Raw genomic sequence first — 111,354 nt, 5'->3', positions numbered from 1 at the left:
ATTTTCCGAAAGTGCTGTTGCGTCCTGCTATCGCACACGTTATAGCATAACGCAATTGATGTAATAACATAACAATTTGAATTCAAGCGGAGCATGCCGATGAGACGCGCCTTGGGGTCTGCCCTCCAAATGCTGGCCCTCAGAATGCCGGTTCTTTCGATCCCGGCTTTGGCAATCCCCGCTCTGTTGTTTGCTGGCACGATGCGTGCGGCCGATGCGCCTGTGGTGGTCACCTCGATCAAGCCGATCCATTCGCTGGTCTCGTCGATCATGCAGGGTGTGGGCGAGCCGGAACTGATCGTCGACGGCGCTGCCTCGCCGCACACCTACAGTCTGAAGCCCTCGAACGCGAAGGCGTTGCAGGAAGCCAAGGTGATCTTCTGGGTCGGCCCCGGCCTCGAGGCCTTCCTCGAAAAACCGCTGCAGGCTTTGGGTTCGGATGCCAGCATCGCAGCACTCGACGACGCCCCCGGCCTCGTGAAGCTGCCGTTTCGCGAAGGCGGCGCATTCGAGCCGCATGACGACGGCGATGAACATGGTGGGGCCGAAGCCGCGCATGGCGCCGAAGCCGGGCATGATCCCGACCACGGCGCCTTCGACACCCATCTCTGGCTCGATCCGATGAACGCCAAGGCGATGGCCGCCATGATCACCACGACGCTGGTCGCCGCCGATCCCGCCAATGCACTGACCTATCAGGCCAATGCCAAGGCGCTGGACGACCGGCTGACGGCGCTGGACAAGGAGATCGCTGCCGCCGTCGCCCCCGTCAAGGACAAGCCCTTCATCGTCTTCCACGACGCCTACCAGTATTTCGAGCACCGCTACGGCATCCGCGTCGCCGGCTCGATCACCGTCAGCCCGGAAACCATTCCCGGTGCCGAGCGTGTCTCGGAAATCCACCGCAAGGTCGGCGAACTCGGCGCTACCTGCGTCTTTGCCGAGCCGCAGTTCGAGCCGCGGCTCGTCGATGTCGTCATCGAGGGCACGCGCGCCAAGTCAGGCGTACTTGACCCGGAAGCCGCCACGCTGAAGGCCGGCCCCGATCTCTACTTCACCCTCATGCGCGGCATCGCCGAGAGCATGAAGGACTGTCTCTCCAACGCATGACCTCCATGCGGCGCTCTGCACGTCCTGTCGGACGTGCCACGCTTGGAGAGAGCTGAAGCGGAAAGGCGGACAACCCCGTTCCGCCTTTTTTTCAACCTTACGTACGTAATGATATAACATTAATTTTAATCTGATGAGGCTCCCATGAACAAAAGACTCCCCGTCACGGTGCTCTCCGGCTTTCTCGGCGCCGGCAAGACGACGCTGCTCAACCACGTGCTCGCCAATCGCGAGGGTCTGCGCGTCGCCGTCATCGTCAACGACATGAGCGAAGTGAATATCGACGCTCGCCTGGTGCGCGATGGCGGCGCCAATCTCTCTCGCACCGAGGAGCAACTGGTCGAGATGACCAACGGCTGCATTTGCTGCACGCTGCGCGATGACCTCTTGAAAGAGGTGCGCGATCTCGCGACCCAAGGTCGATTCGACTACCTGCTGATCGAATCCACGGGCATCGCCGAGCCCCTGCCCGTCGCCACCACCTTCGAATTTCGCGACGAGAGCGGCCAAAGCCTTTCGGACGTCGCAAGGCTGGACACGATGGTCACCGTTGTCGACGCCGCCAATCTGCTCGCCGACTACGCCTCGGCCGATTTCCTCGCCGACCGCGGCGAAACGGCCGGCGATGGCGACAACAGGACCATCGTCGACCTGCTGGTCGAGCAGATCGAATTCGCCGATGTCGTGGTGCTGAACAAGATCGGCACGGCAAGTGAGGCGGAACGCGACGCCGCGCGGAAAATCATCATCGGCCTCAACCCGGATGCGAAGCTGATCGAGGCGGATTTCGGCAAGGTGGCGCTCAAGGAGATGCTCGGCACCGGTCGCTTCGATATCGACAAAGCCGAGACCCACCCGCTTTGGTACAAGGAACTGCACGGCTTCCGCGACCATGTGCCGGAGACCGAGGAATACGGCATCCGCTCCTTCGTTTATCGCGAGAAGCGTCCCTTTCATCCGGAGAAATTGCAGGCGTTTCTCGACAGGACATGGCCGGGCGTGGTGCGCGCCAAAGGCTTTTTCTGGTTGGCGACGCGCCCGCATCACGTCGGCGAAATCAGCCAGGCGGGCGCGATCGTGCGCACTGGCAAGATGGGTCTGTGGTGGGCAGCGGTGCCGCGCGAACAATGGCCGGACGAACCGGGCTTCCTCAGCGCCATCAGCCCCTATCTCGACCCCGTCTGGGGTGACCGTCGCCAGGAGATCGTCTTCATCGGCGCAGACCCGATGGACGAGACCTGGATCAAAGGAGAACTCGACGGCTGTCTCGTCGAAACCGGGGTCTTTGCGCCCGAGCGCTGGCGAAACCTGCCCGACCCTTTCGCCAGCTGGAACAGCCAGGCGGCATGAAGGCAACCGCAATCAAACCCTATCGCTGCGTCTGCACGGAATGTAATCCCTTGCCGCCGATCGAGGGGCTGCATCCGTTGACGTATGGTGGGGATGTTGAGGTTGACGACCGAAGACCGAAGGGGTTGCTTGGCATCATCGCCGCTGTGCGCCGAGTATGAAGGAGCGAAAGCGCTTATCGAGACAAATTCCATTCCGGTCAGGGTCTCCACACCTCTCCCACAATTGGAAAGGGCGGCCGAAACCGCCCTTCTTTGGCCCATCAATCAGCGACCAGCAATGATGCTGGAAATGACACCGCTGGTAACGCCGATCAGCAGGTAGTCGTTGTCGACCCGGACCCAGCGATAGCCGCGCGGCGGAGGCGCCAGCCGGTAGCGGCGGTAGTCGTTGACGTCGTGAAACCGGCGGCGCTCACTGGCGTTGACGCGGTATCCCTTCTTCCAGTGCGGCCGGACGACCTTCCTCTCGACGATCACCTTCTTCTGCACGACGACAGGCGGACGGCGATAATCATCCGCGCTGGCCTGGGAGACAACCATCGGGGAGAGAAGGAAGGAAGCGGAAAGGAGAGCTGCAAAAATCTTTTTCATGTGGGGTTCCTCGTGTTGGGCACGGGAGAAACCTAGGGCCGAAAAGATGAACTGAAACTGAAATTTAAATTAAACTTTCGTAATGGAATCTGAGGACTGGGGCGTAAATCTTATATTTCAGATGAGGCTTATACAGCTTCGCGAACAACAGTTTTGCCCGAGACGGCGATCGGCGGGCAGTTCCGAAGATCAGATTCGATTTTCGGAAGGATTGCGCGCAGATTCAATTCATGGAGCGCCCTTCGCGCGTCCGATCCAGCGCTTGGCGCTGTCGGATCGTCGCGCGGGATTGCTCGATAAACAGATGATGGAGGAAATCATGTCCGGCATCAGCATGCGTTACATCGTCGACGACGTCGACGCCGCGTTGGAATTCTATACGAGACATCTTGGCTTCTCGATTGCGCTTCACCCTGCGCCCACCTTCGCCATCCTGACCAGGGACGGGTTTCGTCTGCTCGTCAGCGGCACGACGGGACCGGGCGGAGGAGCCCAGGCAATGGCGGACGGACGGAAGCCGGAGCCCGGCGGATGGAATCGCATCCAGATCGAAGTCGCGGACCTGGAGGCGGAAGTCGCCACGCTGCGCCAGGCGGGCGCGCGTTTTCGCAACGAGATCGTGCAGGGCATAGGCGGCAAGCAGATCCTGCTCGAGGATCCGGCCGGAAACCCGGTCGAACTCTTCGAAGCGCCGAAGAGATGAACGCCACGGCATCGATCATGCGGTCGCACTCTTGCGCGCCGCATCGGGCAACCGCGCAGATCATCTGACGCGGTGGGCCGGCTTCGGCATCATCATTGCAAGAATGGCGGCTGCGCCTTGCTACCTGTGTGCCAGCGTGTAGTTTCGGGCTAGCATCATTTCAGAGGCAGGGAAAACATGTCCGAATCCGCGGGCGGGCTCTTCGACTTTGTCGGGATACTAGCCGTGCTACTTTTGGTGGCTGCCAATGGCTTCTTCGTCGCCGCCGAATTCGCGCTGGTGTCGGTGAGGCGCAGTCGTGTCACCGAACTCGCCGCAGCCGGCCGAATGAATGCCTCGGCCCTTCAGCGCGCCGTCGACAATCTCGACGCCAACCTTGCCGCCACACAGCTCGGCATCACCATCTCGTCGCTGGCGCTGGGCTGGGTCGGCGAACCGGCGCTTGCCCACCTGATCGAACCTCTGCTGTCCTGGCTGCCCGGACAGTGGGCGGCAACAGGCGCACACACTGTCGCCATCGTCATTGCCTTCGTCATCATCACAGCACTTCACATCGTGCTCGGCGAGCTGGCGCCGAAAAGCCTGGCGCTTCAGCGCAGCGAAGCCACTTCGCTTGCCGTGGTGCGTCCGCTCGGGCTTTTCCTGATGCTGTTCAAGCCGGCGATCTCTGTCCTGAACGGCATGGGCAATCTTGTGCTGCGCGGTGTGGGCCTTCGCGCCGGAACCGGGGAATCGTCATTTCATTCGCCGCAGGAGCTCAAGTTGCTGGTCGCCGAGAGCCAAGAGGCCGGCCTTCTCAACCAGGTGCAGCAGCAACTCGTCGAGCGGGTGTTCAACATCGGCGACCGGCCGATCTCCGACATTATGACCCCGCGTCTCGATATCGAGTGGTTCGACGCCGACGACAGCGAGGCCGAAATACTGAAGACCATCCGCGAATGCGGCCACGAACAATTGCTGGTCGCTCGCGGCTCGATCGACGAACCGATCGGCATGGTGTTGAAGAAGGACCTTCTCGACCAGGTTCTCGACGGCGGCAAGGTCCGGCCCATGGAGGTGATCAAGCAGCCGCTGGTGCTACACGAGGGCACCTCGGTCGTACGCGTGCTCGACAGTTTCAAGGCCTCGCCCGTTCGGCTCGCCATCGTCATCGACGAATATGGCAGCCTCGAAGGCATCGTCACCCAGACCGATCTGCTCGAAGCCATCGCCGGCGATCTGCCCGGATCCAACGAAGAGCCCGACATCGTCGTGCGGGAAGACGGATCGCTCCTGATCGATGCAATGATGCCGGCCTTCGACGCCTTCGAACGGCTAGGCCTGCGCGATCGCCCGGATGCAGATTTCCATACGCTTGCCGGCTTCGCGCTGCACCAGCTCCAGCATATCCCTGAAGCTGGCGAAACCTTCGTGTTCGACAACTGGCGCTTCGAAGTGCTCGACATGGACGGCATGCGCATCGACAAGATCCTGGCGACGCGTATCCCCGCGGACGGAGCTGGGGGATAATGCATGTCGCCCGGAAGTGTGCAGCGGTTCCGGGACAACGACATGCATAAAATAAGGAGCTTTAGCCAACCGCCAGCGTCCAGAGCATTCCTGATATCGCGCAGGCAAGCAGCGTCGTGATAACAGACGTCTTGAACCGGAAGATCGCGATGGCGGCGGCGGCCGACAGCGCCATTGCCGCAGGCACGGCCGATTGCAACACGGGGATATCGAGCCACAAAACTCCAAGGTGGATGACGGCGACCTCGGCAAACAGCGTGTGCAGGCCAAACCAGATGGCGAGGTTGAGAATGACCCCGACTACAGCCGCCGTGATCGCCGACATCGCGCCGGCGAGCGCCACATTGCCGCGCAGTTTTTCGATGAACGGCGCGCCGAGGAAGATCCAGAGGAAACAGGGCACGAAGGTAACCCAAGTCGTCAGGATTGCCGCAAGCGTGGCAGCGAGCATCGGATTGAGCGATCCGGGATTGCGGTAGGCGCCCATGAAGCCGACGAACTGAAGCACCATGATTAGCGGCCCCGGCGTCGTCTCGGCCATCCCCAGGCCATCCAGCATCTCGCCGGGTTTCAGCCAGCCGAAACGCTGCACGGCTTCCTGCGCGACATAGGCGAGCGCGGCATAGGCACCGCCGAAGGTGACGACGGCCATCTTGCTGAAGAACAGACCGATCTCAGTGAAGACGTCGTGTGCCCCGAACGCTGCATAGAGGGCGGCGATGGGTACGAGCCAGAGAGCGAGCAGCGCTGCCGACATACGCAGCGACCATCCTAGGTTGGGGCGCGCATGATCAGGTATGCCGTCCCCGAGCGCAGACTCGGCATCCGACAGCACCGAACCGCTCCCAGCCTTGTGGCCGCCGCCCGGCTTGAAGGCGGCAAGCCCGAACCTGCCGCCGATGAAGCCGGTCATGCCGCCTGCAAGCACGATCAGCGGGAACGGCACGTGCAAGAAGAAGATGGCGACGAAGGCCCCGGCCGCAATCAGCAGCATGACGTTGTTTCTGAGGGCGCGGCCACCGATGCGGATGACGGCCTGCACGACGACGGCAAGCACCGCTGCCTTCAGCCCGAAAAACAGGCCGGCGACGATGCCGACGCTGCCATAAGCCGCGTAGATATAGCTGAGGCAAAGGATCGACAGGAATCCCGGCAGCACGAACAGCAGGCCGGCGACCAGACCGCCCAGCGTGCGGTGCATCAGCCAGCCGATATAGACGGCGAGTTGTTGCGCCTCGGGGCCGGGAAGCAGCATGCAATAATTCAGCGCATGCAGAAAACGATGCTCGCCGATCCATCGCTTCTCGTCGACGATGATCCTGTGCATGACGGCGATCTGCCCGGCCGGGCCACCGAAGCTCAAGGCGGCGACGCGCAGCCACACCTTGAAGGCTTCGCCGAAGGAGACGCCGTGGTGATGCCCCTCTCCTGCATTTCTCTCCACCGTTTGGCTCGTAGGGCTGTCGTCTGTCATCTCGGCCATCTCATGCCCTCTTCTTCGGCGTGGGCCAGTTGTGGGTTTCCTCGGTCGCGTCCCGGCACCAGCGGAAAAAGGCATCGTAGAGAAGCATGCCGGCCTCGAGCTGCTCCAGATCGTCGGAATACATCCTGGAGAGGCCGAGCGAAGCGGCAAGCAGGCCAGGCGCCTCGGGCGCGAGATCGAGCCTTGCGGTATCCGCCGCCCTGACGATCTGCGCCAGCCGCAGAAGCGGCTCGGATGCCAGGCCGAATTCCTCGACCATCACGTCGAAGGTGCAGAACTCGCCGCGATGGCTCCAGAACGCACCTTCGATATCGAAGGGGACGGCCCCGAAGCGCTCGCCGACGGCACACACTTCGGGCGCCGGAACGAACAGGAAGACGGCGTCCGGATCGACGAAGCGCCGGATCAGCCAGGGACAGGCAATGCGGTCGATTTTCGGCCGCGCCCGCGTCACCCAGACGGTGCGTCCTTCAACGTCGCGGCGCGGCAGCTTTTCCTCAGGCACCGCCGCTCCGCCTGCAATCCAGGCTTCGAAGCCGCCTTCGAGGCTTTCGGCGTCAACCCCACTATGGCGCAGATAGGCAGCCACGCCATGGCTGAGCTTGCTACCCTTTTGGCAGACCACAACGACGGCATCTGCTTCGATGCTGCCCACCCAGGATGCAACCTCGGCATGGTCGCGCCGGATCGAGCCCGGAACCAGGCGAGGATCGAGCGCGAAGTCCGTCTCTGTGCGAACATCTATAACGCAGGGCGCCCCGGGGGTTCCGATGAGGCGGCTGAGTTTTTCGGCGGAAATTTCGAGAAATGACGGCATCACGCGTCCCTCCGTTGATCGGTACTATTGGACGCGATTCTTCAGCATGACGCCTCGTGGGGTGATCGCGACCCCATGGCGAAACCATGCGCAAACAGACCCCGTCGTGTCAAGCCGACGCTTGCATGGAACAGCGACTCGCAACGTTCACATCGGAGCGGCATGTCTTTCGGTGGGCGAGCAAGCCCACCGCCCGTCGGAAAAGCAGACGGCCCTGGCGGCCGTTTCTGGCGGGTTGAGGCGCGGAAACCCCTGATAGCAACCGCTTCCCGGCACCGATATGGAACAAAAAGCCCGCCTCGGCATTCTTCTCTCACCGAAAGAGGAGAAAGTACCATGACGTACGACCCCAATAATGCCAACGACCCGAACCGCCCGCTGAACCCAAATCTGGATCTGCGCACCACGCCTACCCCGCGCACCAATAATACGTGGGTTGTCTGGGTCGCTGCATTGGCCGTGATCGCTGTCGCTGCATTCGCCTATTCGCAGTGGAGCACCCCCGGCACATCCCCCGATACAACAGCCTCCACGACCCAATCCGAGCCGGCCCCGGTCAAGCCGGTCGCTCCGACTGACAACAGTGCAACGCCTGCACCGGCGCCTGCAGCACCGGCACCTGCCACACCGGCTGCCCCTGCCCAGCAGTAACGCCTGCTCACCCGAAAGAAGTCGGCCAAAGCGCCGGCTTCTTTCTGCCATGGCTCTTGAACATGGTTAAACAAACCCTATTTTAGGGATAGTGAATTTGTCTCTGACGGCTGACCACGGATGTACTGGCAGGCGTTATCGAGACAGATCGAGGAAGGGTCGGTGCGAGTTTCGCCCGGCCTTTTTTCTTGGCTTGATGAAGCCGTAGCGCTGGAAGTGTTGGCGCCAACTCTCAGATCGGGAAATTAGTTCGGGATTCTGTTATAGAACGACTGGGGGTCGTACACGCACTCGTAGTCGAGAAGGCAAATTTTGCCGTTGGCATCCCTTACCCTTGCCGTTTCGTACTTGTCGCCCAGATTGCACCTGGCCGGCGGATAACGAAAGCTGCGGCCACCAAAGCCCATGCGCACGAAAACCGCTTTGTCTTTGCGGATGATCTGGGAAAGCTCATTGCAAGTATGATCCCTGGCATTGACGTCCACCGCCTCGATGGCGAGGCCCGCGGACGGAAACAACAGCGCGACGGCCAGCACAACGCTTTTCATGAAAACTCCTGAATACGAAGGTACGAAGTTGGGGCATAGCACCGATGCCAACCATGCCTCAACCGATGCAGCTAAGGAAAATTATAGGGCGACGCAGGGTCGAAGACACAGGCATAGTCGAGAATGCACTGCTTTCCGCCAGCATCGCGAAAACTCGTCGTCGCGCGCTTGTCGCCCATGCTGCATTGCGCCGGCGGATAGCGGAAGCTGCGGCCACCGAAGCCGACCCGGACAAAGACCTTTTTATTCTGACGGACGATCTGCGCAAGCTCGCCGCAGCTATACTCGCTTGACTTGACCTCCTTCGCCCCAGCGGCAAAGGCCGGCAACGGCAGAGATAAGGCTAGGACTAGAATGACGCTTCTCATGAACCCCTCCCATTCTGAGAAAGCAGATAGGGCGCGGGGATCGATGCTGCCAGACCTGCGGACAGCCGTTTCCGGCAGGCCGGAACATCCGGCCTGAATTTAAATAGTTCAATCTTATCAAGAGATTTGGTGGGTGATGTAGGGCTCGAACCTACGACCCGCTGATTAAGAGTCAGCCAAGCCAAAACACATCTATCTGTTTTCACTTACAATTCTACGATTAATTTTTCAATGTGCGTAAAAATGTGTGTGTGCGTGAGGGCGATTTGCCCCTTATGAAGGCACCGACCTTCGAATTTAATTTCGTGAGAGGCAGGAAAATTAGCTGTGGAAATTTACCGGGCTCGCCAACCTGGCAAGTTTAACGGCCTTCGAAAGGCGCCTCCTCCCAACCGGCAGCGTTTATCTTCCGGCGCGACGCCAGCCGGCAGCTCGGGCTTCCGCTTCCGAGCAAAACCATCTCTCCCCGTACTGAGGAGAAATCTTGGTCTCGTCATAATACTCCTGGCCCGACACATGATAGATGCGCTCGCCGCTGCCGATGCTGACGTTGCCTTTGATAGTGCAACTGGTAGCCGAACCGGCAAATGGAGCAGATACGCTCCCGACCTCGACGCCGAGGTATCCCACCACGCCCGCCGCGACGATGCCCAGATAAAACGCCTCCATCGTGAACCGGGGGCGAGCCCGCTTCTTGGTCGTGTATCTCGGCGAAAATGAGCGGTGGGTCGGCATTCGACATCAAGTGCGAATTTCCCGCATCGCCGCAAGCGCTGGTTGATTCAGAGGTTAATCCTCATCTGCGTTGTTCTTTAAAATACATCCTACCTCGCCTGCTGAGCACCCGGAAACGGCAGTTGAGAGGCGGCTTGCGCCGCCTCTCAACCAACTCTTACGCACATTCAAGCCGTACCGCATGGCTCGGCTGAAGAACCTCTGGTCGCCCGTCGTCGATATGAGCGGCCCGGATCGCAAGGCCGGTTTGCGTCGTGATGGCGAGGACGATCGGCGCCAGCGACCCCAGTGCCTCATTGCTCAGGGAGACGAGCGTCGGGTACTCGACGTAGACGCCGGTGTTGTCAGCCGCCAGCGCATTGCTCCAGCAACCACCATTGATGCGGTATTCATGCGTCTCATGATCAATGTCGAGCCTATCCAGCAGATCAATGGTGGTGCGCCCGAAAATCTCGACCTCACCCGCGAGCTGATAGGCTGTGACCTCATCGCCGCAGTCGAGAAATCGACGCTCCAGGGCCATAATCGCCCGAATCCGATCGATGGCGGCATCGAGTCCATCGATCAGGCGATCGTGCAGCTTCCCGGAGAAATCGTCTTCACAGCAGGTACGGCCTGCGATGACGGCAAGCCGGAAGCCGGCGAGCCTGGCATAAAGCATCAGGTTGTCCATGTCATAGGATCTCCTTCATCCTGAAAGCCGAAATCAGGCGGGGCCGATCTCGCGTTTCATCGTTCAAAGACGGTGGGTATGAATTGGAGGCGAAACACGTCCGCCGGAAAGAATAGGCCGTGGGTTGCGGAGCGGACAGCCACGCCTTCTGCGCGCCGCGCGTCACGTGGACGCCATGCCACGGTGAACGCCTTCACCAATGAGAGAAACATTGGCATAAGTGGCGGATTAGAAAATAAGCGGTCTTGGAGATGGTCCTCATGTTCCGCATGTTTGTGATGCAGAACCTTTAGCGCACGCGCCAACCGTGGCAGATGGCAACATCCCGCGCAATGCTTGTGAAACTTGCAAAAGCCTCTCGGAGAGGCATCTCCCGCTCGCCGCGTCTCCGGCGTGGAGTCATCGACGGCCAGAGACCTTGTTCAAGGTCGGCGTGGCCCGTAAAATACGTTCGTATCCTGCATTTGACGCGGTTGTCCTACCGCCTCCGGTAATAGGCATCCCAAGCCAGCTTGATGTCGAAGAACGACCACTCCCTGCGCCGTCCGTAGGCCGGGCTCGGGCGGCTGTAGCACTCGTTCAAAGTGGTTTCGCGTTGGAATTTCATGAACCAAGCCGTTGACTTCGGCTTGCCCCGCGCCGTTGCTGAGACTTGGCGGATTAAGCCGCTATGCGCCCAATGTTCGTGGGGGTTGGCAAGCGACGCGGGATCGGCCAGATAGGCGCGAAGTTTTTGCAGCGTGGCGTCGTCCGGCGCTTGATGGAGTTGCGCGCTAAGCTCACCGACAGCCAAAGCCGCTCCCTGTTTGGCAGCCTCCATCAACATGTCGCGCAGTTGCACATCAGTCAGCACAAGCGCCCGCAAGGCTTCCATAAGCAATGACTTTCATTGGTGGGATTAGTGCGATTGAAGACCATCGCATATCCATTGCCACACGGGAAAAAAATGACGTCAAGCTATATCGAACTGTGTGGCAAACGCGGCGGAGTTCACCCGCTGTTCAATGGTGCCCTTGCGGCAATTGTTTGCATTGCGATCACCTTCAAAGCGGATAGTATCTGTCGCATTCGCGTTTGCCCCAAAAGGAAGGAGCACAGAATGCAGGATAATGAAGCCAATCCTAGTCTTGCTCTTGGCCTTTACAGGGTCAGCGTGCTCGTCGGCTGTATTGCTCTTATCGCATGTTTCTTCTGGTATATGTTCAGCGCGACCGCCGCCGTTAATCGGCTTTCAGCTGCTGCAGAGAATTTCCAATATACCGACAGGTGTGATTCCAACGGCAATCTGATCGATACAGGCAAACCCAACTGCGTTGATCTGGGTGATTATCTGCTCATAAATGGCCCTGTTCTCAAGGCTCTTCGAAAAGCTTGTTCAGAAGGCCAAACACCGGCTATGCTGATACTTGAGAAAGGCAAAGCGTCGAGGATCGATATCGTTCGCGTAGAAAAGTCATTAGCTTGGCGAGTGAGGAACAAAGTAAGCGGCCCCTGCTAACGGTTACCCGGTACTCGGACGGCATTGCAATCTCTCGCAACTGACCGTTCCGGGCGGAGACTCGAGAGTAAGGTATGAACAGCAAGCTACTGCTATATGCAGTAAATTCCTTCATGCTTCTAACTAACCAACCGCATCGAGTAAAACCAATTAGGCCTTTAAAAATGGTCGACATTGGAATGTTTGCGGTCTCCAGAATAGCCAGCGTCTCGCCATATCCCCTTCCTATTTGCCCCACCGTGTTCCGTGTATTTAATTTTTTGGTCCTCTTCCAACAAGCTCCGGGGTAATAGCGAATTCAACCCTTCCCGAGATCGAGCTGTAAGGCTCGCACTGTGTAATCGCGCTAGCTACCAACGGGGCTGCGATTTTCTCCCAGTCTGATGGCGGTGCGCGGAAATTTATTGATACCAAATCGGCAGCTCCATCCTTGAGTACGGCAACAGCCAAGATGCTATAGGCATTCGGCGCGTCTGGAGGTAGGTGTAAACATTTCAGCATCTGGCTAGAAACAACGTCCTCCGGCTTTTCAGAGGAAGCGAACGTCTTCGTGACGTTTGTGGCCAATGCGACAGAAGCAATAAACACACCGGAGAGAAAAGTCTTACCGAAAGAATTCATTCAAATTGCCCCTTCAAACAGCCGTGAAAATGAACACCGCGCCTCTTGGATACGGAAACAGTTGTCGTCAAACAATAACAGTCATCGTCGGCTTTTGACCGCACCCCCCCGCCACGATGATTAAGGGATGATAATTGCTGTATATCATTCAGCGCTCCTGCATCGCTTCCGACGCAATTTCAGCCAGCGGCGAGTAGAGATATTCGAGGATGCGCCGGCTGCCGGTTTTGACCTCGACGGTGACGGACATGCCTGGTGAGAGCGGCACACGTGATCCCTCAATGTCGATGCTGGCCACATCCGGCTTGATGATGATGGGGAAGACCAGGTTCTGGACGCGCTGCGCATTGCCGATCGGGATGACGCTTTGCAGCTCCTTCGCCGGCTGACCTTCGAGTTGCTGTGCGTCAGGCTCGGGAATGGCGTCGGTCGCGACACGGGTGACTTTGCCATTGAGGATGCCGTAGCGGGTGAACGGGAAGGCCTCGATCTTGATCACCGCCGTTTCCCCTGGCGAGACGAAGCCGATGTCCCGGTTCGGCAGATAGGCCTCGATCTCAAGAGAGGCGTCGTCCGGGACGATCCGCATCAGTTCCGCGCCTGCCGTCACCACCTGGCCGACCGTGGTGATGGCGGATGTCTGAACAACACCTTTGATCGGGCTTTTGATCGTCATCGAGTCGAGCCGTTTGGCCGCCTTGACCAGCTGCTGTTCCTTCTCATCGATCTCTCGTGAAGCCTGTGCCTGCTTCTGAGCATTGTCGGCGACGAAGGTCTTGATGGCTTTCAGGCCTTCGCTGGTCGCCGCGACGATCGCGGTCTCCGCCTCCGCCCGCTGACCGATCTGCTCGGCAAGCGTTGCCTCTTCCTTCTGCCGGATCTCGACCGCATCGATGACGCCGGATCTCGATCCGGCGCTGAGATCGACGAGATTGGAGCGCATGGTCACACGATCTGCAAGCGTTGCCACCAGGGCCTGCTGGGCGGCAACCATTTCTGTGTATCTCTTCAACGCGGCGAATTGCTGATTGCGCTGGGCCGCGAGGCTGTCGAGCGTCGATGACAGCTGCTCAAGATCGGAAGTGTAGAGCAGGGCCTCGCGTGCGCGGATCTCTGCCGGTATGGAATCGGCGAATTCGGGGACGATTTCAATCCGGCGCGTTCCGCTCCAGAGATCGCCCTTCTGCCAGGCGTTGACCTCAGCTAACGCCGCACCACGCCGGGTGACCTCGGCGCGCAGCGCGGCAAGGCTGGTGGACAGTGTGTTGACTTCGGCCTTGGCTTCGGTCGGATCGAGCTCGACGAGAATGTCTCCGGCTTCCACCTTGGCGCCGTTCGAGACCGGGACCGCGATCGTCTTGCCGACCTCGATCGACTGGATCACTTTCACGCGTCCGGTCGGCTGGATTTTGCCCTGGGCGGTCGCGACGATATCGAAGGTGCCGACATAACTCCAGACCAGCGCGCCGGCCGTGAGAAGGCAAATGAACCAGATGAGCGCGGTGCGGATCGGCGAGGCCGGCGTTTCCAGGATTTCGAGGGCGGCCGGCAGGAACTCATTGTCGACCCGCAGTCGCTTCGGAGGCTTCGGCGGAAGCCGGGGAGGCTGGACGTTCTGGTTCATGATTCAACAGGCCCCGTCTGCAATTGCCAAAGATGGGCATAGAGGCCGTTCGGGCGAGCCAGCAGTTGCTCGTGCGTTCCCTCTTCGACGATGCGTCCGTCCTTCATGCCGATGATGCGGTTGCACTGGCGGACGGTCGCCAGGCGATGGGCGATGATGATGACGGTGCGGCCGCGGACGATCTCGCGCATATTGGCAAGAATGATGCGCTCGCTCTCATAGTCGAGCGCGCTGGTGGCTTCATCGAGGATGAGGATCGGCGGGTTGGTGGCAAGCGCACGTGCGATGGCCAGACGCTGCCGCTGGCCGCCGGAAAGATTGGCGCCGCGCTCCTCGATCAGGGTGTCGTAGCCGCGCGGCAGCTTGGCGATGAACTCGTCGGCGCCTGATAGCCGCGCCATCTGAATGGCGGCGGCCCGTGACATTGCCGGATTGACCATGCAGATATTGTCGTGGATCGTCCGGTTGAACAGCATGTTTTCCTGAAGCACGACGCCGATATTCGACCGCAGCCAGGCCGGATCGACCTGGGCGATATCCTGGCCGTCGACGAAGACCTGGCCGCTGTTCGGGATATAGAAGCGCTGCACCAGCTTGGTCAGCGTCGACTTGCCGGAACCGGAGGGACCGACGATGCCGATGACCTCGCCCGGACGGATCGAAAAGCTGATGTCTTTCAGAACATCCTGACCATCGGCGGAATAGCGGAAGTTCACCGCCTTGAAGCCGATCGCCCCTTTCGGCGGCGGCAGGCTGACAGCAACGCTCGGGCGCGGCTCCTGCGGGGCATTCAGAATATCTGAGAGCCTGGCGACGGAAACTTGCACCTGCTGGAAATCCTGCCAGAGCTGCGACAGCCGCAGGATCGGCTGCGAGACCTGGCCGGCGATCATGTTGAAGGCAACAAGCGCTCCGACGGTCAACTCGCCGTCGATCACCGCCTGTGCGCCGAAGAGCAGTAAGGCGGCCGAGGTGATCTTGTTGATGTACTGGATGGCATTCTGGCCCTTCGCCGCCAACATCGTCGCCAGGAAGGAAGAGCGCACATAAGCGGCCAGCCGCTCTTCCCATTGCGAGGAGACCACCGGCTCGACCGCCGAGGCCTTCAGCGTCTGGATGCCGACGACGGTTTCGACGAGCAATTGCTGGCTGAAGGCGCCGCGCTCGAACTTCTCGTCGATCCGCTCTTTCAGGAAGGGGCGGATGAGAAACCCGATCGCCAGGTAAAAGGGAATGGAAGCGACGACGATCCAGGCAAGCTTCGACGAATAGGTAAACAGCACGAAGATGAAGATGACGGTGAATACCAGATCCAGGCCTGAAAACAGGCCCTGCCCAGTGAGGAAATTACGGATGGTTTCGAGTTCGCGCACCCTTGCGACCGTCTGGCCGGTGGCACGGGTTTCGAAATAGCTGAGCGGCAGATTGAGGAGATGGCGAAACAGCCGCCTGCCGAGCTCGACATCGATGCGGTTGGTCGTATGCGACAGCGCATAGGTTCTGAGATATTGCAGCACGACATCGAAGAGCCCGACGGCGGCAAGGCCGATAACGAGCACGATCAGCGTCGAATAGCTGCGATGCGCCAGCACCTTGTCGACGACGACCTGGAAGAACAGCGGCGTCACCAGGGCAAAGATCTGGATGACGAGGGAAGCGATCAGCACATGGCCGAAGGCCCGCCGATACCGCCAGATCGCCGGCAGGAACCAGCGGAAGCCGAAATTCTGCTGCGAGGCGCCAGGGCCGGCAAAACGGCGCTGGACGAGGATGAACTCTCCCGAAGTCAGCGCCAGAAGCTCGTCGACCTCGACATTGCGGGCGGAGAAATCGATGGGATTGATCAGGCGATAACGACCCTCGGCCGCCACGCCGGCGAAGACCGCGAAGGTGCCGTCCTTCAACGACGCAAGCGCCGGCGCCGGAAGTGTCGCCAGCCGTGCGATCTTATCCGCACGCACGGTGCGCGCTTTCAGGCCGATGATCTTTGCCGCCCGCAGCAGGTCGTCACGTGCTGCCGGCGCGGTCAGCGCAAGCTCTCGGCTCAATGTCTCCGGGCGCGATGCGATCCTGAAATAGCCGGCAACGGCAGAGATCGCCGCCAGCCCGCTGTCGGCGATTGCTGCCTCCGGTGATGGTCTGAGGTCGCCTGTGGTCTCCGCCTCCGCCGCGCCGGGAGCGGAGGCTGTCTTGATGTCCGTCATGTTATGGGATCAATATAGAGAGAGTATGCCGGCGCCAGAAGGCGCCGACATGAAGCAGGGGATTTTGTTATGCGGCATTGATAGGTCGATAGTTGAGCGATGCATCGGCAACAAGATACTTAGACCCGTCTAGAGTTTCATACGAACTCGTTCCGGTAATTACCGACCCATCCGTGAAGGCCTGAGAGCCATCCGTGGTCGGCATCAAATTGATGAGCTTGATGCCGGCGTCCGTCATTGTCAGGAGTTCACCCTGGTCGGTGAGACCATCCTGATTGGCGTCCCGCCAAACACGAAACTCGTTCCAGCGCTCGTCATCCGCATTCAGCACGTTGTCGTGGTTGGTATCGAAGACAAGGCGAACACCATCGAGGTCCGAGATACTTCCTGCTGCCCCGTCCTGTTCAGCCCAAAGTGAGAAAGCCAGTTCCTTTGTCTGGTCGATGACCCCGTCAGGACCCGCGGTTCCGTCGGCTGCAAGATCAATGGAAAGGAAGCCGTCAGACTGGCCAACCCAAGCAGTCGGATCGCGAACACCGTCTCCATCCCAGTCGAACGTCGGCGACGCCACCATATTTGTCAGATCGATCGGGCGAAGATCGACATGGCCGTCACCATCAAGATCCAGAAGCACGGGACCAATCTTTTTTCCGCTCGCGTTATAGTGATAGGTCACACCGTTTCTGGTGACATCGTAATTGCCGTTGTCGAAGTACTTAGTTTGCTGGATCAGAGTTCCGTCTGCATACTCGTCATTGGCGATCTGCCAATAGTTGTTGTTGGGATTGTAATCGTATTGTCTGTGCGTCAGCGTACCGTCGTCCCAAAATTGCCGCAGCCAAACGAGTGTGGTCCCAGTATATGAATACTGCAGCTTCCACCAGGAATTGGTGTTCGTTACATCGAAAGTGTACGCAAGGCGTGTGTTGTCATCATAGACAACATTATTTGACGCTAGACGACCCCAGGAATCGTAGGTTTCCTCACTATAGGACCAATTCAATCCGCCGAGATCTGTCGTAATCCGAGAAGCAAGCGTACCGGTTGACCGCACCTCGTCGACAACGGTTTGCTTGATGGCGTTGGCGTCTTTCTTGCTCAGCGTAATAGATCCGTCGGCATGGGTGACCGCGGTCTCGATATGATCGATGCTACCATTATTGTCGGTATCTTTCGATAGGGTCGTGACGAGGCCGTCGGCACTGGTTGCGATCGTCCCCTTGGACGGCGTCGTGCCCGTTTCGGTCACCGTCGTGACGACGGAGCCGTTGACCTGGATGGTTGACTGCATGACGGTCTCGTAGACACCATTGCCATCATAGTCATATTTGGCGACCTCGGTGCGACCGTCAGCCGACGTCGTGGTCTCGATCGTGGCGGCGATAGCCTGCTTCCAATAGACGACGCCGGACGTCAGGTTGGAAGTGGCGCGTGCCGTTGCATTGTTGGTGACTACGGAAACCGAGGCACCGGTCGCGTCGATGGTGGCGGTTTCAACCTGATCGACTGTATTGTCGCCGTTGGTATCCGTTGAGGTCGTCGTCAGTTTGCCATCAGCAGAGGTCTGAATCGTCGTTTTTGCGGCCAGCGTCCCGCCGGGGAGTGTCGTGTCCGAGATCACGGACGTGCTGCTGCCGTCGGCGTTGGAGGTTAGATTCGTCACCCGCTGACGGTCGCTCGTGCCATTGCCGTCGAGATCCCAGGTCGTCGTCGTCAGGCGGCCGTCGGCGGATACAACCACGGTCGACTTGTCCCTGACCGTTGTTCCATCGGCCTTGAAGTTGGTGGTGACCGATGTCTGGACGCCGGAATTGGCGGTGGCCGTCTCCTGACGCTGGTCGAATTTGCCATCGCCGTTGCCATCGCGGTTAACGGTGATGGAGAGCTTGTCGGCGCTGGTGAGCGTGACCACCTTGCCGAGAAGGGTTCCGCTGTCCTTCGTCTCGACGGTCTCGCGAACGGCGCCGTCGGCCAGCACCGTAGTCGTGTCGGTGACCGTCTGATTGGTAAAGCCCGTACGCTCCTCGCCGGAGCCGACGATCAGGCCATTGGGATTTGTGGTGACGATGGTCCTGGAGATCAGCGAACCATCAGCCTTCTTGCTTTCCACCGTTTGTGTCTTGGTGCCATCGGCATTTAAGACTGTGACCTCGGTCGAGGTCTGGCTGTAGGAGCCGGCGCCTGCCGGGTCGATCTGGGTGGTGACTGACAATCCGTTGGCGCTGGTGGTGACGAGCGTGCGGCTGGTCAGCGTCGTGCCAGTGAAATTGCTGACCGTCTGGGTCTTCGAGCCATCGGCGTTCAAGACGGTGACATCGGTCCGGCTCTTGCCGAAGGTCGTACCGCCACCGGTGCCTGTGGTGTCCCACTTGGTGATCGTGGTCAGACCATCGCCGGACACATCGGTCAGCGTGATATACTTGGTCACGCCGGCGACTATGTCGTCCGTCCTAGTCGTCTTGCTGCCATTGGCGTTCAGAACCGTGGTGCTGGTCGTCTTCTTGTCGACCGTTCCATTGCCGTCGCTGTCGTATTCGGTGTTTTGTGTTAGTCCGTCGGCAGACGTCGTGACAGTCTTCTTATCCTTCAGCACGGCATTGGCGCCGAAGTCGCTGAATGTCTGGACGGTCGAGCCGTCCGCCTGTTTGGTCGTGACTGTCTTCTTGTCAACGGTGGTATTGCCGTCGACATCGATGGTGACGGTGGATGAGAGACCATGTGCCGCAACCGTCGTAACGGTCTTGCTTTCGAGCGCTCCGCCCGTTTTGAAGTAGGACAGTGTTTCCGTCGTGCCGCCATCGGCATCGAGGGAGGTGACGTCGTTCATCGAGCGAACCACCGTACCGCTGGCATTGAACCAGCTTACAGTCTTGGTCAGGCCGCTGGCGCTGACATTCGCCGTCGTGCGGGAGATCAGCGCATTGCCGATGCCCGTCTTCGATACGGTCTGGGTGCGGCTGCCATCGGCGTTCAGAGCGGTGACATCCGCGGTGATGAGCTCGAAGACGCCGTTGCCGTCGAGATCTGAGCTCGATGTCTTCGTCAGTCCGTCATCCGTGACCGTGACCTGCGACTGGCTTTCGAGAGTGCCAGCCGCATTATATTGCTTGACTTCGTCCTTCTGCATTCCGGCGTTGTCGAGCGTGATCGTTTCCAGGCGATCGACAACCGCATCGCCATCGATCTTCGAACTCACCGTCGTGGTTTTCTTGTCGGCGCTGACGGTGGTGATCGTCTGCGACAGCAGTGTGGCGTTGACGTCTGCTGTCCTGACTGTTTCGGTCTTGATCGTCGATCCGCCCGGATCGAGCGGCGTTGTCTTCCATGACGAGGTCCTGTTAACCGTTCCGTCGCCATCCAAATCATAATCGGTCGACCCATCAAGGCCGTTGAGGTTGGTGGTGACCTTCGTCATTCCGACGAGCGTCGTTCCCCGATAATCCGAGACGGTCTGGAACTGCTTGCCGTCGGAGTCGAAGGTCGTGACATCGGTCGCCATGGTGTCGACGACGCCATCTCCGTTGAGATCCTCGCTCGTCGTGATCGATTTGCCGTTGCCTGATGTGACAATGGATTTGGTGTCGAGCAGCGTGGCATTGCTGCTCGTCAGCGAGATCGTCCGGGTCTTGCTGCCATCGGCATTCAACACCGTCTGGTCGGCCGCGATCCGGTCCGCGAGGCTATCGCGGTTCAAATCGACGGAGGTGGTCGTCGTCAGGCCGTTGCCGCTGACGGTGACCGTGCTGCGGGTCGTGCCGGTGACAGTGTCATTCGGCGTATACGCCGTTTCCGTGGTAGTGACCGAGCCATTCGACGCCGTGACCTTGACCTGGCGAGTGTCGATCTTGCCGTCGCCATCGGCATCCGTCGTGACCGTGGTCGTCCGACGATCGGCGCTGACGTCGGTGATGGTCTGCGCGTTCAGCGTTCCGTTGGCGCTGGTGCTGCTGACCGTTTCCGTGCGCTTGCCGGTGCCGTCGAGCACGATGAGATCGGTCGTCGTCTCCTCGAAGACACCATTGCCATCGGCATCAGTCTTGACCGTCTGAGTCAAGCTGTCGGCCGATGTGTTGGTGATGGTTGTGGCGATCGTCGCGCCGTTGGCATTCTTCGACGTCACGGTCTCGGTGCGGCTGCCGTTGCCCTCAGTGGTGATGACATCGTCCACGACGAGTTCGTTGACATTGTCGCCATTGGCGTCGGTGCTTGTGGTCTTCGACAGGCCATCCGCCGTTGTGGTGGAGACGGCCTTGCCGACCATCGAGGTGTCAAAATTGAGCGCGGTGGCGGTATTGGTCGTCTTCCCGTCGGTGCCGACCAGAATGGTGGTCAGGCTATCGTTCTTGCCATCGCCATTGGTGTCCGCGGTGATGGTGATCGACTTGCCGTCGGCGCTGGTTGTCGTCACCGTCTGCGACAGAAGCGTATTGTTGCCGCTGCGACGCTCGACCGTCTGCGTGTGGTTGCCGCTGGCATCGACCACCGTTACATCGCTATCGGTGAAATCGATGACGCCATCACCATTTACATCACTGGTCACGGTCTTCGACAGTCCGTTAGCAGTCGTGACCGTCGTCGCCGTTGAGCGCAAGGTGGATGAGGCATCCGTATTGTAGGTCGACGTTTGCAACGTCACGTCGCCCGATACAGCCACAGTGGAGATGGTGACAGTACGCGTTTCCGCGTTTCCATTGCCATCGGCGTCGGTCTCTACGGAAATCGTGCGGCCATCGGCGCTGGTCGATGTATAGACAGTGGAGAGGACGTCGTCGTTCGCGCTGTGATTGACCGTCGCTTTGTTGCGCGCACCATCTGCTGCTACCGTCGTAGTCTCGGTGACGATATCATCGTAGACCCTGTTGCCATCAAGATCCAGATTGGTGGTTTTCGTCAGACCATCAGCGGACGAACCCACCAATATCTTTGACAAGAGCGTGCCGTCAACACTCAGCTGCTCGGTCGTCGTCGTGGTCGAGCCATCGGCCGCCGCTTGAACATAGGTCTGCCGCTGATTGATAATGCCGTCGCCGTCCTGGTCGAGCGTCGTCGTCACCGTCAGATAATCGGCGCTGGTGACCGTCGTGGTGCGATCGGCAAGCGATCCGTCCGCTTTGAAATTGGAGACCACCTTCGTCTGCACGCCTGAAGCATCGACGGTCAGCACATTGGTTTGCGAGCGGTCGAACGTGCCGTTGCCGTCGTCGTCGAACTGCGTTTGCACGCTTTTGCCATCGGCGCTGGTGGTGACGATGTTGCGGAAGGCCAGGCTGCCATCCTTATTGTAGGCAAGGATCGTCTTCTCGACCGAGCTGTCGGTCTTCGTCACACTGGTCGTCTTGACGATATAGGCGGTATCGTCGTTTGCCAGCTTGGCGTCGCCGACCGTGCCCGTCGTGCCGTCGGCGCGGGTGAAGGTGGTGGTTCCGGTGATGGCGGAACCGTCCTCGAAAGTCTGGCCACTGCCCTTCGGCGTCAGGTCGATCGAGGTGATGCCGAGGCTGTCAAGCGTCACCAATTGGCCGTCGACCTCGACCCGGAACTTCAACCACTGCCCATCGCCGGCGTCCAACTTGCCGTCACCGTTGGTGTCGAAGATATGCTTCAGCGCCTCGAGATCGCTTGTCGCCGACGAATCCCATTCGGTGAAGGCGAATTCATTCGACTGGCTGATCTTGCCATCGCCATTCGCGTCGATGATCAGGACACCGGTGCCGGTTCCCGCCCAGGCGGTGCGATGCTGGTAGCCGTCGCCGTCGAGATCCAGGAACTTAGAGGACGTCGAAAGAGTCTCGACGCTGAGACCGTCGCCGCTGAGATCTAGGAGAATCGGACTGCGTTGTCCCCAGGAGCCTCCATAGCTTGCTGTGTTTTGATTGTCTTTGAGGGCCGGTCGAGACGATGTGCGCGTCTCAGTCTGTTCGCGCCGCTGATCCTGGATATTGCTACGGTATGAGGAAGGTTTCGAAGGGGAGCGCTCTTGACCCGCATAACTCTGCGGAATGCTTCTTGCCCTTGCAGTCGCATTGCGTTCGTCCCGCTCTGTTGGTGAAAGGCCGCCGCTTGTCTGGGAGGTCCCGGACTGTGTGTGCTTTTCATAATCCCTCAGCCGCGACATGCTGTCGTTCTCGCTCTGACGGAATGACGGCTGCGACCCGCCGCGCTGCTGCTGAATATTGGGCGGCTCCGAAACGTGCGTCACCGGCACCGGCGACGACGGCGGAAGCTTCGGTCCACCATTTATCAGTTCAATCGGATAATCCCTATAGGAAGGAAGAGGGTTGCCAGTTTGTTGAGCATATATGACGGCCGTTGCCGCACCCAGATCATAAGGATTAATCGCAGGAGGTGCGATAGGGCCTACTGTCAGCGAAGGCGGAAGCTTCGACCCACCAGAAATCAGTTCAATCGGATAATCCCTATAGGCAGGAAGAGGATTGCCAGTTTGTTGAGCATATATGACGGCCGTTGCCGTACCGAGATCATAGGGATTAATCGCAGGAGGCGCGATAGGGCCTGTTGTCAGCGAGAGAATAGGATCGGTCCTAGGCGTAACGTATGTTTGAGTTACGCTTACCCATCCGCCCAATCCTACCTCTGCGGAGCCCACAACACCGCTACCACTAACGGAGATCCCGATCCCCAACACCATTGCAAAGCCAAAACCGACGGACGTTCCAGCTAAGCCTTGTGGCGTCCCGTTGTATTGCACATACGACACAAGTGACGTCGCGCCGGGAGTGCCCACACCCAAGACAGTAACATCGTATTCTTTACCTTTATACGATACAATTCCACGGCCGGAGACACGCATATCTACAGATCTATCTGGCGACCAAACAATCCAGCCAGCTGTATATTCAGTCATTATTTATTCCTTTAAATCCGAAAGAAACAACCACATATCAGGTGTGTTATAATTGCAATTCTGACTAGAAGCCATGCGGAGCAATTGTTGGGTACTTTCCTGATACCTCAACCGCTTCGTTGACCTTTGAACGCCGCAATCTGAAACGGACGAAAATAAACCCTTTCCAAAAAGCGATTAAATATCTACGCCAGCGCGTGCATTTCATACCGCACACAATTAAAGCTTTATTAATTTTTACATCGGCGTCAATGCCGCATTGAAAAAACAGCCACTTGTTACTACTTTTGGTTCAAAAGTGCACGCATTCGATGTCCTATGGAAATGGTACAATCAAAATTACCCCGCATTTTTGGGAGGCCGTGATAGGCGAGCACACTAGTTTCAGATCAACCAACGTCGCTGCTTGCAAGAAAGCAAAGAACCTGGGCGCTGAGCTTTCAATTCTCTACCACGCAAGATCAAGCTTGCTGAGATGATCTTCGACCCGTCCTACCGCAAAGCCCTCGCCAATCTGCCTTTGATCAAGTGACTGGAGCACATCGTCCATCTCGCCGCACTCAATCCTTTCCCTCCCATGGAGGAAGGCTGAGAGCGCAATCAGCTCCGCGCTATTTCGGCAAAATACGAACACGCACTAAGCGAAGGCCTGAGAGCAAGTTCCGGCAGAAGCAAGCATCTGAATCAATACGTATCATCCACGCAGCTATACGCCCAGCAGGTCGCCAAGCTTCTCGGTAATCGGCCGCAGGGGGTCAACAAGCCCAAGGTCATAGATCATCGTCGTTTCAAGGTTTCCCTTATGGTCGACATAGTGGGAGATGGCTTCGTGCGAGACGCCCTGCCCCGCGAGCATCAGCGAAATCGCAATCCGTTTTAGGTCATACAGTTGAAAATGTTCCGGCACGCCCGGCAAGGCCTTGAAGCGTGCCAGCCCCTTGCGGAAGTTGTTGCGTGGCAGCACCGGGTCCGTATGCGACGGAAACAGCAGTTCGCTTTCCGGCCAACGGGCACGTTGCGCCCGCACCATATCGGCAACGCGGTGGTGAATCGGTACCGTGCGGTAGGCATACTCGTAGGCCGCGCGCGACAACTTGATGCCCTTGGTGTTGTGCTTATGCCAAACCAGCTTCTCGAAGTCGAAATGCTCGAACTTCGCCACGGCAAGGTCACTCGGCCGCGCCATCGTCAGAAACAGGATGCCCATGAAATTGCACAGCTCCATCATCTGATCGTTGGCGCCGAGGATCCCGGCCTTCACTAGCGCCATATTTCTTTTCGTTGGGCCGGACAGGTTGGTGATCTCTGGTACGATTTCAAAGGCCGGGTAGAAGATTTGAGCCGCGATCTGCCGTATTTGTTCGGTCGAATAGTCGCGGCGTTTCCGCACCACCTTGCGCAGGCGGATCGGCGTACAGGGATTGAGCATATCCACGAGCTGCATGCGGATTGCCCAATTGAACAAGGCCAACAGATGCCGCAGGGCGCTGTTATACATGTAGGGTGAAACGAACTGCTTTTGATACCGCTCGATATCCACCGGCTTGATGGACGAAAGGGGCCGATCGCTGAACATGGTCCCAAAATCGGTATAGCCCTTGCGAGTATTGTGGCCGCGCCGGGTGGCAGACTGCGGAGTTCGCCTGCGCCATTTCGCCACGAACAGCGCAAAAGATTTTCTGTGCCCTTCGGAAAGCTCGCAAATATGGCTTTCCCAATAACGATCTATGGCCTCACGAACTGTCAGGCGATGCGCGCGGCGGGAATCAGCCTGGTCAAAATCGGGGTTCTCCCCTGTCTCAAGTTGCCGTTCACGTTGGCCCACCGCCAGTCGTGCCGATGCCACGTTGCAGACGATAGTGGAGCCGATTGCCTTGCGATAGCGCTTTCCATTAAAAAGGTAAGAGTGGACGAACGACTTGTTTCCCAAGGCGGTGACCCGCAATCCTAACCCAGCAACCGAACCGTTTCGGATATGACCGTCCTCTCCTCGTGGGTAATCCCAATAGATTTCCTGGTCTTTTTCTTCGGGGCACTTCGCATTAAAAACAAAAGTATCAGTCAAATATAACTTCGGCATTCCATGTAACTTTCATGTAAACAATTTATACCAAAGTTTACATGATGAGTGAAGTAATGATCATCAGTAATATCGAAAAAATGATGGTTTCATATATATTTATTCTATTTCTATAAACTCGAAATATCGCCATTTTGCGGCTCTTAATCAATTGGTCGTGGGTTCGAATCCCTCTCGGCCCACCAAATATTTCAATGATTTACTTCATATTTTCAAGAAGAAGTCATTTCATGTAAATCTGATGTAACACGGAGCTGCCCACTTTTCCGACGAAGGGTTGTGCGTTTGAATCGCGTCGGGTACGCCAATTTTTCAGAAGCTATGCAAGATCGTTTTGACCCAATTCGCCTTGTGTCTCTGCTTGATCGAACTGATGACACTTCTCCTCGCACGACTCAATTGCGATCTCCTGAAGCCAAAAGGTCGTCCACCTGCTTGAAGAATGCGGCGAGTTCGCCCTTGTTGCCGGTGTTACTCGACCGCCATTCGTACATCGGCCGGACCATTGCAACGTTGTGGGCATCCCGCGACAATGTCTCCAGCTCCCGGTCCATCACACTACGATCGCGCAGATAGTACTCGCCCCAGCGGGTAAAGGTGAGGATCCACATGGAGATGACCAAGGCATCGTCCCACTGCGTCCATTCGGAGGTGCTGGCAAGCGGCTGTTGCACGATGCGTCGCTGCCGCTTCAGGATCGCCGTGAGCGACTTTACGGTGGCCGATTGACGCTCAGGCGTGCTGTAAGCGAAGAGGAACGCGGCAATGTTGGTCATTTTCCCCTCGCGCGCCCGTTCAAACAACCTTGTCTGGCGTTCCTGTTCCGGCCCCAGCAGAGTGGCCAATTCCGTCCCCCAAATCTCGCAGGCATCATCGGTATTGGCACGGTCATTCTGCAATAGAGGCATGACCACATCCCGAAATAGCCACGGCTCGGTCCAGCTCAGTTCGTGCATATGCCCGCGCATCGAGTCGACCATGTGCCTCAGGTCGGCCGCTAGAATCGGTGTCGGCAGTACCCCGTGCAGCATCGCTACCAGATCATTGTAGATCTCCGCCCTTTCCTTTTTCTGTGCCGCGCGAGCAATCATCCAGCCTAAGGTCCGCACTTGGTCTGCGTAGGAAAATGCGGCGATCAACTCCAGTGCCGCAATGCGCCCTTCCTTCGTTTCCAGCGCTCGCTCGACCGCGTTCAGCCCCATCCAGTGCAGCAGGCCATTACTGCTATGAATGAGGCAATCCCGCTGCACTTGGCTAATGTCGAACTCTAGCGATTGCGAAATCTCGCTGACGATCTGGCTTAATAACGATAGCCGGATCGCGTCGGAAGCCTGAGGCTCGACCGGCACGCTGAGCATCTCGGTTTCAGCGATCGATAGCAGGTCATTTGGGGCAAACCACCAGAGATACCTGATGGCGAAGAACTCCGCCCAGGTCAGACCTGTGTATTTCGTTGAATGGAATAAATGATCGGGGCGGTAAGGGCTATGTAACAGGGTCTCTATGGGATACCTAAAAAGGCGGGTATCGATCACAGCCAATTCCCTGTCCACCTCGTCATGTGCGCGATTGAACGATGCTTCGACGAAGCGCGCTAAGAAGTCCAAAAAGCGGACATCATTCTTAAGCTGGCTGAGATCTTGATCACCCGAGCGTGAATGGGCAAGCACATCACCGAGCACGTCCCAACACGCTGTAAAGTCTGCGAAATCGTCCGTTTGCTGATCGATGCAGTTGCGTAAGCCGGTCGTCTCGGTCAGCGCAAGCCTGCCATCTTTGAGCAGATCCAACGCCGCCATCCGCTCCTTCAATGCCAGCCCGCTCAAGCCTCGCAACGATGGCTCTCCTGTCCACATTCCAAGTACATCGCCAGCGCTGGTCTTTTCGAAGAAACGTAAAGGCTCATAGAGTCGCGGCGCAGCGGGAGACGCGGTCGCTTCGAAAAGGAGCCGCATCGACGGATTTTCCATCTCACCTTCGGATTGCGCGGCCTCAGCCTCCCGCACCAGCCCCGACTTATATTGCCCTACCTTGAGCAAGGTATCCGCGGGTATTGGAGTAATGAGCAGCGGATGGTTTTCAGCAGCTGTCTGAAGCGAGTTTGACAGGTGAAAGCCATCGACCGGCAAACCGTCCGGCGCCATAACAAGAATATAGCGATCGTGGAGCCGACCTTCCTTCAATCCGTAGATGCGCAGCTTGAGGTGTTGCATCGCGCGGCGATTGACCTCGCAACTTGCAAGCAGGTTATCGAGTCCACTGGGAGGGGGAGGATTGGCGGGTTCGCACGGCGTGACTTCGCTTGTTTTAGACGGCTTAGGTAGAGATCGGAAGATGATATAATCCGCCTTCGGTGCGGCACACAGCAACAACAAACCTAGCCCCGCACTTTCGAAATAAGGATCGAAAATGACTATCTGGTGCTGATCGTGTTTTGCGAGCAACGTCTTAAACCATTCCACGAATTGAAGCCGCCCCTCACCGTCGCCCTGACTCCAGCGCAGAAAGAACTGTCCCTTCGATTTCGGCGGGTGCAGACGCGCAAAAAGGGATGCGAGGTTACGATTGGCCGGAACCCAAGGATCCGCCTCGCGGCCGCCGATGAGGTTGGTGAAGCCACGATCACCGCGATTGATCGTCAGGGCCGCCTTTGTCCGCGCTGAGTTGGACGGCCGGGTAGTCTTTTCCAGCCAACCGAACTTCACTGGGCTGGCCCCGTGACCCACCATATGCCCCTGAAGATGGATCTCACGAATATAACCAACCCGCCACCGGCAGCATAGCGTCCCTTGGCGGGAATGGCCGCTATCGAAGCCGAAGATCTCTAGTTCAGTGCTGTCGATCCTCGGACGCAAGTGCTCGCTCAGTTCAAATTTGCACCGGAACGCTCCTTCAGCATCGGGTTCTGCAGCGGCGATCCACGAATCGGTAATTTGGTCACCGTTTGCGATGCTGAGGCGGAACTCAAAGCCACTAAAGTGCGGTACCTGCATGGGATCAAACCGGACGTCCAAGGCGAGCGGGTTATCACTCCATCTCATGTCCAGTAACGGCCGCTCCCGGTCATCGAGCGCAGGAAAGACCATCAGCTCAAGGTCGCCGAACCGGGAAATGTCAGCGCCACCAAAATCAAGACCCGTATCCGCGTTGAGTTGCTTGACCACAAACTCGATCAAGGCAGCGTCATATTCCCCATTGATGCGGAACAGCGCCCCCTTGTCTATGCGGGCGATCGAAGCGCTAAAGGAACCGGCTCCGCCATGCGGACTGGAGGGTGAGCGTCGGTCATAGGCATCCCGGTTGAGTAAATAGTCGACCGGGCGGTAGACCAGCTCATCGGAGGCAAGTGCGGTCGCTCCGAACCGTGCTTTTAACGTGCCTGAGAGGCCCAGCTTAAGTTCTTCGCTGATTGCCGAGATGGTTTTCCCGGCGCTCAGCAGCCGGAGGAGTTCAGCGCAGTGGAGGCTATTGATATAGAGATTAAGCCGAACGACCTGGGCTTCGATTTGCTCAATGGGACTGAAGTCATCGTCGTCGGTGCCCGACCAGCTATTGCTGGCGTAATTATAGGGAAGTAGGCGACTATAGATGATGCGGTTCTCTATCGACTGCCCGGCTCTTATCTGCAAAACCCACAGCTGCAATGCGCACTGGCGAGGATCGGTTGAAAATAGCCGGGCTAGCCGGCGGTCATTGAGCAGGTCGTCGAGTATCGGAGCCGCCATTCTTATCATTACCCTATTCTGATCTTGCCGACGTTCGAATGCACTGCCCTTCGGAAATATGTCTATGTCTGCTGGCACCGAGCGATCCGTCTCGCACCGCCCCGAATCTATACTAGCAATATACCGTTGGTCCCGCTGACTGCCCATTCAAACACCAACAACGCTCAATAACGCGGACATTGTTGAATCCTACAATTGACCACCGACTGTCTCTTTTGCGAGTAGAAGGCTGGCCGGAATGCAGGTCTGGCGCGATAGCCACCAGCAGGGGAGATAAGATGTCGCAGAGCCAGTCATTCACCTTCTATACCTACAGCCTCGTCAGCGAAGGTGACAAAGATCGCTGGGCCTATACGGGTATTCCCGGCATCTTCTTTGGTGACGGAGAAAGTGCGCGCCGGCAGGTTCTTGAACTGCGACGCGATGTCGAAAGCGAGCCGGACTGCAAATGGTCTCCGATGCGATTGGAGAGGATCGAAACCTTTCCAGTTTCCAAAGAGAACATCCTGACGCTACTGAATAGCGAGATGGGTTCGTTCGTGAAAAGTTACGAGATTATCGACGTCATCGACTGATAACCGCGTTCGGCGGCAGGGAAAGCTGCAAGGGGCGCCCTGCCTTGCTTCAACGGCTACCGCCAACATGGGACGAGCGCACTCACCCATATCCCTCCCCGAGCGCTACAGGCACCGCAATCCCCGAAAAGTGAATTACGGCTGCCATTGGCACCCTGCAAGACGGTGTTGTCTGGCATTTATGATCCTACCAAAAAGCGCAGATTTCCGCTATTCTATCCAAGATGCGGTGTATTTGTCGGTCCTTTACTCCAATTGGACGCATCGGACCGCTTTGGGCAAGAAGGCCGCTCTTACCCTGACGAGATGGTGTCATGTTTCCGCTCGAGCTGCTCTCCTTTTCAGACAACGAGATCGATCTCATCACGACGGCGGTCGGTCGATGGGCACATCGAAATCATGTCGACGTTGAAAGCGAACTCGGAAAGGCGGCAATGAAGTACGCCATCGCGCTCGTCGGTTCCGGGGCCGCCTCAAGTGATGTCATCACGACTCGGCTTAATGAGCTGCTCCCGCCGCCGTTTTCTGCGAACGGCGAAGGCCCGAGGAGTGACCGGCCTCAACTTTAACGACTTGTTCTCAGCTTTGGCATATGCAATCTGCGGCTGAACGCCATTGTAGCTGATCGGGGAACATCAGGTTGAAAAAGGAATTAGTTGGCGTGCCCGGTTGGATCTGGATCTGGGGAGCGTTCGATCTCGCTTGCGTTGCCATCCCACTCATAACACAAATGGACTGGAAAGCCCTGGTCATCGGCTATCAGACGCTCATTATCGCTGTCCTGGCCGTCGTTGCCGCACTTGGCACGCTCTTACAACTGCTCGCCAATGGTCACGAATATGACAATCGACGCCAAGCTGAACCGGTGAGCGCACGGTCGCTCGCGGAAGCAAAAAACCTCCATGAGGCATGGTCGGATAGCTAGTGCCACGGTGCCGAGATCGGTTGTATTATTTCCCTTTCCCCTCCTCGGTCACAAAGCTTATCGCATCCACCCACGGCTGAAGCACTTCACTCGGAATAGCATAGGTTATGGGAAGGGAAACGTTTTCCACGGATAACCCGCTTGTCACCATACCAATGACTCGTCCCGTATCTGCGGTACAGACCACGCCTCCACTGATGCCACCGAGCGCCACAGAACTGATCTGAAAGAGACGGGTTTCCTCCGGCCGCGTTGCCGGCAAAATCGCGCTGATAATACCGTCATAGAAAGTCGGCTGTACAATGCCTCGATTTGTAGCCGCCGTCAAAAAGAGTTCGCGCCCCAGAGGATAGCCGCCAATCAGGACCCGATCGCCAATCCCTACCTGGGTGGAATCGCCCCATCTTACGGCTGGCACTTGATATTTATGGCTGTCGGTACTTCGTACCGGGCATATAAGCACCCCGACGTCCACCGATGGGTTCCCCATCCCATGCCTATGGTCTATAAAATTGATATAGCCGGTTACCGGATAGTATGTCTTTGCCGGCGAGCCATTAAAGACTGTGTCAGCTTGGATATAAGCGTGACCGTTCTTCACTTCCAAAGCTTGGCAAACGTGCCAGCAAGTCAGGAGCTTTCCAGAGCCGCACTGAAAGGCCGTCCCCTGGATGTCCATGATCCAGTCTTCAAAGCCGGCATCATGGCTACTAATAGTTTCGCCTGACTGATGTTTATGAACACCGAAGTGATTGCCGACAGGAAGGATGGATTTGGCAAGGCGAGAAATTGGGGTTTCCCGACCGAAGGAGGTCCAAGGGATTTTCGAAAAAATCGCTGCCAGTTTGTCCATATATTCAATTCCGACTGCGCCTACGCTAACCAGCCGTCGAGCAACCTTTGCTTGCCGAATGGTGCAGATTTCCGGTGACAACGGCATATCAAGATGCAATCATTCCACGAAGTTGGGGACATTGCCACGTGAAAAGACTGCTTGCCTGCCTGATGGTTGCCGCGGGAATGTGCGGCACGGCTGATGCTGCCGCAACTCCGAGATTCAAAGACTATCCTGCCACGATTTATAGCGACTTACAGGCCCCTCTGCGGTTTGATACTCCGCGTGCCCGGCAGTACCGTTCGCGACTAGAAGCAGCGACCAACGACGATATCAACTTTGGTGGCCGTTATGTGTTTACGCAATGGGGCACCAGCAGCGGATGTAACACAGGCGCGCTCATTGATATCAAAACTGGAACAGTGCATTTCGTGCCGTTCGCAGCTTGCAACTGGCAGGGATTTGAGCGGCCGTTTGAGGTTCGACCCAACAGCCGCCTGATGGTCGTCGCCGGCCAGATCAATGGGGATGGCGCCCGAGGAGCCCATTTCTTCGAATTCGACGGCAAGGAATTCAAATCTCTCTACGAGAATGTCAGCCCACTGGCCACGATCGAACCCGCCGCTGGTTCCGCCGACGAGGCTAACGCTATCGATATCTGCAAAGGGGCTGTTTACTCAGTCGACCTCACCCGCACCTATTGGGGTTCCACGGTTCCCGTTTTACCGGCGTCCGGCACGGCAAAGAACCCAAACTATGAGTGGAAAAGCCTCCCGTCCAATAAAGACGTAAAGGTTATGTGCACATATGATGAACGGGGACGGAAATATCAGGAATTCGACATTTCGACCGACATCGAGCGCTGCACTTTTGCGGATAGGAAATTCCGCTGTTTCGCGAAAGAAGGCGCGGCTGGAGAAACCACACTTCCGGATGAGAGCAGCATTCAGGCTCTTTCAGATGCCGTTTTGTTCGCTGTACATCGACCGGTTTTCAATAAGGGTTGGGAGTCACAATCACAGTCATTTGGGCACACCCAGGCCACCAACATTGCGAGAGCATTTTACGCGACGTCTATCAGAAAAGCTTTTGAAAGGGACGGTAGCAAATATATCCTGATGTATAATGTCGATGCCGACATGTTTGCCATGATACGTACGGCTTTACAGGGCGATGTCTTTGCCGGATTCGTATCTGGCCAGCAGATATCAGAGGAGCTTTATAAGCATACCGAATCTCCGCAATATCTTGCAAATATTCTGGCGATCAGGCCGGGAGTGGTGAAGCACTTCTTTGACCACTATGAGGATATAAAAGCGCCCGACGACCTATTCCGGCTTTATCGGCTTGACGTAAATCGCTCCCTACCAGTCAACAGAAACATGGTCTCCTACATAAAGGTGCTCAGCGCCGAGAAAATATGTCGGGATGCCTTCCAGAAGATGCTGGATACTGCCCAGTTTCGCTTTGAAGACGGCAAGACCGCAAAGGACATTGGTAAGTTCTACCTGTCCATCTGGTTTGCCCAACTTGAAGACGAGAACGGCACAGTCAAGGTGGATGGAACCGCCGCGTTTCGCGATTTGGCCACCAATCGCTACGGCGGTTACCTGATTTTTGATCCCAAAGACACGTCCTGCAAGCCTACCAAGCTTATCACCAATTCTTTCTAGTCTTTTTTGATGGGAGCCTTTGTTGCAAAAGGGATGGCATATCGGCGCGTCGCTTGCGGCGTTTCTTATTATCGACACCGAATGCCGGGCTGAGGAAAACTCGCCCTCCGGTGTCATGCTGGACGGCATCGATCTCGGAGCATCGACTTTGGAATATGGAGGGGTTGAGTCGCCGTTTGTGAAGGGTGCTGGCAAGACCGCCGGGACCGCGGGCATGCTGCTGGACATCCGCAGTGCGAATCAGAATCTTGGCAAGAAATGGCAGACCGGGGCAAGCGCTACCGTGAACGATTTTGCGCCATATGCCGCGCCGCTATTGCTGTTGAATCCTGCTGGCGAAGCAGTTCTTCTAGCCTATGGTGCATATAAGATATCAAGCTATGCCATTGCGGCTTATGATCGCCAGCAGACCCCAAACGATTATTCGGCAGATCCCAACCAAGAATGGCAAAAGGGGATACAAGCTGAAGCTGACGCCGCCAGAAAAGCCAGTCAGGCTGCCGAAGCGGCCGCGCTTGAGAGATTAAAAAGAGGCCCGACATCTATAGAAATCAACAGCATCGACCCAAATAATTTCCATACAGATACATTTTCCGTTGAACGTCCGCCCATCACGAAAGGCAGCGACAAATGGAAAACGCTGTCTATGACCTCCTCCGACAGTCAAGAAGCCGTGGAGGCAGATGATCTGAACATATGCGAGTCGTTCCCGGGCCTCGATGGCGAAGATTGGGGCGAGGCCTTCGGCAAGGACGTCTTCGGCGGCAATGGAAATGAAAAGAGCTGCGAGATCACATCCCGCGATGATGTTGAACCCAGCCATAAGCGGTATGCTGCGACGTGTACCACTCTGATAGTTCCGTGTGGGGCAATTTACTGCTACCCGGATGGGCAGGTCCCTAAGGACCTGACTCCGCAACGCGTTATCAGCTGGGAAACGCTAGACCTGACCAGGACCGATGAAACCCATATTACAGAGCTTTATGAAACAAGGAGTTCGGCCGGTGGAACGAAGCTCCGCTTTGAATACGAACAATGCTCCGAATAGGAATTTATCATGCGCATAGCTGTATTGCCGCTACTGACAGCGCTTGTTGCGTCAGTCTTTGGGTTTGCCGTTCCCGCCCAGGCAACGAAGATGAACGGGATGCAATTCTTCGTGCTAAACGGGACTTGTGACAAGCTGGTCGTCGGCAATCTTGACTGGACAGCTTCTTGCGATGGGAAGCTGATGAGCACAAGCTACTCGAACCGGCGCGTGGGGTTCCATTTCATCACCAAGGACGCCAAGGGCGCCAGTTTCTCAGGCATGGACGGAGCCAATCCGTCCAAAGATGCGGACGTGACGAACATAGATGAGGTTATTTTGGATACGGTCGGCGCGGGGAAAAATCCGAAGCCGTTTGAAGCTACCGGGAAGTGCCTCTACAGCAATCCCTATACGGGCGATCCGACAACTGTGTCCTGCAGCGGAAAAATGAAGGATGGAAGGACGTTCTCGGCTATTTTCACCACGGATGGCTCACCGCCGCAATAAGCGTCCGACTTGGGTGGGAGGGGAGCGCGAGGGGAAGCGGCCACGGGGCTCCCCTCGCCCTAGCGCGGCCGGGTCGACCCCGGCCGGGACAGGCATCCGACACCTACCGCCCAGCAAAAAGCCCGGACACTGGGGTCCGGGCTGCATCGTCACTATCGGTCAGCGTCCTATGCTGAGGCTTCGGGCAAGGCTCCTTGCCCTGCCGTCCGCAACGGCAGCGGAAGCCATCCCTTACCCGCAAGCTGCTTCTCGGCTTCGGCCACCGCCTCGAGCTTCGGGGCCCTCTCGATGGCCCGCACCACCTGCGCCGCGCATCCGGCCTCTTCCAGCACCTCGGCAATCCCCGCCTTGCTCAGACGGTTGAGGAACGTCGCATCCGCCGTCCAGTGGCACCGCATGTCGAGGCCGACGGCCACGGCGACCTGCTCGGCATTCTCCAGCCGACTGCGGCTCTGGTCATGCTTGCCCTTCACACCATTGAGATTGGCGGCGGTGACGAACGCCAACAGCTCCAGCAGCTTGTCGGTGGGCTGGTCAAGCAGCCATGTCCAGAGGTCCGCAGCCGCGCCGGGAAGAGTGTCACCCCAAGCCTCCTTCATCGCCTGCCATGCCGCAAGCGGGCGGGCTTCCCCCGGCTCCTTGATAGACGAGGCAAGTTCACGGCGCTGGCCGCTCACTTCCACCGCCGCATCATAGCTCGTGTAGCCGCTGTGGAAAATGCGGCCCACCAGCGGATAGAGCAACGCGACCAGCGCCACCGCAGGACGGTTAGCCAGTTCGACCCGCATGGCGGCGGTGCGGATGGCGGTCAGTTCCTCCACCAGTGCGGCGGAATAGCCCGCTTCCGGCTCCGGCGTGGTTGAGACGGCCACCCCACCAGCACCCTCGTCGTCTTCCCCTGCATCCCCACGCCGCAACTGCTCCAGCGCCTCGCGTTCTTCGGCCTTCACATAGCCTCTGCCCACCTGTACCGCGCCGAACTGGTCGACATAGACCATGCACCCGGCCAGCGCCTGTTCCCGTGGGTCGTAGGTCTTGGTGCCGCTCTGGATGGCAGCCATCCGACGCTCGATCTCGGCCAGCCGCATCTCATCGGCCTCGATGGCGGGATCGCCTTCGGCATGCCCCTCCAACTGCGCCTGCACCTCGTCAAAACTCTCGCCCAGCGCGGCAAGCTCGGCCTGTTCATCCTCGGTCAGGTCGCGGGCCTGCGGATAGATGCGCCCGAACACGCCGCCATAGGCCACCGAGGCGTCAAGCGAGGTTTCGACCCAGCCCCACCCATCGATTTTGAGGGGTTCCGCCGCCTGCTCCAAGACCTCCATAGCCAGCCGCGTTAGCAACGGCTGGTCGGTCAGGAAGGTGCCGCTGTCCTCGTTGAACAGGTCGCGCACGATGCCGCCGCCCGCCACCTCGTAGACGTCCAACCCCACCAACCGGGCCAGCCGGTCGGTGCTGCGCACATGCTCGCGGGTCAGCATCGCCCGCAGGCTGCGCGGGTCGCGGTTATATGAGACCGTCTCGAACCACACCCGCTCCTGTTCCTCGTGGCTGTCGCTGATGGCAACCGCCCGCGCCTGCTCGAGGCTCATGGTATCCCCGCGCAACTCGTCCAGCACCTTCGGGGACAGGCTTGCCAGCTTCAACCGCTGGCGCACGGTGATGACCGACTGGCCGAACCGCGCCGCGATGCTCTCCGGGGCCTTGCCGTTCTCGGCAAGGTCACGGTAGGCAAGGATTTCATCGACGGGATGCATGGCTTCGCGCTGGACGTTCTCCGCCAGCGAGAGTTCTGTCACGTCCTCCCCGTTGCGCAGGGTGCAGGGAATGGGCGCATCGTCCGCCAGCCTTCCCTCCTTGGCCAGCAACCGCAGCGCCCCGAGGCGGCGCGAACCCGCAATCACCTCGTATTTACCCTTCTTGCCCTTGCGCACGGTGAGTTTGTGGATGAGGCCATGGGCCTCGATGCTATCGGCCAGCTCCGACAGGCCCGCCGTGGCATTCACCCGCCGCACGTTGCCCGCGCTCGGCACCAGCCGGTTGAGCGCAATGCTCTCGTCTTCGTGCAGGATAGTGATGATGGGATGGGCCACGGCAATATCCGTGGCGATGGTCATGGTGTTCATAGGCTGTTCCTTCGATTGGATTGTCTTCGTGGAACACGGGGCAGAACCGCGTTCTGCTCCCCGGGGCCGCGCGAGCGGTGGGGCTGGAAGGGGACAACAGTCTTCGCGGGGAACCGGCTGCACGGAACAGAGCGCAGCGGCGTGGAGGAAGCTGGGCGGAAGACCTGTTGGGGGAGGAGAAGGGGCAACGCCCCTCGGCTCCCCGCATCAAACAATGCCGCGGGAACCGCGACTATGGACGGCTCGCTTCGAGTCGTGAGCACTCCCCTCACCTTCCCCGCCACTCCGCATGCAACGGCCGCAGACCGGCCGACAACAGAACCCGCCTGCAAGGCGGGTTACAAAGGGACAATGAAGAGTATCGGAGAAATCAGCATAGCGGCGCCGTGAGGCGGATTTCGGGAATTCTCGTCACGCTAAGGGCGGAACAAGGGCAGCCGCAGGAGCCTCAGCATAGCGGTCGCCAGAGAGGCGGGACGACTGCCCCCCGCCCGTGCGTTCCAATTGCGTGGTAACGAAGCATGCAACATGCCCAATAATCCTGCGCCGCAGCAGGCTATTTTTCACAGGCTGCGTCCAATTTTGCCAGGGTCGCGGAATCCATTAACGTTGTATCCCCTACGATCGCTGAGCCGCCATTCGCGGCCTCGACCAGCTCTTGCAGTTTGCTATCCGGCTTGCCGGGAAAGCGCTTCTTATTGCGCGCGAGAACATCCGCAAAATCCGTGGTGAGATAACGTTTGTCGCTATCGTCAAGGGGTAACGCTTGTATGTCGATCTTACTGAGAACGGTATTCAGGCGCCGGAGTGCGTCTTGCTGGCGCGTCTGTTGCGGCACATAGCCATAGCAGTTCGTCGTGAACATGTAGCGGATGAGATCGGACACCGTGACCGGCGGATCGATGGTGAAGATAGGCACCAATTTCTTACCGCAGAGGCCATTGCAGGCGAAGTTATCTTCCAGATTCACTACTTTCCGAAAGTTCTCGGTTCCACCGTAAACGTTGCGAAGGTCAAGTTCGTAGAGTCTGAAGAACTGCTCAGCAGCGACCATGGACGGATTTCGGGTTTTGATCGTCTTCCACCAGGGACCAATTCTTCGTTCAAAGTCCCTTATCTCCGCGATGTAGGAATTTTCGATATAGGCTTGGCCACATCGACTTTGCAACGAAGCCTCTATAGCCGGTTTGATGGCGGCAAATCGGTTCCATTTTGTGGGATCCTGCTTGAGGACGAACGTCGAGTAGTGCGCATTCTCCTGCAGGAATTTGTAATCCGCCTTCGACAGGACGGGCGAAACGTTTTCCAATCGAGAGCAGGCGATGATCTTATTCAAGGTCGCGAGACTTGGTCCCGGTCGCGTTGCAAGATCGAATTGCGACATGCCGAAGCTGAAGCCATTTGTATGACTCTGCATGTTCGCATCGGTGAATTGGAGGGAGCCGCACCCATCGGACAACTCATTGACCATGAGGACATCGTGAAAGGTTTTCTGCAGATCGTTGTCGAGACGAGTGCGGGCGTGGGCAGCCATTTGCGTCTCAAGCGCACAATTCTGCGGGTTTATCTTAAATGAAGGTGTCTGCGCATAAGCAGAAAAAACATAAAAGAAGAAAATGAACGGCACAAAACAGATGCGCATTCCCAGCCCCCAAAAGCGTGTTCGATAATTCTACATTTACACAGCAGCCAGCAAACGCCAGCACGCGTCGCACCCCGATACTGTTTATTTGGAAAGGTCGACTGAGAGACGGCCTTACCAAGACTTTCGAAACTGAACAAAAAGTTGAATAAAATGTCAACACCCCTCAATTGCAGCTTGCAAATCAGTAAAAATCTGATTTTCTCTAGAGAAATTTGCGGAGATAGGGGGTGTGGAATGTTCTTCCAGGTTTTTCTCGAATATTAGCCATCGATTGATCGATTTCTCGCCGCCATGATTCATCGCCATGCGCTGCACCTTGCAGAGAAACAACGCGTGATTTCTCCATCAAATGTTTCTTTCGTGATCAGATGCGCGGATTTTCTTCGTTCCATTAAACGTATCACTTTCTCTGGTATAGAAAATATGAATTCAATATCCCGGCTGCAAATTTCAATAGCTATTCCAATATTACTTGCTGGATGCGTCAACGGAACCAAGCTTTATTCTGATGAAACGCTCACCTGGAAAGCTACTCTGTTGAAAAAACCCGTCGATGAGGTAACCGCCAACGATAAATGGCTCGACGATGATGCTCCTTATGCAAATAGAATTGCCTTTGCGAGAAATCTGGCTGACCGGTATATGGCTCAAGCAGGAAAGGTTTCCAATACGAAAGACGCGGCAGCTGTGGGTCTTATAGGAACAGCGGCGGTCGCTGCCGGCGGGTTATTTTATGATGCTGGTTTGGGACTTGTGAAAGGAACTGGATTGGCAGCCGGCACAATCACAACGACAATGAATTACGCAAAGCCGGATGACGCCGAGGCAGCTCTTCTTAACGCAGCGGAAGCATTAATATGCGTGGCCAGCGTTGCCCAAGGAGGTAAGCAGGCGTTTACAGTTAGCGCAGCAACGGAACCTAAAGGTAGCGAAGTAAAGGTAGCGTCTACAGGCGGCGAAGCAGAGGCTGCGGGCATACTTGACGACACGATCTTGAGGATTCGACTGAATCTGCGAGGTAAACTAACGCGAAAGATTTCCGATTACAGATCCCTGCTTGACGACTTCAAGGCCTACTACAAGCCGGATGCTCGCGGCGTCGTCTCCGATCTAGATGGCCTAAGATCTCGCACGGCTGAATGCATAATCCGGGCCGGAGCCTAAGCCGGGCCGTTGAGAGGACTCATCAAGCCAACGACTTTGCTCGATCGCCACTTCAATTTTCGGAGTTTGATATGCGATATTTTGTCGGAGCATTCCTGATGACCGCCATCACCATGGTAGGACCCAATGCTAAGGCCGAATGCGATTTAACCGCACGGAAAATTGTCTACTATTGGGACGAGAAGCACACCCAAGCTATTAATTCACAGATGGCATTTGAAGCGAGCGATGGATCTGTCCTCTTTAAAGAACATATGATGATCAATTTCGATGGCTTCAAATATGCCTACCACAAGAACAACATTAAAGGCGGGGCAGTCCTAAATTTGTGCAATGCCGGAAAAGTCTTTCTCCCAGATGGGTCATCTTACAGCGGATCCGAAAGCGACGAGACGTGCACAGGCAAATTCCTTCAAGATTACCGGAAAATCGGTAAGGCGGGATGGCATGATCCAACCGTCGGCCTGATCAACTGGTATGGTGTACTGGGAAAAGACAACGTGAAAATTCACGGACAGGTAGTGAAGCGCGTCGAGCCAATCGAGCAGAATGATGGTTCTGGATTTTTCGTCTCTCCCACTGCTTTAGCGGACGAGACAAATGAGAATGACGCTGATCAGAGTAGATATCTCGACGCCACGAAAATCCCGGCGGCCGTAGTTAGAGGACCTAAACTTGTCAGCGATTTGCCTGTCGTCGCTGGAACATTCGGCGTAGCGTACGATCTGTCCAAGAAGGTTCCTGTTCCCTTCGTCGTCGGCGACTATGGACCAAAGGTAGGCGAGGCAACTCCGGCGTTGGCACGTAAACTGGAGGACGTTGACCCAAGCGTTCCTTTTGACCGCAAACATCGCTATGCGGGTGGAGTGGACGAACGTCGGATTGTCTGGATTTTCTTCAGAAACGCAGGTCAGGCACAGCCCCCATTTGATGAGCAAACGGTAACTACTGCCGCGCAAAAGGCTTTTGAGAAGTGGGGCGGCGAACCTCGGCTCCAAGAATGTGTAGATGGCCTGTAGCATAGCTTGCATATCGAAAGAGCAAGGTAATTAAGACGATCGCGAACGAATTCCAAGAACGTCTGAAGATGTATCCAGCTACTTCATCATGGAGTTTTTGGGCTATTGAACGGACTATTTGAATTCATGCCATTTCATAATTCGCCAAGCAGCCTAGGGGGCAAAAGTGAAGGGTATTTGGATTTTAGGCGGAATGTTGCTTGCTGCAGGGGCGGCCGTATCTGCCCGAGGTGAGACGATCTCACCGGTTTATTCTCGGACTTCGTGCCGGTTGGCCTGCCAGCCGAGACACCGCCAGCGTTAGCGCTTGTGAATGCTGATGTAACAAAACCGGCGGCCGTGGCCGCGATATTCAAGGCGCAGGTCGTCGAACGGCAGGGCATGATGGCACTAGGCGCGGGAACAGCGAATGGCGTCAGATGGCCGGGTGGTGTCTTGGAGTAATTGGTGCAAATAGATTGGCGCGATCCTAAAAGGACAATGGACGCAAGAATCTCGTTACTCATAAACCAACTGACAGCGGCCAAGGCGCTGGCGGAAAAGGACTCCCGACGACGCATGTTGGTCTATCTTCTGGAGCTTGCGATCGTCGATGCAGAGGAAGAGCGAGAACGGCACCGCTCAAGCCTGACGGATCTGGCAAACCAAAGCGGGATTTCGGGTCGCGCAAAGGAAGACTGATGCACCTGTTCATGGTCATTTTCATCGGCGGGAAGGTGTTCGGATTCATGGGGCCGCTTGAGGGGGACATGGATGGCTGCCTGAAACTCGTCAAGCAGCAAACCGCCATCCTCCAGGAGCAAATCGCCACCGGATACGACGTCAATGGCAATCCAATCTCGGCGGCGGCGCGGCAGATGTCGTTCGGCTGTCTTTATTCCAGCGTGACGCCCGACGGCGCCCGCCCTTTTTCTGCACAGTAGTCCGAAACACCAAGACAAAAGGCGCGACGACAGCCACCCCCACATGCTCCCTCAGCGTTCGTGCAAACTGTCCTGGAACGTCTTGATAAGCGGGGAGAAGAAGTAGCTGATCAGACGTCGCTCGCCAGTGACAATATCGACGCTTGCGGTCATCCCGGAGGCGAGGCGTATCGGCTGGCCATCGACCTGAATGGCCGGTTTGTCGAGTTTGAGACGCACGGCATAAACCCAGTTCGTCTGCGCGGCTCCCTGTCGCGCATCGGCGCCGACCCCAGTCACTTCCGCCGCAATTGTCCCGAACCGCTCGGCCGGAAAGGCCGCCAGTTTCACGTAGGCGCGTTGGCCGGGCCGCAGAAAACCAATGTCGCTATTGTCGAACAGAGCCTCCAGCTCTAGCGGCGTGTCCTGGGGGACGATCGTCATCGTTGGCGTGCCTTCATCGAGAAAGCCGCCGACCGTCGAGACGCTGAGATTCTCGACGATGCCATCCACCGGCGACACCAGCGTCATATTGGCGAGATTCTGCTTGGCCGCCTTGAGCTCGGCGGCAGCACGCACCATCGCGTTGGTCGTATCGTTCAGTTGCTTTTGGTAGGTCACCAGCCCGGACGAGATGACCTTTTGACGCTGCTTGCGGATTTCATCCTTCTCGGCGGCGAGCTGCTGCAGCGTTTTCGAGGCAACGGTCACCTCCCCTTCGACGACGGTCACTTCCCGCAGCCGGTCGAAATAATCCGCCCGGCTGATGACGCCCTGTTTCTCCAAAGCGTCGTAGGATTTAAACTTGTCGGCGACGATCCGGTAATCGGCGTTGGCGTTGGCGAGACGTACCTGACTGACGCTCTCGGCAGACTCGGTCTTGCGCAGGGCGGAATCCAGCTGAGCGACGTCATCGCTGATCGACACCAAAATTGCACGCACCAAAGCCACGCTCGCTTCGGAAGCCGCGTGCGGCTGACCGGCGACCTTCTCCAATCCCGACGACACAAAGACGGGAGATGCGGGATCAACCCCGGACAAGGGCGCCAGCACCGCGTTGGCGACAAGCTGGTCCTGTTCGAGCGCCTGCAGGTTCGCACCGAGCTGGTCGACCAGGCTGCGGGCCTCGGTGTCTTCAAGGCTGACCAGCGCATCCCCCTGCGAGACCCGTTGGCCCTCCCGCACGTGGATGGCGGCGACCTTACCCTGGAAACGGGATTGGATGGTCTGCACGCGCGCGATCGGCACGATACGCCCCTGCCCGGTCGCGATGATCTCGGTGGTGAACACCACGCTGCCGATCACGATCGACAGGAACATCAGCAGAAAGACCCAGATGGTCAGGCGGATTGTAGGCGACGTTGCGGAAAAAGCGATGGTATCAGCCATGCAGCACCCGGAGCGGCGAATGGGCTACCGTGCCCAGATCGACGACGTTGATGTCCTCGCCCAGAAGGTCCCGGCGATGAGTAATGACGATGGTCGCTATGGTTTTGCTGACATTGGCGATGGTGGCGACGACGACGCCCGCCGCCTCGTCGTCGAGCGCACTGGTCGGCTCATCCAGCACGAGGATCGAAGGCTTCGCCAGCAGTGCGCGTGCAATCGACAGCCGCTGGCGCTGGCCGCCCGACAGGAAGCCGCCGCGCTCGCCGACCTGCTGCTCGAGACCGTCTTCGAGGTTCGCTACGAAGTCGTGGCTGCCGCTCGCCTGCAGTGCCCATGCGATCTCCTCCGCGGTGGCGGATGGATTGGCAAGCAGCAGGTTTTCGAGAATGGAACCTGAAAACAGCACCGGCTCCTGCGGAACGTAGGAAAGGCACCTGCGCAGGCTATAAGGATCAAATTCCGAAATATCCTTCCCGTCGACGGCGACGACGCCCGACATCGGCTGGTAGAGGCCGACCAGGATTTTCCCGATGGTCGACTTGCCGCATCCCGACGGGCCGACAATGATCGTGGGCCGGTCTGCGGTGATCCTGACCGAATACCCCTTGATGATGAAATGGTCCGGCTGGTAGCCGAACCAGATGTCTTTCATCTCGACCTCGGCAACACCTTGGAGGTCGAAGGCGGGCTTGAGCGTTTCCTCTTCCGACGGCTCATTGATTAGATCCCCGAGCCGGTGACGGGCGACCTTCAGGCCAAGCCACTGTTGCCAGACCGTCGACAGCGACATAATCGGCCCGGCGACCTTGTCCGAGAGCATGTGAAAGGCGATCAGTTCCCCGAGCGTTATGGTGTTGGAAAAGACCAACTGGGCGCCGAAGAAGATGATCAGAATGTTGGAGCCGCTGCCGATGAGGTTCTGGATGGCGCCCGAGCCAATGTCCCATTTGACTACCCGGAACTGCTCGGTGAGGCTCGCGATCAACGTGTCCTGCAGACGGGCGTGCTGGATGCGCTCGCCGGCCATCGCCTTGACGGTGGTGAGATTGCCTAGAATTTCGACGAGCCGGGACTGGTGAAAGGACTCGGAGAGGAAAGCCGTCTGCATGCGGTTACGCAGGAAAGGGCCAAAGGCCCCGAAGACAACGAGCTGCAGCGGCAGCGCAATCAGCACGATGAGGGTGAGAAAGGGACTGAGGGCGAACAGCGCCACAACATAGATCACGGCAAAGAGGGCATCGACCACGACGCTCGCCACCGTGCCCGTCAAAAAGCCGCGCACCGTGTCGATCTCACCGATCCGCGCCAGGGTCTCGCCGACCTGCCAGCGCTGCAGAAACGCAAGCGGCAGATTAAGGACATGGCGGAAGATCCGGCTGGCCAGTTCGGCGGTCAGCCGGTTGGCGATATGGTTGCTCAGGTAGGAGGACAGTACATCAAGGATCACCGTGAACACGGCAGTGACCATGAGGATGCCGACGATCAGGACCAGCGACGCCTCGCGCTGGAACGGGAGCACGCGATCGATCACCGTCTGGAAGACGAACGGTTGCACCAATCCCATCAGGCGGATCACCGAGGCGGCCAGCATGACTTCGGCGACCAATGGCGTATAGGGCAAGGTCGATTTGGCGAACCAGGCCAGCGAGGCCGGCTCACCATTGTTGCTAGAAAAATGGGACATTGATAAGCCGAAGGAAACGCCTGAATGAAATTCGGCTCTGATTAGCGCAGATGAGCATCGTCCGCAACCTGTCCTAGAAAATCTACAAACGGCTCAAGCTTGCTGGGTAAATGCCGCAATTTTCTATATCGCCGCCAAGTAAGTTCAGGTATTTCAGGCTCCTCGCCTGGCCAAAATGGTCGGCGTGGGGCATTCAACACATCGGGGTCAGACCGTGCAAAGTTTATCCTGGGCTATTGCCCTTTCGCTTGTCATTCAGAGTGAAGCTGTGGCGGGCTCCCTCCCCTCGATCCTTGAATGCAGCACGCTCGGTGAAGCCTGTCACGATACAGCAACCTGTAAAACCAGCGATTTAGGCAAGAAGTTCACCCTCGATTTCACCCGAAATGCGGTGTCCTCAAGCACGTTTGAGGACCAAATAACCTCGACGACTTTCGTCGAAGGCGAAAAGCTTCAGCTGAGTGCTGTGACACAATCCGACAAGCTGATCTTCCTCGCCGCAAAAAACATGAAAGCACCCGACACCCTAGTATGGACGGGAAGCATGTTTGCCGACGCTCCCGGCGATACACAACTCACAGGGGCGTTGATCTTATGTCGTCCGCCGACTTCGACGGCGATACGCGGCTAAGCACAAATTTTTGCACCCTGCACCAGAATTGTATTTCCAAGCACTTGATTAAGTTGCAAAAGCAAGCATATTTCGCGCGCGCAGTTCGCGCATCTACAGCATAGTTTACATTTTAAAGGAGAGTATCCATGGCTTTTAGCTCTATTGGCAGCGCCCTCACGTCGATCCCGAAGGTTATCAACCCGAGCCTTCTGACACCGAAGCTGCCGACTGGCCTGATCCCGAGCGGCGGCAGCTCGTTGTCGGCATTGGCCGCGGCCGCCGCCAACGTCGGCACCCTTACCCCGGCTCAAATCGCTGCCGCACAGGCTCTGCTCGGCAAGAAGTAATGCGACCGGCGGACCGTCCCGATATCGGCGGCGGTCCGCCAACCACGCCGCGTCCCCCCTTAGTCGGCCTGTCGTTTTGATGATTTTGGCGTGGGACGGTTAGCCTTCATCAACTGCTTCACTGCCGGCTTGCGCGGCTTCTCGACTTTGGGCGGTTTGGGAGCGGCAGGAGGGGACTCGCGAAGCAGGCGCCAAGCCTTCTCGATAAGGAATGCTGCCCCATCATGCCCGAGGCTGCGCAGGGAGCCACTCAGCCGGTTCGCTTCATCGATCGCCCTGTTCCAAGCTGCCACGTCTCGCCTATAAATTTCTTCAGCGGTCATCTCGTCCCGGTTTTCCGGAAACATTGTCTCAAAGCGCCGCCGGTTAAACGGTTCTTTCTTCCTTGCCATTCTTGGATGCCTACGCGTTTTGCTGGTACTCAGATCAGCGTGCTTTTTACAGAATTGTGGAAAACGGAGTCGATAGTTTTTCCGCGGGAAAAAATCCGGATAAATTCAGGCTCGGAGAGCGGACTGTGACCCAAAGACTATCCTTTGTTGTCGAGCAGTTAACGGCAGCAAGAGCCGTCGCTGACAAGCACGGCCATAATTCTATGCTGTGCTATCTCTTGGATCTCGCCATTGTCGAAGCGGAAGAACAACGCGACCGTCAAAGACCGGAAAATGGCCGGCGAGACCCTGATGGCTCCTAATGGGCAGCGTGTCCGGGTATGCCTCATCGTCTCGATGGTGCTACGGCCTCCCCGCTCTTCCGTCCGGCAGCCATGGTCGATATGGACATATAACCGTCCCCGTAAGGCACCTTCGTCGTCTTCGGCTCGATATGAAAATCGGCATACTTCTCAACAAAGCGAGGTATCCATGGCCGATCTGAAGAATAATAAACAGTAGTCTCAGCCGCCTGCACGATCGCAGTGTTTATCGCGATAATCTGTTGCTTCCCGACATTCACCCGGCGAATGCGTAGATTTCGGAACTCCAGATCCACATTTCCACGTTCGCGAAGATCGGGCCAAATTCGTATAGCCAGATCCGGAGCCAGAGGCACAATACGATTCACAAGGCCCGGTCGCTCGCCCGATTCGATCGCCACGGGATAGTCGCTGGTAAAAAAAGGGCTATCCTGGCCTTCATTAATAAGGATATCCCATCGGGCATTCCCCCACACCGACAGACGCTCGATAACAGTCTGAATGCCGATGGACTGTGGATATTTCGGGTCAACGTTGAACTGGACACGCCCCGAATTTAACAGCTCAGTTAACGATTCTCCACCAAGGCACGGCGGTGGTGGAAGATGGCCACCTTTCTCAAGTAGCTCTGCCGCCATATCCAAGGTCTTTCGAATAGGCAGGCTATGGATACGCGTGCCAGCGGGAGAACAACTCTCCACATAAGCTGCAAATCCGGCAATTGCGAAAATGGAGGCGGGATCAAGTTGCCCAAAGCGCAACTTTTCTAACGCAGCGTTGTACCGAGGCTCTACATCCTTCAAAAACTCTTCTATAATCCGGGGTTCCTGAAGGTAAGGATTCGTACTGCCGTCATCGATCCGACATTGGCTATAAGCGTCGCACTGATAGCTCTTTAGTCCAGCCTTGCGGATTGCATACATCCGTTCTCCCAATTCAGGGGCATAGAAGTTCTTCAAATGAACTTGCGAAACGTAGTGATCCAAGGCCATATGAGCACCTAATTCGACATCCGTTCGATGCTCAATTCATGTCTTCTAACACTGGCGGCAGAATCCGAACCAAATCTCCATGAATGTCGATCTCATACATGGACGACAACATAGCAAGCTGTACACCCACAAAGGCTCGCAACTCCCCAAGCGCAGTAAAGAACCCTGCAGGGTGCGTTCCGCGACGCAACCTAACGTGAGGTTCATCCCGATCAAAAAAGGGATCACGGCGACGTTCCATGATATCGTCGAATGTTGGATACGGTTCATCAAGGAACCGGCGGCAAGCCGCGCCTATGGCCCGAACATGCGCCACACCTGGCGCCTTCTCACTAAGGATACCCACCGCCGTCGTGCACTCCGCTCGGATCATGTGAATGGACGAAACCACGTCGTCCTCGACCTCCGCAGGGAGGGGATTAAACAGAGCGCGGCGGTCTTCTAAGAACGCGAGGAATTTGCGGATTGCATCTCGCTCGGAAGCCGGCGGAGTCCATTGGATACCAAAGGCAGGCGTTGAAATGCCGGTTATCCGCTTCAGCATGTCTTTCGCACGGATCAGCATCGACATTATTCCCACATTCGGTTTGCATCGAAATTGATCTTGGCGGCCTTCAGCTCTTTTACGAGAGCCTGTTTCCAACCTTCACCGGGGTCCATTTCGGTATAGACAATACCGAAGAGGTCAGAGGGGATTTCCACATCCCCCTTCCGCAACAGGCAGACACGGCCTCGACCAAGCTTCCCAGCAAAATAGCCAAGCTCAAAAATGACGTTCTGCCTTGCCCGCTGATTCTGTCCCTCGGCAGAGACTGCCGACCCAACATCGTCGGGGGTCAGCAACACCACAGCAAAGCCAACCTCGGCAGCACTGGCCTCGTATTTCTCAATGATCGTCCGCCCTTGGTTCGGCTGCTCCTTGAGGATAATTACCTCCAGCTTCAGCTTCTCCAGAAACCGAGCCAGACTATTCAACGCACCGTCGTCGTGGCCGTGGACAATGAAAATCTTGTTCGAGGCGGGTAGCTCGAGCTTGGGCATGTTTTGTCCTGACGTAGCGATATACGCCTTATAGTCCCTCACAAACGGAATAATTACTTGCCCGGTGATCCCGTTGATAGCGGACATGATCTTGCTTCCCGAACCGTAGTAGTGAAAACCGAACTGCTCCATAAACCGTGGGTCTTCAGCAAACTTACAAATCAGCAGAAGCGTTAGACCCAAAGTTTCGTTCGGGTCTTCCGGCCATTCGATGTTCCCTCGCCCGATACCGCCGCCTGAATCCTGCTGCGCCAGGAAAGCTTCCAGATCAAGCCCAGCCGTAAGCAGCGCATTTGCGTCAGTTAAGTCCTCATGGCGCAACAGGCGAGCGAGAGTTCTCAAGGGCCTTTGAAAAGTCTGGTACTGCGCACCCTGCAAGTCGAGCACAGCGTTATTGATCTGCGTAAAGAGACTGACGCCGTCCATCGGTTACTCCTCACCTTCACCAAGACGGGCGGCCGCGGCTCTCTCGATAATACCTTCTCGATATTGCTCCTTCAAACCTTCGATCAAGTCAGCAACAAACGGGTTGGATGCGTATTGTCCCACTCGCTCATCAATAATGGATTCGACTTGGCGGACGGCGTTCTCAATGCTAGCCGGGTCATCCGGCGTGAAGGTGACAGTGCCCAATTCGCCGTCCAGTTCCGCAACGGCTTTCTGAGCGTCTTCAAGCTGTCGGCTCAACTCATCAAATCCTGTAATCTTCATGATTCTTTCTCCATTCCACGAATGACAATACCACTTGTAATGGCAATTGCACTTCCTTCGTCTGCAACCCAGTCCCTTCCCACTAGATTATTTGAAATCTACCCGGCGCCCGTTTCACCAATCCTTTGCAGTTGTGCAAATGTGCTCGACCGCAAAACCGCTGTCTCCAGCCCTATGCCGAAGTGCAATCCTTCCGTGAAACGGGAATAGCGTTTGTAAGCGGCGACTGTTGATGTCATGGCGTTGTGCTTGGCGTAGTTATGACCGCACCCGCAAAATCGTGCTCTCGCTCACCCCGAACGCCCGCGCAATCCGCGCATACGGCTCACCCCTGGCCTTCCGTTCCATGACCTGAGCCTTTTGACGGGGCGTCAGCTTCGGCTTGCGTCCGAACTTCACGCCCCGCGCCTTCGCCATGGCGCGGCCATTGGCGGTGTTCGCCAGAATCCTCAGACGTTGCATACGGCCCACCCAGCCCCGGAAATAGGCGATCACGTCGGCAAAATCGAAAGCCGTATCGATGTACGGTTCGTCGAGAAGACGAAGCTGAGCGCCAGCGCTCTCCACCTCCCGGAGGATCAAAACTAGATCGAGCGGGTCCCGGGCAACGCGATCCGACTCTGTGGCGAGGAGAACATCGCCAGGTTCAAGGCCCGCCAGTAGCCGGAGGAACTCTGGTCGCCCTTTCGTGTCTTTACCGCTCTTCTTCTCGTAGATGATGCGTTCGCAACCAGCCTTCCGGAGCCTGTCCAGTTGATAGGCAAGATCCTGCTTTTTCGTGGAAACGCGGGCGTACCCGTAAATCATGGCCGCACCCTGCCAATTGAAACGACAGGAACAAGAAAGAAGGACACGCCATCAACACTTTGTATTTTTTGATATTAACTCCTGCTCGCAGCATTCATAAATCACGACTTTTGCAAGTGGCGTAGATTCACATTCTGTTACAGCAATTATATTTCAGCAATACCTTAAGTGCCTGATTATTTTATTTGAGATTTGATTTCCACTTCTCAGTCACGCGACCGTCAAAAGTCGTGATTTTTGATACCCGTCTCCCAGAGAAGCGCCTCCTCTCACGCCGCTGTCTCACGGAGTTTTTTCATGGCCAATACGTTCAAATTCTCGACCATTCTCTGGGTGGCGGCAGGGCTGCTCATCCCGCTCTGGCCGGTCAGCCTGCCGGTATGCTGGTTTTTTGCCTACCGCTCTTACCGAGATGGCGGAGCGCCAACCCCCTCCCTTCCCGACCTGCAAGCCGCCGCCGAGCTGCACAAATCCGGCAACCTCTCGGATGCCGAGTTCCAGAAAATCAAATCGCAAGCCCTCGGCACCCGAGGCTGATCAGGAGTGAACATCGCCCCCCATTTTCTACCTTATTATCTTGGTCCTCGGCGGCGGTGTCGGCTTTGGCGTCGGCGTCGCAACGCGCCCGACCATCTTGGGATTCCCTATCCCTCTCGGCGTCCTGACCAGCGACTATCCGCTCGACCAAGTGCCCAAGCAAATGCTGATCGAGCACCTGACCACATACGGCGGCATCGGCTTGGGGATTGCGCTGGTCGTGGTCATGCTGGCTTACGTTCGTCAGGCCGCCCTCACGCCCCACGCCGATGACCGGCGCGAAGGGCGGTAACCAGCCGATGCTCAACAAACGCCTTATAGGCTTGTTCCTCGTCCCCGCCGTCCTTGTCGGCTGCTCGGATGCCCACTCTCCCATTCAGGGAATGTGGGAAGCGCACAGGAGTGATGGATCCCAGCTCACGGCGACGATTGACTTTCAGAAAGACGGCAATGTCTCCATATATGAGCGGGATCCGTCCGCGGCGAGCGCGAGCGGTCCGTGGGCCATCTCTACGGACAACCCGCCCGACGGCTACGCAGGCATCCTGAAGATAACATTGGGTGAGCGCGAAGCAGACAGGGTCGCCTGCGCCTATAAGATCAGCGGCACGCAGATGACATTCGGCGACTGCTCGGCAGGCGACTGGAACACGCTGACGCTAATGCGCATCGAAACGGATCCGGATATCTCGCCGTCGGCCGACAAGGTTCTGGGCAAGTGGGAATTAGATGACGACGGCCAGACCTTCACGCTCGAGCTCCTCAAGGATGGCCGGACCATGGTCACGCCAAAACTCAAGGGCAACGGTGTGCTCGATAGCCTGGGGTCGACATCCGGGACGGGCACCTCCTTTTACAGGGAAGGCAGTTGGAAAATAGCGAGTTATGTCCCATCGGGCCATGAAGGCGTCTTGAACGTGTCGATACCGGGCGACAGGAGCTTCTCGTGCGCTTACAAGGCCGAACCTCAAAGCCTCACGTTCGCCGACTGCACGTCCGAAAATAACGACGCCAGCATTTACAACGGCATGAGATGGACCCGTGCCCAATAGGACATCGCATGCGCTCTCGCTCCGGCAGAAACAAAGGCGGTCCCAAAGGACCGCCTTTGCTTGTAGACGCGTCAGTATTCATCAGCCCGCATCACGGTTAGGACCCGGCAGGTGACGCTGGGGTCGGCCGGATTTGGCGAACCATAGGTCTTCTCGAGATCGTAGTAGTCGATCTTCCAGAAGTAGCGCACGCCGCTATGCTCGAAGCTGCCAAAGTCATGCTCACCGTGCGGATCATTGTCGGGGCTGAAGGCGTCAAAGGTCTGGACCTGATGCAATACCTCGCCGAGATCGTCGCCCGGTAGAGCGGCCACGCCGCGGGTGAACACCATCTGGCCACGAGGCGGGAATGGAAACGCGCGTAGCTGGTCGTTCAACAGGCGGATGCGAAGGTTCCTCGCGCTCGCTGCGTCTCTCTCGTCGATGGGTCGGTTGCTTTCGATCGTCATTGGATTTCTCCCGCTGGTTACCCGGCTCGCCCATTGCGGCCGGTCGGGATCTCAAAGCGACGTGAAGCCCGAGGCGCGGCACGCGCCGGTCCCGGTCAACAGCAACACGGGAGCGAAGCGAATGGAGCGGGCAGCCAGATTGACGGGGACGGGCCACGGCGCAGAACCCCGACCTCACTGGCCGCAAGGGGAGACGGCGAACCGGGAAAACCAGACTCGAATGCCTCGACAAATTGGCAACGGCCTCGCAAGGGGATGTCGGTGCCTCCGTGCAATGTCGAGCATCCCGGCATGACAGGCGGCCTTTTGAGGCTACCCCAATCACCAAGCGATCTTCGGCGCATCAGCGCCTTCAAATGTTCATAGAATAGAGGACCGGGGGACCTCTGCCACAAAAGAATATCCAGAACGCGCTGTATGGTTTTAATGCCCCACCAAAAAAGTGGGGCATATATTCTTCAGATAACGCGTTTCCAGCGGATTAAATCGTGCAAAGTGTCTTGTACCGCGCGGATTTTGGTGTCGGTTCCGCTTGGCTCGACCATCATCGAGGTACTGGTATCGACACAGTAGACTGTCGCTTCGGCGTCGCGGTGATGGTATTCATAAAAGGCCATCCCGAGACTACGAGCAGCAGACATCGGCACGTATTGACCTCCAGCTGAGAAGCTAGAGACTGCCATGAGGCGGTACTCGTCGAAGTTTTCGTCTTCGCCGATACCTACCGTATGGATGGCTATGTCCAATTCCTTCGCGCGACGAGCTTGCGGGAAAACGTCTGATGTGAAGACGTTGTCAACGCCATCAGTGAGCACCCAAATCGTCCGCTTGAAATGGGATGGCATTTCGGAAAGTAGGTGGTTTCCCAGTCGCAACGCTCCGCTGAGGTTCGTCGCAAAGCCGGATTTCTTGGACAGACTTTCGACCGCGCTTTTCAACGCGCGGTCATCTGGCGAAGTGAATGGGCAGAGAGCCTGTGCTTTTTCGCCAAAGGAAACGAGAGCAACTTTGTCAAAGCTGCTACTGATGTCCTGAGAAGAAAACGAGACACGGACTCCGCCCGCATAATTGCGTGGCATAAAGCTCATGGTCAGCTCCTTTGAGTAGAGCCAAGGTTTACAACCTTGGCTCAGTCCTCAGTGTTTGCTGACCAGCTGCGCGGTAAGCGTATGACGGTTTACGCCAAACACATACTGCCTGCCGGTTACTTCGTTCTTGACTAGGACCCCGAGATTAGTCAGGAGATCGAACGCAAGAACATAGTCGATGCGGATCCACTCGCGCCGTATAGGTTGACCGGGAGATGCTTCCGGAAGGGGCAGCGCTTCATCGAACAAAACCTTTTCGACGACCTTTTCTGCCGTTTGATACCTTCCGACAATGGTGTCAAATTCTTGATTTAGGGCCAGTTCAACCAGAGCATCTGCGCTCTCATAAACAGTTGGAGGGATTACTCTTATCATAACGTTGCTCTTTCGTTTGCGTTTATCGCAGAGCAACAACCCGCCGCCGGAACATGTCCCAGCCAGGGCAAAAACCTGCACCCATCATTATTTCAAATGACGGAGCGGCGTGCGTTGCTCACGACCGCCAAAGGATCACAGGGCCTTCCAGCTCCCTCCCCTCCGAACGTTCGCCCCCGAGTTTTGCGCTTACGGGATAACGGCAATATCAACGAGTTTTAGGCTAAAATGTGGCCTGTTCATCCTTTGTTAACCTAAGGCAAAAAAGGACGTGCGCGAGCAACTTGCGCACGTCCCTTGATGATCGGCTCCGCCGACCACTCAAGTTCAGCTGGAAGACTGAACCCAAGGCCCCAAAAGGAACGAAAGATGAACATCCGAACCTTTTATATATGAATAATCTCTAAAACGTCAAGCGCCCCGGAGGGGCGCCTGTGACATTCCCTAAATTATGAAGAAGGTTTTTCCCGGAGGGCTTCGGTGCCAGCAAAAGCAGTTTCGTCTTTTGTAGCATAAGCATAATCCCTCGCCGCAACTCCTTCGCGTCGGGACTTCTCTATCGATGCTGATTGCGGCAACAATATGGCCGCGGCTGAATCTCGGATATGAGCGCTATTCTTAAACGAAGATCTACAAACAAATATTCTCTTCGGGGCGTTGCGGGCTCTCCCGCAGAAGGGGTGGCGTAAAACCGCCCACGGGTTGCAGACAGGGGAAGGCTTTCCCCTCCCAAACCATTCCCCTATCCCAAACACGACAAGGAGTCGTCCGCTCCCGCCAAAGCGGCGCGCAGCCGCGTCCTGCGGGCGAACCAGATGGGCGACCCTCGGCAGGTGGCACCCCTAGGACCCGCCAGATTCCAGCGTTCCGCAAGTCTGTGCTCGGGAGACCGCCTCCGGCGGCGGCACACGACTTGCGGGTTGCTGGAGGCGGGTCACGGTGCCACCTCCTGCCGAGGCCCATCGCCAGTGAGCGGAGCACACCGGCGCAAAGCACAGGCGGGACCAGTCGGACATCCCATGTCCGACCGTGCGGACGGCGGGCGGGTCCGTCACTCCCACCCTTGGGGAGTGACGGACCCGCCCTTCCCAAGTACCGAAGCCATTTTCCCGCAAACGATCACACATGACCAACAAATGACGCCCGTTCCCACCGGAACGAAGCGGCATCATTTTTTAGGCAACACGCTGGCACTTATCAGGCGACCGCGTTCACTATCCCGCTCGGTCAAGCAATACGCCTGATCCATCTCACCCGACCCTTTTCCCATCCAACAGGAGAGCACTATGCATGCTCATACCATCCGAGCGCCGCCGCGGCGGCGCCACCCCGGACGCCGGTTCCCCGAACCGCCGCCGGCCGCCCAACAGGGCAACCCCACTCGGCCAGCCGCCCGGCTGGCTCAGGACGGCTCTTACCGCATGAAAGGAGACTGACAGCATTCCCCGGCCCCCGCCGCGGATGTCTTTTCGCGGGGTGACCTGATCTAAGGACAGGCATCGGCCATCAACACTCACCGCCTTGAACAAAGGAAAGAGGCTGATGGACGATTTGACCATGGACCTGGTGCGGCTGTGCCGCCGCAACCGCGACGGTGCCTACGGCACCCAAAATAACCGCCAGCGCGGCCTTGCCGCGATGGCCGAAGAACTCCTCGAGATCGGCTACAAGCTGCCGACGGCGGCTTCACTTAAGCCGAAACATGCCGAGGCCCTCGTCGAGAAATGGCTGAACGAAGACAAGACCGACGCCAGCGTCCGCAACCGGCTGAGCTGGCTGCGCTGGTGGGCCGAGAAGATCGGCAAACCCAACGTGGTTTCCCGCGACAACGCCAGCTACGGTGTCGCCGAGCGCGGCGAGGTCACGCGCAATCGCGCTCAGGTTCTCGACCAGATCCGGTTTCAGGCGATCGAAAGCCCGCATATCCAGGCTTCGCTCCTGCTACAGGTCGCCTTCGGCCTGCGCCGCGAAGAGGCGATCAAGTTCCGGCCGCAGGTCGCCATGCGCGCCGACCACATCACGCTTCAAGCCAGTTGGACCAAAGGCGGCCGTCCTCGAACGGTGCCAATTACCACGCTTGAGCAGCGCCAGACCCTCCACCACATCGCCGCCCTCGTCCAAGGCCAGGGCTCACTGATCCCGGCGGAACTGACCTATGTCGAACAGCTCAAGCGCTATGAGTACCAGACCCACAAGGCCGGGCTCCGCAATACCCACGGGTTCCGCCACGCCTATGCGCAGCGCCGCTACCAAACGCTCACCGGCCTCGCCTGCCCCCTCGCCGGCGGCAAGGACTGGAAGGAGATGAACGCGGGCGAACGCGACGCCGATCGCGCCGCCCGGCGGCAGATATCCGCCGAGCTCGGCCACGGCCGCCTGAAAATAACCGATACCTATCTGGGGAGTGCCTTCTGATGAAACGTGCCGAGGGCAACTATCTCATGGCGACCAACGTCAGGACCAAATACGCCAATCAACTGTTCAACCCGGCGGCTGTCGCCGCCGCCATTGATGAGGTGGCCTTCAACGGCCACCGTCATCACCGCCTCGTCCAGGACCAGCCGTTCGACCTCTCGGAAACCGATGCCGCCAAGGCACTGGAGGAATGGCTCGACCAGGAGCAGTTCCACTACATCTGGCGCCCCACGCTCATCGAACAGGACCTGCTGCGCCCCGCGGTCACCAGCGAATACCCAGAGCTGGTGATCTCGTGGTGACCCTCATCCTGCTGGCGCTGCTGCTCGTGCTGCAGGTGCTCCTCACCGCCACAAGCCTGAGTGCCCGACTCCTGTCGGGCATTCTGGGCTTGGTGCTCCTATACGTTCTGATCAAATAGTTGTCCTGAGGCTAACGTGCAGTACTCACCCGGATAACTGCGGTAAATCACTCAGTACAAATTTCCGTCCTGAACCCCTATTCGCCAAGTTCACTTACTGCCCCTGTAAATGCGGGATGGCGGAGACGGTCGTATCTAAGGTAGTGTCCATCGTGACGGACAGGGAGGGCGCGATGCCTGATGGGGACGATGGGAACATTGGGTTCTTCAGTGGTTTAGAGCTTCCGCCCGGCTACAAGCAAAATGAGCAGGAATTCTTAAAATCTCGCGCTGAAGTTCAGCAGCCGAAACAAACCAGCATCGGCGTGGAGCACGGAGTGATAAACGGAACCTTGGTAAGGAAACTTCCGCCCTTTCCGTCCAGGGCGCTGGTGATTGCATCATGCGATATGCTGAAGGTGCTGGGGCACTCCGGGTTCGATGCCCTGCTGCTCCGTTGGGATCTCCCCAACGGCATAGGTGACGGATCTGGTTTGGCTGCCCGATCGACCTCGTTGGCGAAATATGCCCTTAGCGATCCCGAGCTGCGCACATCGGAGGGGCATCCCCTCCAGTCTGAGATCGTTTACGAAGCAGGCGAGATCTATCGCGCGGGATGGATTACCAATATAGGCGACAAAGAGCGGAACGCCTTCAAGAAGGCTTCTGACGCGGCCGGATCGATGAATGACGTTTCAGAGAGCGGAACACTCGTTTACGGGACGAATGACGTGCAAAATGCTGCTGTGAATGTACCTGGGCCGGCAAAGCCGAAATCCAACAAAGTTTTTATCGTCCATGGCCACGACGAGGGTGCTTTAGAAAAACTGGCGCGGTTCCTCGAGAAAGTAGGGCTCGGAATTATCATCCTCAAGGAACAACCCAACCAGGGTCGGACCATCATCGAGAAGTACGAAGATTGCGCGGACGAAGTCGGTTTCGCGGTGGTACTCCTCACACCGGATGACGTGGGATCAGCGGCGGCCGCCTCCGGTCAAGCGCAACGCGCCCGTCAGAACGTTATCTTTGAACTAGGCTACTTTGCCGGGAAACTAGGACGCGGAAGGGTCTGCCTGCTGCGCAAAGAGAAAGTTGAGATGCCGTCTGATCTATTCGGGGTCGTATATACTGACATGGATTTGTCGGACGGCTGGAAAATGGCGCTTGTGAAGGAGCTTAAGGCGGCTGGACTTGCATTCGACCCCAACCGGCTGTGGGATTAACCTGATCTTGCCATCCAGCCGCTGGCGCCCCTCATGCTCCCGATTTCCTCTTTATGATTCAACAGCCTAGGATGCTGCGGCGCAGGGCGCCGCAAAATAATGCGATTATGTTCTTTTTTTGTTCCAAAAACGATAGGACTTGATTAAGATAGAAATCGCAATATATTTGAAACACTCGCTGTCATTCTGGAGATTGACATGATCTTGAGAGAAGGGTCTGGCCGCCTTTAATGGTCAACACGGATGGCGGCCCTCGGGGCCGCTATCTTTTTGATGTGGGGGCATCCATGAAGGGGATCGCAGTCAGAATAGCGCTGGCCTTGGCGTTATTTTATGTAGTTTGCTTTACGGCCTACACAAACCTGATCATTAAATTTTTCGGCCTACCTTTTCCCGGGATGGTCGCGGTTGTCCTTATTCCTTTGACGACTGCAGGCTTCATATACCTCAACCGGATGCAGAAAAAAGTAAGTTTAAAATCGTCTGAGAAATTTTCAATTAGTGCGCTTTTCTTCGCTTCACTCTATGGAGTCTTTGCGTACGACGTTTACCAACAGAATCCCGCTTCGCTTCCTATCATGGCTGCGGCTCTTTTCGCGACATTCGGATGGCTATACACTGCTTATGAAAATCGAAATAATAATCGAAAGGCACATACCTTAAATATCCTGCTCCAGATGCGGAATAGCGCGGAATATAATAAACACCGAGAAATAATATTAAAACATTTTTCTCCGCAAACTAAAATTGATACAAGCCTCATAGCTCAGACCCAGAAATCAGTGACAGACCCCGCGATCAACCTCCGATGGTCCGTGGTATATCTGGCTAACTATATTGAGTTTATATGCGTGGGTTACGTCACCAGGGACCTCGATGAAGGCCTTTTGATCAAGTCGTTCCGATCTATCATCATAAATTTCTGGGATTCATTCGAACCCTTCCTCTTGGAGGAACGACAGGACGATTATGGCCGCTACAACCCCAAAATCTATGAGAACATCGAGATCACTGCGCAGGAGATGCGACGCAAACGTATAAAGGAAGGGCTGAACCTGGGTCCGCTGCAGGCGAACCGTATTCACGGACCCTAGTTATCCTGTTCGCGCTGTAGGTTCCAGAGCCTACCTGTCCGGTTCGACGTGACACCTTTGGCTATGGTTACCTCCTCTGAAGTTACCTGAGGGTGTTCACGCCAGCGGCACTACGCTCAGCTCAACCTTGCCACGGGCGGTTTAGCCCGCATTCCCGCCGCCACCAAACTTTATTTGGCAAAGCCTACCCTTCATCCGCTTCTCCATGGTGTCCCCGCGATATCATCCCACCAAATCGGGCAAACCCAGCGGGTCTCTGGTGGAACTGGGGCCGCGGGAGCGACAAACGGCCTCGCATTAACTGATTTGCAAAGCCTAGCTCTCACCTCGCTTTCGATATGCGCTTCGCCGTCTCCGGGTATTGTCCGGCCAATGAAGGTCGGAGCGGACAAACCAGTTCGCATCGTGGTAGCTGAAAAAAGCGGGAGGGACCGGCGTCAACCCAAGGAAGCGCCCCAAATCCACCGGCGTCATGACGCGCGTGCGCAGGCTGCGGAATGGCTCTTTCTGCGCGTTTGCGTCAACCAGCCGCTTCAGGCTGAAATCCATTGTCAGAAAGCAGAACATATTGTGGCGTTCAGCGGTCCGGATATGCCAGGCGTCGAGATTATTCTTGGCGCCAAGCTTCTTCAGCAATGAGGTATAAAGAGCGTCATCTGAGCCCGCTAGGCGCGCTTGCTGCTCTGCTTTGGGATCGGAGTTGGTGAGCCAGCCCGGTCCCATTGTCGAAAACGCATAGCCGTCTACGCTCCTCATTCGGATATCGCGGAACAAGCCGTGATCCATCAAGCCATAGCCTCGAAAGCGGCCGACCGGATGGCGAGCTTGCTCGTCCTCCAGTTCGGCGGATGTGTAGAGCTCCAGTAGGCCTTTCCGCGCCAGATGGGCGATACCAGGCATGTAGGTGACGTTGCGGTAGATCTCGGTATCGCAATCGGGACCATGAACGCAGATCCTGGCCGCATATCCGCCCTCGATATCCACATCCCCCCATTTCTTGGTTCCGGTGGAGATCCACGCCGTCTCATGTGTGATGCTGTGACCTAGTAAGCTACCGTCGACCAACACGAACCGGGATATCCCGCTCAGACGTTTCCACGCCTGGAAGGTCGACGCCGCCACCAGAAGGTCGACCAGACCCGGCAGATATCGGAAACGCCAGTGCTCGGTTTTCCTTGACCACATGTTTCGCAAGTTCATGGTTTCCCCTACTGCGAACTCAACTTCACACGATCCGGCAATGGCCAATGGTCAGGCGGCGCGAGCCAACGTTGGAACTGCATGCCGCAATCACAGGCGCTCTTCAAGAGTCTCAATGGTGACATCCCGTCCGCCGTAGAACACACCCAAAACCAGCACGTGCGCGTCCTCGACCACAAAGGCGATGCTTACGCTTCGCCGGTAACCAATAATCCGAAGCCCCGGAAGAAGCGCGTCCCGTACTGTGCCGCGTTTGGGGAACGTCGCGAGTTCTGCGATGAACTGGCGGATACCGGTGACATAATTCCATGCCACGACAGGCCCCGCTTTCTCAACGCTGGCAAGATCGTGGTAAAGCTGGCGCAATTCCGCCTCGGCCTGCTTGTGCAGGATAATCTTGTAGTGCATTGACTACTTGGCTTTCGCCAGATTTGCCTGATGCTCCGTCTCAAGTCTGGCAAACGCATCATCAAGGGAAACACCCTTGGAAGGGTCGCGCTTTAACTCGGCGTAACGGCCCGGGATCTCCTGGCTCAGCCAGCGCTCGCGGGAGTCCTCGTGGTCTTCCAGCATCCGCAAGCCGGCGCGGACAACCTCGCTGGCATTGTTGTAGCGGCCGGATTCCAGCTGCTTCTTGATGAAATTCTCGTAGTGTTCGTTCAGTGCAAAACTTGCCATGGCGCATTCCCTCTTCCCTACATTATAGGACTCAGCACAACAATTATCAACAGTTGTTAACTGTTGATAATTGCTCAACATTCCCGTTTCAGGCAAGTTCGTGCACGCGCAAGCTGGCCGTCAGGTGATGCTGCGCCTCAAGCTCGATCCCGAGATAGTCCCGTCCCAACCGGCGCGCGGCCACGAGGGTGCTGCCAGACCCGCAAAACGGGTCCAGCACCAGGTCGCCCGGTTGGCTGAACGAACCGATGAGCTCGGCCAACGGCCGCAGCGGCTTCTGGGTCGGGTGGAGGTGATTGCCGGTGTTGTCCCAGCCGAGCACGTCGCGTAGCGGCGAACGAGGCTCACGCACCGGCCCCTTGGCCAGCAGGTAGGCTTGCTCGTGGGTATAGCGCAAGAACCGCTTCGACGAGGCATAGTCCTTCGCAAACACCAGATGCCCGACGATCCGGAACCCGGCGTGGCGCCACGCATCCATGAAGGCGTCAACCTTGTTCCAGCCGTAGAAACTCACCGCGAACCCGCCGGGTTTGAGGAGGCGATACATCTCCGCGAACGCGGGCCGCAGCCAGTCGGATTTGCTGTCGTTGGCCACGGTGCGGCCGTGACGGTCACGATAATTCACGAGATAAGGCGGATCGGTCAAGATGAAGTCCACCGACCCGCTCTGCAGGCACTGCATCAGGGTGATGCAGTCGCCATGCAGGATAGTGTTGCGGGCCGGACGCATTAGGCGTCGTCCCGTTGGGCTTTCGGTTTACGGATAGTCAGGCGGCCATTCAGCGGCAGGGCCGACAAAGTGATGTTGATGCCTTCCTCGTCGCCGTGCGACCAGCCTGCGCCGATCTTCGTCCAGTGAGCGTTGTCGCCCTCCCCTTCGACGACGTAGACGGCGTAGTCGGGTTTGCTCTTTTGGGTCTTTTTCATGATGGGTTCTCCCCGTTGGTTATCCGGCTGCGCCTCTCGCGGCCGGTCGGGGATTCTCTGCGCTGAGCTTCCAAGCCACAGGCGGCCGCAGGCAACGGCCACACGGGAGCGCAGCGAGTGGAGCGGGCAGCCGATTGCCGGCGGCGGAAACCGGACGCATACCCCGACCGTTCCGGCCGCGGAGCGCAGCCGCTACGGGAGAAGCAGTGAAACAGCCCAAGCAAACCAGATCTCTCCGTGGCGTAAACGGGGACGACACACACTGGTGGCCTGGCGCTGCTTGGTCAGCCGAGCGAAATGGCAGCCATCGTTGTTCTTTCCCGGAAGCCTGAAAGGTGCCGAACTACCGTCCGAAGCCATGAAACTGGGACACGCCAATTCGCCCGGCCGATAACCTCAGCCTCCCTCAGAAGGGAGGCTCCGCGCTGATGCGGCCCTCGCATTCGGCTTGGAATACCTCCAGCTCGGCCCGCGCCAAGTCGAGTTCGACCTCGATGATGCGGCGCTCCCCCGCATCCATGCACTCCCTGAGTTCGGCCCGCAGTTCCTCGATATGGTGTTCCAGCAGCATCGTCGTCTCCTGATGTTTGAGAAAGATGGCGCGGGCTGTCGTGGGGAAGTGGTGCGGGTCAAAAAGCGCGTCAGCGACCGGCTCGCCGGCGTGCGGAGGAACCGATTTTGTCGGAGCGCAGTGCAACGGAGCGGAGGCAAAATGGGAGGGGCCGCTCGTTTTTGAGGCGTGCCGGTTCGCCATGATAGACTGGGACATCTGAGCAGACCCCACCCCTCCGTATCGCTCCCCTTTTCTTGACGGAACGGCGAACTCTGAGGGATCTGAGCGAGCGCGGCAAAGGCGTTGGGCGTCCGCCACCTTCACGCGGAGACACAACCGTAATCCACAAAACAGTAGGCAACGGGTCGGTTGCAATGGTAGGGTGGGCCATGGGAAAAGAAACCAAATCAGCTCGTTCCGCCGAGACCGGTAAGTTTGTTACGCGTCCTATTGGCGCCCAGAAGGCCGCAAAGTTCGCCGAGGTCGAAGGATTGAAGCTAAATGCTGGTTCCAAATCGCTATCGGAAAAACTGAGCGCAAGCGGCCTCAAAGGTGACGCTTACCGCAGCGAAATCGTCAAAGCCTTCAAGAAGGGCTGACGGGTGGTCCGTTACAATGCCGTTGAAGACCCGCTGTGCTATCCTGGCACGCATGTATTGCGGAATAGGGCCGACATCGCAGATCAGGATCAATTGGATGAGTTCGAACAACTGATGTTTGACTCCAGGGCGGATGAAGCGCTCCCTGAAGGTAGTCTCGATTTTACCCATTACCGCGCGCTGCACCGGCATTTTTTTCAGGACGTATACGACTGGGCGGGCGAAACTCGAACCATCCGCACGGGCAAAGGCGACAACTGGTTCTGCTATCCGGAATATATCGAGAGCGAGGCAAATAAGCTGTTTAGTGAGTTGGCCGCTCGGAAAAATCTTGCGAGCGCCAAAGACAAAGACAGCTTTGCACGAGAGGCGGCGCGGTTTCTTGCCGAATTAAACGCTATCCACCCCTTCCGTGAAGGCAATGGCCGTATCCAACTGGTGTTCCTGACCATGCTCACCCGCAATGCTGGGTACGGACTGGATGAGGACAAACTACGGCCAAAGCCATTTCTGGACGCGATGATCGCCAGTTTCAGCGGTGACATTACCGCGCTGTCCGGCGAAATCCAGGGTATGCTCTAGCAATCCGGCACCCCGCCGATCCGTATTCAATCTCCCATAGGGTTTTCATGGAACGTATGGCTCTCGAAGAAGAATTCATCGCAGAAGATCAGTTGATCGAGGCTATGCGTATGGTCAACGAGGCTGTTCGGCGCGCGCATAAAACGGGACTTGATGTCCGAGCCGATATCATTACGGGCTATCTGGATGCTCGCCCCATGCCCCAGATCACGTTCTGGACGACGAACCGGGAAAGACGGGCCTAGTTCGCTTTAGGGCCAACGCCACCGGTTCCGGAGGCTATACCCCGTATTCGCGCGCGCCTCCGCCGCCATCGCGCACATATCCCAGCGTCTCATACGGTTGCACTCGATTTGATGAACCCCGGATGCATGGTCGGTTCCGACCTCGGGCATCCGGACTTTGCTTATTGGAGCGTATCAACCTAGGGCCGCTCACAGCGGAGATCCGCAGAATCGTCTAGGCACCCTTTGGGGGTTTAGGATTACGCTGCCACAGCACGCGCTTTGCGTTTCCCTCACCTATCACGACCTGCCAATTGCCAAAGCCGATACTCAACTTGCCGACGTCCTTCAAACTCTCTGAAAGAGTAATTGAGGCTGATCCTCCCAATGAACGTTCCGGCTTCGCTTCGACAACGAGGCGGGTGTCCTGTCTTACAACCGAACCCTGCGGCACATCGACTCTTGCGGGATTAAGCAGGCTGGTTTCGTCCACTTCGACGCGCACGTTCGGAATAATAAGGCCGCGCCAATCATCATTGTCCGCACTCGGAAAATAGCGAAAGGCGATTTGGCCCGAGAGAAACAACGCCATCGGCGCGGCGTCGATGTGGCCGACCAAGACGGGTTCATCGTACTGGCCGTGGGGCAACATTAGGCTCAGCGGTTTGGCATCTGCCAAAGTGCCGACGGTGAATTCATCCAGTGACAGCATGTTTTCGATCCTAGTAGTTGGAGCCTTGGAGAGGTCGGATAAGGATGCCCCACAGCAACTCCGCGGCACCCTCCTGCGAAAGCTTCTGGTCGCGGTCCTGGCCGAATCCCATCCCCATGCTTTTGAGGTAGAGTGTCTGGTCGTCCGCCTCGATTGTCAGAGACTCGTTCATGGTGTTACTGGCGGTCGTCTCACCTTGCACATAATTGATGCCTCGACCCCAGGCCTCTCCGCCCGTGTAGACGGTCCCTCTGGCGACATCTTTGCCATCTCGGTAGATGGTGGCGAAGAACCGATTGGCGTCCACCCGCTTGAAGACACCTTCAAAGCCAGGATTCCGATCCCCGAGTTCGCCGAGGGAATTCTCAAGAAACCGGGCGACGTATTCGAACGTTTCCTCCCGGAACCGGTCCTTGTCTCGCTGAGTGAAAGTCTTGGCGAGCCGCAGGTTGCTGGAACGCGGCGCCGGAGATTGAGGAACGGGAGAGGATGGCGTGACCCCGACCGGGGTACTCCGGGCAGGCGCAGCCTGAGCTTTGATGCCTGAACGCGCGGCAGCTTCGCGGACGGCCTTAGCGACCTGCAGGAAAGCCTCGTCGATGTCCGGCCAGTGAGTGACAGGCTTTCCATCGAGCGGAACTGCCTTCAGCTTGCCGAATGGCGCGGGATGCCAATCACAAGCCCGCAGAATGACGGGAATGACGATGGCGTCGCCTCTGTCATGGCGCTCCATCGCACGCTGCATTTCAATGTCGTAGCAGTAGTCGGAGGCAATGAAATCGGGACTGACCAACAGGAGAATGATGTCGTCCGTGTTGATATGGTCGTCGATCGCGGGGTGGATTTCCTCGCCGGCGCCGATACGCCGGTCGTGCCACGTTGCGATCACGCCCTGACGTTTCAGCATCGACAGCTGGATCTCCAACTGGTCCCTCAACCGCTCATCCGCATGCGAATATGAAAAGAAAACGTTTGGCATTTCTCCCCCTTTACGCGGAGAAATATGGGGTACTTCAGGTCTGGATGACAAGATGCCTCTTCAGGTTGTCCAACCTTAAGAGTCTCCAATGGCGCCTCCGGTTCCGGAGACTTGTCTGCCATCGGATTAAATAGCCTTTCTTGGGTTTTATCGTCGCTTGCGCCGCGCGTGTTCACGCTTGAGACGGCGCTACGCATCATCCCGGCCCTGAACGCACGGTCGGTTCCGCCCTGTGCTGGGCCTTCTGTATGGCCGATCCGCCCCGCGAGCGAAGTATAATCCCAATAAAAGTCCGGTTGCGTTTCGCATTCGGATTGCTACTCTAGCTATAATTTTCTGGGGCAATTCATTTCATGACCAATAAGTTTGATCCGCTGGGGGATCTGCAGCGCAACGTCTCGCTTGCGCTGAAGTGGGGAAAATGGGGACTTAAGACCGGAAGACGGCTGAAAGCCCGCTCGGCTCGACAGCAGGTCGAGGAGCTGTATGGCCCCGAAGTCGCCGACGCGGTGGAGGCGGCAGTCCGCTCAGGCAGAGATCCCGGGCCAATCATCGAGCGTGCGAAGCGGGATCTGGCTGCCCGCCAGGAGCGTGACCGCCAGCTTGCCGACCCGCCGCCTCTATACGGCTCGGCCCGGTGGCCGACCTCACAGACTCTTCATTCTTATCTCCGGGACAGAAATGCCTTCGACGACCCCCGGTCGATCCTGCTCGGAACATTCAGCGACGAAGGGCAGCCCTCGCCTGCGGGGTTCGTGCATTGGGATGGCGACGGCCATCTCCTGACGATCGCGCCGACGCGCTCGGGCAAAGGCAAGACCACCATCATCCCCAACCTGCTGCGCTATCAGGGAAGCTGCGTCGTGCTCGACCCAAAGGGTGAGCTGTTCGAGGCGACGTCGCAATGGCGCAGCAAGCTGGGGCCGGTTTACCGTATTGCGCCGCTCGACGGAGGCTCGGGTAAACCCGTCCACCGCTTCGATCCGGTCAGCCGCGTGCGTCGCGACGCCGACGCCCGTGCCATCGCTCAGCAGATGTTCCCGCGGGACCCGAAGTCGCCGACGTTCTTTGCCGAGGACGCGGTCGGCTTCATGACGGCGATCATCATGTATGTCCGCTATAAGGCGCCGCCGCATCGCCGAACTCTGGCAACCGTGTGCCAGATGGCGTCGCTGAAAGGCAGCAGCCTGCTCAAAGCTGCCAAGGAGATGGAAGCCTTCCCGCCGTCCGCTGACGCTGCCCGCGCGGTCCTCGAAAAGGACCCGCAGCGCGGACTGAAGGTTCTGCAGGAGACGCTGACCAGCAAGCTCTACGAGTGGAAGGACGTGGATATCCAGCGCAGCGTCAGCGGCAGCGAGGTCGACTTCGAGAGCCTGAAGGACCGTCCCGCCACGGTCTACATCGAAATCCCGTTCGACATGATGAAGACGTTCTCGGGCTGGCTCCGGGTCGTCCTGAAGACTGCCCTCGATGCCATGCTTGCCAACCCGCGCGTGCCGGACATCCCGGTCCTGTTCGTGCTCGACGAATTCCTGAACATCGGCCCCTTCCCGGAATACCGCGATGCGATCCGCACCCATGCCGGCGCCGGTGTCCGGCTATGGTTCTTCCTGCAGGACATCTATTCGATCGAGGAGCACTATCCCGGCAACAGCTGGCGCCCATTCCTCAACTGCGCGGTCAAGCAGTTCTTCGGCATCAATGACGACGACACCGCCAAGATGATCGGTGGCTATCTGGGCCAAAAAACCCATGCGATCCCCACTACGAGCGCCGGCGCCAACGTTTCCTCCCACCTCGGGGACTGGTCTGGCGACGCCTCGACCAACACCGGGTTTTCGATGACGGAGGGCGTCCAGTTTCTGGGCCGCCCGCTGCTCACCAGCGACGAGGTCCGGGAACTGCTCGGGGGCTGGCAGGGCGACGGCTGGCGCTACGGCATTACCGACATTGCGGGCACCAGACCGTTCAAGACGCAGCTCGTCGTGCATGAAAAGAGCGAGACCTGCCGCAACCGCATTGGCATGATCACAAAAGGGGAAAGCGATGACGGAAACGACCATCAACCATCAAAACCTGAAGAATAGCACCCTGCCGACCTGGCTTGGCCTGGTCTTTGGCAGCTGGGCCGGTCTGGCCTGGGCCAGCCTCATCTCCGCGCCCGTCGGGATAGGCATTGCGGTTGCGGCCGGGAGCGCGTCCGGCGGTTTCCTGGTGGTGCCGTTGTGGGGCACCATCTGGGGCCTGATCGGCCTCGGTCGCCAGCGCGAAAGCGCGCTCCGCCAGCACGGCATTACCCTGCTCAAGGAAGATGAAGCCTTGTCCCAGCGCGTCTATGCGCTGGCCGCCAAGCTGGGCCTCAAGACGCGACCGTGGGTCGGCGTCATGCCGCACAACAACGCCTACGCCATCGGCGCCAGCGCCGACAATGCCCTGGTCGTCATCGGCCAGCCGCTCATCGATACGCTGACCGAGGTGGAGGTGGACGCCATCATTGGCCACGAACTGGCCCATATCGCCAACAACGACATGCGCCGCATGGGCCTCGCCCGCTCGTTCCAGAACTCCCTGGTCTGGTATCTCGGCTTTTCCGAGACCGCCCAGCGCTGGGGCCGCTGGTTCCTGACCTGGGTCTCGGAACTGCTCGTGCTGCGCCTCTCCCGCAGCCGCGAATACTGGGCTGACGCCATCGGGGCCGCCCTCACCAGCAAGGAGCATATGATTGCCGCGCTCGAGAAATTGCATAACGGACCGGAACTGAGCGAATTCGAGCGCACCCATGCACGGTTGATGTTCCGCGGCGTCGCCGCCGGCTCGATGCTTTCAACGCATCCGACGCTTGAGGAGCGGCGGGCAGCTCTCGAAGCCGAAACCTATATGCAACGCCTGCCATTGCTGAGGATGTCGGATCCCGTAGCAATGGAATCCGCACAGACGCCGCCGAAAGTGGAAGATATCGCTTATGCAGGTAGCGAAAATTGAAATTATACAATGGTCGGAACGCTCTATCGTGACTCACTACCTTGTAGCGAGGGCAAGCTAGTTGCCCGCTGAGTCGAATATTGCACCGCCGCTCTCAATCTTGGCGTTGTCACTCCAACGGCGGATAATTGCCGCACTGAACGAGGGTTGAAGCGCTTAACAAGTAACCTTTGCCTGATTGGGTGCGTACAACGGCATGCCCTGCATTGTCATCCCAGAGATAGCCTAGAGGGGCGCCATCGGGAGACTTCAGGGTATGTGCTCCTGCATTCTCGCCCGAAAAGACGATTGCACCAAAATCCTCCGGCGAGCCACCTGACCAACCCGAAACGACGATGCCGTGGAGGGCTTTGCTGAATGTCGCTTGGGCTACAGGACAGGCCCCAAATGTTTGTGCCCAGAGTCCACAGGGAATATCGTATCGTGTCGGAAGCTTATCACGTGATCCCAAGGCTAACCGCCCGGAGTCGCTCGTCAACCGCACAAGATAGCTCGTTTGAGGGCCGAGAACAGCAAAGAGGTTGCCACTTAGGGCCACAACATTCGTAGGCGGTCCATTGTCCTCTTGTTTGACCGATGTGATGGAGGTTTCAACGCCGTTTACCTCCAAAACAAGCACCTCATCCTTCAAGTGGACTGTCACGTTTTCGGACACGGCCACACTCAATGAACCTTTCTGTTCGGCGCCCATACCGGGACAACGCGCGACAGCGGCCAATGGCACTGCCAATGCGATACAAAACGGCACAACAACAGTTGCTACTTTGAATTTTATTAAGTATCCATTAACAATCTTCATCCGCGGAAGCATACCAAACCTTTCGTCCGTGAAATGTTTTGTATTTCGGAGGACAAGTCAATGAATGTTGATGAATTCGCTCTCACAAAACTTCTTGTCTATGGAACGACCAATCCTTCAGATGACCCCAATGATCATATACGTCCGGAAACTGCGGCTGCACCCTCGATAACCCTAAGCATGAGTGATTATTTACTGGAGGGCGCGGGCCGTTATGCCAAAGCGTCATCTACTCCTTTGGTCCAAGCCTTTTTCGCCGACAACGAGAGACCAAACCCTACACTTGAATTTGGTAAATCCTATACTGTCTCCGAACTCCGAACTGCACTTGGAACCGCAGCAGGACTGTCGTTCTCGGTAAACAACTATTTTACCGGAGGGACTTCCGGTGATTTTATCGAGCGTGCCTACGTCTTTGGTTCAAGTCAATTTCATCTTGGCGACGGAATGACGTTTAACGTCAGTGCGGACGGTGATTACTCCATTTCCAATCTGACAATCATAGCCAACAATGACGACTTTGATTTTCAGTCAGATAGGTTTGTAGCCCAATTCCCAAATTGGCAATTGACTCAAGCACTTGACCCCTACGGATTAATTCCTGTCATCAAAAATGACACCACCGGCGTTAAGATCCTATACGATGGGAGCGGAAAAAGTTACGCGAGTTATACCCAGCATGATTTTGAGGCAGATGCGGCGTTTGTCGATGATGCCACAGGCCTAGTGTCGAAAGCCGCCGCCCTTTCTCAGCTTGCTGTTGCAGAAGCCGGGCTTTTGACCGGATTGGGTTATCTGGGTTCGCTAAACTCCGAAGATCTCTTCAGGTACTATACGGCCGACGGGAAAAAAATCGTCTACGGAACAAACGACGACGACGTTATCGACAGGTTTCCACACCCCTCCGGACCCAATATCGGTCCGGAATTGAGTGCCGACGTCTATACCGCTTTTCAAATGGTTGGAGGCAAGGGAAATGATCACCTAACCGGCGGAGTCTTCTCGGACGAGCTTTGGGGCGGTGATGGAAACGACACTTTGTCCGGCGGACTGGGTAACGACCGCATGGTCGGCGGAGCCGGCGACGACACGCTTGAGGGGGGCGCTTTTGTACTAGGTTCATTCGAAGGCGACGATTCCGCTGTATATAAAGGCGGCTTCAGCTCTTACAAAATTGAGTTCCTCGAAGACGACAGCGTTCGCATTGTCGATCAAGGGGGAAACAGCGAGGGTACCGACACCTTAACTGGGGTCGAATTCGCTGAATTCTCAGACAAGAAAGTCAGTCTTAAGCCGGGACAAGACATAGCGTTTGTCATCGATACGACAGGGAGCATGTACGACGATATTGACGCGGTGAAAGCACAATCGACCGCGATCATCGACGCCATCTTTGACGTTGATCGAGGACTCCTGAATTCGCGCATCGCGGTCGTGGGGTATAACGACCCCTATACCCAAACCTTTACAAGCTTCACTGATCAGAGTGATCCAGCCGATAGAAAGAGCGCTGCTATCAGCGCCATAAATGAGCTTTATGCTTCTGGTGGTGGCGACTACCCGGAGGCGGTCTATTCCGGTTTGCTGCGTGCGCTCAATGGAGGAGCGGGAGAATGGCGCGACAATGCCGCTGCACGAAAGATCATCTTGTTTGGAGACGCCCCACCCAATGACGATTATCTGGCCAGTCAGGTGTTTGCCCTCGCTTCTGATCTGAACGTTTCGGTTTCGAAAAGCCTGGTCAGCGCGTCGCTCAGCTCCAATCTTTATCTCACGAGTTTCGAGCTCGCCGACCCAGATACCGGTTCTGTCGTCCCTGTCCAGATATTTTCGATCATTATTGGGGGTGCAGGCGATACGACCGATGCGTTCAATGACATCTCAGGAATGACTGGTGGAAAGTCCTTCACTGCAAGCGATGCATCTGAAGTCGTATCGGCTCTTCTTGAGGTGATTAATCTCCCGATCTACACGATCAGTTCTGATGTTGCTTCCGTCGATGAAGGAGATAGCGGCTCCAGGATCGTGCAATTCACGGTATCACGCGACGTTGCCGATGACGCGGCCACCTTAATATTGGCGGCCGGTGGCACCGCCGATGATTCCGACTTCACAGGCCTACCGGCATCGGTATCTTTCAAAGTCGGCGAATTGTCCAAGACACTTTCGTTAGCGGTTATTGGTGATACGGCGGCCGAACCGGACGAAACGATCACGGTAACCATTGGGAGCATTAGCCAACCTGCCACTTACGGCTCCCGCTCCATCGTGTTGACGGTTCTTAACGACGATACGTTTGTGCCGATCAAGCCCACAGACAAGGACGATGATCTTCTCGGCACGGGCAATGGTGATGTCATTCACGCTCTCAAAGGGAACGACGTCGTTCACGCGCTCGGCGGAGATGACACTGTCGACGGGGGAATCGGTGCTGACATCATGTTTGGCGGCGCTGGCAACGATACGTATATTGTCGACAACAAGGATGACAAAGTCGTTGAAGATGAGGTAGCGGGAACCGATGATGGCGGACGGGATCACGTCGTCTCATCGGTTGATTTCGATTTAAGTCCTTTCGTCGAGGATTTGAGACTTACCGGCAACGCAGTGATTGGAACCGGGAATTCACTCGATAATCACCTTGTGGGCGGACAAAATAGCAATGTCCTCCATGGTGGAGCCGGTGCCGACAGCCTTTCTGGTAAAGGTGGAAGCGACACGCTTTACGGCGGAAAGGGTAACGATCTGCTCTCGGGAGGTGAAGGTAGTGACTGGCTATATGGCGGCGCTGGCAATGATCGACTGGCAGGGGGCCAGGGTCGCGACTACTTTGTCTTTAATACCGCGCTCAAGGGGAGCACCGATCGAGTAAACGACTTCACGGTCGGCGAGGATACAATCGTGTTGGATAGCGCAATATTCGATACGCTGGAACCAGGTCATCTTTCCTCGGCGGAGTTCAGCTATTCGGCCAGTGCTACTACATTCGCTCAACGCGTTTTGTACGATTCAACAAGTGGAAGGCTGCTTTACGATAGCGATGGGTTGGGGGACGACTCTCCTTTGACCATCGCAATTCTGAAGTCTGGTGTGGCTCTTGATGAGGGTTCAATCTTTGTCATCTGATGATGGCCTCGCATAGGTTGGGAAGAAACGACTGCGGCGCAGGACGGATTCTCCGTGTATATGGCCTGGCGGGAATAAGCCCCGACAGGCAGCGGCGCATCCTTCAGCCACGCTTCCACCAGTCCAGATGATCTTCCGGTTCCACATCCTCGCGGTGCATTTCCTCTAAAAGCCGCTCTTCGCCGTCGCGCTGGGGATGACGGTCATCGCGCTCAGGGGACGTATCCCGTGCATCAAGGGTCGGCCGCAGCCAGTCCAGGTGATCTTCCCCGGCAACCGGCGCCTCGCGCTCCCAAACCTCGACCGAACGCGTCTCGCCTCCGCGTTCCTCCTGCTCCCGGATGCGGTGCTGCAGATCCTCAATCCGCGCCTCGGTCTTGCCGAGATCGTACATAAACCCCAGCTGCGTATTCTGACGCTCCCGCACATAGGCCAGAATACGCGCGGTATCCTGACCTGTGGCAACGGAGTCCAGCGCCCGGTCGATGTCATGATCGATGTCCCTGACGGCCCTATCCAGGGATTGCGCCCTATCCTGAAGATGACTTAGTTCACCCCTCATATCCATCTGGTCATCTCCGGGCGTCGCCCAATCAGTGGGCGTAGTGATAGGCAGGCAGGTGTTCGGGCTGGTCTTGTAGTTCGGCAACGAGATAGGCACGCAGGCGTTCGCCCGATGCCACCAGCTCCTGGGCGCGGGCGTGGAAATAGAACGCACCCTCACGCAGTTCCTCGGGGATACCGGGCATGGTTTCCGCCTGGGCCTTGCGCATCGACCAGTAGGCCAGGCGCTTGCGGCGGCGGATAAGGTCGGTCTCCAGCCATGCCAATTCACGCCGTGTCGCTTCACGCTGCTTATCCGTCAGTTCACGGATTCCGAAGACAGAGCCGGTAAAAACCTTGGTCATGGCAACATGATGGGATGGATTGCGCACCTCCGCAAGTGCTACCTGTGGCTTTATTATGCACCAAGCCGGGGCCAGTCAGGATTGCCGGAAATCTACCTGCTTCTCCACCCGTCGGGATAGTCGTCCGGCGCCAGATCCTCGCGGTGCATTTCCTGCACCATCCGCTCCTCGCCCTCATGCGGGCGATGATAACTCTCCTGTTCGATCGCTTGTTCTCGTTCCGGCGCATCGAGTGAGGGCCGTATCCAATCCAGGTAATCCTCCTGCGAGACCGGTCGTCCCTCGGCCAAAGCGTTTGCTCGTTCCAAGGCGTCTCGCTGCCGAATGCGATTTTCCAGATCTTCAATGTGAACGCTGACTCTGCCCAGATCGAACACGAATTTCAGTTTGGCCTCATAGCGGTCCTGCATTCGCGAGATGGTCTTTTCGCCATCCGTGAAGCCGGGCGCAAAGGTACGGACCTCACGCGCAATCTCATGGTCAAGATCGCCGATGCGTTTCCCCAGCGACAGCGCTTCCTGTTGGAGAAGGTCCAACTCTTCCTCATCCGTCATGGTGGCGCTCCCTATCGTGTTCAAAGCAGACCTTGTGGGAACGGCCGGTTTGGCCGCAAGCGGAATCCGTCGAAAAATGACGGCAGACGCTACCTGCCGCCTCGCTCAGGTTCATGCGATATTCCTTCATCCGTCGGCGCCGCCGGCTGCGGCCGATCGATGTCCAGCCAGTCGAGATGGTTTTCCCAGCGCTCCAGCACTTCCACATCCGCCACATCGTGGGGTGACGCCGGGCTTCCAAGCCAATCCAGCAAGTTCTCCGGCGCCAAGCGATAGGCGGCAGCTTCATCGTCGCTCATCTCGCGGGCGCTCTCCCGATCGACCGCGGCCCGAGCCGCATCAATCCCGTCCGTCTCGGAGCCACCGGGGCCAGGATCAACCGCATGCATGTCATCCAACATCCGACTTTCCGCCTCCCCTAGCTCGCGCGGATGGATCGGGTTTCCATCCGGGTCTGGGACCGGCAAATCCTCTTCAGGCTCTCGTGGTATCATCTGCGGCCTCCGTTGCTGCAGGCGGGCTCGGCGCGCCTGCCGTTCCTCTCGGTCCGGGCCGCGATGCTCGCCCGGCTTCCGTTCCAATTGACGTTTCGCATAACTCCGCTCGTCGATGGCCACGGCAATGCCTGCCTTGCCCAAGGCGGCATTGGCGACCCTGGCCCAGAGGCTCCTCGCCTCGATCACGAACGCGCGGCCGTCCGCGCTGCGGATCTTCGGGCCGAACCCTTCTACGGTGATCACCCTCGTGGTCAGCAGCAGGTGAACGTGGGGATTGTGTTGAGCGCCGTCGTCATGAATCGCCAGGTCGGCAATGAAACCCTTGGCCGCGTACGCATCAGCCATGGCGTGCGCCACGCCGAGCCATGCCGAGCGGGGCAATTCGCGCGGCAGCGAGAATTCCAGCTCCTTGGCCAGCCGCGCGTCCTTGCGCTTCTCGGCGGCCTCTACGGCGTTCCACAGCTGCGCGCGATCGGCCATCCAGGATGGCGCACCTTGCGGCACGCGGATTTCATTGGCGACGACATCGCGTCGTCCGCCGAAGACCGACATCCGCTCCTCAAGCTCGTTAGGGAGCGTCTCGCCTGCCCGATAGGCAGCGGCCGCGAGGATCGAACGTCCCTCGCCCCGACTGATGTTCTTGACATGCAGGTGGTAGATGGCCACCAGCCTCTCCTCGGCTCGGACGGGTCCAGGGGTCTCCCCTGGCGCACTTGCCGGTTTTCTCCAGACGCCCGTGCGGCTGGTCAGAAAACCGTGCAACGCATCGCCTCTTTAGCTCAATGCGTACACATTGGGCGATGCGTAAGTGCGCTGTACGCATCCTACACGGATGCGTTGATTTTCTTCAAGATCAACAACGACGCCAAATTATGACGCCCGCCCTGCTGATGGCGCGTCTTAATGCGCGCAAGGAGCGGGCCGGGCGGGCACCGCGAGCTTGGAGCGGCCGGGCAGCGGAGCCGAAGTACTACGCAGCAACAACCGTTCAGCGCGGGGTTCACGATGCGTGGAGCGAGCTTCTTGGCGTTCAGCCTGTGGATAAATGCCCGTTAAAGCAGCAATTCCTGCGAAACGGCCAAGATTGATCAATCTTGAGGAGAGACATGGTGTATGAATTGCCAACAAATCAGTAAATTCTGTTCAGGCAGTGGGGAGAATATTCGAATGGCAGAGAAAAAAGTTATATTTGTAGCTTTTGCTATCGAGGACGAACGGACTCGTGACATGATCAAAGGGCAGTCACTCTACACCAACTCGCCTTTTGACTACATCGATATGTCCGTCAAAGAAGCATATGACTCAGATTGGAAGGCAAAAGTTAAAGTCCGTATCCAACGTTCGCACGGTGTACTCGCCATCATCAGCAAGAACTCTCTGTCTTCAACAGGTCAGAAGTGGGAGATCGCCTGCGCCAGAGAACTCGGCGTGCCTGTCCGCGGTATCTGGGCGTACAAGGATGACCGTACCGCCATCGCCGGCGTCAACACTATGGTCTGGACGTGGGATAACATCTCTAACTGGATTAACGGCCTCTAAGGGTTTCCAATGCGCAAGGCACTCATTGTCGGGATCGATCACTATGAACATATCTCGCCGCTGAACGGCTGCGTAAACGACGCGCACTCGGTTCGCGCGGCCTTGGAGCGGAATTCCGACGGCACAACCAATTTCAAGACGCCGAAGCTCATCACTGGCACCGGTCCAGCCGATATTGTCGAACGTGCTGAACTCAAAGAAGCGGTTCGTGCGCTGTTTGCTGATCAAGCTGAGATTGCGCTCTTTTATTTCGCCGGCCATGGGTACATCGAGGACACGGGCGGGTTTCTCTGTGCGGGCGACTGCAAGACCGGCGATGACGGGCTTTCGCTCAATGAAGTGATGACTATTGCCGCCGCGTCACCCGCGATCAATAAGGTGATTATCCTCGACAGCTGCCATAGTGGCATTGCCGGTGAACGTCCGGTAATGAAGGGCTTTTCGGAAATTTCGACTGGAATGACCATCCTCACAGCGTCCACCGCTGAGCAATACGCTCTGGAGACAGGTGGTCCCAATCCAGGCGGCGTCTTCACGAGTCTGCTGGTCGACGCCTTAAGTGGCGCTGCAGCGAACCTTGTAGGCGACGTGACTCCTGGCAGTGTCTACGCGCATATCGACCAATCACTCGGTCCTTGGGCTGGGCAAAGACCCCTGTTCAAAACCAACGTACAAACGTTCGTGTCATTGAAGAAGGCCGACGCGCCAATCCCATTGAGCGATCTGCAGCAGTTAGCGACGCTCTTTCCAACACAGGATTACGCATTTCCGCTCGATCCCACGTATGAGCCGGAGCGGAGTGCCGAGCAGAAGGCCGATCCGACGATCCCGCCACCAGATCCAGCGAAGACTGCTGTCTTCGCCATTCTGCAAAAATTCGTAAAAGTCAACCTGGTTCGGCCTGTCAATGCTCCTCACATGTGGCACGCCGCTATGCAAAGCAAGAGCTGCGAACTCACGGTGCTCGGTGAGCACTACCGGAAGCTCGTTGAATCGGGGATGATCTAGCCGTGGCCACCGACGAGATCTTAGACGGCTTAGTTGATGAACTGGCGGCAATCGAACATGAGCGCTGGGCTCATTGGCAGCGATATGTCCATGACAAAAGTCAAAAGCAGTCCGACGGGTCCCTGCTTATTCCAGCGGAGCTTGTTGCTCGGTGGGAAAACCAGATCGAAACCCCGTTCGCCCTCCTCTCCGATGAAGAAAAAGACAGTGACCGTGAACAGGTTCAGAAATACCTGCCCTTGTTGAAAGCCGCTCTTCGCGAGTGAGGTGCTTACGCGGCGCCCTCCAGATCAATGACAAACAATGACCAGGAACGAGGCTCCAAGCCAGCGGTCGGAGCGCGAGTTAGCGCGACCGGAGCGGTTCATTGGCGGGGATGCGTTGCTTTTCCTCAAGCTTTCTGGTGCTCACTCCGCCAAAGAAACCGCCGCCGTCTTGACGCGACGACGGACGTTAATGGCCTTGGCGTCGAGGGTGTTCTTGAGATGCACGGCATAGTGCTTCTCGATCATTTCCACGCTGGTCCGGCAGTTCTTGGCGATCTGGTAGATGTCGGCGCCCTCGAGGAGGCGCAGGCAGATATAGGTGTGCCGCAGGCTGTAGGCGGAGCGCCTATTGCCCTCACGGTCGAATTTGAAGTCACAGTCCGCCAGCACCCGGTTGAATTGCTTCTTGTGGTCCTGCGGGAAGACCAGGTCGGTGGGTTTGGGGTTGTTACGCTTCACCAGCCGCTCAAACGGGTGCACGGCACCCGTGGTGCTCTTGCAGTAGCCGAAACCGCGCTTGCCGCGCACTTCGATCAGCAGGATGCGCTCGGCGCTGTCCTCGTCATTCTCGATCGTCACATCGCGGTATTCGAGCCGGTTGGCCTCATCGGGCCGGAGGCCGGTGTTGGCCATGAACAGGATGTAGTCGTGCATCTGCTCAAGGGGATACTCCCAAGGGAGGCCCTTGGCTGATTTAGTGCGTTCGCGGGTATAGGTGTAGAGCTTCTTGTACTCTTCAGGCGAGAACCAGGCCCTGTGGCTGACTTTACCGGAAGCTTTGTAGGGAGCGGAGAAGTCCGGAAGGTGGCTTATCCAACCATGGCGCAGGGCCGTTTTCATGACCTGTCGGAGCGTCACGGTTTCATGGTGGAGTGTGCTGCGTGTCGGCACCTTGCCGGTCTCGGGATGCGGCTGCAGCCGCATAACCCGAAACTCCTGAACCTTGCCTGCGGTCACCCCGCTAAGGCCCATCGCACCGAAAAAGGGCAGCAGATGGTTATCCAGCCGTGCTTCATGATCCTTGACGTATTTGGGATTGCGCTCGCCGTTGGTGAGCGGCACGTACTCCGTCACGAACTGCTTGGCAGCGTCGGCAAAGGTGCGCTCCATCTTCAGCTGGCCAGCGCGGCTCTTGCCGCGTAGCTCCAGATACCAATCCTCGGCAAACTCCTTGGCAAGGGCCAGACTGTCGGTCTTGGTGCTCACGCGCCACTCTCGGCCTTCGAGATAGGTGGAGCATTGCCATGAGGAACTGTTGATGCGGCGGTAGATTCGAACCTTGTCACCAAGAACGGAATGCGAGGTCATATTGCTCTCTCAAACTGTGCGAGACATGTGTGAGAGCGATTCTAGCCCCTTTCGGGGCCTATTCAATAGGTAACTATTTGAAAAGATTGGTGGGTGATGTAGGGCTCGAACCTACGACCCGCTGATTAAGAGTCAGCTGCTCTACCAACTGAGCTAATCACCCGTTCGCGCTTGGCTGCGCGGTGTGACGGGGCGTATAAACAGGATCGGCAGGGTTGTCCAGCACATCGGCCAATTTTCTTTGGTTAATCGCGAAGATTTTTCGGCATGGTTGAAATGCAGGGCATAAGCCCGGACATCGGAATCCATTTTCGGCAAGGATTATGCGCAGATTCAAAGCGATAGAGCGTCCTTAGCTATGGACGCGCGGCGCTTTAAAGAAATCAAAGGTCGAGCGTACCGCTGGCCAGTCGCACCGCCTGGCCGCCGATCCGCGCATTGGAGATCGCCCCGCCGTCGACATCGATATGCAGGTGGATGAAGGATGGCCGGCCCATCTCGACACCCTGCTCGATCATGATCGGGTGATGCCCGTCCGTCAGGCGGTCGAAATAGTGGATGGCGCCGGAGAGCGCCGCCGCCGCAGAGCCGGTGGCCGGGTCTTCGACGATCCCCATGCCGCTTGCGAACATGCGCGCATGGAACTTCGCCACGTGGTTGACGCCGCCGCGGCAATAGACATAGGCCGAGGCAAGCGCACCGTCGACAAAGGGAACGATCTTTTCCCAGAGTTGCGGATCGAATTCCACCCGCTGCGCGGCTCCGACATCGTGCACCGGAATGAGCAGGAACGGAACGCCGGCGCTCCAGACCGCCGGGACGTGATTTTCGAAGCCGATCTCGGTCACCTTCAACGACAGCGCATCGGCCATGCCGAGCTTGTCGAGCGGCATGATGGCCGGCTGCGATTTACGCGGGAGGTCGAATTCCGCAAAGCTCGCCTCGCCCTCCCTAAGCCGAACGGCGCAGCGCACCGGCCCGACATTTTCCTCAAGCACCGTAACGAGATCGAGCGTCGCAGCGCCATGCGCCCGCTCGGCCAGCGCCACCGCAGTGCCGACCGTCGGATGGCCGGCAAACGGCAGCTCGCGCCCCGGCGTGAAGATCCTGAGCCGCGCCGCATAGGCGGGATTGCTCGAAGGCTGCACGAACACCGTCTCTGAGAGATTGATCTCCCGGGTGATCGCCTGCATCGCCTCGTCGCTGAGATCGTCTCCGTCGAAGATCACCGCCAGCGGGTTGCCCGCAAGCTTTCGATCGGTGAACACGTCATAGACGCTGTAGCTTCGCGCCACATCGGCCTCCCTAAATCGGTCATCGCGCCGCCAACCTGCCCGACCAAACGGCCAAGTGCAAGGCGCTAAGTCCGGATGGGTGCAAGCAGCAAACGCTGAAGCGTATTCTTCGAGGCTACGGCCTTTGGCTTGGGTGCCTCAGGACGCGAGGCGTTGAAGGATGCAGCGCCGATAATGATGCGTGGTGAAAAATGCGGATCCCTCTCTCCAATCCCTCATGCCTCTGATGCGCCCGCCTTGCCGAAATACCAGCTGATCACCGGCAGCATCGAGATATTATAGGGATACGCCGAGGGGTCCGCCGAGCGGATCGCCACCGCACCGGCGATCTCCTTGTCCTCGGCGACCAGCATGTGGGCCTCGATCCGCTTCACTATCTCGTCCGCCGTCATCTCGAAGCGCAAAAGCCGCATGAGCGTTACCGTACGCCTGGAATAGCTGGCGTAGAGCCCCGGCCCTGCTGCCGCGTCGGCGAGGTCCAGGCCTGTCTCCTCGTGGACTTCGCGGCGCATATTGGCCTCGATGTCGCAGCGCCCGTCGACGATATCCTCCTGTTCCAGCGAGCCGGCGGCGAAATAGACCTGGCCGGGATTGGCCGTATGGGCGCCCATTCGGATCGCCACCAGCGCGCCGTCGGCGCTTTCGAGCACCGGATAGGCAAAGATATGCAGGCCACCCTGGCGCTGCGGCTGCCGGCGCCACCACATGAAAGCGGAAAAGGGAGTAACGTAGCCCTCGCCCGCAATCCCGTCTTCACTGAACGACAGCCGCTGCTGGAACACCAGGCGCCCATCGAACAGCGCCGGGTTGGCGGCGGTTTCTTTGGCCCAGTTCTCGCGGATCGCCGCTTCCTCGGCGAGGACGAAGGGATGGCTGCCAGGCAGGACGCGCAGATCAACGCCGGCGATCGGGAACACCGTCGCTTCCGGCGGCCAGCCGGCGAAATCATCGGAAAGATCGCTATTTGCAAATTTCATGTGCAAATTCGTTTTCATGTTCATTCTCTAGGGGAGATCCAGTGTCATGACGACGGGGCAGTGATCGGACGCTTTCGGCCGGTCCCAGCCGGTGCGAGGGTAACGTTCCACCTCCTGCCCCGGCGGGAAGATGGTGCGGTAGGGTTGGCCGCTGCGGACAATTTCCGGCAGGCGGCCGGCATTGTGGGCGGCGAGCTCCGGTGAAAGCCAGAGATAATCGAGCTGGCAGAGCCACTGCTCCTGCGGCCCGCGCGCGTGATAAAGCGTCCAACGGTCGAGGGGCTCGCGGCGGCGTACGACGTTTTCAGCAAAGCCGTCGCGACTGAAAACGTCAAGCGCACTTTCGGCCTCGTCCTGATGCTCAAAACGATAGCCGGCCCCGCGGCGGCCGATGACATCGACGCGCTCCTGATAATCGTTCATGTCGCCGCAGATGGCGAAGCTCTTCGCGCCTGCTTGATCCGCACCGAAGCGATCCTCGATGATGCGCCGCACGGCGCGCGCCTCGGCGCGGCGGATCGGCATCGTCGATTGCCGCCCGTCCAGCCCGTCGCGCGGATTGCCCATCGATTTGAAATGCACGACATAGAGCGAGAACGGCCGGCCGCCGATCAGGAGGTCGAGCTCCAGGCAGTCGCGTTTGAAGATCTTGTCATCGATGCGGTTGGTGAGCGCCAGTTCGTCGTCGAAGAGATCGAGATCGCGATAGGTCGTCATCGCATGACTGCGGATGTCCTTGACCTCGATCTTCTGGCCGTCGCGCGTTTCCTCGCGCATCAAGACGGCGACATCGATGCCGCGGCTGTCATTACCCTCCACCAGATATTTCTGCCGGTAGCCGTTTCCGACCATGCGGAAGAGATAACCGTATTCGAAGGCCTGAAGCGCGGCCATATTGTCGATTTCCTGCAGGCAGAGGATATCGGCATCCGCATCGGCGATCGCCAGCGCCGTCATCTGCCGGGTGTCGTCGGCGGCGGCGATCACCCGCGCTTGTTCGAGCTGCTGATAGACGCCTTCGCTCGACACGTCGAAAAGCTTGATGACGCGGTCTTGGCGCAGTTGGTTGCGAAAGCCGGTGAAATCGAAACGGGTCAGCAGATTTTCGACATTGAACGTGGCAAGGCGAAGCGACATGACAAGTATCCGGTTGCGGACAGTACCTTAACCGGCAATCGCCGCAGGAAAAGACGGCGGGCCCAAGAAAAATGCGGACAAATGCCCTCTGCGCCTAAATATGGCTGGGCGGGCTTGAGGTGGCGGAGTCGTGAGGTTGGCTCGGCGCACTGTTGGAACTGCTCGGCGAGCTCCCCATGCTCGAACTGCCATGTAATTCACTTGGCTTAAACGTTCGGGTTTTCCATTCGCCGTTCCGTTTCTGCCGCTCTAAAGATGGGCATCCTTGAAGCACGCTCGCGGCACTCAAAAGAACCGCCGAAAACACGAAAACGGATCGAATACGCCTTACTTGAATTGGCATGCGAATACGGTCCCTCAATAGACTGATTATCGCGCGGGTTTTGCTTGATCACTGCGCTCGCAATGACTTGGCCGTTTGCTTTAGATTTCGGCCGGCGGCGCCATCTGCAGCAGGCGGCCTTCGGACATGACGGCCACATCGGTCGCCAGCGCCATCGCCTCGCTCTGGTCGTGGCTAACGTAGATTATCGTCGCGCCCGAGCGCTGGTGGAACTCGCGGAAAGTCTCCTTGAGCTCCTGGTTCAGATACCGGTCGGAGCGGCGAAGAGACCGTTGATCATCCTCGCTTGGTAGCAATTGAAAGCGTAAGCTAACGCGAGTGCTTCACGCAGGCGTGAACGCCCTGCCATTGCCATCGGGCCGCCTTGCGGTACGTCAATCATTTTTCGATGAAGGAGAAGTTTCAATGGAATATCGTTCGCTCGGCCGTTCCGGCCTGAAGATCTCCACATTGACCATGGGCACGATGACCTTCGGCGGCGTCGGATGGGCAAAGACCGTCGGCGACCTCGGCGTCTCCGAGGCGCGCAGGATGATCGATATGTGCATCGATGCCGGCATCAACCTGATAGACACCGCCAACGCCTATTCCAACGGCGAATGCGAGAACATCATCGGCGATGTGCTCTCCGGCAAGCGGCCACAAGGCGTGCTGCTTGCCACCAAGGCCCGTTTCGGCATGGGTGACGGCCCGAACGACCAGGGCCTGTCGCGCTACCACCTGATCCGGGAATGCGAAGCGAGCCTCAAACGCCTGAAGACCGATGTCATCGACCTCTATCAGGTGCATGAATGGGACGGCCAGACGCCGCTCGAAGAGACGATGGAAGCCCTCGACACGCTGATCAAGCAGGGCAAGGTGCGTTACGTCGGCTGCTCGAATTATTCCGGCTGGCACATTATGAAGGCGCTTGGCATCGCCAATGAGCACCGCTACCAGCGCTTCGTCAGCCAGCAGATCCATTATACGCTGGAAGCCCGCGACGCCGAATACGAGCTGCTGCCGATTTCGATCGACCAGGGCCTCGGCGTGCTGGTCTGGAGCCCGCTTGCCGGTGGCCTACTTTCCGGCAAACACCGCCGCAACCAGGCCGCTCCCGAAGGCACGCGCCAATTCGCCGGCTGGACCGAACCGCCGATCCGCGACGAAAACCGCCTCTGGAACATCGTTGAGACGCTGGTGGCGATCGGGCAGCAGCGCGGCGTCTCGGCCGCCCAGGTGGCGCTCGCCTGGCTGATCGGCCGCAAGGCAGTGACCTCGGTCATCATCGGCGGCCGCACCGACGCTCAGTTCCGCGACAACATCGCCGCTGCGGAGCTGAAGCTTACGGACGAGGAGCGCAAGCGTCTCGACGCCGTCAGCCTGCCGCAGGTGATCTATCCCTATTGGCATCAGCTGAACACGGTGAGCGACAGGCTCGGTGAAGCCGATCTCGAGCTTTTCGGCCCGCATCTTCAGCGATAAGGCGATCATCACGGCGCCGTGGCCGACCGCGTCGGCTGCGGCAAGAGCGAGACGGCGAACCAAGGCCGAAAGAGCGTGGGAATGGGAGGATAAACTGCTTATCCCTTCCCTCCAAGAGAAGAAGGCGGAAGCACTTCCCTCTCCTCCCTCATTCCTGTGCTCGTAACAGGAATCCAGCGTGCCCAAGTCCTTGGGCGCGGGAGAGTCTTTCACGAACAAGAGTCATTCACGGCGCGGACGCGCCGTGGCTGGATTCCTGTGACGAGCACAGGAATGAGGGAGGTTGGGGATGTATCCCTCCCTAACCTACAACAATCACCCGCCGATCTCGGCCGAGATCAGCGCGCCCAACCGGCCAATACCGTCCTCGATCATCTGCTCGTTGGCGCAGGAGAAGCTGACGCGGAAGGTGTTGGCGCCGGAGCCGTCGGCGAAGAAGGCCTTGCCGGGCACGAAGGCGACCTTGGCGGTTTCGAGCGATTTCGCCAACAACTTGGCGCCGTCCATGCCTTCCGGCAGTGTGATCCAGATGAACATGCCGCCTTCCGGCTTCGTCCAGCCCGTTCCCTTGGGCATATATTTCTCGAGCGCCGCCAGCATGCAGTCGCGGCGACGGCTGTAGGTGGCCTTGATCTTGGCGACCTGGAAATCGAAGCCGAGCTCGGCGACATCTGATATCGCCATCTGATTGATCGTCGAAGAGTGCAGGTCGGCCGCCTGCTTCATCAGCACCAGCTTGCGGATGACGGGGGCATTTGCGACGACGAAGCCGACGCGGAGGCCGGGCGCCAGGGTCTTCGAGAAGCTGCCGCAATAGATCGTGCGCGTATCGTTGATGTGGCCCTTCTCGGCAATCTCCAGCGCCAGGATCGGTGGGATCGGATCGCCGTCGTAACGCAGCGACTGATAGGCCGCATCCTCGATGAGGGCGATGTCGAGTTCTTCGGCCAGCGCCAGCACGTTCTTGCGACCGTCGAGATCGACCGTTTCGCCGGTCGGATTGGAGAAGTCGGCGGAGAGATAGGCGAACTTCACCTTGCCGCCGGCGGCTGTTGCCGCCGCACGGTAGGAGTCGGGCGTTCGGTTGCCATTCGGCGTCAGCTGGTCGTAGGCCGGCTCATAGGCGTTGAAGGCCTGCAGCGCGCCGAGATAGGTCGGCCATGTCACGAGCGCGGTATCGTTCGGCGACAAGAAGAGCTTGCCGAGATAATCGAGGCCCTGCTGCGAGCCGGATACGATGAAGACATTGTCGAGTTCACAAGGGATGCCGAGATCCGTCATCTGCCGGACCAGCCATTCGCGCAGCGGCTTGTAGCCTTCGCTGACCGAATATTGCAGCGCCGAATTGACGGCAGGACCGGCAAAAATATCGGCATAGGCCTGCTTGAACTCCTGATCGGGAAACAGCGCCGGATCCGGAATGCCGCCGGCAAAGGAGATGATGTCAGGTCGGTCGAGAAGCTTCAAAAGCTCGCGGATCTCGGATGCGCGCATGCGCGACGCGCGCGACGCAAACATGTTGTCCCAGTTCAGCATGGGGTTTTCCTCCTATTTTCTATATCGCCGACAAACCATGCGGCGGAAATTATGTCAATAATACTGACCTATCTTCTTGTCATGGTGACATGTTGGAAATCTTATATTCCAAAGCTTTGGATGTCGGGATTTCAGCTGATGTAGACGCCATCCGGTATCGAAGGCGCTCGATCGCGCATTTGCTGCTCGACGTCAGCCACATCAAGCGACTATTCCTCTGATCAAAGCCGAAACCGGCTGATTCAGACCTTTCCAAGACCAGCTTGGCGGCGGTAGTGTCGCCGCCACTATCCAATTTACTATCAAGGTGCCAGCAATGACCGTGACGTCGGCCTCTCCCGAAATCAAAATAGAACTCCACAAATCTCCCGTCTCGGACGCCGATCGCATCCAGGCGCTGGAGACGCCCGGCTTCGGCAAGGTCTTCACGGATCATATGGTCCTTGCACGATGGACTGCCGACGAGGGCTGGCACGATGCGAAGGTTACGCCCAGGCGGCCGCTGGAGCTCGATCCTGCGAGCGCCGTACTGCACTACGCTCAGGAAATCTTTGAGGGCATGAAAGCCTACAAGGCGGACGATGGCCGAATTCTGCTCTTTCGGCCTGAAGAGAACGCACGCCGCTTCGCGCAGTCGGCGACCCGTATGGCGATGCCTCCAGTGCCCGAAGAACTTTTCCTGAAGGCGGTCGAAGAACTGGTCCGCGTTGACAAGGCCTGGATTCCGTCCGGCGACGCCAGCCTGTACCTTCGCCCTTTCATGTTTGCCAACGAGGCGTTTCTCGGCGTTCGTCCGGCTCTGGAATATATCTTCTGCATCATCGCCTCTCCGGTCGGCGCCTACTTCAAGGGCGGCGCGAAGGCCGTCTCCCTTTGGGTCGAGACCGAATACACCCGTGCAGCCAGCGGCGGCACAGGTGCTGCAAAATGCGGCGGAAACTACGCAGCCAGCCTCGTGGCGCAAGCCGAGGCGTCGAAGAAGGGCTGCGATCAGGTGGTCTTCCTGGACGCCGCAGAGCATCGCTGGGTTGAAGAGCTCGGCGGCATGAACGTCTTCTTCGTGATGAACGATGGATCAGTGGTGACCCCACCCCTTGGCGGCACGATCCTGCCGGGCATCACCCGGGCTTCCGTGATCGTGCTCGCCAAAGAAAGGGGCTTGCGCGTCGAGCAGCGCTCCTACTCGTTCGCGGAATGGCAAGACGACGCTGCCAGCGGCAGGCTCGTCGAAGCGTTTGCTTGCGGCACTGCCGCAGTCCTGGCGGGCATCGGCCTGGTTCGACATGCTGGCGGTGAGTTTCTGGTCGGGGACGGACAGACCGGCAAGCTGACCGGCGAACTGCGCCAGCAGCTCGTCAGTCTGCAGAAGGGCGTAACGAACGATGAGCACGGCTGGACGCGCCTCATCCCGACCTGAATTTCGGACGTTCCACGGGAGCGGCGGCGTCAACACCGACGGGGTGGGCGCCGCTCTCCGTCGCCGGCAAAGGCGTCGGGCTAGAGATATATTCTGTCCTCGCCGGAGCGATCAATACGATCGTGCAGCTCGAACGTTCCAAATGGCTGGTACGCGAAAAAGATGAGGAAGCCGTCGACAGCTTTATCGCTCATACCGCGAAATGCATGGTGGTGCGCCTCGACAAGACACTTGCTCGCCGTGCCGCAGGGATATCGGCAGCCCTCAAACTCGTCACCGCGATGCGATCGTTTACACGACGGTCAAGCGCCAGGTTGCGGATATCCTGACCTGCGACGCCATTTGGAAGATCTCGACCGCTTCGCCTACAGCGATAAAAAAGACTGACCTTGATGTGACCCAAGTGTTGGACGGCGGCGCCCAACACTTCTATCATAATGTGGGAAATGGTAATCTGGCATCGGGGACGCCGAAACCGGGATCTACGGACGGCACTGAATTCAATGGCGAAAATGACGATCTCCCTTCCGGATAATCTGGCGGACTACGTCGCACGCCGTGTTGCAAGCGGCAGATATAGCAGTCCCGGCGCATATTTGGCGGAACTCGTCCTGAAGGATCAGAACCACCGCAAGCTCGATGACGAAGAAGTGCGCGAGATTCTGAGGCTGGCTGAGGAGAGCGGCATCAGCGACCGGCGCATTGCCGACATTCTGCTGGAAACGAAGGCGAAGCTGCGTGACCACCTATAGGCTGACCCGAACCGCAGACGCCGTGTTGTCAGGCATCGACGAATATGCCAGCCTGCATTTCGGCGAGGCGCAGGCAGATGCCTATCTTCTCGATTGGGACAGGATTTTCGTGCTTCTTTCGCGCGTGCCCTCCATGGGAGATGAGTGCGACGAACTCGGCTCCGGCCTCCGCCGCCTCCTCCACATGCGCCACGTCGCCTTCTACCGCGAAATACCGGACGGCATCCTCGTCATCGACATCATCGGCGCCGACCGGCTTCCCGAGAGACACCTTCAATCCAACCGACGCTCCCCAACGGCCGACCCGCATGCCTCGTGACACGACCTCCGCCTTTTACGAAGAAAACGCCGAGACATACGCCAACCGGGCGCGCAGCCTGCCGAAGCAGCAGCTCGATGCCTTCCTCGCGCGTATCGCACCCGGTGGCGCAATCCTCGAACTCGGCTGCGGCGGCGGCCAGGACAGCGCCTACATGCTGTCGCAGGGTTTCGATGCGACACCGACGGATGGCTCCGCCGAGCTTGCCAGACAGGCGGAAGCGCTGATCGGTAGGCCGGTCAAGGTCATGCTGTTCCAGGAGCTCGACGCCGATAGCGCCTTCGACGGCGTCTGGGCGCATGCAAGCCTTCTCCATGTCCCAAGGGCCGAGCTGCCGGATGTCTTCGCCCGCATCCGCCGGGCGCTGAAAATCGGCGGCTCCCTCCACGCAAGCTTTAAGGCAGGAGAAGCGGAGGGCTATGACGGATTCGGGCGTTACTACAACTATCCCTCTGCCGATTGGCTGTCGGCGCTACTGACGGAGGACGGCTGGCGCCACCTCGCCATCGCCGAACACGACGGCGGCGGCTATGACGGCAAACCGACGCGCTGGCTGACGGTCAATGCGCAACGATAAAGGCCGGAGCTTTCACCCCGGCCTTCTATTCCTACTATCCAAAACCGCTTAGTTCACGCTCTTGTCGACCAGCTTGTTCTTGCCGATCCAGGGCATCATACCGCGCAGCTTGGCGCCGACTTCCTCGATCTGGTGGCTGTCGTTCAACCGGCGGATGCCCTTGAAGCGCGAGCCGCCGGCGCGGTATTCTTGCATCCAATCGGAAGTGAACTTGCCGGTCTGGATGTCCTTCAGCACGCGCTTCATCTCGGCCTTGGTCTCGGCGGTGATGATACGCGGACCGGAGACATATTCGCCCCATTCGGCCGTGTTCGAGATCGAATAGTTCATGTTGGCGATGCCGCCTTCATAGATCAGGTCGACGATCAGCTTCACTTCGTGCAGGCACTCGAAGTAGGCCATCTCAGGCGCGTAACCGGCTTCGGTGAGCGTTTCGAAACCAGCGCGGATGAGCTCGACGAGACCGCCGCAGAGAACGACCTGTTCGCCGAAAAGGTCGGTTTCGCACTCTTCGCGGAAATTGGTTTCGATGATGCCCGAGCGGCCGCCGCCAACGCCGCAGGCGTAGGAGAGCGCGAGTTCAAGCGCGTTGCCGGACGCGTTCTGGTGAACGGCAACGAGGCAGGGAACGCCGCCGCCCTTCTGGTATTCGCCGCGAACCGTGTGGCCGGGGCCTTTCGGCGCGATCATGACGACGTCGACCGAAGCCTTCGGCTCGATCAGGCCGAAGTGAACGTTGAGGCCGTGAGCAAAGGCGATCGCAGCGCCGTCGCAGATATTCGGAGCGATGTCGGCCTTGTAGATATCGGCCTGCAGTTCATCGGGGGTCGCCATCATCATCAGGTCGGCCCAGCCGGCGGCTTCGGCTACCGTCATGACCTTGAAGCCGTCGGCCTCGGCCTTCTTAACGGTCGGCGAACCGGCCTTAAGCGCGATGACCAGGTTCTGGGCGCCGCTGTCCTTGAGGTTCAGCGCATGGGCACGGCCCTGCGAACCGTAACCGATGACGGCGACCTTCTTGGCCTTGATGAGGTTGAGATCGGCATCACGATCGTAATAGACGCGCATTTGAAGTTCCTTCCCTTGTGCTTGTCTTGTTGACTGTCATTAAAGCGAAATCAGCCGAGAACCGGCATCTCCGCCAGAACCTTTTCCGTGCCGTGGAGTCTGAGGAAGGCGGTGACCGCCCTCTCCGCCTGGCGTGCGGTATCCTTGAGGCCGGGTTCACCGAGCAGCATGCGCACATGCAGGTCGGAAACGACAAGGCCGTAAAGTGTGTGATAAGCCTCGTCGGCATCGGAAAAACGCAGCAGGCCTGCCCTCTTTCCGGCGTCGATCAGCGCCATGGCGCGGCGGTCGATCTGGCGCCGGCCGCGCTCGAGCAGCAGCCTGCCGAGCTTTGAGCCATCGCGGTTCGACTGGCCGATCGCCAGCCGGTTCAGCGCCAGCGAGACGTCGCCGGCAAGCACCTCCAAGAGGTCGCGCGCGAAAATCACGACATGGTCGTGCAGGCTCGCCGCCGTCAGCCGCTCACCGTTGCGTTCGAAGGTGCGCACCTTGCTCGCCTGATAGGCAATCATCGCCGACAGCAACCCATCGCGATCGCCGAACCACTTGTAGAGGCTTTCCTTCGAGCAATTGGCGGCACGTGCGACACCAGAAGTCGTCAGCGCCTTCTCGCCGCCATCGACGAGCAGCCGCAGTGCCTGCTCCAGAACGGCGTTCTGGCGCGGCGAAAATTCGCTCGGCTCTGCGGTATCGACGGACACGGTCACGGCTCCCATATACGTACCGTACGGTACGGTTCGTGAGCTTTATGCGACAAACCGATCGGGCCGTCAAGAAGCCCGGATATCTTTTTAATACGTGAAACCCCGATGAAGCACCAGAATTGGATAGGCGCGAATCCTCAGCGATCGGATAATGTCGATCTACCCATTTGCCCGGAGGCTTCGATGTCACGCCTGTCTGCAGCTGTTTTCTTGCTCGGAGCAATTTTCCTTGGCTCCGGCGCTTTCGCGCAATCCGACAGCGACGTCTATAACCGCATCGAAGAACTGCACGGCGATGCCGCAGGATTCGACCGGCCGCTGCGCCAACTCGTTCAAGCCATGCGCGCGGGCGACGCCGAAACCATCGCCGGCCTTGCCGAATACCCGCTGACGGTCAAGGCCAATGGCGAGAGCTATGACGTCGCGAGCGCCGAGGATTTCGTCGACAATTTTGACGATCTGGTGACACCGGAAACGCGCAGCGGCCGTCGGGCGCCAGCAATATCAGGATCTCTTCGTCAACAGCGACGGCGTCATGCTCGCGGACGGCGCGATCTGGATGGGGGCGATTTGCGAGGACAATGGCTGTAAGGCAAGTCATTGGGCGATCATCGCGGTCAACAATTGAAATCCAGCAACAAGGAAGACCCATGAAATACCGGATAGCCACCGCGGTGATGACCGCAACCCTTGTGGTCGCAACCAGCGCGTCGGCCGCCGAGAACCGTTGCGGCTGGATCGAGAACCCGACGCCCGCCAACTGGTGGCTACAGGATGCCGACAACACCTGGACGATCATGACCCAGGGTGACGATGCCGGCGAGGTGGAAGGCATGGAGCTGATCTCAGACCTCTCCGAACATGATTATGTCAAAACCAACGGCAATTACGGCTATGCCTGCGCCTGCATGAGCGTCGAAACTGATGGCAAGGACCGCATCACGAAAATCCTCTCCTTCCGCCAGCTGAAGCTCGCCAGATGCCGTGCCGACAAGGCGCTGAAACTCCCCGGCTGACCGCTCTAAGACGCCCTCGCGCAACCGGCGGGGATCGAGAGAGGTTCTGCCGGCGTCGCCTTGTCGATCGCGTAGAGCTTTGCGAAACCTGCATCTTCGATCAGCCTCACGCCCGCCGGCATGACGGCGCCGACATAGCGGTCGGGAATATCGGCATTGGCGACGAGGATGAAATCGAAACGTCTGCGCCAATCCGACAGATAGGGCGTAAAATCTCTATATTCCTGCATCATTGCCGGGCATGAAAGCACGCCGATCGACAATAGATTGCCCTCGGGAACCGCGATCTCCGACCATGGCGGCAGAACGGCTAGCGGCTGCTTGCCTTTGGCGGTGAAGAGCGTCGGTACGAAAGCATGCGATAAGGGTACGGCGAGCGTCGGCAGGTGTCTGAACGTATCCAGCCCCCATGAAAAATGCCGGTTGGAGTGGGCAAGGCCACCCAATGCCTCGGGTTCATGCCCCAGAGGCAGCACAGCCGCACCGGCCGGCACCTTTTTCAGCACAGTCTCGACGGCAGCGACGTCCTGCTGTGCCAGCCACCAGTTCCAGCCGATCCAGCCGGTCCGGCCGAAGACCGCAAGATTGATGACGAGCGCCAGCAACAGCGCCTGCCGGCGCGTGAGATGAGCAAACGGGCACATCATTGCCATGGCAACGAGCGCCGCCATGATCGGAAAGCGCCAACTGATCCATCCGGTGCCGAGCATGTGGCGAGGTGCAATACACGAGAGCATCAGCAGGCCGCAGGTGGCGACGGCAAGCCCCGCATGCACGCGGATGTCGCCCGCGCGTGCAGCACGCGTGCAGATCAGGATCAGTGGCAGCACCAACACGACATCCACCACCGGGACATAGGTCGTGATGGCGGAGAGCAGATTGAGGGCAATCAGGACGATGCCGTCATTCCAGACAAGGCCAAGGCCGTCGCCACCGGCATTCGGCAGAGCCGCCGTATGGATATAGAGCGCGAGCGGCGGCAGGATACAGGCTCCAAGCGCCAGCGCCAGCCGGCCGGCGAGCCTGAGAAGACCGGACTTCGATCGCAATATATCGACGCGCCAGGAAAATTCGAGGCCGCAGACGATCGCCATATAGAAGCCGAGCGAGAAGAGATGCATTACCGTCAGCAGCAATGCGGCGGCGAGCCGCCAGGCAAACTGCAGGGCGGGATTCCTGCCCTGCAGCCGCAGGTCGATGCAGGCGAAGACGAGCGCCATGCCGAGGCCGATCTGGAAGTTGATAAAACCGCCGATCATGGTCGCGCACCATCCGAGCGACAGAATGGCGGTCTGCCAGTGGTGCCGGCCGCCGAAAAGCGCGCGGTGCAGGGCAATCGCCCCAAGCGGCGGCAGCACGATCGCCAGGAAAAGCAAAGCGCGCGCTAATCGGTCGGCGCCGACAAACGGCCCCAGCCAGGTGGCGATAACGTCGATCCCGACATTGGTGAATGTGCGGTTCCAATCGACCGCGTAGATCTCAGGAAACGGCTGTTCGCCGATTCCGCCCGAAAGCAGCCAGATACGGGCGTAATGATTGGCGTAATCGAGAACCGGCGGGAAGGGAAAGAGCAGGACCAGGGCCGCAGCGAGCCCGACGAAAACGACGATCGCAGCAGTGGAATCTTGCCGGGCAGTCGTTTCCTTGGACCCGGCTGCAACCACGGCAGGCGCGGCGATCCGGTCCATCAGCCGATCCGACCGCTCTTTTGCGACCGCGACGGCTCACCGGGTGCAAAGGCTGCGTCCAGTGCGGCGCGCTTGTCGCCGGCGCCCATCTCCGAGAAAGTCGTGGGCAGTTCGGCCGGTTCGCCGCCGCGCAGGATTGTCTCGATCATGAACATCGGCCGCTTCTTGCTCTCCTGCACGAGACGGCCGAGATACTCGCCGATGATGCCGATGCAGATCAGCTGGATGGCGCTGAAGGCACTGACGGTTGCCATGATCGACGACCAGCCGGTGACGGTTTCGCCTTGCAGCCAGCGAACGAAGGTGTAGACCAGCAGCGCCATCGCGACGCCGGCACTGACCATGCCGAGCCATGTGGCTATACGCAGCGGCGTCGTTGAAAAGCTGGTAATCGCATCGAGCGCAAAATTGATCATCTTGCGCAGCGGATATTTCGTCGCGCCGGCAAAACGGGCATCCCTCTCGTAGGGGAGAGCCACCTGCCTGCCGCCGATCCAGCTGACCATGCCGCGGATAAAGCGATCACGCTCCGGCATCGCCAGTAAAATATCGACGACGCGCCGGCGCATCAGCCGAAAGTCGCCGGTATCGCGCGGGATGGTTACGGAAGCAAGCTTGGAGAGGGCGCGATAGAAAAGCGAAGCGGACGCGAGTTTGAACCAGGTTTCGCCCTCGCGTCGCGTGCGCTGACCGTAGACGACGTCGGCGCCGCGCTCCATGATCGGCATCATCATCAAGAGAAGCTCGGGCGGGTCCTGAAGATCGGCATCGATCAGCAGCACGCGCTCGCCCCGCGACGCCGAAAGCCCTGCCGTCGCCGCCAGCTGATGGCCGTGATTGCGCAGCAGACGAACGCCGAGCACCTGCGGCATTTTTGCCGCCAGATCCGAAATGATCTCCCAGGTGCGATCAGAGGAGCCGTCATCGACGAGAATGAGTTCGAAGGCATCGCCGGCGACGCTCTGAGCAGCAGCGGCGGAGCGGCGGCAGAACTCGCGCAGGCCCTCTTCCTCGTTATGACAAGGCGCGATGATGGAAAGAAGTGGTACTTGCGTCATGCGGACAGCGGTGCCTGCTTGATATTCGGCGCCAGACTAGCCACGAAACGTCAAACATCCTTTAATGCCGCGGCGTGCCTTGGTGCGTCGCGCGCTATTCCGCTGCCATGACCTCGCGCGCGCCGTCGACATCGCGGGCCGGCGAGGCGCCGTAGAGGCGCCCGTATTCGCGAGTGAACTGCGACGGACTTTGATAGCCGACGCGGTGGCCCGCCGTGCCGGCATCGAGACGCTCGACGAACATCAGGCGGCGTGCCTCATGCAAGCGAAGCTGCTTCTGATACTGCACCGGCGTCATTGCCGTGACCGACTTGAAATGGTGATGGAAGGACGAGACGCTCATGTTGACACGGTCGGCAAGGTCCTCGATGCGCAGCGGCCGGGCGAAATTCTCCTTCAGCCAGGCGACGGCGCGCGCGATCCTGTTGCTGTGGCTGTCAGCCGTGGCGATGTTGATCAGCCGGGCGCCGTGCGGCCCGGTCAGCACCCGGTAGAGGATTTCCTGCTCGATCAGTGGCGCCATGGCGGGAATGTCGCCTGGACGATCGAGCAAGCGCAGCAGGCGGACCGCGGCATCCATAAGCTCCGGCGGCGCAACGTTCACCACCATCCCGCGCTGTCCGTCGGTATGGACGGCCGGGGGCGGAATATCGATGCGGCTGAGTAACTCCAGCAACTTTTCGGAATCGATCGCCAGCCCCAGGCAGAGATGCGGAACCTCGGGGCTTGCCTCCGTCACCCGCCAGGCGACCGGCAAGTCTAGCGAGGTCAGCAGATAGTCTCCAGTTCCATAGCTGATAACTTCCGTGCCAAGCTGCAGGCTTTTCGCCCCCTGCAGCACGAAGGCGAAACAGGGCCGGTAGCTGCCGTGCAGCGGATCGCTGGGCTTGGACCGGCGGCTGACGTGAAGATTGCCGATCTCTGTCGAGAACTCACCGTCGCCAGGCGCGAACCGCATCGCGATGTCGACAATTTCCTGATAGGGGCTGAAAGGCAAAGTCATGCGGCAACTCTTTCTGTCGGCTGTCTGACTGTCAGTTGTCTGGCGCGGGCGATACCGCCCTCATCTAGAGTGCCTTTGGCATTTCGCAAACAGGCGGGCGCCTCACTTTTGCAGGATCGTGCAAGAAGCTGAGAGGATCACTCTAACGCCCTTGGCCAGTTCCGGGCAATAGTCCGCCATCCCGCTCAACCCCTCCCAACCCCAAAGGAAGCTTCAGATGGCTATCGCAAAAGGCTATGCCGCAACCGACGCGTCGCAACCGTTGACCCCGTTTACCTTCGAACGCCGCGAGCCGAACGCCGATGACGTCGTCATCGACATCAAGTTTGCCGGCATCTGCCATTCGGACATCCACACCGTCCGCAACGAATGGAAGAACGCCGTCTACCCGATCGTGCCAGGCCACGAGATCGCCGGCATCGTCACGGCCGTCGGTTCCGCCGTGACCAAATTCAAGGTCGGCGACCGCGTCGGCGTCGGCTGCTTCGTCGATTCCTGCGTCGGCTGCGCCGAGCGCGATCTCGATCGGGAGCAGTATATGCCGGGTCTCAGCGGTACCTATAATGATTTCGAAGCCGATGGGAAGACGCGGACGCAGGGCGGCTATTCCGACTCGATCGTCGTGAAGGAAGGCTACGTCATGTCCATTCCGGACAACCTTCCGCTCGACGCCTCGGCGCCGCTGCTCTGCGCCGGTATCACGCTCTATTCGCCGCTGCGCCACTGGAATGCCGGCCCCGGCAAGAAGATCGCGATTGTCGGCATGGGTGGCCTCGGCCATATGGGCGTCAAGCTCGGTTCCGCCATGGGCGCCGACATCACCGTTCTCTCCCAGAGCCTTTCCAAGAAGGAAGACGGTCTGAAGCTCGGCGCCAAGGAATACTACGCCACCAACGACCCGGAAACCTTCACGAAGCTCGCCGGCGCCTTCGACCTTATCATCTGCACGGTCAGCGCCGAGATCGACTGGAACGCCTATCTCGGCCTCGTGAAAGTGGATGGCGCCTTCGTGGTGGTCGGCGTTCCCGAAAACCCGATCCCGGTCCACGCCTTCTCGCTGGTCCCAGGCCGCAAGAGCATTTCCGGCTCAATGATCGGCTCGATCAAGGAAACCCAGGAAATGCTGGACTTCTGCGGCAAGCACAACATCGTCTCCGAGATCGAGAAGATCAACATCCAGCAGGTCAACGAAGCCTATGAACGCGTCCTGAAAAGCGACGTCCGCTATCGCTTCGTCATCGATATCGCCTCGCTGGCGGCTTGAGGAATGCGAGGCGGCTCCTTCGGGGGCCGCCTTTTTTTTGCAACGGCACCCACCATCCGTCCTCGTGCTGAGGTGCGTAGCCCTTAGGGCGAAGCCTCGAAGCATCACCCAACGCCGCTCTCGCCCGCCACGTCGGAACATCCGCCCGTGGCTTGAGGCTCCGGCCTTCGGCCCGCGCACCTCAGTATGAAGCTCTCTTGGACTGCAACCGCAGCAGATATTCGACCGGGTTGAATGGATCAGGCCACGAACGCCGGCGGACGCGCGGAGGGCCGGCCATCGTCGCGTAGTGGTCGAAGCCGGTTTCCATCGTCCCTGCCCCGCTCGTCAGCCGCGGCAATTGCTGCTGGACATTTTGAACCATCTGAGACGCCATGGTGCCTTCGAGCCGGGCTACGCCATCGACGATCACGGAAGCCGTCGTCGTCGCGGCGGATTTCGCAAGCAGGGTGAGCACGTTGCTCAGGCTTTCGACCGGTGCTTCGAGATGAAAGCGGTCGATCGGCTCGCACATGACGGTTTGCGCTGCCGATAGCGCCGTTGCCAGCACCCAGGGCGTCAGTTGCCTGAAATCGGCGGCGGTGCTTGCCGGCGAACTGTAACGCGCCGCCGTCATCGCCACGTGGCAATCGATGACTTGCCAGCCGAAGATGCCCTGCTTCAGCGTTTCGAACACGCTTTCCTCGACCGACCGGTAAAAGGCGATCGGCATCTGGCCGACCTCCACCTCAAGCGCGAAGCTGTTGCCGGAGCCGGGAGGACGTGGCTCGACCCGCAGGCCAACGGTCGCCAGGAAGGGATTGGGCTCCTTGAAGAGGATCTGCAGGCCGTCTCCCGTGCCGACAAGCCTCTCGACCAAGATGATCGTGCTTTCCTCAAAGCCGGCCTCAAGACCGAAATCGGTCAGCAGGGTCGATTGGATGACCTCCTTCTGCACCTCGCCGTAAAGGGACACGAAGACCTCGTCCGCCTGCTCGTTCCGGCGCAGATTGATCAACGGATCCTGTTCGGCCATCCGGTTCAGCGCCAGCCAGAGAGCCGCCTCGTCGGAGGGCCGTCGGGCAAGGACGCGGGTTTCGAGCGTCGGCGGGGCAAAATGCGCCCGACCGACCGAGGCTGGATCGCCGCCCACCGCATCGCCGATCCGCGCGCCCGCAAGGCCGCTGACACGGGCGATCTGTCCGGCGCGAAAGCTTTCCGCACCATGACTGCGGCCGGCTTCGAAAAGCTGGATCGCCGTCGCCCGCTCCTCGCCCCTGGGAAGATCCAGATATTGCCGCAGTCGCACCGTGCCCGAGGTCAGGTAGAGATAGGATAGCTTCTCGCCGCCCCAGCCGCGCTCGATCTTGAAGATCTTGCCGGCAATCGGCCCGTCCGGATCGGGCCGCCGTGCGGGCAGCAGCGTCGCGATGGCCGAGGTCAGCGCGGGCACGCCGGCGCCGGTCATGGCCGCCCCGGCGAAGACGGGATGTACCAGCCCGCGCGCGACCTGATCGGCCAGACAGCAGCCGAGCCTTTCCGCCGTCAGCCGCTCGGGAGCGAGCACATAATCATCGAGCAACGCCTCGTCGTTTTCCCCGAGGGCCTCGCACAGCGCGGAAAAAAGCGGCTCTTCTCCCGTTGCCAGAGCCTCAACCCGCGCCAGCTTGCTGCCGGCATCGATGACGGAAGACATGGCGATCGGCCTGACCGTCAGTTGGGCGGCAAGCGCCTCCAGCACCTCCGGATACCCGGCGCCAAGACGATCGACCTTGTTGACGAAGAAGACGAAGGGAATGCCAAGCCGCCGCAACGCCCGCACCAGCACCCGCGTCTGTGCCTGCACGCCTTCGACCGCCGAAACGACGACGACCGCCGCGTCCAGCCATCCTAACACCCGATCGACCTCGGCGATGAAGTCGGGGTGGCCGGGTGTATCGATCAGATTGACGGTCGTGTCGCCGATCGCAAACGACACCACCGCGGCCCTGATGGTGATGCCGCGTTGCCGCTCGAGTTCGAGAGTGTCCGTCTGTGTATTGCCGGTATCGACGCTGCCAAGCTTGTCGATGATGCCGGCGTCAAAAAGCAGTCTTTCGGTAAGGCTAGTCTTGCCTGCATCCACATGGGCGAGGATGCCCAGATTCAAAGTGCGCATGAACCACCAACTTCTCAGAAATTCGGATGTGATTTTCGTGAGAAGTGAGTCGGCGCATTGGAACCTCTATCCGTTGATACGGCTGGATGCGTTATCCAGGTGGCGGTCGGGAGACGCGGGCCGGATGCTAAGGCGGTGTGGGGAGATGTGTCAAGCGTAGGCGTAGTACCGTCACGGCGCAAACGAGCCGTGACTGGTCTCCTGCGCCGGCGTGCCGTGGCCGCCCCCCTCTGCCCTGCCGGGCATCTCCCCCACAGGTGGGGAGATTGGCTGGACGAACGAACCCGCTCGTTCCAACATCAATTGTTTGGAGAGATTCCATCCGCGAGCCGATCTCCCCCCTTGTGGGGGAGATGCCCGGCAGGGCAGAGGGGGGGTGCCCCGAGGCAGGCTCTCTTGCTCTCCTCCAACTTGATCTGAAGAAATCTACCCCTCCTCCCGCATCGTCTCCCGCTGGGTGATCAGCCGGGCGCTGTGCTGGCCGCTGAGATAGATCCACAGCCAGCTCCAGGCGACGGAGAAGCGGGAGCGGGTGCCGATCAGGAAGTAGATATGGGCAAGGCCCCAGATCCACCAGGCGATCCAGCCCTTCAGCTTGATCCGGCCGAAATCGATGATCGCGGCACTCTGGCCGATCGTGGCGAGGCTGCCCTGATGCCGGTAGCGGAAGGATGCGGGCGCCGGCTTACCCGACAGGCGGGCGCGGATGACCTTGGCGACGTAGCCGCCCTGCTGCTTGGCGGCTGGCGCAATACCCGGCACCGGTTTGCCGTCCTCGCGCATGACCGAGGCGGTGTCCCCGATGACGAAGACATCGGCCAGGCCGGGCGCGGTCAGATCCTTTTCGACGACGACGCGCCCTGCCCTGTCGGCCGGCACGCCGAGCCATTTGGCCGCCGGCGAAGCGGTGACGCCGGCCGCCCAGACGATCGTGCGGCTGGCGACGAAGGTCTCGCCGATCTTCACGCCGTCGGCATTGCAGTCGGTCACCGGCTTGCCGAGATGGACCTCGACCCCGAGCTTCTCCAGCGCCTTTTGAGCATAGGCCGAAAGCTCCTCGGCGAAGCTCGGCAGCACCCGCGGGCCGGCCTCGACCAGCACGACGCGGGTCTTGCGCGTGTCGATGTTGCGGAACTCCTTCGGCAGTGTGAAATGCGCAAGTTCGGCGATGATGCCGGCAAGCTCGACGCCGGTCGGCCCGGCACCGACGATGGTGAAGGTCAAAAGTGCATCGCGCACGGCAGGATCCGCCTCCATCTCCGCCTTCTCGAAGGCGAGCAGCACGCGCCGTCGGATCGTCGTCGCATCCTCCAGCGTCTTCAGGCCGGGCGCCACCGGCTCCCATTCGTCATGGCCGAAATAGGCATGCGTCGCCCCGGTCGCCAGCACCAGCGTGTCATAACCAAGAGTCAAGCCGCCACGTAAGGACACCGTCTTGGCAGCGCTGTCGACGCCAGTGACCTCGCCGAGCAGCACCGTCACGTCGGGCCGGTCGGCATAGAGGCGGCGGATCGGCCAGGCGATTTCGGAGGTAGAAAGGATCGTGGTCGCCACCTGATAGAGCAGCGGCTGGAAGAGATGATGATTGCGTCGGTCGATGAGCGTGATCTTCACGCCCGCACCCTTCAACCCGTTGACGAGCTGCAGCCCGCCGAAACCGCCGCCGACAACGACGACATGATGATCGCTCATGCCCTGCCCCTTTTGCGCCATTTGGCTCGAGACCAATGTGGCCATCGCCGCGAAGGTTGCAACCGCCGTTTCGGCATGCCTGCCCTGCGCCGCTGGCGGTCGAGGGCCGCAACGATTATCGGCTTCTCCGGCAATCCGACGCAGCGAAGCTTGTGGAGCGAGAGTCAAGCGGAGTTAAGGCTGCCCAGACCGAGTCGGCCTGGAACCAGTTCATAGCGCAGATGCGTAACGTGCCGATCAATAGGGACCGACACAGTGGCGACGGGGTCCGTGATAGGGCTGGAACGTATTGTCGAACGCCCTGTACGAACGATAGCGCGCATAGCACCAATCCTCGTGGCTTCCGCCCCGTCCATAATAGGCAGACGATGCATAGGCGCGGTAGGGCCGGCCGTAATAGCGGTAAGGCGAACCGTAATAGCCATAGGGCCGACGATAATAGCCGTAGGGCGACGGCGAACCGTAATAGCCATAGGGTGAGCCGTAATACGATCCGTAATAGGGCTGCGCCAGTGCGCCGCCTATGATCGTACCGACGGCCAGACCACCCAAGGCCCAGCCCCAGCCCGATCCATGACCATGATGGTAGCCACGGTGATAGCCGCCACCCCCGTGGCCGTGGCCGCCTCCGCCGTGCCATTGCACATGCTCTATTTGCTGCTGAGGTTCCATCTTGGGCGGGTTGATAGCCGGAAACGCTTGAGCCGGCGTGACGCCGGGGAACCCTATGATCAAGCATAACGCGGCGACGGTTAGCTTTCTCATGACTGTCCTCCTCTATTCCTCCAAGAAAAGAGAATATCCTCCCCTCCTCCTGAACCAAAGGTGAACGTAATTTGTCGAAAAACGTTCCATCCAGAGGCAAATTAATCGCGATCGATGGCGCGGAGGATCATCGGCTCCTCCTCTAGCGACAGGTCAGCGGGCATAGCCCACGGGTATCGCCATTCCATGTTTCAATTCTTCCATCGAGATCGACGCCGAGACGTGGAAGAGTTCGAGCTTGCGCACGATCTGCTTATAGATGACATCGTAATGCTCGACGCGCGGCAGCACGATCTTCAGGATGTAATCGTGATTGCCGGTCAGCCGGTGCGCCTCGACGATTTCAGGTATGTCGGCGATGATCCTGCGGAAACTTTCCGTCCATTCGTCTGAATGATGGGCTGTCTTGACGAGCGCGAAGACCGTCGTCGGCACGCCCATCTTCTCCCGGTCGAGCACGATGATACGCCGGGCGATATGGCCGCTCTCCTCCAGTCGCTGGATGCGCCGAGAGCAGGCCGACACTGATAGCGCCACACGCTCGGCAAGGTGGGTCACGGATATGCCTGCATCCTTTTGCAGCATATCGAGAATTCGTCTGTCGCGATCATCCAGCATGTGTGTGAAATGGACCTCACGCCTCTTTCTTGCATGGTTTCCTGAAACCACGCAAAATCATATCACGTATTTCACACGGGAGACAAACAACGCAAACACGCCGCGCCGGGATTGCGGCATCATTTTCAAAAGTTCAGGAGCGTGGAGAGCAGGAAGATGGAAACGATAGGTTTGATCGGTGGCATGAGTTTCGAAAGTTCGGCGGTCTATTACCGCCTCGTCAACGAGATGGTGCGCGCCCGCAAAGGCGGCCTCGCCTCAGCCGAGCTCATCCTGCATTCGGTCAACTTCGAGGAGATCGTGACCCTTCAGAAGGCCGGCGACTGGGAAGGCGCCGCCCGCCGTCTCGGCGAGGTGGCAGCGCGCCTGGAGGCGGCCGGCGCCGGCTGCGTCCTCATTTGCACCAACACCATGCACCTGATCGCCGAACAAGTCGCCGCCAAGATTTCCGTGCCGCTGATCCACATCATCGACGAGACGGCGAAATCGCTGCATGCGGCCGGCCGCAAGCGCCCGCTGCTGCTTGCCACCCGCTACACCATGGAGCATGGCTTCTACGGCGACCGGATGAAGAGCCTCGGCCTCGATATCCTCGTGCCTGACGCCGCCGACCGCACCACCGTGCACGACATCATCTTCAACGAGCTCTGCGCCGGTAGGGTGCACGACAGCTCGCGCGAAAAGCTGATCGATATCATCGACCGCGCCATCGAGCACGGCGCCGACAGCATCATCCTCGGCTGCACCGAGATCTGCCTGATCCTCGATCCCGACCGCCTGCCACTGCCGGGCTTCGACACCACCACCATCCATGCCCGGGCGGCGGTCGAATTCGCGCTCGGTACGGAGGAAGCGGAAACGGAAGAGGCAGCTTGAGTGCGCAGTTAATTTAGTTGACTCAGTCAACTAAATGCAGGACAAAGGTCTCCATCAGGAGATTCTCGTCGGCTTGTGCGGATAGTCGCAAACCTCTCTTCCGTCATGCTCGGGCTTGTCCCGAGCATCTGCCTCCGTTCGATAGGGCAGCAGATCCTCGGCACAAGGCCGAGGATGACGCCGAGCGAGGAGCGAGCTTTATCACGTCAGGCCAGATCTCCATCTGGAGATCACCATGTCGGATACCGCCCTGATCGAAACCGCCCGCGATTTCAACCGCTTCTATACGAACTTCCTCGGCCTCCTGAACAAGGCCTATCTCGGCTCGCCGTTTACGCTGACGGATGCCCGCATTCTCTTCGAGATCGGCTCGCATGACGGCGTCAGCGCCGTGGCTCTTGTCCGTGATCTGCATCTTGATCCCGCCTATCTCAGCCGCATCCTCAAGCGTTTCCGCGCCGAGGGGCTGATTGCGACCAGCCCGGATCCGGCCGACCTGCGCAGCCAGATCATCAATGTCACCGATCAGGGACGAGAGCAGTTCGAAGAACTCGGCCGGCGCGCCAATGCCCAGATCGCTGCCCGTTTCGACAATCTCGCAATTGGCGAGCCGCAAGCCGTCGTTTCGGCCATGGACACCATCCGCACCCTGCTCGACTCCGCGGCCAAGCCTGCGCCCGCCGTCATCCGCGCCCACCGGGCCGGCGATATCGGCTGGATCGTGCAGAGCCAAGGCCGCTTCTACGCCGAGGAATATGGCTGGGACCTGCGCTTCGAGGCGTTGGTTGCCGAGGTTGCCGGGAAATTCCTCGCCAATTTCGATCCCGAAAAAGAATATTGCTGGATCGCCGAGCGCGGCGGCATCAATGTCGGTTCGGTCCTCGTCACCAATGGCGGTGACGGCATCGCCAAGCTGCGGCTGCTCTATGTCGACAAGTCAGCCCGCGGGCTCGGGCTCGGCAAACTGCTGGTCGACGAATGTATCCGCTTTTGCAGGCAGAAAGGCTACAGCAAGCTTCAGCTCTGGACCAACGACATGCTGGAGACCGCCCGCGCCATCTACGTCAAATCAGGCTTCCGCCTTGTCTCCGAGGAGAGACACCGGATGTTCGGCCCCGAAGCCAACGGCCAAAACTGGGTCCTCACCCTCTGACTTGCTGTGTCGCAAAAATTTCGCTTGATTTGGAAACGATCATTTCCTAATTAGGCGGACATGAACACCACGAAACCCCAAGAGAAGACCCGGAACCGCGGACGCCCGCGGGAATTCGATGTAGAGGCGGCACTCGATGCCGCTCTCCGCGTCTTTTCCGAGCGGGGCTATCATGCCGCTTCGATCAGCGAACTCACCGAGGCCATGGGGCTTGCCGCCGGCAGCGTCTACAAGGCCTTCGGCGACAAGCGTGGCATCTTCCTCGCCGCCTTCGACCGCTACCGCGCCGTGCGCCGCGGTATGCTCAACGCCGAACTCGATCGTGTCGAGACTGGCCGCGATAAGCTGAATGCGCTCATCACCTTCTTTGCCTCCTCTTCGCACGGGCAGATCGGCAGGCAGGGCTGCCTCGTCGTCGGCAGTGCCGGCGATCTCGCCCTCTTCGACGAAGAGGCGGCCGAGCGCGTCGCGACCGCCTTCACGACGGACGAGACGCTTCTCTCGGACCTGATCCGCCTCGGCCAGTCCGACGGCTCGATCAAGGCGGATCTCGATATATCGGCGGTAGCACTTGCGGTTCTCTGCCTCACCAAGGGAATGCGCGTCATCGGCAAGACAGGCCGCGGCGGCGAGGAAATGGCTGCCGCTGCCGAAGCTGCCATGAAGTTGGTGAGCTGACATTCGGCCGCCTCCCGGAGCGACAAGCCGCGGCATGACCAGAAACGGGTGGCCAGCAGCGGTATGACTTGAGATTATTCCTAAACAATTTGAATACCGGAGTTTCTGATGAGCATTTCAGCCACCACGCCGGATAAGGCCATTGATCGGGAGCTATCCCCTTGGCTCACCTTCCTTTTCGCTGCCGCCTGCGGGCTGGTGGCAGCCAATCTCTATTACGGCCAGCCTCTCGCCGGCCCAATCAGCGCCGAGCTCGGCTTCACGCCGGCCGCCACCGGCCTGATCGTCACGTTGACGCAAATCGGTTACGGCCTTGGCCTGCTGCTGATCGTGCCGCTCGGCGACCTCACCGAGAACCGCCGCCTTGTGCTGCTGCTGGTTGCCGTCTCCGCCGTTGCGCTGATCGGCGCGGCGCTGTCTTCGACGCCCACAGCCTTCCTCGTCGCCTCGCTCTGCATCGGCCTTTCATCGGTCGCCGTTCAGGTTCTGGTTCCCTTCGCCGCCAACATGGCGCCCGATGCAACGCGCGGTCAGGTCGTCGGCAACGTCATGAGCGGCCTGCTCTGCGGCATCATGCTGGCCCGCCCCTTCGCCAGCTTCGTCGCCGAGGCCTCCTCCTGGCATGTGGTCTATTACGTCACCGCAGCCCTGATGATCGTGCTTGCCATCGTGCTGCGCGCCAACCTGCCCGCCCGCCGGCCGAAGACGAAGCTGCGCTACGGCGAACTGCTTGCCTCCATGGGGCATCTGGCGCTGACTTCGCGCCTACTGCAGCGCCGGGCGCTTTATCAGGCCGGCATGTTCGGCGCTTTCAGCCTGTTCTGGACGACGACACCTCTGCTGCTCGCAAGCCCTGCCTTCGGCCTGACGCAGAACGGCATCGCCCTCTTCGCGCTTGCGGGTGCCGCCGGCGCCATCGCCTCACCGATCGCCGGCCGGCTTGCCGATCGCGGCATGACGAAGATAGCCTCAACGCTTGCCATGCTGCTCGGCATGGCTTCGTTCCTGATCAGCCATTTCGCCGCGGACGGCTCGCTTACCGCGCTGATCCTGCTGACGACGGCGGCGATCATGCTCGATTTCGGCGTCACCACCAATCTCGTCTGCGGCCAACGCGCCATCTATGGCTTGAACCCGGAACATCGCAGCCGGCTCAACGGCCTGTTCATGGCCACCTTCTTTACCGGCGGCGCCCTCGGCTCGGCGGTCGGCGGCTGGGCCTATGCGACCGGCGGCTGGACGATGACCGCCTGGATCGGCTTCGCCTTTCCGGCGCTCGCCTTCCTGCTATTCCTGACGGAAGGGCGCGGCAAGTAGTAAGGTCGGGCGCATAGTCCTGAAAATCGGAGTCGATTTCGGGGCTATGCGCGGGTTAAAACAGGAGAACCGCGGGATTTTCTCGTTTTGGCAAGGATGCTTCCGGCATGGAAATGGATAAAGAAAAGATCGACGATGCCGTCCTTGCATTGCTCTGGCTGACGCTGCATGACGGCGATCGGGCCTGGAAGGGTTTCGACTGGGACGTGATGGAGCGTTTGCATCAGAAGGGTCTGATTGAAAATCCCGCCGGCAAGGCCAAGTCGGTCGTTCTGAGCGACGAAGGGTTGCAGCGATCGGAGGAATTGTTCCGCACGCTATTCATGCGACCGACACGATAATCGCCGGTTCCGATTTCAAGACATCAGGTCTCACCAACCATATTAACTGTCGGCGGAATCGAAACGCGAACGGGCGGCCCGAACGGCATCGTGGTTGGCTTCCGCCCAGTTCAACAGTTGCGACAGCGGCTGGTAGAGCGAACGGCCGAGCTCCGTCATCGAATATTCGACACTCGGCGGCTTGGTCGGGAAGACCTCGCGGGCGATATAACCGTCCCTCTGCAGATCGCGTAGCGTCTGCGTCAGCATGCGCTGCGAAATATCGGGAAGGGTCCGCCGCAATTCGCCAAACCGCCGCGGCTCGGCCGCCAGCACTTCGAGCAGCAGCGTCGACCATTTGCCACCGATCTGCTGCATCATGTCCCGGACAGGACAATTGGAAAAATCGAGGCCGGCAAGATCGATCTCGCGCCGCGCCCCCGGCATCCTGTTCTTCAGACTGACGACCGCACCGCTCATCCGCTGGTTCCCTTTTGGTAACGTAGAGCCGAAAACCTGCCTCCTTTACACCGCCAGGTCAATTCCTATTCTAGTGTTACTCTCTTTTCGAGACCACCGGCACAACACAGCCAATACAACACAAAAGGAAACGACCCATGAGCGAAACCATCCTAGTCACCGGCGCTGCCGGTCAGCTCGGCCAGCGTGTCATCCATCACCTGATCGAAACCTACAAGGTCGCCCCCGGCAAGATCGTCGCGGCGACGCGCAGCCCCGAAAAGCTCGCCGAACTCGCGAATAAGGGCGTCGTCACCCGCAAGGCCGATTTCGATGATGCGGCAGGACTGGAGCAGGCTTTCGCTGGCGTCGACCGCCTGCTGATCATCAGCACCGATGCGCTGGATACTCCCGGCAAGCGTCTCGCCCAGCACAAGGCAGCCGTCGCCGCGGCCGTCAAGGCTGGCGTCAAGCACATCGCCTATACCTCGATGCCGTCACCGGACGATTCGCTCGTCACCTTCGCGCCGGATCATCTCGGCAGCGAGAACGCCATCAAGGCAAGCGGCATCGCCCATACGATCATCCGCGACGCCTGGTATCACGACAACTACCTGCACGGCATGCCGCACAATCTGCAGGGCGGCAAATGGTACAGCGCCACCGGCGACGGCAAGGTCTCGACGATCTCGCGCGACGATTGTGCCCTGGCTATCGCCGCCGCCCTTGCCTCCGGCACATCGGAAAGCGCCACCTACACGCTGACCGGCGCGGCGTCGCTGAACAACCGGGAGATCGCCGCCATCGTCTCCGAAATCGCCGGCAAGTCGCTCGACGTGGTCGACGTCAATGACGAGCAGCTCGGCCAAGGCATGCGCGGCGCCGGCCTCCCGGGTTTCGTCTCCGACATGCTGGTGTCGGCCGACGCCAACATCCGCGCCGGCAAGTTCGACATCCTCACCGGAGACTTCAACAAGCTGACCGGCAAACAGCCGCAATCGCTGAAGGATTTCTTCGTGGCGCACAAGGCTGCTTTGACGGCGACTGGAGGTAGCGGGCACTGACGCATTTGCGGGCAGTGGCTTGCGTCACCCCCCTCTGCCCGGCAGGGCAGAGGGAGTGGCCACACTGAGGGCAAATTGCTTCCTCAAACCGCCTGCCCACACGCCTTGCAGAACCGCCGCACCGTTTCCGCCATGCCGTATTCCAGCGCATCGGCGGTCAGGCCGTGGCCGATCGAGACCTCGGCAAGCTGGGGAATGCGCTTCACCAGATCAGGCAGGTTTTCGACGGTCAGGTCGTGGCCGGCATTGACGGCAAGGCCGACGGCAAACGCCGCATCTGCCGTCCGGCCGAGCGCTTCGAGGATCGGGGCCGCCCGTTCCGGCGCGCCGTAACAGCCGCCATAGGGGCCGGTGTAAAGTTCGATCCGGTCGGCGCCGACCGCTTTGGCGATATTAACGGCTTCGGAATCGCCGTCGCCATCGGCAAACAGCGACACGCGGCAGCCCATCCTCTTCAACCGAGCGACAGCATCGGTCAGGAACGCCTGATGCTTACGGAAGTCCCAGCCGTGATCGGAGGTTGCCTGCGAGGGATCGTCGGGCACCAACGTCACCTGCTCAGGTGCGGCCCCGGCGCAGAGCTCGAAGAACTCCTCCGTGGGATAACCTTCGATATTGAACTCGGCCTCCGGGAATTCGTCGTCGATCAGGTTGCGGATGACGGGCAGGTCGGCAAAGCGGATATGCCGCTGGTCGGGGCGCGGATGCACCGTCAGGCCGCTGGCGCCGGAGGCAAGCGCGATACGCCCGAGCGCTTCGACGCTCGGCCAAGGCAAGTCGCGCCGGTTGCGCAGCATGGCGATGGCGTTGAGGTTTACGGAGAGCTTGGCGGGCATGGCTGATATCCATCGGTGCTGAAACAGAGGCCCCTGCTTCTAAGCCAAGTGCCGTGAGATGACCAACGAGATTCGCAAATGGATGCGATGACGACTGCTGATAGGCATCACTGCCGATCGGGGCATTCACCCATCCGCGTACCGCAAACAGTAATTCCCGTCGCCCGTGAAGACGGTGGGTCGATGCTGCAATGCAGCGCATGTTTTGCTGCAGCACACCTAGAACTCACCCCGTCACGTTGCTATCCCATTTAAAAGAGATTACTTTTAGCACTTATAAAAAAGATCGTTCACGCATAACGTGGACCTTGTCTCGCGTAAACGTAGGCCGCGTACTGCTTCTTTCCCACTCAAAAGACCGCTTAGAGGAAAACCCCACTCGCCGCGCCCGGGAAGCAGCTGGCACTTCGCATGAGGTGCAACTCGATGCCCTAGGAGGGTTCATGCCAGACGGTTCCAAACGCCTGTTTGCTGCCGCCGCTATCGCTTCGGAGGCCCGGTCCAAATACCGGTTCCTGCCTTCGGCCGCGCTGCCGCCGGATCTACCGGATGGTCCGGTGCCTATTGCCGACATGGCCAACGCATTCGGCGTTACGCACAGGACACTGCATTTCTACGAAGAGAAGGGGTTGATCTCCGCCAATCGCATCGGCCTGATGCGGGTTTACGGACAAGACGATGTGATGCGCATGGCGGTTATCACCGTCTGCCGTGAGACCGGCATGCCGATCGCCGTCATCCAGGAATTGATGGACGAGCTTCGCAAGGCCGAGTCGCAGGAAAGAGCTGAGGCGATGTTCCGCGAAGCGCTGCAGGTGCGCAAACGTGAGCTGACGGCGGAGATGTCGACGCTGCACCGGCAGCTCCAGCAGGTCGGCGACCTCCTGGATTACGACGCCAGTGTCGAAGAGCCGCCGTTGAACGACAACCAGGACAGCGCAAGCCTAACTCCGCAGGAGCGGCAGTGCCTGGAGCTGATGGCGGAAGGTTATTCCACTCAGCGAATCGCCCGGGCGCTCGACCTGAAACATGACGAAACCAGGGATCTCGAAGCCGGAATTATCCTGAAATTCCGCGCCAACAACCGCTTCCAGGCGATCGCCAAGGCTGTCCTGCTCGGCATCGTCCAGGCATAACCGCGTGCAAGCCTGACGCACACCGCGGGCAGGCCCGACGCACGCCGCGTGCAAGTTTGCACGCAGCATTTCCGACGGCCGCCACCGTCGACTCCCCGCCCAAGATCGCGAGGCGCGATCGAGGTCAGCGCACGATCGTCAACGTCTCCGCCGCGCGCGTGATCGCGGTATAAAGCCAGCGTTCGCGCGTATCGCGAAATGCCCAGCTCTCGTCGAACAGCACGACGTCGTTCCACTGCGAGCCCTGCGCCTTGTGAACGGTCAGCGCATAGCCGTAGTCGAACTCGTCGTAGCGTTTGCGGGTGTTCCAGGGGATCTCGCCCTCGACATCCTCGAAGGCCTGTTTCAGGAGCTTGATCTTGGCAGCTCCCCGGTCCATGTCGTCATCCTCAGGCCGAACGAGGAGATTGATGCCGGGCTTCGTCGTTTCCTTGGACGAAGTCATCACCTGCCAAAGCGAGCCGTTCAGCAGGCCCTTGGCCGGATCGTTGCGGAGACAGACGAGCTTGTCCCCGGTCTGCGGGTAATCGGCATTGAAGCCTTTCAGCTCGCGCAGGCGCTGATTGTAGCGCCGCCGGGTCTTGTTGGTGCCGACGAGCACCTGGTCGGCATCGAGCACTAACTGCTGCGTCACCTCGTTTTTCGAGATCACCTTCGCCGTGCCGTAATCGCCGTACATCACCTCCTTGCCCTCACGCACCTGCATGGCGAGCTTGATGATCGGATTATCGCGCGCCTGGCGATGGATATCGGTCAGCAGGTAATCCGGATCCTGATTGGTGAAGTAACCGCCGCCGGTCACCGGTGGCAGCTGGCCGGGATCGCCGAGCACCAGGATCGGCGTGCCGAAGCTCATCAGATCCTTGCCGAGCGCCTCGTCCACCATCGAGCATTCGTCGACGATGATCAGCGCCGCCTTGGCGACCGGGCTCTGCCGGTTGATCGAAAACATCGGTGCGATCGAAGTTTTGCCGGTCTCTTCGTCCTCCACCGCTTCCTCGCCGCGCGGACGGTAGATCAGCGAATGGATCGTCCGGGCGTTGGAGGCGCCGCGCGAGCGCAACACTTGCGCGGCCTTGCCGGTAAAGGCTGCGAACAGCACATCACCGTCGACATTCTCGGCGAAATGCTTGGCGAGCGTCGTCTTTCCCGTTCCGGCATAGCCGAACAGGCGAAAGAGCGGCGAGCGCCCTTCGTTCAGCCATTTCGAAACAGCCTTGAGGGCTTCGTCTTGTTGCGGCGCAAATTGCATGATCGGACGACTTGGCAGGATTCGCGGGCGTTAGGCAAGGCGGAAAACCGCAAATCGCCCGGCGGGACGATCACCCGTTCTACTGCCAGCCGATGCCGCTCGCGCACATCGACGGGTCCCGTGCGATGGCGTCGGTCAGAAAGTCCAGAACAGTCTTGACGCGCAGCGGCATATTGCGCCGCGAGGGGTAGACGACTGTGATCGGCAGCCGGCTCGGCTGAAAATCCTCCATCACGGGGATCAGCCGGCCGGCGGCGATATCGGGTACGGCGATGATATGGGAGAGCACCGCCAGGCCCGCGCCGGCAAGCGCTGCCCTGTGAATGGCAACGGCGCTGCAGGCGGTCAGCCGCGGCGAGATCCGGACTGATATGTCTTCGGAGCCGTTGGAGAACGACCATGTGGAGGCTTCGCCGGCCCTGTTGTAGCACAGGCACTCATGCTCCTTGATGTCCTTCGGCGTCCTCGGCGGCGCCTTGCGGGCGAGATAGGCGGGCGATGCGACGAGGAAGGCCGTCGTCCAGCCGATCCGGCGGCAGACGAGGCTGCTGTCGGCGACCGAGCCCAGCCGCACTTCGAGGTCGAGACGCTCCTCGATCATATCGGAGCTTTGCTCCCTGAAGAGCAGTTCCACGGAAAGTTTCGCATGGGCGGCGAGAAAATCGCCGAGCCGCTCGCTGAGAAAGAGGCCGAGCGGTGCCGGAACACTGAGCCTGACCTTTCCGGAAGCCATAGCTCCATCGGATCCGGTGGCATCGCCGAGTTCTTCCACCGCTTCGAGAATTTTGAGCGCCATCGGCAGCATCCGTTCCCCCTCCGCCGTCAGCGACAGGCCGCTCGTCGTACGATGTAGGAGGCGCGTGTTGAAATGGCCTTCAAGGGCTGCGACCTGTCGTGACACCGCCGGCTGCGTCACGTCGAGATCATGCGCCGCCGCTGAAAAGGAGCCCGTCTCCACGACGCGTTGAAAGGTCCGCAATGCCGAAACGATATCCATCCCTACCCCCTCATACTTTTGCGCATAGGCCTTATGCAGCCAAACTAGGCTGGAATGGCTTTACAGTCCAGCAATTAAGGATACATTTTATCCATAAGGATACTTACTATCCTTAATTAAAGGAGAGACGACATGACCCAGCGATTGAACTACGCCCAGCAGTCCCCCGAGCTTTTCAAGAAGTTCATGGAATTCAGCATGGCATTACGTAGCAGCGTGATCGACGAGAAGCTTCAGGCCCTCATCGAGATCCGCGCTTCGCAGATCAATGGATGCGGCTTTTGCCTCGACATGCATGTGAAGCAGGCAAAGATCCATGGCGAGACCGAGCTCAGGCTCCATCACGTTGCCATCTGGCGGGAATCCAACCTGTTCGTTCCCCGCGAGCGCGCCGCCCTTGCCTGGACCGAAGCGCTGACGAAGCTGCCTGAGGGAGGCATTCCCGACGAGATTTACGAACGGGTTCGCGGCCAGCTTTCCGAAAAGGAAATCTCCGACCTGACCTTTGTCGTCATGGCCATCAATG

Annotated in this window: 110 protein-coding genes, 1 tRNA gene and 2 pseudogenes (1 of these 113 only partly in view); 52 read left to right on the top strand and 61 right to left on the bottom strand. The window is 58.7% G+C overall.

Annotated elements, in window-relative coordinates:
• Nucleotides 1-99: 99 nt before the first annotated feature.
• Nucleotides 100-1,110 carry a zinc ABC transporter substrate-binding protein gene (locus RCCGE510_RS12565; protein WP_007630424.1) on the top strand — a complete coding sequence of 337 codons (1,011 nt, stop codon included), beginning with the start codon at nt 100-102 and terminating at the stop codon, nt 1,108-1,110.
• A gap of 144 nt (nt 1,111-1,254) precedes the next feature.
• Nucleotides 1,255-2,460 carry a zinc metallochaperone GTPase ZigA gene (gene zigA / locus RCCGE510_RS12560; RefSeq protein WP_007630423.1) on the top strand — a complete coding sequence of 402 codons (1,206 nt, stop codon included), beginning with the start codon at nt 1,255-1,257 and terminating at the stop codon, nt 2,458-2,460.
• Nucleotides 2,461-2,726: 266 nt separating this feature from the next.
• Here zigA and RCCGE510_RS12555 read toward each other — a convergent pair whose 3' ends face one another.
• Nucleotides 2,727-3,053, bottom strand: a complete 327-nt coding sequence (locus RCCGE510_RS12555) for an RcnB family protein (protein WP_007630421.1) — start codon at nt 3,051-3,053, stop codon at nt 2,727-2,729.
• Between the two features lie 319 nt (nt 3,054-3,372).
• On the opposite strand from RCCGE510_RS12555, the gene RCCGE510_RS12550 reads away from it, so the two are divergent.
• Together RCCGE510_RS12550 and RCCGE510_RS12545 are read left to right on the top strand one after the other, a co-directional pair.
• The gene (locus RCCGE510_RS12550) at nt 3,373-3,756 is read left to right on the top strand and encodes a VOC family protein (RefSeq protein WP_007630419.1); all 384 of its coding nucleotides are present in this window, start codon (nt 3,373-3,375) and stop codon (nt 3,754-3,756) included.
• Between the two features lie 177 nt (nt 3,757-3,933).
• Nucleotides 3,934-5,265 (top strand): hemolysin family protein, encoded by a 1,332-nt coding sequence (locus RCCGE510_RS12545; RefSeq protein WP_007630417.1) that lies wholly within the window; start codon nt 3,934-3,936, stop codon nt 5,263-5,265.
• Nucleotides 5,266-5,326: 61 nt separating this feature from the next.
• Here RCCGE510_RS12545 and chrA read toward each other — a convergent pair whose 3' ends face one another.
• Both chrA and RCCGE510_RS12535 read right to left on the bottom strand, forming a co-directional pair.
• Nucleotides 5,327-6,748: a chromate efflux transporter gene (chrA, locus tag RCCGE510_RS12540; RefSeq protein ID WP_007630406.1), complete on the bottom strand. Its 1,422-nt coding sequence runs from the start codon at nt 6,746-6,748 to the stop codon at nt 5,327-5,329.
• A gap of 1 nt (nt 6,749) precedes the next feature.
• Complete coding sequence (locus RCCGE510_RS12535; RefSeq protein WP_007630405.1) at nt 6,750-7,565, bottom strand: sulfurtransferase/chromate resistance protein; 816 nt, start codon at nt 7,563-7,565, stop codon at nt 6,750-6,752.
• A gap of 336 nt (nt 7,566-7,901) precedes the next feature.
• Between RCCGE510_RS12535 and RCCGE510_RS12530 the strand changes: the two genes are divergently transcribed.
• Entirely contained in the window at nt 7,902-8,216 is a 315-nt protein-coding gene (locus RCCGE510_RS12530; protein WP_007630404.1) for a hypothetical protein, read from the top strand.
• A gap of 245 nt (nt 8,217-8,461) precedes the next feature.
• On the opposite strand, the gene RCCGE510_RS12525 is transcribed toward RCCGE510_RS12530, so the two are convergent.
• The 5 genes from RCCGE510_RS12525 to RCCGE510_RS12500 form a co-directional block, all read right to left on the bottom strand.
• On the bottom strand, nt 8,462-8,764 hold the full coding sequence (locus RCCGE510_RS12525; RefSeq protein WP_007630403.1) for a hypothetical protein: 303 nt from the start codon (nt 8,762-8,764) through the stop codon (nt 8,462-8,464).
• A 71-nt stretch (nt 8,765-8,835) separates the two neighbouring features.
• The gene (locus RCCGE510_RS12520; RefSeq protein WP_007630402.1) at nt 8,836-9,132 is read right to left on the bottom strand and encodes a hypothetical protein; all 297 of its coding nucleotides are present in this window, start codon (nt 9,130-9,132) and stop codon (nt 8,836-8,838) included.
• A 402-nt stretch (nt 9,133-9,534) separates the two neighbouring features.
• On the bottom strand, nt 9,535-9,867 hold the full coding sequence (locus tag RCCGE510_RS12510) for a hypothetical protein (RefSeq protein WP_007630400.1): 333 nt from the start codon (nt 9,865-9,867) through the stop codon (nt 9,535-9,537).
• A 157-nt stretch (nt 9,868-10,024) separates the two neighbouring features.
• Nucleotides 10,025-10,540 carry a hypothetical protein gene (locus RCCGE510_RS12505; protein WP_007630398.1) on the bottom strand — a complete coding sequence of 172 codons (516 nt, stop codon included), beginning with the start codon at nt 10,538-10,540 and terminating at the stop codon, nt 10,025-10,027.
• A gap of 478 nt (nt 10,541-11,018) precedes the next feature.
• Entirely contained in the window at nt 11,019-11,414 is a 396-nt protein-coding gene (locus RCCGE510_RS12500) for a hypothetical protein (RefSeq protein ID WP_007630397.1), read from the bottom strand.
• A gap of 33 nt (nt 11,415-11,447) precedes the next feature.
• Here RCCGE510_RS12500 and RCCGE510_RS12495 point away from each other — a divergent pair, with 33 nt between their 5' ends.
• Nucleotides 11,448-12,038: a hypothetical protein gene (locus RCCGE510_RS12495; RefSeq protein WP_240539651.1), complete on the top strand. Its 591-nt coding sequence runs from the start codon at nt 11,448-11,450 to the stop codon at nt 12,036-12,038.
• A gap of 252 nt (nt 12,039-12,290) precedes the next feature.
• Here the strand turns inward: RCCGE510_RS12495 and RCCGE510_RS33370 are convergent, their stop codons facing one another.
• The 6 genes from RCCGE510_RS33370 to RCCGE510_RS12465 form a co-directional block, all read right to left on the bottom strand.
• The gene (locus tag RCCGE510_RS33370; RefSeq protein ID WP_081525724.1) at nt 12,291-12,659 is read right to left on the bottom strand and encodes a hypothetical protein; all 369 of its coding nucleotides are present in this window, start codon (nt 12,657-12,659) and stop codon (nt 12,291-12,293) included.
• Between the two features lie 148 nt (nt 12,660-12,807).
• On the bottom strand, nt 12,808-14,283 hold the full coding sequence (locus RCCGE510_RS12490) for an HlyD family type I secretion periplasmic adaptor subunit (RefSeq protein WP_007630395.1): 1,476 nt from the start codon (nt 14,281-14,283) through the stop codon (nt 12,808-12,810).
• The gene (locus RCCGE510_RS12485; protein WP_007630394.1) at nt 14,280-16,487 is read right to left on the bottom strand and encodes a type I secretion system permease/ATPase; all 2,208 of its coding nucleotides are present in this window, start codon (nt 16,485-16,487) and stop codon (nt 14,280-14,282) included. The genes RCCGE510_RS12490 and RCCGE510_RS12485 overlap by 4 nt, the downstream gene beginning before the upstream one ends.
• Before the next feature lie 67 nt (nt 16,488-16,554).
• On the bottom strand, nt 16,555-22,686 hold the full coding sequence (locus tag RCCGE510_RS12480; RefSeq protein ID WP_240539650.1) for a hypothetical protein: 6,132 nt from the start codon (nt 22,684-22,686) through the stop codon (nt 16,555-16,557).
• A 1,372-nt stretch (nt 22,687-24,058) separates the two neighbouring features.
• Nucleotides 24,059-25,417: an integrase family protein gene (locus tag RCCGE510_RS12470; protein ID WP_157179905.1), complete on the bottom strand. Its 1,359-nt coding sequence runs from the start codon at nt 25,415-25,417 to the stop codon at nt 24,059-24,061.
• A 410-nt stretch (nt 25,418-25,827) separates the two neighbouring features.
• Entirely contained in the window at nt 25,828-29,157 is a 3,330-nt protein-coding gene (locus RCCGE510_RS12465) for a VPA1262 family protein (protein ID WP_202804840.1), read from the bottom strand.
• 278 nt (nt 29,158-29,435) lie between these two features.
• Between RCCGE510_RS12465 and RCCGE510_RS12460 the strand changes: the two genes are divergently transcribed.
• The 3 genes from RCCGE510_RS12460 to RCCGE510_RS12450 all read left to right on the top strand — a co-directional run bounded on the left by RCCGE510_RS12460 (nt 29,436) and on the right by RCCGE510_RS12450 (nt 30,657).
• On the top strand, nt 29,436-29,732 hold the full coding sequence (locus tag RCCGE510_RS12460; RefSeq protein WP_007630389.1) for a hypothetical protein: 297 nt from the start codon (nt 29,436-29,438) through the stop codon (nt 29,730-29,732).
• A 314-nt stretch (nt 29,733-30,046) separates the two neighbouring features.
• Nucleotides 30,047-30,301, top strand: a complete 255-nt coding sequence (locus RCCGE510_RS12455; protein ID WP_007630388.1) for a hypothetical protein — start codon at nt 30,047-30,049, stop codon at nt 30,299-30,301.
• A gap of 71 nt (nt 30,302-30,372) precedes the next feature.
• Complete coding sequence (locus RCCGE510_RS12450) at nt 30,373-30,657, top strand: hypothetical protein (RefSeq protein WP_007630387.1); 285 nt, start codon at nt 30,373-30,375, stop codon at nt 30,655-30,657.
• Between the two features lie 25 nt (nt 30,658-30,682).
• Here the strand turns inward: RCCGE510_RS12450 and RCCGE510_RS12445 are convergent, their stop codons facing one another.
• Entirely contained in the window at nt 30,683-31,510 is an 828-nt protein-coding gene (locus tag RCCGE510_RS12445) for a serine protease (RefSeq protein WP_037078461.1), read from the bottom strand.
• Between the two features lie 128 nt (nt 31,511-31,638).
• Between RCCGE510_RS12445 and RCCGE510_RS12440 the strand changes: the two genes are divergently transcribed.
• The 3 genes from RCCGE510_RS12440 to RCCGE510_RS12430 are packed head-to-tail and all read left to right on the top strand — an operon-like array spanning nt 31,639 to nt 34,702.
• On the top strand, nt 31,639-33,165 hold the full coding sequence (locus tag RCCGE510_RS12440) for a hypothetical protein (protein WP_157179904.1): 1,527 nt from the start codon (nt 31,639-31,641) through the stop codon (nt 33,163-33,165).
• A 22-nt stretch (nt 33,166-33,187) separates the two neighbouring features.
• Nucleotides 33,188-34,213, top strand: coding sequence for a hypothetical protein (locus RCCGE510_RS12435; RefSeq protein ID WP_157179903.1), 1,026 nt, complete (start codon nt 33,188-33,190; stop codon nt 34,211-34,213).
• Between the two features lie 9 nt (nt 34,214-34,222).
• Nucleotides 34,223-34,702 carry a hypothetical protein gene (locus tag RCCGE510_RS12430; RefSeq protein WP_007630383.1) on the top strand — a complete coding sequence of 160 codons (480 nt, stop codon included), beginning with the start codon at nt 34,223-34,225 and terminating at the stop codon, nt 34,700-34,702.
• A 167-nt stretch (nt 34,703-34,869) separates the two neighbouring features.
• Here the strand turns inward: RCCGE510_RS12430 and RCCGE510_RS12425 are convergent, their stop codons facing one another.
• Both RCCGE510_RS12425 and RCCGE510_RS12420 read right to left on the bottom strand, forming a co-directional pair.
• Nucleotides 34,870-36,828, bottom strand: coding sequence for a ParB/RepB/Spo0J family partition protein (locus RCCGE510_RS12425; protein ID WP_007630377.1), 1,959 nt, complete (start codon nt 36,826-36,828; stop codon nt 34,870-34,872).
• A gap of 556 nt (nt 36,829-37,384) precedes the next feature.
• Nucleotides 37,385-38,470, bottom strand: coding sequence for a hypothetical protein (locus RCCGE510_RS12420; protein ID WP_007630376.1), 1,086 nt, complete (start codon nt 38,468-38,470; stop codon nt 37,385-37,387).
• Between the two features lie 294 nt (nt 38,471-38,764).
• On the opposite strand from RCCGE510_RS12420, the gene RCCGE510_RS12415 reads away from it, so the two are divergent.
• The 4 genes from RCCGE510_RS12415 (at nt 38,765) to RCCGE510_RS12405 (ending at nt 41,579) form a co-directional block, all read left to right on the top strand.
• Nucleotides 38,765-39,637, top strand: coding sequence for a hypothetical protein (locus tag RCCGE510_RS12415; protein WP_157179902.1), 873 nt, complete (start codon nt 38,765-38,767; stop codon nt 39,635-39,637).
• Between the two features lie 98 nt (nt 39,638-39,735).
• Complete coding sequence (locus tag RCCGE510_RS12410; protein WP_007630370.1) at nt 39,736-40,656, top strand: hypothetical protein; 921 nt, start codon at nt 39,736-39,738, stop codon at nt 40,654-40,656.
• A 480-nt stretch (nt 40,657-41,136) separates the two neighbouring features.
• A complete protein-coding gene (locus RCCGE510_RS34745) occupies nt 41,137-41,337 on the top strand; it encodes a hypothetical protein (protein WP_157179901.1) in 201 nt (66 codons plus the stop codon).
• Nucleotides 41,337-41,579 carry an MmcQ/YjbR family DNA-binding protein gene (locus RCCGE510_RS12405; RefSeq protein WP_007630369.1) on the top strand — a complete coding sequence of 81 codons (243 nt, stop codon included), beginning with the start codon at nt 41,337-41,339 and terminating at the stop codon, nt 41,577-41,579. The genes RCCGE510_RS34745 and RCCGE510_RS12405 overlap by 1 nt, the downstream gene beginning before the upstream one ends.
• A 51-nt stretch (nt 41,580-41,630) precedes the next feature.
• Here RCCGE510_RS12405 and RCCGE510_RS12400 read toward each other — a convergent pair whose 3' ends face one another.
• Complete coding sequence (locus RCCGE510_RS12400) at nt 41,631-42,947, bottom strand: HlyD family type I secretion periplasmic adaptor subunit (RefSeq protein WP_007630368.1); 1,317 nt, start codon at nt 42,945-42,947, stop codon at nt 41,631-41,633.
• The gene (locus tag RCCGE510_RS12395; protein ID WP_007630367.1) at nt 42,940-44,631 is read right to left on the bottom strand and encodes a peptidase domain-containing ABC transporter; all 1,692 of its coding nucleotides are present in this window, start codon (nt 44,629-44,631) and stop codon (nt 42,940-42,942) included. The genes RCCGE510_RS12400 and RCCGE510_RS12395 overlap by 8 nt, the downstream gene beginning before the upstream one ends.
• A gap of 214 nt (nt 44,632-44,845) precedes the next feature.
• Here RCCGE510_RS12395 and RCCGE510_RS12390 point away from each other — a divergent pair, with 214 nt between their 5' ends.
• Nucleotides 44,846-45,262 carry a hypothetical protein gene (locus RCCGE510_RS12390; protein WP_157179900.1) on the top strand — a complete coding sequence of 139 codons (417 nt, stop codon included), beginning with the start codon at nt 44,846-44,848 and terminating at the stop codon, nt 45,260-45,262.
• A 128-nt stretch (nt 45,263-45,390) separates the two neighbouring features.
• Nucleotides 45,391-45,591: a hypothetical protein gene (locus RCCGE510_RS12385; RefSeq protein WP_007630365.1), complete on the top strand. Its 201-nt coding sequence runs from the start codon at nt 45,391-45,393 to the stop codon at nt 45,589-45,591.
• A gap of 59 nt (nt 45,592-45,650) precedes the next feature.
• Here the strand turns inward: RCCGE510_RS12385 and RCCGE510_RS12380 are convergent, their stop codons facing one another.
• The 6 genes from RCCGE510_RS12380 to RCCGE510_RS12355 form a co-directional block, all read right to left on the bottom strand.
• Nucleotides 45,651-45,983, bottom strand: coding sequence for a hypothetical protein (locus RCCGE510_RS12380; protein ID WP_007630364.1), 333 nt, complete (start codon nt 45,981-45,983; stop codon nt 45,651-45,653).
• Nucleotides 45,984-46,308: 325 nt separating this feature from the next.
• Nucleotides 46,309-47,277, bottom strand: coding sequence for a DUF4238 domain-containing protein (locus tag RCCGE510_RS12375; RefSeq protein WP_081525721.1), 969 nt, complete (start codon nt 47,275-47,277; stop codon nt 46,309-46,311).
• A 31-nt stretch (nt 47,278-47,308) separates the two neighbouring features.
• Entirely contained in the window at nt 47,309-47,842 is a 534-nt protein-coding gene (locus RCCGE510_RS12370; protein ID WP_157179899.1) for a DUF6650 family protein, read from the bottom strand.
• Between the two features lie 5 nt (nt 47,843-47,847).
• Nucleotides 47,848-48,744: a nucleotide-binding protein gene (locus RCCGE510_RS12365; protein WP_007630361.1), complete on the bottom strand. Its 897-nt coding sequence runs from the start codon at nt 48,742-48,744 to the stop codon at nt 47,848-47,850.
• Nucleotides 48,745-48,747: 3 nt separating this feature from the next.
• Nucleotides 48,748-49,029, bottom strand: coding sequence for a hypothetical protein (locus RCCGE510_RS12360; protein ID WP_007630360.1), 282 nt, complete (start codon nt 49,027-49,029; stop codon nt 48,748-48,750).
• A gap of 258 nt (nt 49,030-49,287) precedes the next feature.
• The gene (locus tag RCCGE510_RS12355) at nt 49,288-49,836 is read right to left on the bottom strand and encodes a recombinase family protein (RefSeq protein WP_007630359.1); all 549 of its coding nucleotides are present in this window, start codon (nt 49,834-49,836) and stop codon (nt 49,288-49,290) included.
• Nucleotides 49,837-50,133: 297 nt separating this feature from the next.
• On the opposite strand from RCCGE510_RS12355, the gene RCCGE510_RS12350 reads away from it, so the two are divergent.
• The 3 genes from RCCGE510_RS12350 to RCCGE510_RS12340 are packed head-to-tail and all read left to right on the top strand — an operon-like array spanning nt 50,134 to nt 51,425.
• Nucleotides 50,134-50,373 carry a hypothetical protein gene (locus tag RCCGE510_RS12350; RefSeq protein ID WP_007630358.1) on the top strand — a complete coding sequence of 80 codons (240 nt, stop codon included), beginning with the start codon at nt 50,134-50,136 and terminating at the stop codon, nt 50,371-50,373.
• Between the two features lie 40 nt (nt 50,374-50,413).
• Nucleotides 50,414-50,665: a hypothetical protein gene (locus tag RCCGE510_RS12345; RefSeq protein ID WP_007630355.1), complete on the top strand. Its 252-nt coding sequence runs from the start codon at nt 50,414-50,416 to the stop codon at nt 50,663-50,665.
• On the top strand, nt 50,643-51,425 hold the full coding sequence (locus RCCGE510_RS12340; protein ID WP_240539649.1) for a hypothetical protein: 783 nt from the start codon (nt 50,643-50,645) through the stop codon (nt 51,423-51,425). The genes RCCGE510_RS12345 and RCCGE510_RS12340 overlap by 23 nt, the downstream gene beginning before the upstream one ends.
• Before the next feature lie 71 nt (nt 51,426-51,496).
• On the opposite strand, the gene RCCGE510_RS12335 is transcribed toward RCCGE510_RS12340, so the two are convergent.
• The 3 genes from RCCGE510_RS12335 to RCCGE510_RS12325 all read right to left on the bottom strand — a co-directional run bounded on the left by RCCGE510_RS12335 (nt 51,497) and on the right by RCCGE510_RS12325 (nt 53,337).
• Nucleotides 51,497-51,874, bottom strand: a complete 378-nt coding sequence (locus tag RCCGE510_RS12335; RefSeq protein ID WP_007630353.1) for a DUF3768 domain-containing protein — start codon at nt 51,872-51,874, stop codon at nt 51,497-51,499.
• 458 nt (nt 51,875-52,332) lie between these two features.
• A complete protein-coding gene (locus RCCGE510_RS12330; RefSeq protein ID WP_007630352.1) occupies nt 52,333-52,962 on the bottom strand; it encodes a vWA domain-containing protein in 630 nt (209 codons plus the stop codon).
• A 48-nt stretch (nt 52,963-53,010) separates the two neighbouring features.
• Nucleotides 53,011-53,337, bottom strand: a complete 327-nt coding sequence (locus RCCGE510_RS12325) for a hypothetical protein (RefSeq protein WP_007630350.1) — start codon at nt 53,335-53,337, stop codon at nt 53,011-53,013.
• 1,290 nt (nt 53,338-54,627) lie between these two features.
• On the opposite strand from RCCGE510_RS12325, the gene RCCGE510_RS35975 reads away from it, so the two are divergent.
• From RCCGE510_RS35975 to RCCGE510_RS12305, 6 genes are all read left to right on the top strand, one after another.
• Nucleotides 54,628-54,762 (top strand): hypothetical protein, encoded by a 135-nt coding sequence (locus tag RCCGE510_RS35975; RefSeq protein WP_276310643.1) that lies wholly within the window; start codon nt 54,628-54,630, stop codon nt 54,760-54,762.
• A gap of 117 nt (nt 54,763-54,879) precedes the next feature.
• On the top strand, nt 54,880-55,752 hold the full coding sequence (locus RCCGE510_RS12320) for a phage integrase N-terminal domain-containing protein (RefSeq protein WP_007630349.1): 873 nt from the start codon (nt 54,880-54,882) through the stop codon (nt 55,750-55,752).
• The gene (locus RCCGE510_RS12315; RefSeq protein WP_007630348.1) at nt 55,752-56,054 is read left to right on the top strand and encodes a hypothetical protein; all 303 of its coding nucleotides are present in this window, start codon (nt 55,752-55,754) and stop codon (nt 56,052-56,054) included. Before RCCGE510_RS12320 ends, RCCGE510_RS12315 begins: the two co-directional genes overlap by 1 nt.
• Nucleotides 56,051-56,173: a hypothetical protein gene (locus RCCGE510_RS35970; protein WP_276310642.1), complete on the top strand. Its 123-nt coding sequence runs from the start codon at nt 56,051-56,053 to the stop codon at nt 56,171-56,173. The genes RCCGE510_RS12315 and RCCGE510_RS35970 overlap by 4 nt, the downstream gene beginning before the upstream one ends.
• Before the next feature lie 173 nt (nt 56,174-56,346).
• Nucleotides 56,347-57,375, top strand: coding sequence for a nucleotide-binding protein (locus RCCGE510_RS12310; RefSeq protein WP_037078475.1), 1,029 nt, complete (start codon nt 56,347-56,349; stop codon nt 57,373-57,375).
• A gap of 287 nt (nt 57,376-57,662) precedes the next feature.
• On the top strand, nt 57,663-58,469 hold the full coding sequence (locus tag RCCGE510_RS12305) for a DUF4760 domain-containing protein (protein ID WP_157179897.1): 807 nt from the start codon (nt 57,663-57,665) through the stop codon (nt 58,467-58,469).
• A gap of 315 nt (nt 58,470-58,784) precedes the next feature.
• On the opposite strand, the gene RCCGE510_RS12300 is transcribed toward RCCGE510_RS12305, so the two are convergent.
• The 6 genes from RCCGE510_RS12300 to RCCGE510_RS35170 all read right to left on the bottom strand — a co-directional run bounded on the left by RCCGE510_RS12300 (nt 58,785) and on the right by RCCGE510_RS35170 (nt 61,845).
• Entirely contained in the window at nt 58,785-59,669 is an 885-nt protein-coding gene (locus RCCGE510_RS12300; RefSeq protein WP_007630345.1) for a hypothetical protein, read from the bottom strand.
• A 90-nt stretch (nt 59,670-59,759) separates the two neighbouring features.
• Nucleotides 59,760-60,077 carry a type II toxin-antitoxin system RelE/ParE family toxin gene (locus RCCGE510_RS12295; RefSeq protein ID WP_007630343.1) on the bottom strand — a complete coding sequence of 106 codons (318 nt, stop codon included), beginning with the start codon at nt 60,075-60,077 and terminating at the stop codon, nt 59,760-59,762.
• A 3-nt stretch (nt 60,078-60,080) separates the two neighbouring features.
• Nucleotides 60,081-60,347, bottom strand: coding sequence for a type II toxin-antitoxin system ParD family antitoxin (locus RCCGE510_RS12290; RefSeq protein WP_007630342.1), 267 nt, complete (start codon nt 60,345-60,347; stop codon nt 60,081-60,083).
• Nucleotides 60,348-60,435: 88 nt separating this feature from the next.
• Nucleotides 60,436-61,077: a DNA methyltransferase gene (locus RCCGE510_RS12285; RefSeq protein ID WP_007630341.1), complete on the bottom strand. Its 642-nt coding sequence runs from the start codon at nt 61,075-61,077 to the stop codon at nt 60,436-60,438.
• Nucleotides 61,077-61,274, bottom strand: a complete 198-nt coding sequence (locus tag RCCGE510_RS12280; RefSeq protein ID WP_007630340.1) for a hypothetical protein — start codon at nt 61,272-61,274, stop codon at nt 61,077-61,079. Before RCCGE510_RS12280 ends, RCCGE510_RS12285 begins: the two co-directional genes overlap by 1 nt.
• Before the next feature lie 406 nt (nt 61,275-61,680).
• Nucleotides 61,681-61,845 (bottom strand): hypothetical protein, encoded by a 165-nt coding sequence (locus RCCGE510_RS35170; protein WP_192815304.1) that lies wholly within the window; start codon nt 61,843-61,845, stop codon nt 61,681-61,683.
• A gap of 371 nt (nt 61,846-62,216) precedes the next feature.
• Here RCCGE510_RS35170 and RCCGE510_RS12270 point away from each other — a divergent pair, with 371 nt between their 5' ends.
• From RCCGE510_RS12270 to RCCGE510_RS12260, 3 genes are read left to right on the top strand one after another with little or no spacing between them, the layout of a single operon-like run.
• On the top strand, nt 62,217-62,426 hold the full coding sequence (locus tag RCCGE510_RS12270; protein WP_007630338.1) for a hypothetical protein: 210 nt from the start codon (nt 62,217-62,219) through the stop codon (nt 62,424-62,426).
• A gap of 3 nt (nt 62,427-62,429) precedes the next feature.
• A complete protein-coding gene (locus RCCGE510_RS12265; RefSeq protein ID WP_007630337.1) occupies nt 62,430-63,008 on the top strand; it encodes a Fic family protein in 579 nt (192 codons plus the stop codon).
• A 56-nt stretch (nt 63,009-63,064) separates the two neighbouring features.
• Nucleotides 63,065-63,253, top strand: coding sequence for a hypothetical protein (locus tag RCCGE510_RS12260; RefSeq protein WP_007630336.1), 189 nt, complete (start codon nt 63,065-63,067; stop codon nt 63,251-63,253).
• Nucleotides 63,254-63,467: 214 nt separating this feature from the next.
• Here RCCGE510_RS12260 and RCCGE510_RS12255 read toward each other — a convergent pair whose 3' ends face one another.
• Nucleotides 63,468-63,944 (bottom strand): hypothetical protein, encoded by a 477-nt coding sequence (locus tag RCCGE510_RS12255; protein ID WP_007630335.1) that lies wholly within the window; start codon nt 63,942-63,944, stop codon nt 63,468-63,470.
• A gap of 10 nt (nt 63,945-63,954) precedes the next feature.
• Entirely contained in the window at nt 63,955-64,923 is a 969-nt protein-coding gene (locus RCCGE510_RS12250) for a toll/interleukin-1 receptor domain-containing protein (RefSeq protein WP_007630334.1), read from the bottom strand.
• 353 nt (nt 64,924-65,276) lie between these two features.
• Between RCCGE510_RS12250 and RCCGE510_RS12245 the strand changes: the two genes are divergently transcribed.
• Both RCCGE510_RS12245 and RCCGE510_RS12240 read left to right on the top strand, forming a co-directional pair.
• On the top strand, nt 65,277-67,010 hold the full coding sequence (locus RCCGE510_RS12245; protein WP_007630333.1) for a type IV secretory system conjugative DNA transfer family protein: 1,734 nt from the start codon (nt 65,277-65,279) through the stop codon (nt 67,008-67,010).
• Nucleotides 66,970-67,905, top strand: a complete 936-nt coding sequence (locus RCCGE510_RS12240; protein ID WP_007630332.1) for a M48 family metalloprotease — start codon at nt 66,970-66,972, stop codon at nt 67,903-67,905. Before RCCGE510_RS12245 ends, RCCGE510_RS12240 begins: the two co-directional genes overlap by 41 nt.
• 109 nt (nt 67,906-68,014) lie before the next feature.
• Here the strand turns inward: RCCGE510_RS12240 and RCCGE510_RS34740 are convergent, their stop codons facing one another.
• Nucleotides 68,015-68,704: a hypothetical protein gene (locus tag RCCGE510_RS34740; RefSeq protein WP_157179896.1), complete on the bottom strand. Its 690-nt coding sequence runs from the start codon at nt 68,702-68,704 to the stop codon at nt 68,015-68,017.
• Between the two features lie 60 nt (nt 68,705-68,764).
• Here RCCGE510_RS34740 and RCCGE510_RS32900 point away from each other — a divergent pair, with 60 nt between their 5' ends.
• Entirely contained in the window at nt 68,765-71,830 is a 3,066-nt protein-coding gene (locus RCCGE510_RS32900) for a VWA domain-containing protein (protein ID WP_192815303.1), read from the top strand.
• 103 nt (nt 71,831-71,933) lie between these two features.
• Here the strand turns inward: RCCGE510_RS32900 and RCCGE510_RS12230 are convergent, their stop codons facing one another.
• From RCCGE510_RS12230 to RCCGE510_RS12215, 4 genes are all read right to left on the bottom strand, one after another.
• Nucleotides 71,934-72,398 (bottom strand): hypothetical protein, encoded by a 465-nt coding sequence (locus RCCGE510_RS12230; protein ID WP_007630330.1) that lies wholly within the window; start codon nt 72,396-72,398, stop codon nt 71,934-71,936.
• Nucleotides 72,399-72,423: 25 nt separating this feature from the next.
• Nucleotides 72,424-72,738, bottom strand: coding sequence for a hypothetical protein (locus tag RCCGE510_RS12225; RefSeq protein WP_037078449.1), 315 nt, complete (start codon nt 72,736-72,738; stop codon nt 72,424-72,426).
• 92 nt (nt 72,739-72,830) lie between these two features.
• Nucleotides 72,831-73,292, bottom strand: coding sequence for a hypothetical protein (locus tag RCCGE510_RS12220; protein ID WP_007630328.1), 462 nt, complete (start codon nt 73,290-73,292; stop codon nt 72,831-72,833).
• Nucleotides 73,293-73,381: 89 nt separating this feature from the next.
• Entirely contained in the window at nt 73,382-74,455 is a 1,074-nt protein-coding gene (locus RCCGE510_RS12215; protein ID WP_007630327.1) for a MobA/MobL family protein, read from the bottom strand.
• A 501-nt stretch (nt 74,456-74,956) separates the two neighbouring features.
• Between RCCGE510_RS12215 and RCCGE510_RS12210 the strand changes: the two genes are divergently transcribed.
• The 3 genes from RCCGE510_RS12210 to RCCGE510_RS12200 are packed head-to-tail and all read left to right on the top strand — an operon-like array spanning nt 74,957 to nt 76,602.
• Nucleotides 74,957-75,328 (top strand): hypothetical protein, encoded by a 372-nt coding sequence (locus tag RCCGE510_RS12210; protein WP_007630326.1) that lies wholly within the window; start codon nt 74,957-74,959, stop codon nt 75,326-75,328.
• A gap of 9 nt (nt 75,329-75,337) precedes the next feature.
• The gene (locus RCCGE510_RS12205) at nt 75,338-76,336 is read left to right on the top strand and encodes a caspase family protein (RefSeq protein ID WP_007630325.1); all 999 of its coding nucleotides are present in this window, start codon (nt 75,338-75,340) and stop codon (nt 76,334-76,336) included.
• 2 nt (nt 76,337-76,338) lie between these two features.
• Nucleotides 76,339-76,602 carry a hypothetical protein gene (locus RCCGE510_RS12200; RefSeq protein WP_007630324.1) on the top strand — a complete coding sequence of 88 codons (264 nt, stop codon included), beginning with the start codon at nt 76,339-76,341 and terminating at the stop codon, nt 76,600-76,602.
• A gap of 141 nt (nt 76,603-76,743) precedes the next feature.
• Here the strand turns inward: RCCGE510_RS12200 and RCCGE510_RS12195 are convergent, their stop codons facing one another.
• From RCCGE510_RS12195 to RCCGE510_RS12170, 6 genes and pseudogenes are all read right to left on the bottom strand, one after another.
• Nucleotides 76,744-77,910, bottom strand: a complete 1,167-nt coding sequence (locus RCCGE510_RS12195) for a hypothetical protein (protein WP_007630323.1) — start codon at nt 77,908-77,910, stop codon at nt 76,744-76,746.
• Between the two features lie 87 nt (nt 77,911-77,997).
• Nucleotides 77,998-78,073, bottom strand: a tRNA-Lys gene (locus RCCGE510_RS12190).
• Nucleotides 78,074-78,293: 220 nt separating this feature from the next.
• Nucleotides 78,294-79,205: a PhzF family phenazine biosynthesis protein gene (locus RCCGE510_RS12185; protein ID WP_007630322.1), complete on the bottom strand. Its 912-nt coding sequence runs from the start codon at nt 79,203-79,205 to the stop codon at nt 78,294-78,296.
• A 215-nt stretch (nt 79,206-79,420) separates the two neighbouring features.
• Nucleotides 79,421-80,200, bottom strand: a complete 780-nt coding sequence (locus RCCGE510_RS12180; RefSeq protein ID WP_007630321.1) for a hypothetical protein — start codon at nt 80,198-80,200, stop codon at nt 79,421-79,423.
• A gap of 9 nt (nt 80,201-80,209) precedes the next feature.
• Nucleotides 80,210-81,319, bottom strand: a complete 1,110-nt coding sequence (locus RCCGE510_RS12175; protein ID WP_007630320.1) for an endonuclease/exonuclease/phosphatase family protein — start codon at nt 81,317-81,319, stop codon at nt 80,210-80,212.
• A gap of 426 nt (nt 81,320-81,745) precedes the next feature.
• Nucleotides 81,746-81,916: pseudogene (locus RCCGE510_RS12170) on the bottom strand (ABC transporter ATP-binding protein); the annotation flags it as partial.
• A gap of 151 nt (nt 81,917-82,067) precedes the next feature.
• Here RCCGE510_RS12170 and RCCGE510_RS12165 point away from each other — a divergent pair.
• Nucleotides 82,068-83,126 (top strand): aldo/keto reductase, encoded by a 1,059-nt coding sequence (locus RCCGE510_RS12165; protein ID WP_007630315.1) that lies wholly within the window; start codon nt 82,068-82,070, stop codon nt 83,124-83,126.
• A 315-nt stretch (nt 83,127-83,441) separates the two neighbouring features.
• On the opposite strand, the gene RCCGE510_RS12160 is transcribed toward RCCGE510_RS12165, so the two are convergent.
• A complete protein-coding gene (locus tag RCCGE510_RS12160; protein WP_007630313.1) occupies nt 83,442-84,662 on the bottom strand; it encodes a PLP-dependent aminotransferase family protein in 1,221 nt (406 codons plus the stop codon).
• 316 nt (nt 84,663-84,978) lie between these two features.
• Here RCCGE510_RS12160 and RCCGE510_RS12155 point away from each other — a divergent pair, with 316 nt between their 5' ends.
• The 4 genes from RCCGE510_RS12155 to RCCGE510_RS12140 all read left to right on the top strand — a co-directional run bounded on the left by RCCGE510_RS12155 (nt 84,979) and on the right by RCCGE510_RS12140 (nt 87,727).
• The gene (locus RCCGE510_RS12155) at nt 84,979-86,079 is read left to right on the top strand and encodes a branched-chain amino acid aminotransferase (RefSeq protein ID WP_007630308.1); all 1,101 of its coding nucleotides are present in this window, start codon (nt 84,979-84,981) and stop codon (nt 86,077-86,079) included.
• A gap of 503 nt (nt 86,080-86,582) precedes the next feature.
• On the top strand, nt 86,583-86,831 hold the full coding sequence (locus tag RCCGE510_RS12150; protein ID WP_037078446.1) for a transcriptional regulator: 249 nt from the start codon (nt 86,583-86,585) through the stop codon (nt 86,829-86,831).
• Entirely contained in the window at nt 86,818-87,150 is a 333-nt protein-coding gene (locus RCCGE510_RS12145; RefSeq protein ID WP_007630305.1) for a type II toxin-antitoxin system RelE/ParE family toxin, read from the top strand. The genes RCCGE510_RS12150 and RCCGE510_RS12145 overlap by 14 nt, the downstream gene beginning before the upstream one ends.
• Complete coding sequence (locus RCCGE510_RS12140) at nt 87,140-87,727, top strand: class I SAM-dependent methyltransferase (RefSeq protein WP_007630304.1); 588 nt, start codon at nt 87,140-87,142, stop codon at nt 87,725-87,727. The genes RCCGE510_RS12145 and RCCGE510_RS12140 overlap by 11 nt, the downstream gene beginning before the upstream one ends.
• A gap of 48 nt (nt 87,728-87,775) precedes the next feature.
• Here the strand turns inward: RCCGE510_RS12140 and ilvC are convergent, their stop codons facing one another.
• Both ilvC and RCCGE510_RS12130 read right to left on the bottom strand, forming a co-directional pair.
• Nucleotides 87,776-88,795: a ketol-acid reductoisomerase gene (ilvC, locus tag RCCGE510_RS12135; protein ID WP_007630301.1), complete on the bottom strand. Its 1,020-nt coding sequence runs from the start codon at nt 88,793-88,795 to the stop codon at nt 87,776-87,778.
• A 50-nt stretch (nt 88,796-88,845) separates the two neighbouring features.
• The gene (locus RCCGE510_RS12130; RefSeq protein ID WP_007630300.1) at nt 88,846-89,511 is read right to left on the bottom strand and encodes a TetR/AcrR family transcriptional regulator; all 666 of its coding nucleotides are present in this window, start codon (nt 89,509-89,511) and stop codon (nt 88,846-88,848) included.
• A gap of 171 nt (nt 89,512-89,682) precedes the next feature.
• Here RCCGE510_RS12130 and RCCGE510_RS12125 point away from each other — a divergent pair.
• Both RCCGE510_RS12125 and RCCGE510_RS12120 read left to right on the top strand, forming a co-directional pair.
• A pseudogene (locus tag RCCGE510_RS12125) lies at nt 89,683-90,127 on the top strand (hypothetical protein).
• Between the two features lie 22 nt (nt 90,128-90,149).
• On the top strand, nt 90,150-90,515 hold the full coding sequence (locus RCCGE510_RS12120; protein WP_007630293.1) for a DUF4087 domain-containing protein: 366 nt from the start codon (nt 90,150-90,152) through the stop codon (nt 90,513-90,515).
• A 5-nt stretch (nt 90,516-90,520) separates the two neighbouring features.
• On the opposite strand, the gene RCCGE510_RS12115 is transcribed toward RCCGE510_RS12120, so the two are convergent.
• The 3 genes from RCCGE510_RS12115 to RCCGE510_RS12105 all read right to left on the bottom strand — a co-directional run bounded on the left by RCCGE510_RS12115 (nt 90,521) and on the right by RCCGE510_RS12105 (nt 94,264).
• Nucleotides 90,521-92,203, bottom strand: a complete 1,683-nt coding sequence (locus tag RCCGE510_RS12115; protein WP_007630291.1) for a hypothetical protein — start codon at nt 92,201-92,203, stop codon at nt 90,521-90,523.
• Nucleotides 92,203-93,261, bottom strand: coding sequence for a glycosyltransferase family 2 protein (locus tag RCCGE510_RS12110; RefSeq protein ID WP_007630290.1), 1,059 nt, complete (start codon nt 93,259-93,261; stop codon nt 92,203-92,205). Before RCCGE510_RS12110 ends, RCCGE510_RS12115 begins: the two co-directional genes overlap by 1 nt.
• Before the next feature lie 94 nt (nt 93,262-93,355).
• Complete coding sequence (locus tag RCCGE510_RS12105; RefSeq protein ID WP_007630284.1) at nt 93,356-94,264, bottom strand: AraC family transcriptional regulator; 909 nt, start codon at nt 94,262-94,264, stop codon at nt 93,356-93,358.
• Between the two features lie 217 nt (nt 94,265-94,481).
• Between RCCGE510_RS12105 and RCCGE510_RS12100 the strand changes: the two genes are divergently transcribed.
• The gene (locus RCCGE510_RS12100) at nt 94,482-95,528 is read left to right on the top strand and encodes an NAD(P)-dependent alcohol dehydrogenase (protein ID WP_007630282.1); all 1,047 of its coding nucleotides are present in this window, start codon (nt 94,482-94,484) and stop codon (nt 95,526-95,528) included.
• A gap of 181 nt (nt 95,529-95,709) precedes the next feature.
• On the opposite strand, the gene RCCGE510_RS12095 is transcribed toward RCCGE510_RS12100, so the two are convergent.
• The 4 genes from RCCGE510_RS12095 to RCCGE510_RS12085 all read right to left on the bottom strand — a co-directional run bounded on the left by RCCGE510_RS12095 (nt 95,710) and on the right by RCCGE510_RS12085 (nt 100,740).
• Nucleotides 95,710-97,665: a TetM/TetW/TetO/TetS family tetracycline resistance ribosomal protection protein gene (locus RCCGE510_RS12095; RefSeq protein WP_007630281.1), complete on the bottom strand. Its 1,956-nt coding sequence runs from the start codon at nt 97,663-97,665 to the stop codon at nt 95,710-95,712.
• 426 nt (nt 97,666-98,091) lie between these two features.
• Complete coding sequence (locus RCCGE510_RS12090; protein WP_007630278.1) at nt 98,092-99,357, bottom strand: NAD(P)/FAD-dependent oxidoreductase; 1,266 nt, start codon at nt 99,355-99,357, stop codon at nt 98,092-98,094.
• 237 nt (nt 99,358-99,594) lie between these two features.
• Complete coding sequence (locus RCCGE510_RS33350) at nt 99,595-100,122, bottom strand: BA14K family protein (protein ID WP_081525717.1); 528 nt, start codon at nt 100,120-100,122, stop codon at nt 99,595-99,597.
• A gap of 153 nt (nt 100,123-100,275) precedes the next feature.
• Nucleotides 100,276-100,740 carry an Lrp/AsnC family transcriptional regulator gene (locus RCCGE510_RS12085; protein WP_007630271.1) on the bottom strand — a complete coding sequence of 155 codons (465 nt, stop codon included), beginning with the start codon at nt 100,738-100,740 and terminating at the stop codon, nt 100,276-100,278.
• A 156-nt stretch (nt 100,741-100,896) separates the two neighbouring features.
• Here RCCGE510_RS12085 and RCCGE510_RS12080 point away from each other — a divergent pair, with 156 nt between their 5' ends.
• The 5 genes from RCCGE510_RS12080 to RCCGE510_RS12060 all read left to right on the top strand — a co-directional run bounded on the left by RCCGE510_RS12080 (nt 100,897) and on the right by RCCGE510_RS12060 (nt 105,105).
• The gene (locus RCCGE510_RS12080; RefSeq protein WP_007630270.1) at nt 100,897-101,616 is read left to right on the top strand and encodes an aspartate/glutamate racemase family protein; all 720 of its coding nucleotides are present in this window, start codon (nt 100,897-100,899) and stop codon (nt 101,614-101,616) included.
• A gap of 235 nt (nt 101,617-101,851) precedes the next feature.
• Nucleotides 101,852-102,769, top strand: a complete 918-nt coding sequence (locus RCCGE510_RS12075) for a bifunctional helix-turn-helix transcriptional regulator/GNAT family N-acetyltransferase (protein WP_007630268.1) — start codon at nt 101,852-101,854, stop codon at nt 102,767-102,769.
• A gap of 60 nt (nt 102,770-102,829) precedes the next feature.
• The gene (locus RCCGE510_RS12070) at nt 102,830-103,447 is read left to right on the top strand and encodes a TetR/AcrR family transcriptional regulator (protein WP_007630266.1); all 618 of its coding nucleotides are present in this window, start codon (nt 102,830-102,832) and stop codon (nt 103,445-103,447) included.
• 108 nt (nt 103,448-103,555) lie between these two features.
• Complete coding sequence (locus RCCGE510_RS12065) at nt 103,556-104,764, top strand: MFS transporter (RefSeq protein WP_007630263.1); 1,209 nt, start codon at nt 103,556-103,558, stop codon at nt 104,762-104,764.
• 107 nt (nt 104,765-104,871) lie between these two features.
• Entirely contained in the window at nt 104,872-105,105 is a 234-nt protein-coding gene (locus RCCGE510_RS12060) for a DUF6429 family protein (RefSeq protein ID WP_007630262.1), read from the top strand.
• Nucleotides 105,106-105,147: 42 nt separating this feature from the next.
• Here the strand turns inward: RCCGE510_RS12060 and RCCGE510_RS12055 are convergent, their stop codons facing one another.
• Nucleotides 105,148-105,564, bottom strand: coding sequence for a helix-turn-helix domain-containing protein (locus tag RCCGE510_RS12055; protein ID WP_007630261.1), 417 nt, complete (start codon nt 105,562-105,564; stop codon nt 105,148-105,150).
• 137 nt (nt 105,565-105,701) lie between these two features.
• Here RCCGE510_RS12055 and RCCGE510_RS12050 point away from each other — a divergent pair, with 137 nt between their 5' ends.
• A complete protein-coding gene (locus tag RCCGE510_RS12050; protein ID WP_007630259.1) occupies nt 105,702-106,607 on the top strand; it encodes an SDR family oxidoreductase in 906 nt (301 codons plus the stop codon).
• A gap of 83 nt (nt 106,608-106,690) precedes the next feature.
• Here RCCGE510_RS12050 and RCCGE510_RS12045 read toward each other — a convergent pair whose 3' ends face one another.
• Entirely contained in the window at nt 106,691-107,443 is a 753-nt protein-coding gene (locus tag RCCGE510_RS12045; RefSeq protein ID WP_007630256.1) for a pyridoxine 5'-phosphate synthase, read from the bottom strand.
• A gap of 443 nt (nt 107,444-107,886) precedes the next feature.
• Here RCCGE510_RS12045 and RCCGE510_RS12040 point away from each other — a divergent pair, with 443 nt between their 5' ends.
• Nucleotides 107,887-108,579, top strand: coding sequence for a MerR family transcriptional regulator (locus RCCGE510_RS12040; protein WP_007630254.1), 693 nt, complete (start codon nt 107,887-107,889; stop codon nt 108,577-108,579).
• 124 nt (nt 108,580-108,703) lie between these two features.
• On the opposite strand, the gene RCCGE510_RS12035 is transcribed toward RCCGE510_RS12040, so the two are convergent.
• Nucleotides 108,704-109,831, bottom strand: a complete 1,128-nt coding sequence (locus RCCGE510_RS12035; RefSeq protein WP_007630252.1) for an ATP-dependent RecD-like DNA helicase — start codon at nt 109,829-109,831, stop codon at nt 108,704-108,706.
• A gap of 79 nt (nt 109,832-109,910) precedes the next feature.
• Nucleotides 109,911-110,828, bottom strand: coding sequence for a LysR family transcriptional regulator (locus RCCGE510_RS12030; protein WP_007630251.1), 918 nt, complete (start codon nt 110,826-110,828; stop codon nt 109,911-109,913).
• 132 nt (nt 110,829-110,960) lie between these two features.
• Between RCCGE510_RS12030 and RCCGE510_RS12025 the strand changes: the two genes are divergently transcribed.
• Nucleotides 110,961-111,354, top strand: the 5' portion of a protein-coding gene (locus RCCGE510_RS12025; protein WP_007630250.1) for a carboxymuconolactone decarboxylase family protein. 86 nt of this gene lie beyond the right edge of the window; the window shows 394 of its 480 coding nt (coding positions 1-394); the start codon lies at nt 110,961-110,963; the stop codon falls past the right edge of the window.

The organism is Rhizobium sp. CCGE 510, assembly GCF_000292525.1.
Lineage (GTDB): Bacteria > Pseudomonadota > Alphaproteobacteria > Rhizobiales > Rhizobiaceae > Rhizobium.
Note: the sequence above shows the minus strand (reverse complement) of the source record. Positions and strands in the feature narration are given on the sequence as shown.

Coding starts and splice junctions, on each gene's coding strand:
- RCCGE510_RS12565 (WP_007630424.1), top strand. CDS start 100: ATGAGACGCGCCTTGGGGTCTGCCCTCCAAATGCTGGCCCTCAGAATG.
- zigA (WP_007630423.1), top strand. CDS start 1,255: ATGAACAAAAGACTCCCCGTCACGGTGCTCTCCGGCTTTCTCGGCGCC.
- RCCGE510_RS12555 (WP_007630421.1), bottom strand. CDS start 3,053: ATGAAAAAGATTTTTGCAGCTCTCCTTTCCGCTTCCTTCCTTCTCTCC.
- RCCGE510_RS12550 (WP_007630419.1), top strand. CDS start 3,373: ATGTCCGGCATCAGCATGCGTTACATCGTCGACGACGTCGACGCCGCG.
- RCCGE510_RS12545 (WP_007630417.1), top strand. CDS start 3,934: ATGTCCGAATCCGCGGGCGGGCTCTTCGACTTTGTCGGGATACTAGCC.
- chrA (WP_007630406.1), bottom strand. CDS start 6,748: ATGGCCGAGATGACAGACGACAGCCCTACGAGCCAAACGGTGGAGAGA.
- RCCGE510_RS12535 (WP_007630405.1), bottom strand. CDS start 7,565: ATGCCGTCATTTCTCGAAATTTCCGCCGAAAAACTCAGCCGCCTCATC.
- RCCGE510_RS12530 (WP_007630404.1), top strand. CDS start 7,902: ATGACGTACGACCCCAATAATGCCAACGACCCGAACCGCCCGCTGAAC.
- RCCGE510_RS12525 (WP_007630403.1), bottom strand. CDS start 8,764: ATGAAAAGCGTTGTGCTGGCCGTCGCGCTGTTGTTTCCGTCCGCGGGC.
- RCCGE510_RS12520 (WP_007630402.1), bottom strand. CDS start 9,132: ATGAGAAGCGTCATTCTAGTCCTAGCCTTATCTCTGCCGTTGCCGGCC.
- RCCGE510_RS12510 (WP_007630400.1), bottom strand. CDS start 9,867: ATGCCGACCCACCGCTCATTTTCGCCGAGATACACGACCAAGAAGCGG.
- RCCGE510_RS12505 (WP_007630398.1), bottom strand. CDS start 10,540: ATGGACAACCTGATGCTTTATGCCAGGCTCGCCGGCTTCCGGCTTGCC.
- RCCGE510_RS12500 (WP_007630397.1), bottom strand. CDS start 11,414: ATGGAAGCCTTGCGGGCGCTTGTGCTGACTGATGTGCAACTGCGCGAC.
- RCCGE510_RS33370 (WP_081525724.1), bottom strand. CDS start 12,659: ATGAATTCTTTCGGTAAGACTTTTCTCTCCGGTGTGTTTATTGCTTCT.
- RCCGE510_RS12490 (WP_007630395.1), bottom strand. CDS start 14,283: ATGAACCAGAACGTCCAGCCTCCCCGGCTTCCGCCGAAGCCTCCGAAG.
- RCCGE510_RS12485 (WP_007630394.1), bottom strand. CDS start 16,487: ATGACGGACATCAAGACAGCCTCCGCTCCCGGCGCGGCGGAGGCGGAG.
- RCCGE510_RS12465 (WP_202804840.1), bottom strand. CDS start 29,157: ATGGCGGCTCCGATACTCGACGACCTGCTCAATGACCGCCGGCTAGCC.
- RCCGE510_RS12460 (WP_007630389.1), top strand. CDS start 29,436: ATGTCGCAGAGCCAGTCATTCACCTTCTATACCTACAGCCTCGTCAGC.
- RCCGE510_RS12455 (WP_007630388.1), top strand. CDS start 30,047: ATGTTTCCGCTCGAGCTGCTCTCCTTTTCAGACAACGAGATCGATCTC.
- RCCGE510_RS12445 (WP_037078461.1), bottom strand. CDS start 31,510: ATGGACAAACTGGCAGCGATTTTTTCGAAAATCCCTTGGACCTCCTTC.
- RCCGE510_RS12430 (WP_007630383.1), top strand. CDS start 34,223: ATGCGCATAGCTGTATTGCCGCTACTGACAGCGCTTGTTGCGTCAGTC.
- RCCGE510_RS12425 (WP_007630377.1), bottom strand. CDS start 36,828: ATGAACACCATGACCATCGCCACGGATATTGCCGTGGCCCATCCCATC.
- RCCGE510_RS12420 (WP_007630376.1), bottom strand. CDS start 38,470: ATGCGCATCTGTTTTGTGCCGTTCATTTTCTTCTTTTATGTTTTTTCT.
- RCCGE510_RS12415 (WP_157179902.1), top strand. CDS start 38,765: ATGATTCATCGCCATGCGCTGCACCTTGCAGAGAAACAACGCGTGATT.
- RCCGE510_RS12410 (WP_007630370.1), top strand. CDS start 39,736: ATGACCGCCATCACCATGGTAGGACCCAATGCTAAGGCCGAATGCGAT.
- RCCGE510_RS34745 (WP_157179901.1), top strand. CDS start 41,137: ATGGACGCAAGAATCTCGTTACTCATAAACCAACTGACAGCGGCCAAG.
- RCCGE510_RS12405 (WP_007630369.1), top strand. CDS start 41,337: ATGCACCTGTTCATGGTCATTTTCATCGGCGGGAAGGTGTTCGGATTC.
- RCCGE510_RS12400 (WP_007630368.1), bottom strand. CDS start 42,947: ATGGCTGATACCATCGCTTTTTCCGCAACGTCGCCTACAATCCGCCTG.
- RCCGE510_RS12395 (WP_007630367.1), bottom strand. CDS start 44,631: ATGTCCCATTTTTCTAGCAACAATGGTGAGCCGGCCTCGCTGGCCTGG.
- RCCGE510_RS12385 (WP_007630365.1), top strand. CDS start 45,391: ATGGCTTTTAGCTCTATTGGCAGCGCCCTCACGTCGATCCCGAAGGTT.
- RCCGE510_RS12380 (WP_007630364.1), bottom strand. CDS start 45,983: ATGGCAAGGAAGAAAGAACCGTTTAACCGGCGGCGCTTTGAGACAATG.
- RCCGE510_RS12375 (WP_081525721.1), bottom strand. CDS start 47,277: ATGGCCTTGGATCACTACGTTTCGCAAGTTCATTTGAAGAACTTCTAT.
- RCCGE510_RS12370 (WP_157179899.1), bottom strand. CDS start 47,842: ATGCTGATCCGTGCGAAAGACATGCTGAAGCGGATAACCGGCATTTCA.
- RCCGE510_RS12365 (WP_007630361.1), bottom strand. CDS start 48,744: ATGGACGGCGTCAGTCTCTTTACGCAGATCAATAACGCTGTGCTCGAC.
- RCCGE510_RS12360 (WP_007630360.1), bottom strand. CDS start 49,029: ATGAAGATTACAGGATTTGATGAGTTGAGCCGACAGCTTGAAGACGCT.
- RCCGE510_RS12355 (WP_007630359.1), bottom strand. CDS start 49,836: ATGATTTACGGGTACGCCCGCGTTTCCACGAAAAAGCAGGATCTTGCC.
- RCCGE510_RS12350 (WP_007630358.1), top strand. CDS start 50,134: ATGGCCAATACGTTCAAATTCTCGACCATTCTCTGGGTGGCGGCAGGG.
- RCCGE510_RS12340 (WP_240539649.1), top strand. CDS start 50,643: ATGACCGGCGCGAAGGGCGGTAACCAGCCGATGCTCAACAAACGCCTT.
- RCCGE510_RS12335 (WP_007630353.1), bottom strand. CDS start 51,874: ATGACGATCGAAAGCAACCGACCCATCGACGAGAGAGACGCAGCGAGC.
- RCCGE510_RS12330 (WP_007630352.1), bottom strand. CDS start 52,962: ATGAGCTTTATGCCACGCAATTATGCGGGCGGAGTCCGTGTCTCGTTT.
- RCCGE510_RS12325 (WP_007630350.1), bottom strand. CDS start 53,337: ATGATAAGAGTAATCCCTCCAACTGTTTATGAGAGCGCAGATGCTCTG.
- RCCGE510_RS35975 (WP_276310643.1), top strand. CDS start 54,628: ATGCTCATACCATCCGAGCGCCGCCGCGGCGGCGCCACCCCGGACGCC.
- RCCGE510_RS12320 (WP_007630349.1), top strand. CDS start 54,880: ATGGACGATTTGACCATGGACCTGGTGCGGCTGTGCCGCCGCAACCGC.
- RCCGE510_RS12315 (WP_007630348.1), top strand. CDS start 55,752: ATGAAACGTGCCGAGGGCAACTATCTCATGGCGACCAACGTCAGGACC.
- RCCGE510_RS12310 (WP_037078475.1), top strand. CDS start 56,347: ATGCCTGATGGGGACGATGGGAACATTGGGTTCTTCAGTGGTTTAGAG.
- RCCGE510_RS12305 (WP_157179897.1), top strand. CDS start 57,663: ATGAAGGGGATCGCAGTCAGAATAGCGCTGGCCTTGGCGTTATTTTAT.
- RCCGE510_RS12300 (WP_007630345.1), bottom strand. CDS start 59,669: ATGAACTTGCGAAACATGTGGTCAAGGAAAACCGAGCACTGGCGTTTC.
- RCCGE510_RS12295 (WP_007630343.1), bottom strand. CDS start 60,077: ATGCACTACAAGATTATCCTGCACAAGCAGGCCGAGGCGGAATTGCGC.
- RCCGE510_RS12290 (WP_007630342.1), bottom strand. CDS start 60,347: ATGGCAAGTTTTGCACTGAACGAACACTACGAGAATTTCATCAAGAAG.
- RCCGE510_RS12285 (WP_007630341.1), bottom strand. CDS start 61,077: ATGCGTCCGGCCCGCAACACTATCCTGCATGGCGACTGCATCACCCTG.
- RCCGE510_RS12280 (WP_007630340.1), bottom strand. CDS start 61,274: ATGAAAAAGACCCAAAAGAGCAAACCCGACTACGCCGTCTACGTCGTC.
- RCCGE510_RS35170 (WP_192815304.1), bottom strand. CDS start 61,845: ATGCTGCTGGAACACCATATCGAGGAACTGCGGGCCGAACTCAGGGAG.
- RCCGE510_RS12270 (WP_007630338.1), top strand. CDS start 62,217: ATGGGAAAAGAAACCAAATCAGCTCGTTCCGCCGAGACCGGTAAGTTT.
- RCCGE510_RS12260 (WP_007630336.1), top strand. CDS start 63,065: ATGGCTCTCGAAGAAGAATTCATCGCAGAAGATCAGTTGATCGAGGCT.
- RCCGE510_RS12255 (WP_007630335.1), bottom strand. CDS start 63,944: ATGCTGTCACTGGATGAATTCACCGTCGGCACTTTGGCAGATGCCAAA.
- RCCGE510_RS12250 (WP_007630334.1), bottom strand. CDS start 64,923: ATGCCAAACGTTTTCTTTTCATATTCGCATGCGGATGAGCGGTTGAGG.
- RCCGE510_RS12245 (WP_007630333.1), top strand. CDS start 65,277: ATGACCAATAAGTTTGATCCGCTGGGGGATCTGCAGCGCAACGTCTCG.
- RCCGE510_RS12240 (WP_007630332.1), top strand. CDS start 66,970: ATGACGGAAACGACCATCAACCATCAAAACCTGAAGAATAGCACCCTG.
- RCCGE510_RS34740 (WP_157179896.1), bottom strand. CDS start 68,704: ATGAAGATTGTTAATGGATACTTAATAAAATTCAAAGTAGCAACTGTT.
- RCCGE510_RS32900 (WP_192815303.1), top strand. CDS start 68,765: ATGAATGTTGATGAATTCGCTCTCACAAAACTTCTTGTCTATGGAACG.
- RCCGE510_RS12230 (WP_007630330.1), bottom strand. CDS start 72,398: ATGGATATGAGGGGTGAACTAAGTCATCTTCAGGATAGGGCGCAATCC.
- RCCGE510_RS12225 (WP_037078449.1), bottom strand. CDS start 72,738: ATGACCAAGGTTTTTACCGGCTCTGTCTTCGGAATCCGTGAACTGACG.
- RCCGE510_RS12220 (WP_007630328.1), bottom strand. CDS start 73,292: ATGACGGATGAGGAAGAGTTGGACCTTCTCCAACAGGAAGCGCTGTCG.
- RCCGE510_RS12210 (WP_007630326.1), top strand. CDS start 74,957: ATGGCAGAGAAAAAAGTTATATTTGTAGCTTTTGCTATCGAGGACGAA.
- RCCGE510_RS12205 (WP_007630325.1), top strand. CDS start 75,338: ATGCGCAAGGCACTCATTGTCGGGATCGATCACTATGAACATATCTCG.
- RCCGE510_RS12195 (WP_007630323.1), bottom strand. CDS start 77,910: ATGACCTCGCATTCCGTTCTTGGTGACAAGGTTCGAATCTACCGCCGC.
- RCCGE510_RS12180 (WP_007630321.1), bottom strand. CDS start 80,200: ATGAAAACGAATTTGCACATGAAATTTGCAAATAGCGATCTTTCCGAT.
- RCCGE510_RS12175 (WP_007630320.1), bottom strand. CDS start 81,319: ATGTCGCTTCGCCTTGCCACGTTCAATGTCGAAAATCTGCTGACCCGT.
- RCCGE510_RS12165 (WP_007630315.1), top strand. CDS start 82,068: ATGGAATATCGTTCGCTCGGCCGTTCCGGCCTGAAGATCTCCACATTG.
- RCCGE510_RS12160 (WP_007630313.1), bottom strand. CDS start 84,662: ATGCTGAACTGGGACAACATGTTTGCGTCGCGCGCGTCGCGCATGCGC.
- RCCGE510_RS12155 (WP_007630308.1), top strand. CDS start 84,979: ATGACCGTGACGTCGGCCTCTCCCGAAATCAAAATAGAACTCCACAAA.
- RCCGE510_RS12150 (WP_037078446.1), top strand. CDS start 86,583: ATGGCGAAAATGACGATCTCCCTTCCGGATAATCTGGCGGACTACGTC.
- RCCGE510_RS12140 (WP_007630304.1), top strand. CDS start 87,140: ATGCCTCGTGACACGACCTCCGCCTTTTACGAAGAAAACGCCGAGACA.
- ilvC (WP_007630301.1), bottom strand. CDS start 88,795: ATGCGCGTCTATTACGATCGTGATGCCGATCTCAACCTCATCAAGGCC.
- RCCGE510_RS12130 (WP_007630300.1), bottom strand. CDS start 89,511: ATGGGAGCCGTGACCGTGTCCGTCGATACCGCAGAGCCGAGCGAATTT.
- RCCGE510_RS12120 (WP_007630293.1), top strand. CDS start 90,150: ATGAAATACCGGATAGCCACCGCGGTGATGACCGCAACCCTTGTGGTC.
- RCCGE510_RS12115 (WP_007630291.1), bottom strand. CDS start 92,203: ATGGACCGGATCGCCGCGCCTGCCGTGGTTGCAGCCGGGTCCAAGGAA.
- RCCGE510_RS12110 (WP_007630290.1), bottom strand. CDS start 93,261: ATGACGCAAGTACCACTTCTTTCCATCATCGCGCCTTGTCATAACGAG.
- RCCGE510_RS12105 (WP_007630284.1), bottom strand. CDS start 94,264: ATGACTTTGCCTTTCAGCCCCTATCAGGAAATTGTCGACATCGCGATG.
- RCCGE510_RS12100 (WP_007630282.1), top strand. CDS start 94,482: ATGGCTATCGCAAAAGGCTATGCCGCAACCGACGCGTCGCAACCGTTG.
- RCCGE510_RS12095 (WP_007630281.1), bottom strand. CDS start 97,665: ATGCGCACTTTGAATCTGGGCATCCTCGCCCATGTGGATGCAGGCAAG.
- RCCGE510_RS12090 (WP_007630278.1), bottom strand. CDS start 99,357: ATGAGCGATCATCATGTCGTCGTTGTCGGCGGCGGTTTCGGCGGGCTG.
- RCCGE510_RS33350 (WP_081525717.1), bottom strand. CDS start 100,122: ATGAGAAAGCTAACCGTCGCCGCGTTATGCTTGATCATAGGGTTCCCC.
- RCCGE510_RS12085 (WP_007630271.1), bottom strand. CDS start 100,740: ATGCTGGATGATCGCGACAGACGAATTCTCGATATGCTGCAAAAGGAT.
- RCCGE510_RS12080 (WP_007630270.1), top strand. CDS start 100,897: ATGGAAACGATAGGTTTGATCGGTGGCATGAGTTTCGAAAGTTCGGCG.
- RCCGE510_RS12075 (WP_007630268.1), top strand. CDS start 101,852: ATGTCGGATACCGCCCTGATCGAAACCGCCCGCGATTTCAACCGCTTC.
- RCCGE510_RS12070 (WP_007630266.1), top strand. CDS start 102,830: ATGAACACCACGAAACCCCAAGAGAAGACCCGGAACCGCGGACGCCCG.
- RCCGE510_RS12065 (WP_007630263.1), top strand. CDS start 103,556: ATGAGCATTTCAGCCACCACGCCGGATAAGGCCATTGATCGGGAGCTA.
- RCCGE510_RS12060 (WP_007630262.1), top strand. CDS start 104,872: ATGGAAATGGATAAAGAAAAGATCGACGATGCCGTCCTTGCATTGCTC.
- RCCGE510_RS12055 (WP_007630261.1), bottom strand. CDS start 105,564: ATGAGCGGTGCGGTCGTCAGTCTGAAGAACAGGATGCCGGGGGCGCGG.
- RCCGE510_RS12050 (WP_007630259.1), top strand. CDS start 105,702: ATGAGCGAAACCATCCTAGTCACCGGCGCTGCCGGTCAGCTCGGCCAG.
- RCCGE510_RS12045 (WP_007630256.1), bottom strand. CDS start 107,443: ATGCCCGCCAAGCTCTCCGTAAACCTCAACGCCATCGCCATGCTGCGC.
- RCCGE510_RS12040 (WP_007630254.1), top strand. CDS start 107,887: ATGCCAGACGGTTCCAAACGCCTGTTTGCTGCCGCCGCTATCGCTTCG.
- RCCGE510_RS12035 (WP_007630252.1), bottom strand. CDS start 109,831: ATGCAATTTGCGCCGCAACAAGACGAAGCCCTCAAGGCTGTTTCGAAA.
- RCCGE510_RS12030 (WP_007630251.1), bottom strand. CDS start 110,828: ATGGATATCGTTTCGGCATTGCGGACCTTTCAACGCGTCGTGGAGACG.